Genomic DNA, 115,343 nt, shown 5'->3' on the forward strand with positions numbered 1-115,343 from the left:
TATTTCAATTCATCGAAGGTTGGTATAATCGCAAACGAATTCATGGAAGCATTGGTTATTTGACACCGGATGAATACGAAAAAATGTGCCGAATAGCAGCGTAAAACATGGGGTACAGAACCATAGCCATCAAGTTTACGAAAAGTGAGTGGATGAACTTCACTCACTTTTTCCGTTATTTTAAGAAAATCATGAGTTATTAAGAATTTATTCCACGACAAATAAGCCTCCACCTGGAGACTTTTCTGAAATTTTAAGTTATTAGAACTTAATTAGCTTTGGCTATATAATTCTTATAAGCAGTTTCTAAGATATCAAATACTGTACTATTCTGTTGCCTTCGGCATTTCTTTCCATTTAGTTTTATACTATGATAGATTAATTTACACACTTTTATAATAATGCCCCTATTAAATATAATCTCTTTAAATAAAGGTAAAAATTCTTTCACGATACTAATCGATTTATATTCACTCGTTTCCATCTGATGTTTCATATAAAGCATTCTGCGACACTGAAAGGCAAGTGTAGAACACAAAAGTAGTTGAATTAGCGTCCCATATAAGTGGCATTCAAATCGTTCCTTTTTAATATTTTTTACCTCATGGATTCCAAATAACGATTTCCATGTTTTAAACAATATTTCAATTTGCCAACGTAGAGAATATATTGAAAAAACATCTTCCTTTTTTACCATGTTTTGTGGTATATTAGTAAGGAAAATGTTAATTGAAATGTTTTTTTGTGCAGAAAGGGGCTTTTTTCCCTTTCTTCTTTTTTTATCTATATGTATTTGTCGTTGTACAGAGCGTTTTTTATTTCCAAGTAGTTTGATGAAATTTAGTGGAATTATATTGATTCACTTGTGTTAAAATGAAATTGCAAATATTGGAAATTTTAAATTTTTCAATTCATAAAGCTAAAAGGATTAGTTAAATATGTTGCTTTATAAGGGTGATGATTATGTCAGACTTAATGGGTATGAGTAAAATTATTGTGGGCGGAATAAATTTTATCCCCTTCATTTAGTGAACGAACGTAGTGAGTTCACTAAATGAAGGGGCAAGCAAGCGGAAGCGCGGTAGGAAAAAAGCAGATATAATGAAAAAGAGGGTACTCCTTGGTAGAATGATAGTCGACCAAAACAACCATTACCGAGAAAGGAGTATCCCTCATGGAAAAGAATATCACAAAATATCCAAATTTAAAAGAAATTGAGCAAATGGTTTGGAGGCAATTACAAGATACCTTCTCCAGCGTTATGAAAAATATTTTGGAGGATATGGATCAACAGATTGCAGAAGAACGAGATAAAAAACGCTATCGACTCATTGATAAAAGAAAATATCATATAACTAGTCTCTTCGGAGAGATTGAATTAAATCGTAATTATTACCGTGACCGGGAGACAGGGGAATATGTTTTTCTCCTTGATCGTTATTTAGAGTTTGAGGATGCAGGTTCTTTTAGCCCATTGATTGAGGAGGTAGCTATTGAATTAGCTGTTCAGGGACCTTCCTATCGAAAAGCAGCCAGTACGTTAGAAACCCTTTTAGGCTATCGGGTTATTAGTCATGAGGCAATCCGTCAACACTTATTACAAGTTTCGAGTATTCCAAAAAAGCGTGAGCATGTACATCAACCTGTATTATTTGTAGAGGTCGATGGTTTGTTTGTAAAACGTCAAGGTAAACGAAAAAAGGGAAAAGAAGAGAAAATAGCCGCAGTTCATCAAGGCTGGGAAGTCAATGGGAAACGAGTAAGACTGAAGAATAAACGCCATTTCGTACATGAAGGGAACCAGCCATTTTGGGAGGCGTTTGAGGACTTTCTCATCGAAAACTTTGAATATGATCCAACCATTCATAAGTTGGTAATAAATGGAGATGGTGCAAATTGGATTACAACTTGTCGTGACTATTTCAAAGATCGTGCATTCTTTTCGCTTGATCGTTTCCATGTGGCACGGGAGATTCGAAGTTTGTTCCGTCATCACCCACGTTATCGTCCAATTCGTAAGGCGCTTGCATCATATGATTATGAGAAATTGCTTACAGAGCTTAACAGTGCAATCGGAACGCTAGAGGATGATGAGCAAGAGGAACGTCTAGAAGCATTTATTCGCCAATTAGAGAAATATCCAGAAGCCTTGGGAGATTATCGTAACTGGCTTAAAGAACAGGGTATAGATACAACAGGAATGCGTCCGATGGGTAGTGCAGAAGGAACCATGAGTGTATTTGCCAAAAGACTTAAAAATGGCCGTAGTTGGGTGGATAAAGGTGTAAGTGCCATGTTCACTGGTTTGGTAGCTTACTTGGATAAATTGACCTTAAAAACACTATTTGGCAGGATCGAAAAATGGACTGAAACAAAGGTGGAAAAGAACCCACCAAGATACTATAAAGAAAAAGTTACGAGCACAATTGGTGAAGCCACTAGAGACAATGTTCTATATCTAAAAAGAAAAGCTAACATACCAGTTTACAAAGCATTAAAAGAGTTGTCTGGCTTTTAAAAAAGGCAAAATTCTTACCAAGAGAGTATCCTAAGGGTTTGAATCCGCTTTCAAATTTAAGGTGTTAAAAAAACTGCCTATAAATACTTGACTCAAACCTTCTCAGAAACGTCAAAGTAAGCTGGGGAAACATATTTAAAAAATAAAATCCCATCATATTGTTGTGCAGGTACAAAGGAAGTAGGCATTCCTCCGCCCTCATAGGCCCGCCACTTTTTCTGTGCCCAGTTTCCATTGCACTGAATAAAACTATTTTGATAAGGGGAATGGTCAAGAAGGCTTTCCAAATGTTTTTTATTCATTTTTTTTATTGGATATTCCTTACCTGTATAATCCAACATTTTGCCTTCCTTTGCATACAACCCCAATACAAAACTTTTCTCCTTAATCGTTTGGGAGAGGTTTTCCACAAACGATTTATAGGCAGACAGGCGCTTGGCGGAAGTATTTTTGCTAATATGCATGTTATGTGCCCAAATGATAAATTTTTCATTTGGGTATATTTCCTGTGCTAAAAATTCTAGGTTTTTTGCCATTAATGCATCCCGATACTCAAAAAGTTTCGAGAAACTTTTTTCTAAAGTTGCTTTCAAGTAATTTACTCTATTTTCCATCGTACGGAGGACAATTTTATAAATCTTGCTGTCCGGAAAACAATGCTGTTTGAGTTCCTCAATCAATTCCATGCCCTTACTTTCCATCTCTTCCCTTATATTTTGGCGCATTGAACGCTTGATTTTCCGTTTATCGGCTGCAATCAAAACCTCGATCGCCCGCTTTTCAAAATCGACAAACTTCTGTTTGGTCGTACCCGTTAAATAAGACTCGAGGAATTCCGAAAACAAATTCTCCTTTTTTCCTTGATAAACATCCACACCAGTAAAATACAGCGGCCGCTCCTGCTTCATTTTTTTCATATAGTCAAATAATCCAAGGACAAATTCATTTTGCCACACACGCCCAATGGTACCCGCCATAAAACGTTTAGAATCAAGTTGATCAGACAGATAATCGCCGATCATACATGGCCCCAATTCGCTTTCAAAGGCAAGTACATGAAACCCCAATTCTTCATGAAGATATTTAATCAGGCTTACTTTTGCTAGACTGTATTCTTTGACGCAATGGCTGCTCTCCCCAAGGAAGACAAAGCGTTTATGTTCCAAAATCGGCTGAAGAAACTCAAAATGATAGCGGTCCATATCCCCTATATCGATACTTTGATTTTTGACTTCGTTTACAAATAAAGTAGTCATTTAAATTTCACCTTCCAAAACGGCGTCTAATTCCTCATTATTACTCTTTGAATAATAAAGATTGTAATAGAAGCCTTTCTTTTTCATTAACTCGTAGTGAGTCCCCGATTCAACTATTTTTCCATCATTCAGAACAATAATGCAATCCGCATCTTTAATTGTGCTTAAACGGTGCGCTATTATAATACGAGTACAATTCATTTCATTTAAATGTTTATCAATATTTTTCTCATTAATATTATCCAATGAACTTGTTGCCTCATCTAATATCAAAATAGCAGGTTTTTGTAGAATGGCTCTTGCTAACATAATTCTTTGTTTTTGGCCACCTGATATATTCATCGACATTTCAGAGACAGGTGTGTAGTAACCCATTGGCATAGCCATTATTTCGTCATGTATTTGGGCAATTTTCGCAGCTTCAATTACATCATCCATAGAAGGATTTTCCTCGTAAACTGAAATATTGTGAAGAATGGATTTGTTAAAAAGAGTGGCATCTGGAGGGACAACTCCAATTTTTCTCCGTAACCACTGCTTATCTATATCTTTTAAATTAACATTATCATAAAATATTTCACCTACATTTGGTTCATATAAACCTAATAACATCCGGGCCAGTGTACTTTTACCTGATCCTGATGGTCCAACAATCGCAACTTTTTGCCCTGCTTTTATTTCAAGACTGATATTTTTAAGTACGGGGCGACTATATTTTGTATAAGAAAAGCTAACATTTTCTAGTCTAATATTGCCTGAAAGTTTTTCTAGTTTTATAGCTTTCTCCGGTATTTTTTCTGTTGGAGCTTCCATTACATCATTTATCCTATGTAAATAAGTGTCCATCATTATCATGCTTTGTACTGTATCAACTAAAGAAGATACCAGTCCGAAAAAAGTCCCTGTTAATGAATAGAATGCCACCATTGTCCCAACAGTAATGTTTCCAAGTTGAACTTGGTGTAATGATAAAGCTAAAATTATTAAAGGAGCAGCCAGCTCCAAACTCACTATGCAAGCATTTATTTTATTAGAATAATATTCTTTTTTCTTAAATGCACTTAATAGATTTTTTAACAAGCGCTCCCACTGATTAAAAACTTGTCGTTCTACACCGGCCATTTTGATTCCAAAAATACCATATAATGTTTCAACTTGTGCATCTTGAAATTTAGCTTGTTCAGATAATTCCTCTTCGGAGCGCTGCTTAATCGCATTTTGTGTTAAGGTTAATAATAATACATTCAATAACCCAAATAAAATTACCCATCCTGTTAACCAAGGTGAATTTATTGCCATATATCCAAGTATGATAAGAATTAAAGTAGAATCTAAAAAACTCATGATGGTCTGTTGAGAAAAAAGTTCACGTATCATTATATGGGCATTTGCCCTGTATAGTATATCTCCAAATGATCTCATTTGAAAGTACTGAAAAGGTAAATTAATTAAATGTTTAAAGAACCTGCTCATTAATTTCCAATCAAGATGAACCCTTAAATTGGCTAAAAAACGGCCGCGTAAAAAATGGATTACTCCATTAATTAAAACCAGAAAAATAATACTGAGAAGAAAATTGTAAAAAAACTCGTAATGATTTAAGCCAACAATCTCATCTATTGCAAATTTTGTAAGTAAAGGCATTATTATAGTCAGTAATTGAATAAACATTGACCCAATTAATACTGAAAATAATAATTTAGGTTTCTCAAAGGCTATTTTTAGATATGGTAGCCAAACATTGTTCGGTTTCTTCCTTTTAAAATTATTGTTGGGTTTTAATTCCAAATAATAACCTGTGAAATGTTTATGAAACTCCTCTTTAGAATAAATGCATCGACCAATAGCAGGATCCAACACATGGTATCCCCTTTTATTTATTTTCTCTAATACCACATAATGAAAGTGATCCCAATAAACAATCACTGGCGAATCAACTTCAAATAAATCTTTTCTTTTGTAAACTTGTGTGTTAAACCCAATATTGGAAGCTATTTCGGAAAGGGCATGCAACGAAACTCCATCACGACCGCCACCCATTCTCTCTTGTAATTCATGAAAGCTGACATAGCTCTTATAATAAGCAACAATCATCGACAAGCAACAAAAGGCACAATCAGTTTGTGCAATTTGTCTTTTAAGCGGTACTCTTCTTTTTGTTTTCATTAATATATTCCTCCATATAATTCCTCCTATTAATGATTTAACTGAAGAGTTAAAACTGATGGAACAATTTCCGGGTAAGCAAGCCTTAAAAAACCATAACCTATTCCTGCTTGTCCAAGCATTAAGCCCAGATTTTTTGTACCGGAGGGAGTTCCATACTTTAAGTTTCCATATGTTATATCTGAAGCAATATATTCTCCGATTTTTAATGCCGTCTCTTTCATTTCTTCATTTTTGAACTTGCTAGATGCTAATAGGAACAAATCTAAATTACCTAAATCCCCATGACATAGACAATGGGTACCCCCGAAACCACTTTTTAATGTTTGCCTAATTGCAATTTCAATATCATTTTTTAAATCATGGCTATTATAATATTCACTCATCATAATTCTGCTCATTCCAATGCCAGCAGCTCCATGGCACCACATCGAATTACCATAATAATCTCCATCATCACTCAAAACTAACCAATTTTCTTCCTTTTTATTAAATAGAGATTTTTCATACTCAAAAGATTGTAAAAATGTTTCCTTGTAATTATAATTTTTAGTAAACTTATAGAGTGCCATTAGCGCCCAAGTAAATCCTGAAGATCCATGTGCAAGTCCAGCTAAAGGTTTATTAACTTGATTAGGCCGCCATCCAATCCCCATTGCTTGTTTTTCTTTTTTTCTTAACAATAACTCTCCACACTTATTTGCAATGTCTAATAAATATTGTTCGCCTGTTTTTTTATAAAGATGAATGCACACTATAATTAACCCTGCTGCCCCTCCTAGAAAGTCCAATAATTGATCATCTTCAATCGTATTTGCTGCCTTATTTAAAACTTTTTTTACATAAGTAAGATACTCGGAATTATTAAAAATAATTGAAAAATTCCCTAATACATATGCATAGGCACCATAACCATAAAAAGCAGATAACGGTAATTTTGCTGGGTAATATTCCAGATAATTCAAAGCTGTTTGTACAGTTTTTTCAGCTAAAATTTTGTATTCTTTTCTCTTATTTAAATTATATAAGTTGGCATAGAACAAACCTATTCCAAGCACGCCATCATACAAATCAAAGTCAAGGGGTTTAAATGTCCATTTATCCTCAATGGTCAAATTTAACCCCAGCCATGTAACATCATTCTCTTTTCCAAATATCGCATTTTCTTTAATGTTGTCAGCGATTTTTTCGGAAACTTCCAAAAAACTTTCCCGTCGGAAATTGCCAGATATTTTATCAAGATTATAAACTCTATTTGAAACATTTGCATGACTATGAGTTTTATTTGAGTATTGCGCTAATAGCGAATTCGTTAAAATCTCTATTTGAAAATTCAAATCTTCTTCATTTATCATTTTTACTTTTTCAAGCAAACTGTTAAAACTGGATTCATAAAAAAAATTATGCTTGACTATTCCAATTGGATGATATAAGTCGCTCGAATCAGTATAGCAATAGAAATATGGTATGTCACCATTCAATATATCTCTACATTCATACATTATTGCATCTTGGTATTCAGGATGATTTTCTTTACCAATCCATAAGAAATTTATAAGACGCTCTCTTTCATAACCATCTTTTAGATAATCCGGATGAAAACTCGAATCTAAAAATGTTGAGTATACCTGTGTACTTCTTAAAATTATCCTTACTTTGTCGCCTTTAAATAAATATATTGGACCATTTTGCGATAATAGTTCTTTTTTATTATGGAGCAATAACGTGTACATTTCTCTGAATCCTTTGATGATTTCGGAGGAATAGTCTGTAACTGCTATTTCTTTTTCTTCTTTTAGATAAGGTTTATTTTTACTACTTTGTGAAAATGCTGGAACTTTAATTACCCTCATTTCATCAGTTAGAGGGTTTTCAATTGTAAACGTTTCAAGACCAGTCGGCTGTCCTTCATCTCCTCCTAAACCACTTAAATCGAAATCATAAATATTTGCTTGCATGAATGTTGCCGGAAGCATACCTGTTGATAAGACTGAATCAGTTAATTTACTAAATGCAATATCATAGGCGGAAGATGCTTTTCGAGGTAATTTAACAGTGTTCTGCACTAATCCTTCAAGATCAATTAACACCGGATGCTCTCCGTTTGCAATTAAATTCTCAAAATGGAAATCTGTAGCGTTCAATATGTAAAGGATAGCAATATAATTACCTTGCCGTTCATAAAAACGAGATAATTCATTATTAGAAGAGCAAGGCTTGTATTCAACAAATTCCTGCCATCCATATTGATCCTTATTTAAAATTGTTATTGTTTTTAATTGCAAAGAAGGTTTCTTACCATTTATCCATTCTAAAAATTGCTGAAAGTGCAAATCGATAGATAGAGACCTAGGCTTATAAACTATTTTTTTTTTCGAAGAAAACTGAAAAATAATCACACTCCTTCCATTATTATGAGAATCTCCTGATTGTAAAGTTAAAGAGGTTAATATATCATCATCTGATAAATGGAATATATGTACAAGTTCACTTCTATCCTTTAAAAAACGATAAATTGATTCTACAATACTATCAATTTTATTTAAAATAAATTCAATTAAAATTCTTACTAAAACAGGGTATTTTTTAATGAGTTCAAACTTTTTGTCTGGAGATGATAATATTTGATCCACATAAAAATTATATCTCTCCTTCGGCGTATCCCCAATTAGATTACCTTTCTCTCTTTCTTCATTTAAATCTTGAATAAGGGTTCTAATACTTACATAAACCAAATTTTCATGAATAAATTTCATAATATCATTTTTAATACTAGTTAAGTTACATATCCTAGATAAATCATCATAATTATTAACTTGACTTTTTAGACTAGAATCCAAATATCTTGATGCTATTTCTAAAAATTCTTTAAAAAAAGAAGAAAAAGGATTTGATAAATTTTCTTCGTTTGAATACAATTGATCTACTTCTATATTATTTTTACAAACATTTAAATATTGGTAAAATAAATCTATCCATTTATTAGTTTTTTTTTGAAAAAGTAATTCATTTATTGGAACATTATTTTCTATCTCCTTTTTCTTTTCAGAGGGATATAATAATTTATTTTTAATTATTTCCATGAGGTTATTTTCTACTATTTCGTTCATTTATTACCAACCCTCCTTAAAAAAATCAACTAACCAACCCAAAGAGTTACTTCAACTCTTTGGATTGGCCAAAAATAGCAATTGCTACATCGGACATTTTACTTTGAAACTAGGACAAAATCTTAAGCTCCAATTGCATATTCTTAAGCTAACGCAAACAATCGTACTTTGAGGGCTAACCTCTGTGTAACCGCCTGCTAATTTCTTTAATTCTTCTTCAGAAATTTTGCTTACAAAGGTTTGTTCTTGTTTTTCCATTTGTATCCCTCCCTTCATTTCAAACGTATTGTCAAAAATTTTATATTAAATAGGTTATAAAATACCTTGATAGAGGGCTTTACAAGCAAAAAAATTGCCACCCCCTGGATTTTAAGGTTAATTTGAGGTTACTACAACTCAAAACCTAAAACAGGAAGTGACAATCTTGTACCCTCAAATTATAACCTATTTATTAACTTATATAAACTATTTAGAACAGATCATTCGAACATTACTTACTCTACTTATCGGAAAAAACATGTTTGAAAAGCCTAAACTTAATGAACAACCAGTTAATATGCCTTATCGAAAACTTCAGGTAGACAATCTTCCGATTGTTGAAGTCCCTGAAAAACTTGATTATAAAATTCTGCTCGCTGAGCATTTTGAAAAGAACGGGAAACCATTGAAACCTGTTCAGAGACGAAAGAACACGAAAGTCTCAGTACCTAAATCCATGATCTGTCCAAAGTGTGGTGCTCCATCAGAATATCTTTATGCCAAAGGGCAGTATCAATGTAAGGTGTGCTCTTGTCTTTTCAGTGATAAAAATCGTTTTTCAAAAGAGGCGATTCTCAAGTGTCCTCATTGTTCCAAGACACTTGAAAAGATCAAAGAAAGAAAAGACTTTCACGTGTTTAAGTGTAAAAACAACGGCTGTCCCTATTATCAAAAGAAACTGAATGGGATGTCATCAAAAGAGAAAAAACAGTTTAAAAAGAATCCACAAGCCTTTAAATTAAGGTACATCTTCAGACAATTTCACATTGATTTTAAGCCGTTATCTAAGGAATCACCGGAGTTACCAGTAGTCGATTTGTCTAAGATTTATGCGTCGCCACATACATTAGGTTTGATATTAACCTACCATGTTAATTATGGGCTTTCAGCCCGTAGAACAGCTGCCATCATGCAGGATGTCCATGGTGTATCTATTTCCCGTCAGACGATACTGAATTACGGAAACAGCGTGGCTATTTTGCTTAAACCTTACGTAGATCACTACCCTTACGAACTTTCTGACCAATTCTGCGGAGACGAAACTTACATCAGAGTAAATGGGCGCTGGCATTACTTGTTCTTCTTCTTTGATGCCGTGAAAAAGATTATTCTTTCTTATCCGGTGTCGCCTAATCGAGATACCTTGTCAGCCATTCGTGCCATAGACGAAGTCTTACTAAAGATGAAAGAGGTTCCTGAGAACCTTACCTTTGTAGTAGACGGAAATCCAATCTATCTTCTAGCTCAACATTTCTTCGCTCAGCACGGTATCTCATTTGATGTGAAACAAGTGATTGGTCTTACGAACGAAGACCCAGTATCAACGGAATTTAGGCACTTAAAACAAATTATTGAGAGACTGAATCGAACCTTTAAAGGTAATTATCGCTCGACACATGGCTTCGGTTCTGAAAAAGGCTCCGTATCGTATGTCACGCTCTTTGTAGCTTACCTTAACTTTTTACGTCCTCATGCAAGCTTAGAAGGAAATGTCCCGGTAGTGAATCCAGAATTACTCGGACTTCCCACGATGCCAGCACGCTGGACAAAATTGATTGATTTAGCCCAACAATGGATTCAAGAAAAACGAACCGCCTAAATTTTGCTTTAGCTGAGCCCTTATAGATGTGAAGCTCAAAATAAGCCGTTTGGCGAAGCGAACCCTTGACAAACCAAACAGCCAATGGTTTAAAATTTTCGGAAAACAAGGGCGTATTTGTTATGCCTAAATTTTGTTCCCTTCGCCCTTGTTACACCTGACATAAACCATTGGCGTGTTTGTCAAGGGCAAATGGCGGAGCCTTTCCACAACTTTACGGAAGAAAATTCTTATCTCGACCGTTTTTTCATAGAACTTTTGACACTACCGAACTAAGTTTTATTTTAGTAAGCGTTTTCGCTTACTAGTAAAAATTTTAGTAATTTTTTTTATTTTAGTCAATAAAAATTTTATGAAAAAAGAGAAAAAACCGACTCTGTTCGAGTCGGCTCCTGTTAATCAAACGTAATTTCTTTCACTTTTTCTTCATCGAGACGCTTAATGACTTCGACTAGTAGTTTTACTGTTTGTTCGTAGTCATCGCGGTGAAGAAGGGCAGCGTGAGAGTGAATGTAGCGCGTTGGGATGGAAATGATGAGCGCTGGAACGCCGCGCATCGTCATATGGATCGCACCAGCGTCTGTTCCACCGCCTGGCATCGCGTCAAAGCGGTACGGGATGTTCATTTCCTCCGCAACGTTAACGACAAATTCTCGCAATCCTTTGTGAGAAACGAGCGTTGCATCGTATAAAACGATATGCGGTCCACCTCCGAGTTTTCCCATCGCATCTTTTTCTGATACACCTGGTGTATCACCAGCAATGCCAACATCAACCGCAAATGCAATATCTGGTTCGATCGCAAAAGCAGATGTTCGCGCACCGCGCAAGCCCACTTCTTCTTGCACTGTACCAACGCCATACACGACGTTTGGATGCTCCACATCTTTTAATTGTTTCAACACATCGATAGCAACAGCGCAACCGATGCGGTTATCCCATGCTTTCGCAAGCAACATTTTTTCATTGTTCATCACCGTAAATTCAAAATACGGCACGATTGCATCGCCCGGGCGCACGCCCCATTCGATCGCTTCATCTCGGCTAGAAGCCCCGATGTCAATAAACATATCTTTTATTTCAACAGGCTTTCTTCTTGCTTCAGCAGGTAAAATGTGCGGCGGTTTCGACCCGATAACACCTGTAATGTCGCCTTCTTTCGTCACAATCGTCACACGTTGAGCGAGCATGACTTGGCCCCACCAGCCGCCAAGCGGTTGGAAACGAATAAAGCCTTTTTCATCAATTTGCGTCACCATAAAACCAACTTCATCTAAATGACCTGCAATCATCACTTTCGGACCGTTCTCTTTTCCTACTTTCTTTGCAATTAAGCTGCCGAGACGATCCGTCGTCACTTCATCCGCATACGGAGCGATATACGATCTCATCACTTCGCGCACTTCTCGTTCATTTCCTGGAACGCCTTTTGCATCCGTTAACGCTTTCAACATCGTTAACGTTTCATCGAGCTTTTTCACATCTGTCACTCCTCTCTATGTACAACATTCATTATACTAAACATTTCGACAGTTGTTAATAATTGTGGCTTTGTCGTTCATGATTTACTTCGTTTTTCGCGACATACGCTCGTTCGATTTGTTCAGCAGTAAACTGAAGCGCATGAGCAAGCTGAGCGTACGCATACACTAGTTGATTGTATGCTTCTTCATTTAGCTGTCCACGAAACGCGTGAACCGCCTCAAATACGCGTAAAAATTGATCAACAAGCGATTGGCTTTCTTGTACGTTTGGCCATTGTACACCCTCATGTAAAGAAAGGTCGAGCCCGAGCGATAAAATAAAGTGAAGACCGTCAACATATTCTTCTAAAATCGTTTCGACTGCTGCTGGTGGCTTCGAACTCCAAAACTTGAAGCAACGCGTATCATTCGCAAGTTCCCCGATTTCAACAAGAAGAGCTAACAATTTCCGTTCAACTAAACGTTCACCGCGCAATCCGCGCTCCGTCTCAATTCGTTCGTCCAATTGCCGCTGCATAGCGAATAATTTTCCATTGGCGGGAACATGCCATCTTTATAGTGATCCCAATGTCCAGACGTTTTATATAACTCTACGCTACCAAGCACCGGTGTATATACGTGCTGATAACCGAGGGATAGCTCTTTATCGACGATATAACGTTCAATTGTTCGGCGAATCGTCGCACCTTTTGGAAGCCAAAGTGGCAATCCTTGTCCAACTTTTTGTGATGTCATAAATAAACAAGTTCTTTTCCAAGCTTACGGTGATCGCGCTCTTTTGCTTCTTGTAAAAGGCGTAAATATTCATCTAAATCTTCCTTTTTGAAAAACGCTGTCCCAACTACCTCTGTCAGTGAGGATATGGTTCACCGGACTTTCGGTATTAAGATGAGTGAACGTAAGATTGTAAGGCTCTCTCGGATTACAACAATTATTGCTGGGCTATTAGGTATTATGATTTCTTTACTATCTGAATCTTTCGTTGGTGGGGTTGTCAGCTTTGCATGGGCAGGAATGGGGAATACGTTCTCTGTCGTTGTTCTTTTAACCTTCTTCTGGAAAAAAACATCAGGCGTTGGTGTGATTGCCACAATTATTACAGGATTTTTCAGTGCAATCATTTGGACATTGTCACCGTTAGAAGCAATCGTTTCAGCGAAAGCCGGAACATTCTTCCTATGTTTAATCGTTGGTATAATTGTAAGTTTAATGTATCCAGATAAACGTGAGGATGGAGATAATAAAGTATTTGCATAAAGTTAAAAAAATGGCTGTCCAACAGGTTTTATTCTCATTTAACCTTCGGACAGCCTTTTCTTCATACGTTATGACTTACTCACATAACCTTTCAGATGAATTTAATTGATTATATTTTTAAAACAACGTCATCTGTTCCGTTTCGGCTAAGCGTTCTAATGTTTCTGGTTCATGATCTTGGAAATACGCACGATGTAACCATTTTTCCTTCGTCATGATTTGTTTTTCGGAATCCTTTGAATCACGTAGACGACAGCTATATATGATTGGGAAATAGTCTTGTAAAAACTTCCCTTCTGCATGAGCAGTCAAAGCAATAATTTGGAAACCTAATTGTTCGGCAACAAAGAATACCGGATTTAACACATGGTCACTGGATGCTTTTCCGAATGGGTTGTCTAAAATTACAGCGCGGTTATGTTTCATCCGTTTTTGTTGATGTGTTTTCTTTTCCGCAACATAATTTAATAGACCTAAAAATAACGTCATATTTTTACTCCATTTTTCTCCACCAGACCAAACATTACTTTGTTCCCAAGAGTAGGACCGAGTTGTCACTTTATTTTCATTTGTTACTTTACGACAACTTACTTTCATCGCTTCATTATTCATAACGATTTGTAAAAGTTGCTTAGTTTGAAGCCACATTTCTAGATCTTTTCGAATTTTTGCTTCATCTTGAACATCATCTTCTTTTAAGTAACGGTCTGATTCTAATTGTTTTAAAATCCAATCAATATGGTTACGAATTCGTTGTTTACCTTCTTCTTCCTGCCATTCGGGGATCTTAAATTCATAAATCATTTTCCATTGACCGTCTACTTTAATTTTCGTGTTTTTCGGAATATGTTTTAATTCTTCGACTACCGTTTTTAAGTGGGCATGAATTCGATTAATATAAGCTTGTAATTCTTCATCTTCTCTTCGGATACTTTCATTGGCATAATTCGTTGTCCGTTCAATGTTTAACATCATATTTTTCTTAAAATCAAGTAAATCTTCATACGTTGTTTTATATTCCACACCATTTTCAGCCATCTTTTGTAATCGATAATCTGTAATTGTCGTGCAAAATTGTTTAAAAGCTTGTTTCTGCTTACCAACATGTTCTTCTTCATGGTCTACTTGCTGACTGCGATTTTCAAGTTCATTTATGGTAACACGTGCAAATTTTTTCCGATTATACGTAAACTCTGTTTTTTCATCAACACTTAAGCTTATCGCTTCAACTTGTGGTGCGTTGAAATGATGTTTTTCAATATATCGTTCTAACAAGCGCTCCGCATCATGAATACTATTTCGTTCTCGTTCAACTTGATGCATTTGTTCATCTATATATTTTTTCTCGTCTCGAAGTGCTTTTTTCTCCTGTTGTAAATCCACCTTCACTTTATCTAATGGATCTGTAAATGTTACAATTTCAACACCATGATAAACATCTTCAAAACTTTGAACCTTGCTTTGCCATGCCCCCTTTTGAACGTCTCTCGCAGAAGCTTTCTCTTGCACCTGCCTTTGTAATCGAGAAAGCTCTTCCTTCACTTCTTTAATTTTCACATTTAGCTTTTGGATTAATTCTTCCCCATCTGTTGGAAAAACTAAATTCTCATCTAAATCACTGCTTTCTTCACGCAGCTCTTTCATTTCCCTCGTTAAACGTTCGACATTATCCTGTGCACTTTTCAAACGTACCTGTAATTCTCCATAACTTGTGTTTATTTCATGTAATTTATATTGTAGCGTGCGAATTTTATCTTGAATTATTTTTTTACTTTCGTTTGTATAGACTGGCGTTAACGAGCGTACTTCATCATACTCATCACTTTTTTCTATTGATCTAATTTCTGCTTCAAGGTCCCGCTTTCTTTCTTCTAAAAATTCTTTTTGCTCCGCATAGTCCTTCAACTGTGTTTCCAGACGCTTCACCCTATTTTGAATTTCAGCAATCTCTTCCAATAAAAGTTTTTCTGAAGCCTTGGCATCCGCTACTTCTTGCCGATACTTCACATATTCATACGCCTTCTCAATTTTCCTTTCCAAACCTTGCATCTCATCCCGATGTTGCTTAACCGTTTGTTCAATTTGCTCAATTTGCTGAAGTAATCCATCTTTAGTTTGGATGGAATGATTGATTTGGCGGTCCAACTCTTCAATATCCCTCATTAATTCTGATTGCTTAGTGTGGAGGTCAGTTACTTTTTCATATGGATACTTTTGAACAAACTGTCGAAATGTGTGTAAGCCCTTTTCCCACTGTTTCAACTCATTTTCCTTGGCTACACGTTCCGTTTTCGACTTTTTCGCTTCCACCAATATTTCTTGTTTCCATTGTTCAAAGGTCTCATCGTTCAGCCCCATCTCCCAATGGGATGGTGTTATCCAAGCAAACTCTTCTTGCTTCGTTTCTTTTTGAATAAGTGCTGCTTCTTCTGTTGTTAAAATTTGTATCGGAAAACGGAGTTGATCCGCAATTTCTTCAATTTTCTTTTGTAATGTAGGCTTTGACTTTTTCGTTGTTACAAGGGTAACCGCCCATAGCGGATAATCTACTTTATTTTGATAGTCTTTTTCATCTAAACCTTGTAAATATTCAATTCCCGTTACACAATAATCTAATTGGTTTTTCCAAGTTTTTATCCGCTTTTCAATGACTGGATCACTAAAAAAGGTCACCTGTTCTTGATAATCGTCAACTAACCGATAGGCAACACGTTCTTTGTACAGGTACTCTTCTTTTTCCCGATTTAATTTTTCCACGGTCTCCATTAATCGGTTTTCTATCGACTGTTCATGTTCATAAACCGAATCAAGCGTTGACCATTGTGGACGAAGCGAACTTAACTGTTTAATCACTTCACTTTGTTCTGCTTCAATTTGATTTGTTGCCGTCACAATTAACCGCAATTCATTCGTCAAATCATTCTTTTCATCTTTTTGACGTTCAATCCTTTGATCTAATTCAATAATTTCTTTATTCTTCGATTTCTTTTCTGACTCCAGTCGAATAATCTCTTCATCTAGAAAATGATAACGATTCCGCCATTTTTCCAACTCAATATACACTTGTTCTTGCTCGGGATTGGCAAGCAGGGACTGTTCCAACTTTTTCATATCCCCTGTTCGCGTTTCAATTGTCGTTCGAACACCTGCCAAGTCTTGTTGTTTCATTTGTTCTAATTTTCGGTTCGAATCGATTTCCTGTTGTATTTTTTCAATGTAATCTAAAATCGGATTTAATTCATATTGCAGACCTTTGATCTCATCTTGAATTTCTTCCATTGTTTTTAAAAAATAACCGAGTAATGCTTGATTCGCTTGTTCAAGTTGAATTTCCAAGTCATGCAGTTCTTCTTTTTCTGTAAGCTTATCCATTTCACTTTCCACATAGGTGATTTCTTCTTCATGCTGACGTAATTCTTGTTTACATTGGGCTAATTTTAGTGAGAAAAACTCCTTATTATACGTATCTAGTTCTTCCTTTTTACTATGATAATCCGCATTCACCTGTTCAAATTCCTCACGTAAACGATCAAACTTCTCTTGTTCAACGGCAATTTGATACGAAGCCTGTTTTATCTCATACCGCTTATTCTTTTGTTCCCACCCTTGTAAAAGCTCCTCAAGATTTTGTTGAGCGGCCGTTACTTCTGATTTTTGAATATGAATTTCTTCCCAAATTCCCTTTGCCTTCTGTTTCGACTTTTCATAGTTTTGACGGGCTAAATGCAATTTTTCAAAGGTTTGAACGTATTTTTCTAGTTGTTCCTGAATCCGTTTATTTTCTTCGATTGTTTCTTTCAATTTTTTATATCTTTTTAAACTATCAAGCTGTTTTTCAAACATATCTGCAAATAGATTCGGATTATGGCCTGCAATTGAATCTTCCACCGTCGGAATTAGCAAACGATCAAATAATTGGGTCGTCGTTTTACAATTTTCAAAGAAGGTTTCTACGCCACCTTCTGTACTATTAATCTTCACAATACTATCCCATTCATTGACGATTATATGATATTGTTCCTCAATAAACTTGCGATAATCTTTAATCGTAGAAAAGGTATGTGCAACGAGTGGAAAACGATCTTTCATATGGCTATAGTAATCTTGCATTTCCCCGCGATCAGCCGGACGATTCCCATCTTTCCCACGGCGCACAAAAGGAATTTCTTCAATGCCATGTTCATCACCAGGTCCATATTCATACACGTAGCGGAGAGAATCGAGACCATCCTTTGTCATAAATAATGTAACCGCCGTAACAAGATATCGCCTTGGTTTATCATTTAATAACCATTCAATGGCAATATGTGCCGGGGCATTTTCTAACACTAATGTATTCTTTATTTTCCGGTCGGCTAAATCAGTATGGGGAATGACCGCTTGTAATACAGTTTGAATGAAAACCGTTTTTCCGCCACCATTTTCTAGTAAAATAGCTCCGTTATAACCGTCGAATAAAAACACCTCATCGTTGTAACGTTTTTTCCCTTCTTCATATACGACATTTGTTAAGCGAATTTTATTAATGGCCGGCATCCGTATCCTCCTTTTCAAAGGCATAAATAAACTCAAAAATCCCTTTATTGAACTCGACTTCCATAAAGAAACGTTGAATAATTGTCATTGCTTTTTCCGTTAACGTAATTTCATTATTGCCGATATCTTGGACGAGTTCTTGGTCTATTAAAAATCGTTTTACCGTATCAAGAAAACTCATCCGACTAATCGTATTTCCGGTTTGACGTTTCGCCGTTTCTTTTATATCATCCATGTCTTCCCATTTTTCAATAATTGTAGACCAGTTGTAGGAAAATTCTTTTTCATATTCTTTAAGTTCTTCTTCATCATGGGATTTTAAATGGTCGATTCTTTCTTGAATTAAGCGAATCCAATCATCAAGGCCAATAAATTGACGAGTTGGTCCAGGACTTTGATACGAGTCATAAAAACTACCAAAAAGAATAAGGGTACAAAAATAGAGTAAATAAATATCCGCATTCGTTGCCCCTGATCGTAAATACTTCCGCTTTATCCAATCATTACTAACATGAAAGGGAGATAGTTTCGTTTTCGGGACAAAAAATAACTGTTCACTCGTTTTAATGATGACACTATCCACTTCCTTACTAAATAAATCTAAAAGTGCCCGTACACGGTCATCTGCATTATATAGCTGTACTTCTTCTTGGCCAACGACACCGTTTTTCGCTAGTTTCGTATATATTTGAAAGGCTCGAATGACCGTTTGCTCAGAATAATCCATCCTCATCTTCCTCCAATGTAATTATCATTTCACTTATCGAATAGCGGTCTACTTTTTGAATGATGGACGATGTTTCGATTACTTTTAAAGTTCTCGAACCAAGTAATCCGAAGGCTTCACCAAAAATCGTATTATTATCCTCTTCATCACCAGTCTCATTCGTTATCGGTGAGCGTTGATGGAGCACAATCCAAAAGTCATAAAAGTATCGATGTTCATAAATTGAAGCTAAATCATTGTTCTCTAAATACGTCATAAAATCAGATAAACAGTTTGCCTCGCCTTCCTCATAAGCTTGTAAAAAGTAAGACATCAGTTCTTTATACTTTTCTGTAAGCCATAATTTATAAGGATCCCCACTCGCATCATCATCTACTTCATAGAAATGATATTCTACCCGTTCATCCCGACCTTCTACAATATTTTGCTCAGCCAGCACGGTAAGTGGTGACCAAAATTCATTTTCTTCCACTTTTAAAAATGGATGTAAAATTCCTTTCATCGCTTCCATCGGTAACGGTGTTGAAACAATGCGCGAAACGATATCTTGGTCAAAATTAAAGGATTGCATCCCGGTATAATAAAGCGATTCTTGCGCTGTAATTAACGTCGTATTTTTCAAATGGAGCGTTTGATCTAATAGTTGTGTATGTTCATAATGAACTTCTTCTAGTTCCCGATTAATTTTTAACACATAACCGTACGTCTTCTGTTCCTTTTGGTGGATGTTTTCCGCGTACAAGCGAGCCCTCGTTTCTTTTACAAAATCCCGTAATTCCTTAAATTCTTCGTCTTCTCTCTCTAATCTTGTATAAATATCATCGAGTAGCTCTTTATACCGCTCAAAAGTTTCTTCAGAAATAATACTCCGCTGTATCTCATGTTTTAATTTTGTAATGCGTTCCTGAAGCGTTTCGACATCAATGCGCATTTCGTTAATTTGACGTAATGCTCCTTTAAACTCTCCCTTTTCCAGTTGCTTCCGCAAAATCAATTGGTTAATGGATAGTTGAAATTCACTGTAAAACTCTTTCGTGGCAAAAATTAATTCAAGACCATCTTCATCAAGGGTGTAATATTGAACATTGGCAGTTGCATCGAAATTGTTCGCCTTTAAAATGGAATATTCAATATTCTGTTCCGATTTTGTTTCCCAATCAAAAAATGTATAACTCCGTTTTTTCCCTGTTGTCGGACGAAAGGTTTGAATAAGGGTCCGTGCCAGTTGTTCATACGTCTCATCTTTTAAAACATACACTTGTTTCGTTGCATCTTTTAAAAAATAAGCCAATTCCTTTACACCGATTTTGTTATTACGAATTAATTTTTGCTCAAAGAAAAAGAGAAGGGTCAGAAGACCAAGACCTTTCATATCAATCCTCGTCCCATTTAAATCCGTCTCCCGCTTCCGGTCTAAATCATATAACGGATCAAACAGGGCAATTCTCCGCACCCGGTCACGAAACCCGTCCATTAATTGTTGTACGTCAATTTCTTCCAATCAGCTTCCCTCCAAATCTGTTGCAATTCTTTAGACTTTAATATTTCTTGCGGATAATACTTTCCTTGTGAAAAAACGTCTTCAATTTTCGCTTGTTGTGTTGGTGAAAATTGCTTGATAAACGTCGTTTGTGCCTCTTTATATTGTTTTTGGTAATCCTTTCCGTACACAGGTTGCTTCTCCAAACATGCTTCATAAAAGGGCATTGCAAGTTGAGCGGGAATTTTTTTCGTTAATGAATACCAAATTGAAATTCCTTCCCTGTCTAGATCGCCAAAGTAAAAAAAGACATGTTCTGCTTCTACTGGATATTGTTCCGAAAATTGTTCAATACTTTGGATAACTTTTTTACCACTCCCGTAAACTAAAGTAGAAAATTCGGTTTTCTTTAATGCGGGAAGCAGCCCTTGATACGTTGTTTTATTTTCAACGATTAAATGATATTGGGTCGTGGAGTGAATCGTTTTGGGATTTACCGCAAACATTAACGGGTCAGAAACGGGGGTAATTTTTAACCGCTCAAATAAACCAACCCGCTCAAGTATTTCTTTCCCACCTTTTTCCGTAATCCACTTCTCATCTTGAACAAGTTCAAAACTTCGCTCCGGTGCCGGTACAACTTCTTTCGGAAAACCGTTCGTATGCAAATAGTCATTTATTTTTAAAAGATATGGGAGATCATGTTGCCATATGGTAGGGTCCTTTTGATAATATTCATCGAGATTAATCGCTGGATGGAGTTCGTTCTGATATTGTTGAATTTCTTGATGGAAACGAGCAGATAGCTTACTTTTATCAATACGGTATTGATAAGCAAGTGATGGGGTTCTTGTTGTCCTCCCTTTTGACTTCACCATTTGTAAAACACCGTTATTTTCAAGGGATATAATTGTATTCGCAAAGTCATCATAGTCTTTGAAAAAACTTCCTAATAGGTCTTGTAAGTCTGATAGTAAAATCGTCCGTTTCGGATATGTATTTAAACTTTTATAGATTTTTTCCATACAAAGCACCCCGTCATAATTCTTTTAGTATAATTTTACTAGAAAAAGAGAGAAATAACAGTATGTATATTCTTTCCAAAAAATGTATAATTTAAATCTCCGCAAACAAAAAATACAAGCAACGAGTAACATTTTCATACCCATTGCTTGTAAAGGGAGTCGTGTGATTCTCTATGAAACATTGATTTTTAAAATAACTAATATAAACAGACAAATTCGATTTCACTACGCCATCTTGAACAACCTTTAATTTATCATAATCTAAAATAGACGTGTTTCCATTGATTAAACTGTCAATGATCTTGGTTAAATAATCGTGAAATTATTGGCTACAGTTCAGGTCCTCAAAAGAACGCTGAGCTAGTTCACCGTGCCTTTTCATCAGTTAAAAACAATCTAAATCGCCTCGAATTATTTCACATTGATCGAGGAAGTGAGTTTAAAAACCGTTTGATAGACCAAGCTTTAGAAACGTTCGGTATCAAGAGATCTCTATGCGAGAAAGGAACGCCTTATGATAATGCCGTTGCCGGAGCAACGTTCAAAACTATTAAAACAGAATTCGTTTATGGTAAAGTGTTTGATAGTCAACAAGAGCTTGATCTAGAGCTATTTGATTACGTTAATTGGTTTAATAACATACGAATACATGGTTCATTAGATTACTTAACACCAAAAGAATTTAAAGAAAGACATCTAATTGGAAAGAATACTGTTCAGTAAAGTGTTCAAGAATAAATCGCAGAGCCGCAGCGTTAGCTGCATGCCATTTACTGTAGCGCCCAATTCTTAGTAGACGATGGAAGGGGTCGGGGCCCCGCCAGCGAATACTTAGAATCGAATTGTCTGTGTTACAATTTATCAGCAGGTAAGCCCTCAAGGCTGTTTTTCTACCTGACCTAAGGTCATTCCACTACACAGACAAAAGCAAAGTCAATGGTGGCGAACAATATGAATAAGCCTTATTAAAATTCAAATTATAGTCGTTGCATGAAATAATCAAATTTGAACATGTACCTTAAAAAATTGTTCAATTTTGTGTTGACATACCATCATTCAAAAATTAAAGGTAATATAAATCATCAAAACTATAAGAAATAATGTTTCAAGATTCATTAGAAATGGATTAAGCTTCATTAAAAAAACCATAAAGTTTCCAAACGGAAATTTTATGGTTCCTGTCACACAGATACAAAAAAACCACCAAATATGTATTTGGTGGAGACGGTGGGAGTCGAACCCACGTCCAGAGATATCGCCACTTAAGCGTCTACGAGCGTAGTCGATATATTCACTTTTCACTATTCACTCGGCCTATCGACAGGCTTTGTGAATGCTAGTCTGATTGGTCTCTTCCTTCGCCCTCAGACGGTGGGCAGCCGGCGTATCCCGCTCAGATGAACCCCTGACCCTACCACGCGGGCGATGGAGGGAGGAGCCGCTTAGGCCAAATTAGGCAGCTAAAGCGTAAGATTGATTAGATTTGCCAGTTATTATTGGCGTGGCGTTTTTACGAGTTCGCCGACTCGACTCGCAGCTTAAGCTCGATCTACCCCTGTCGAATCCGTAACGTCCCCATTATGTTAATAGGTAGTTCGGAAAAAATAGAATTTAGCTTAACTGCTATTTCGTTTTTATGTCACTTATCCTAGTGACAACTATATTATAACAACTCTCCAGATCAAATGACAAGTAGTATATTTTGGATTGTTTTACAATCTTTGCCTTTCTTTAAAGGCCCGTTCAATTTCCCGTTTTGCTTCTTTGTTCTTCATCGCTTCACGTTTATCGTATTTCTTTTTACCTTTCGCTAATGCAATTTCCACTTTTGCATAGCCATCTTTAATATAAATTTTTGTCGGGATTAAAGAATAGCCCGCTTCCTTCGTTTCACCCATAAGCTTGTCGATTTCACGACGATGTAATAATAGCTTCCGCGGGCGTAACGGATCATGATTATATCGGTTTCCCTGCTCATAAGGGCTAATATGAACGTTATACATAAACACTTCACCCTTTTCAATACGAGCAAAGGCATCCCGTAAATTTACACGACCGGCACGAATCGATTTTATTTCTGTACCTTGTAATACGATTCCTGCCTCATACGTATCCTCGATAAAATAATCATGATACGCTTTTTTATTTTGTGCGATCATTTTCCCTTTTCCTTTTGGCAATGGAATTCCCCCCCAGTGACTCTATATTTTACCAAAAAATCTTCTACTTTACAACGTCACCAATGCATCAATAATCCACAACGATCAAGGGATTCATTATTTTCGTTGTAACAGAAGAACAGCCTCTATTAAGAGGCTGCCGAAATCATTTTCTTTTTGATTTCCGGACTGATTTGGGGATATTTTCGTAAAACTTTTTCTTCTTCTTTGACTTTTTACTTTCACCTGCTGAACGATCTTTTGTTTTACCTTTTTTATTTGGCTGTGCATGGACAACACGCGGTTGTGATTCCCGATCCTGCTTCCGTCTTTCTTTCATTCCGACAATTTCAAAATCAATGGAACGTTCCTCTTTATCAACACTAATCACCCGAACGGTAATTTCATCACCAATTCGGAACACATTACCTGTTCGTTCCCCAATCATCGCATATTGACGTTCATCATAATGATAGTAGTCGTCCGTTAAATAACTGACATGGACTAGCCCTTCAATTGTATTTGGTAATTCGACAAAAATACCAAAATTCGTCACGGAACTAATAATGCCATCGAACTCTTCACCGATTTTATCTTCCATATACTCCGTTTTCTTCAGTTCATCTGTTTCCCTTTCCGCATCAACGGCCCTACGCTCCATTTTTGACGTATGTTGAGCAATTTCAGGTAACAATGCACTCCATTTTGCCTGCGTTTGCGGATCCATTTCCCCTTTAATGATATATGTTCGTATTAAACGATGGACAATTAAGTCTGGATAGCGCCTGATTGGCGAAGTAAAATGGGTATAATAATCTGTAGCCAAACCGAAATGGCCTAAGTTTTCTGGATAATATTTTGCTTGTTGCATCGAACGAAGCATGACAGTATTCACTACCATCTCTTCTGGCTTCCCTTGAACCTCTTCAATGATTTCTTGCAATGCCCTCGGATGTACTGTATTAGCCTTGCCTCGAACAATTAAGCCAAAGTTTGTAATAAACTCAAAGAATCGTTGAAGTTTATCTTCTTTAGGATCCTCGTGAATTCGATAAATAAACGGTAGTTCCAACCAATGAAAATGCTCAGCAACGGTCTCGTTTGCCGCTAACATAAATTCTTCGATTAAACGTTCTGCCACCGAACGTTCGCGAATCACTACATCTGTTGGATGACCATCATCATCCACTAAAACTTTCGCTTCCTTAAAATCGAAGTCAATGGCGCCACGTTTCATCCTTTTTTTTCTTAAAATAGCCGCTAACTCTTCCATATCCTCAAACATCGGGACAAGATCATGGTATTTCTCTCGTAATTCTTCATCTTGATCAACTAAAATTTTATTGACATCAAAATACGTCATTCGTTCCGTCGTTTTAATGACACTTTCAAATATTTCATGGCTGACGACGACGCCACGCTCGTTAATTTCCATTTCACATGTGAGAGTTAGACGATCAACTTTAGGATTTAAGGAACAAATTCCATTGGAAAGCCGATGGGGAATCATTGGAATGACACGGTCCACTAAGTAAACACTCGTTCCTCGTTCATAGGCTTCTTTATCAATCGGACTATTTTCTGTCACATAATAACTTACATCGGCGATGGAAACACCTAATTTAAAGTTCCCGTTATCCAAACGTGTAACGGATACCGCATCATCTAGGTCCTTTGCATCTGCACCGTCAATCGTTACATATACTTCGTTACGTAAATCGCGACGTCCTTTTATATCTTCTTCTGAGATTTTATCTGGGACTTTTTGTGCTTGTTCCATCACATCTTCAGGAAACTCAATGGGAAGACCATGTTTATAAATGATGGATAATATATCAACACCAGGATCATTACGGTGGCCAAGGATTTGTACAACTTCTCCTTCAGCGCTCATCCGTCCTTCAGGATAAACTGTGATATTTACAACTACTTTATGTCCTTCCACTGCTCCCTTGGAAGCATGTTTCGGTATAAAAATGTCCCCGTTAAATTTTTTATCATCTGGTATAACAAAGCCAAAGTTTGCACTTTCTGTATATGTACCGACTACTTGTTTTACCCCTCGTTCTAAAATCCGAACAATCGTTCCTTCTCGGCGTGCACCAGAACTTTCTTTTGTCACTTTCGCTAACACAATATCTCCATTTAGAGCATTATTTGTTTCACCAGGAGGGATAAAAATATCATCATAACCAGGTTCTTCCGGTACAACAAAGGCATACCCTTTCGCATGAGCCGATACCCTTCCGCGAACTAAACTCATTTTTTCCGGTAGTCCGTAACGATTACTTCTTGTCCGAACAACTAACCCTTTTTCTTCCATATATACAAGGGTTTTTACAAAATCTTTAAATTGGCTGGAATCCTCAATCTCCATTGCTTCTTCCAACTCACTTACGGTAAGAGGCTTATAAGCTTCTTCTTTCATGTAATCTAACAGCTTTTCGATTAATTCATGCTGTTCCATAAAACCCCTCCTTTCTATTACCATTCCTAAATTTATTATTTCCCTTATTCTTTCCAATTTAAGCTATTTAAAAACTGTAGAACATCTTTATGTAATTCGTCTCTTTCTTTATCCATTGTAATCACATGGTGAGATTCTTCGTACCATTTTAAATACTTTTCCGTTGATTCTACATTATTATAAATGATATTGGCACTCTCTATATTGACCATTTCGTCTTTTCTTGCTTGAACGACAAAAATAGGAGCATAAATCATATCAATATTGCCTCGTACTTCATCTAGTAACTTCTGATTGGCAAATAAAAGATCTTTTAATTCCGGTGAGTCAAAGGCATCCATTTCCTTTTCAATTTGTTCAGGTAATTTCCCCTCTTTTCTCTTGTAATCGCGGGCAAAAGCTAATACACCTTTATATAAGGCATCATCGGACTTAAGATACATCGGAGCACACATTGGTACGATCCCTTTAACGGGTAGAGAGTACCCTAATTTAAGCGAGAATATACCACCTAAAGAAAGACCTGCAACGGCAATCTCATCATGTCCCATATCTTTTAATTCTTGATACGCCTTTTGAACATCTTGCCACCAATCATCGGGACGGTAGTTCAGTAATTGTTCAGGTTCTAACCCATGGCCACGATAGATTGGTGCATGACATGTATAGCCTTCCTTTTCTAGAAATCGTCCGAGCATCCTTACATCAGCACTGTTCCCGGTAAAACCATGGAGTAATAAAACCGCACGTTTCCCTTTTTTAAAGGTAAATGGTTTTGGTGGAGTAATTTTCATTACGATCTTCCTCTCTTTACGTACAACTAGTTGTATTTTTTGCATATTATTAAAAATTACCCTTATTTCAGCTTACAAAAACAACCATTCATTGTAAAACTTTAACATTTCATAGCAATACTATTGTTGACAAGCCTTTAACATTTGCAAAAGAAAAGTGTTTTATAAATAAGAAAAGCCTGACCAAGGGGGCCAGGTTCCGTTTAAACAAAATATGCCAATAAAATTGTTAAAACAAAGAATAGAATACTTAAAACAACCGTAGTTCGTTGAAGAATGGCATCAAGTCCACGTGCTTTTTGTTTACCGAAAAGTTGTTCCGCTCCTCCAGCAATGGAACCGGATAGTCCAGCACTTTTCCCTGATTGAAGTAAAACAACTGCTACCAGTGCAAGGCAATCTATGATTAGAAGTACGATTAACAGTGTTTGCAAAACCTTAACCTCCCATACGGTCTACATATAGTTAAATTTAACATAAAACCCTGGGATTTACAATCTGTTTTTACCTGCGCAACAAAGTGATACATCATCAAAACACTTCACTAAAAAAAATCGTTATTTTTCAAGACATATAACAAGAGCAACTCGAGATAATAACGTTGCGATTAGCCTTCCCTTTTCAACATAGAGTGAGGTAACTTAAATCCATATATTTTCATCATAACCTAGTCTTTTTCCCCTCTCTAGCAATTCAATAATTTTTGGAACGATCTTATTCAATTTTACTTATTTACTCGATAATTGTTTTTCAGCTTCAAGCAAGTCAACATCTCTTTCTAAATGCTCTGGAGTCCATGGGAGATAAACATCCGGATGAACAGCCACATCCAGTAAAGTTTTTCCTTTATCCATGGAATTTAAGCGAGAAGTGGGGTAATAGAGTTCAAACCGATTATTCCATACTGCACATGTTATATTTCCATACCCATTGATTCCGTATGTCGGCCGACCGATAAGTGTCACTTTATCGGAATGCTTGCAAATATCCGCAAATACTTCTCCAGAACTGCTACAATAACGATCAATTAACACTGCCACCTGTTTCGGCATTTTTTTCCCTTCAATTATCTTCGACACATTTGAATTGAATGCAACAAATCCTTTCCCTTTATTTTCCTCCCATTGATAGAGATAATTTGCAAGTGATTGTTTTGCTTTTTCATCTTTAATAGTTTGTAACTCTTTTTCAAAAGATTGTTTAATCCGTTCATAATTTTTTTCAGTACAATTAAATTTCATTGCATATTTTTCACTTAAATCAATTTGGTTTTCACCTTCTGGAAATAAATACGGAATTATTGAATGGAAAGCAACATCACTACCGCCGTAATTTGTTCGGATATCAATAATCCAATTTTCGTATTGGATAAGATCTTCCATATAATGATTTAATAATTTTTTTATTCCATCCGGATCCTTAAAATCTGTGAATGTTAATAAAAGCGTTGAATCATTATATTTTTCAATTTTATATGGAGGGGTATGGAGTTTTTTTTCATATTGATTGAATTCCATGGAAAATGTAGAACCATCCGCTGTTCTTACTTCACATTGATAATATTTCTTTAGTATCGGTCGCCAGTCTTCTCTCTCTGCACCGTCGTCTCGCAATTCACGACGATGTTTATGAACAAGGACATCTATAGGGATATAATCGACTGAAATAATTTCGTGTCCACTCTGTAACCGTTTTTCCTTTGTTACATTAGTAACAAATAACCGATTGGCATATCTTCTTACATTAAAGCCAATTTGATATTCTTGATTGGTTTTGTCGGTACTTACTTTTAAATAAACATGAGGATCTTTAAAATCTAGTAAATAATCATTAACAATCTCAGAGAATAAAGTGGTATTGAGCGCATTGTTCCGTTCTAAATTCCGAATTCGTTTCTTATAATCGTTTGGTCTGTCCCACCCGATTTTGTCAATATAGCCGGCATAATCATGATGCATAACTTCAACAATTTCTTTGAAAATTTTTGAATACATCACTGATCACTCCATTTATGTTTGTTAACAATTTCATATTAACACAAAGGGATTACTTTATTTCATCTCAAGCTTAACTAAAAAAGAAGTGCAATATGCCAGCAGAATTATGGCTAGTGCACTTCTTTTATCCTAATTTTCAATTTCGATATGCGATTTACAAAAAATTTTTCCTTCACTTGAAAGACGAGTGTTGGACAAAATGCTTCTTATTCAACAATACCAATTTCATTAATATCTACATTTACATCAATCTTTACTTTTAAGTCCTCATAATATTCATCCCGCCATTTATCATAATCAAAATCTCGATTTTTTGACTTAATTACTCTACCAAAACCAATCGGATCGATATCGAGTTCCTTAAATTTGTTAACTAGTTCTAAGCCTCTTTTATTTATTTCTTCTTCAAATTTCTTCTCAAGCTTTTTAAACGTTTTATCTTTAACCACATCACCTGTATATTCATTAATAACACCATGTAGGTCAATTTTTACTGTTACTTCATAAGGAGGGGAAGCTTCAGTCAGATGAAACTCACGCTTCGAAAGAATATTTTGAATGGCTGCCTTCTGTCCATCAATTTCAATATCATGCCAGCCACTACTATATTTATCGGCTAACAATTTGAAAAAAAAAGCTTCCTCCATTGAAATTTGATGCACTAACTTTCCATATCTAAAAAAACCAACACCAATTATTTCAAGTTCTTTCTCACTTTCTTTCCTTATGATCGGAACATAAGGGGATTTACCTTGGCTGTAAAAGTCTGTCAAAAATCGATGAAAATTCGTCATTGGTAAATTCCCATGTTCTACAGCGGTATCGATTGAGTTTGAAATAAAAAAGGCATTTCCACGTACACCATAATTACCATTTAAAAGATCCTTTACTTCCCCGTCTACAACTGCCAATTTCATGGCGGTTCCAATCGTTGGATCTCTTGTAAACGGATCAATTAAATCTAAAATCCCCATTTTCTTCGTTAATTCTTTACCAAATAACAATACTTCTAAACTTCCCATGGCAATTTGATTGGCGGAACTTTCTTGCATAATTTGAAGTATCGATTTCTGCAATTCTGCTTGGCCAGATATGGCTTTATTTCTTGGCGGTTCATCTTTCTGAAAAATCGGTACATTGATTGTCCCAATAATTTTATCTCCGTTCTCATTTATATCAAATCCCATAGCAGTAACCATCGTTAACTCATCTAAAATCCTTGATTCTACACAACCGGTGAGTACCAAACAACTACAAAAAAGAAAGATTAAATTAATTACTTTTTTTCTCACGATTTTTCACCTTCCAAGCAATGAAGACGCAGATAAATATGAACGGAATATAGATGGCATTTAAATACATCCCAATTTGGCCGGTAAAATTGATGAAATGATGAACTTGTGTACGGTTTTCTAATAAAGGAAGGACGATCAAACAAAGACCGGCAATAATTGGTACGGAAGTTCTTAGCCGAATAGCAAAACTTCTTTTAACCATTTGACCTGCTACCCAAAGATATAAACAAACGTTGGGGAGTAATACGATAAACCATGTCGCGATACCGATATAATCAAACCGTTCTACAAAAGGCATTTCAATAATTTTCCACATATTTAAACTTGCCCATATTAATGAATCGAGCACTTCTTCTGGATAAAACATAAAAGTTAATAAAGCTAAATATAAATAGAAACATGTCGTAAATAGTAAGCCTAAATATGCCCATTTTCTCGATTTTGCGGGTTCTTGAAGAAAAGGATAAACAAATAACAAAATTTCATATCCCGTATACGAATATGACATTCCCTTCACACCGTTAAATATTTCACCTACTGAATGGCCAAATACTGGACTTAAAAAAGAAGGATTTGCATAAGGGACTGTATACAAATATAAAGGTATGATTAAAAAAAGTATGATCATAGAAAAAACATTTATACCGACAACCGTTCGGAATCCACCATTGATAACGTAAACTACTAGAAGCAAAAAGGCTAATCCAAACCAAAATGAACTAAACCCCGGGAACATCCATACTTGTACAATTTCAATATAACCTCTTATAACTGTTATCGTCTTGAAGCATGCGTATATAACTAGCAATAAAGAAAACACTTTACTTAATTTTTCTCCAAATATATATGCGTGAATGTCATACCAATCGCCATTAACTTTGTTTAAAATTTGGTAAATCATAAACATCAATATTTGTATTATAATTCCACCTACAATAACCGATATCCAACCATCGGCTCCGGCATCTTTTGCAATGATTCTTTGAAAGCCCAACACCCCCATACCAATTTGTGCTGATGTGACAATATAAAATATGTAGAAGGGGGCTATTTTTCGATTTTCCGGCACATTCAGCTTCACAGGAATCCCCCCTATTCATCGACATCTTTCTTTTCGTTTGCTTTATCTTTGCTGAAACGTTTTTTATTTTGGCTTCTTAAGCTATAGGGACGTTTGGATTGTCTATTAAAAGGCAAACGTATGAAGGAATCTTTAAAATCCTCTACACGCAATGGATAAAACGGAGTCAAGATTGGACGTCCGAGCGATGTTGTACGCAATAATTCGGCTACTAATAAGCAAACACCAAAAGTAATTCCTAACAATCCCCATAGCTGGGCTAACAGTAAAAATGGGTAACGGTAAATACGAATCGTATTATTCATCCGATAAATTGGTGTCGTGAAAGAAGCAAGAGCGGTTAATCCTATTAAAATTAATAAAACATTACTTGTTAATCCAGCTTCAACACTAGCTGTACCAATCACGATACCGCCAACGATACCGATCGTTTGTCCGACTTTCGTTGGTAGTCTCGCTCCTGCTTCCCGCAAAAGCTCAATCGTAAGTTCAAGGAACAATGCCTCTAACAAAGGAGGAAATGGAATGGCCGTCCGTGATGTATATAAAATTCCCATTAAATCTTCAGGAATTAATTCATAATGATAGGTCAGTATCGCTACATATATTGGTGTCATTAATATAGAGAATACGACTGCAAAAACACGGAGCAGTCGAAAAAACGAAGAAGTCATCCAATTCAAGAAATAGTCCTCAAAGGAACTAAAAAACTCAATAACCGTAGTCGGCGCTAATAAAGCATGTGGAGAACCATCAACGATCACAACCACTTTCCCTTCTACTAAACCAGCAATTGTCCGATCTGGTCGTTCCGTATCTAAATTTTGCGGAATAAGTGAATAAGTGCTGTCGCTAATGATTTGACCAATATATGAGCTATCTAAAATCGCATCAATTTCAATATCGGAAATGCGTTGTTTAATCGTATTTACATCCTCTTCATTAGTAATACCTTCAAGATATAAAACAGCCACTTTCGTTTTAGAAAGCTGTCCAACTTCAAATTCCTCTATGATCAGTTCTTTAATAGGTAATTTTTTCCTGACAAGATTTAAATTTTCACTAAGCTCTTCTACAAAAGATTCCTTCGGACCAACGACACTAAATTCTATTTCCGGTATGGTTATATCTCTCGTCACATGCTTTTGAGCCGCAAAGAAACAAACTTTGTCCATTTTATTTTCTACCGTCAATAATACATAGCCATTTAAAAGCTTTGGTTCAAGTTGAGAAAGGTCCGTTGTTATCTCCATATCACTGATCGGTAAAAGGTGAGGAAGATCTTCAATTTGACTGAAGTTTTCTTCTAATAAATATGAAATTGCACTTTCTTGCATGATTTTTTCATCTATTAGTGACATCACAAAAGTTAATTGAAAGGTAATCCCCGTTTTTTTGTTTTTATATTCTACAACTTTAAAATCATTGGATTCCCTTAGAAAATCTACTGTTGTTTTTGGGCTTTTTATTTCTTTTTGTGGTTCCTTTGTAATACCTTTATTATCCTTTTGTTTAGTCGGCTTATTCTTTTTCTTAAAAAAATTAATCATCGTTGTAATCCCCTTGTTGACTATGATCATGTTTAGTATTACCTACCATGGGGATTTTATCCAAAACAATTGAAGAATCATTTATGGAGGGAGTCGACTTCGAAGAGTTTGGGGCACAGAACAGGTTTATCATAATACTAGGGATTTAACACTATATATAAGATAAAAAAATCTACGATTCAAAAAACAGACCCCACACTTGTGGGATCTGCCTTATTTAAATCATACTATTTATTTTGAAAGATTATAGAACGTATTTTTTCCTAAGTATTGTGCAGTATCAGCTAATTGATCTTCAATACGTAGTAATTGGTTATATTTCGCTACACGGTCTGTACGAGATGGTGCACCTGTTTTAATTTGACCAGCGTTTGTCGCAACAGCGATATCTGCAATCGTTGTATCTTCAGTTTCACCAGAACGGTGAGAAATAACGGCAGTATATCCTGCACGTTTTGCCATTTCAATCGCATCGAATGTTTCTGTCAATGTACCGATTTGGTTAACTTTAATTAAGATGGAGTTACCTACACCTTGTGCAATACCTTGTGCTAATTTTTCAGTATTAGTAACGAATAAATCGTCACCTACTAATTGAACTTTTTTACCTAAACGGTCAGTAAGCAGTTTGTGACCTTCCCAGTCGTTTTCATCTAATCCATCTTCAATGGAAACGATTGGATATTTGTTACAAAGCTCTTCATAGAAAGCCACCATTTCTTCAGAAGTACGAACCACACCTTCACCTGGGAAGTGATATTTTCCGTCTTCTTTATTAAAGAGTTCAGAAGAAGCTACATCCATTGCAAGTAAAACTTCTTCACCAGGTTTGTAACCCGCTTTTTCAATAGCTTCAACAATCGTTGCTAGTGCTTCTTCATTTGATTTTAGGCTTGGTGCGAATCCACCTTCGTCACCAACAGCAGTGTTGTAACCTTTTTCTTTTAAAACAGATTTTAAGCTATGAAAAATTTCAGCACCCATGCGTAAAGCTTCACGGAAGTTTTCAGCACCGACAGGCATTACCATAAACTCTTGAATATCAACAGTACTATCAGCATGTGCTCCACCGTTTAAAATGTTCATCATTGGAACTGGTAATTGTTTTGCATTGAAACCGCCAAGATATTGATAAAGTTCAACACCAAGTAAATCTGCAGCTGCACGCGCAACAGCGATAGAAACACCTAAAATAGCGTTCGCACCTAATTTACCTTTGTTTGGTGTTCCATCAAGTTCGATCATTGCTTTATCGATTCCTACTTGGTCTAACACGTTGAAACCGATGATTTCTGGTGCAATCACTTCATTAACGTTTTCAACTGCTTTTAATACACCTTTACCTAAGAAACGGCTTTTATCACCATCACGAAGTTCTACTGCTTCGTATTCACCTGTTGATGCACCACTTGGTACTAAAGCGCGACCAAAGGCACCTGATTCTGTTGTTACTTCTACTTCTACTGTTGGGTTACCACGGGAATCTAGTACTTCACGTGCATAAACATCGATAATTGTTGGCATAAAATATCTCTCCTTTATGTTTTTATATCGTTAATTACATGACATAAGATTTATTTTACAATTAAAGATTTTCCTGTCATTTCTTTAGGTTGTTCAATTCCAAACAAATCAAGCATAGTTGGTGACACATCACCTAATATACCATCTTTTCGTAATGTAATACCTTTTCGCGTTACAATCACTGGAACTGGATTGGTTGTATGAGCGGTTTGCGGTTTTCCATCTTCTGTAATGACTTCATCCGCATTACCATGATCGGCAATAATAATTACTTCACCGTCTTTTTCTAGAATCCGATCGACAATTCGACCTAAACATTCATCCACCGCTTCAACAGCTTTAATGGTTGGTTCTAACATACCTGAATGCCCAACCATATCTGGATTAGCAAAATTCAAGATGATCGCATCATATTTATCCTCATTGATGGCATTGATTAAGGCATCTGTCACTTCATAGGCACTCATTTCTGGCTTTTCATCATATGTTGCTACATCTTTTGGTGAATCAATTAAAATTCGATCTTCTCCTGGGAATGGATCTTCCTTTCCACCATTAAAGAAGAACGTAACATGTGGATATTTTTCTGTTTCCGCAATTCGCAATTGTTTTAAACCGTTACGAGATAGAACTTCACCTAGAACATTGTCTAAATTCGTCGGTTCAAAAGCAACATACCCGTCAACTGTTTCACTAAAATGCGTTAGACATACGAAATATAAGTTTTCAGGATGTTTCGGTCCGCGATCAAAGGAAGGGAATTCTTTATTCGTAAACGTATTGGAAATTTGAATGGCCCGGTCTGGACGGAAGTTGTAAAAAATAACAGCATCGTTATTTTTCACCGTTGCCACCGGTTCACCATTTTCTTTTACAAGGACCGATGGAATAACGAACTCATCATAGATCCCATTTTTATAACTGTCCTCTACTAATTCAAGTGGATCTGTATATGTTGGTCCTTCACCATATACCATAGCACGATAACACTTTTCAACACGATCCCAACGTTTATCACGGTCCATTGCATAGTAACGACCAGAGATCGTCGCAAATTGACCAACACCATATTCATCCATTTTTTCCAATGTTTCTTGAATATAGCGTTTAGCCGTTTGTGGTCCTACATCACGTCCATCTAAAAACCCGTGTACATAGACATTTTTTAGACCTTGTTTTTTCGCTAAATGTAACAAAGCATATAAGTGATGAATATGAGAATGAACACCACCATCGGATAGTAAACCGAAAATGTGTAAATTCGATCCTTTATCTTTCACATGTTGAATCGCATTTAAGAAAGTTTCATTTTTATCGAATTCACCTTCGCGAATGGACAGATTTACTCTAGTTAAGCTTTGATAAACGATGCGACCGGCACCAATATTTAAGTGGCCTACTTCCGAATTTCCCATTTGTCCTTCAGGAAGTCCTACCGCTTCACCATCAGCCCGCAATGTTGCATGAGGAAACTCATTCCAATAACGATCAAAATTCGGTTTTTTCGCTTGTGCAACTGCATTTCCTTCTACTTTATCTCTCAAACCAAAACCATCAAGGATGATTAAGGCCTTTGGTGATTTACTCATTTTTTTCCTGCCTCCAATAATTGAAGAAATGATTGTGGATCTAAGCTGGCACCACCAACTAAAGCACCATCAATATGAGGTTTACTTAATAATTCAGCAATGTTGGCTGGTTTCACACTACCACCATATTGAATTCGCAATTGTTCTGCTGCTTCTTGAGAAAACTGTTCCGCAACAACAGAACGAATATATTCACAAACTTCATTTGCATCATCACTGCTTGCCGTTTTGCCAGTACCGATAGCCCATACTGGTTCGTAAGCAATAACCATTTTTGCTACTTGTTCACTTGACAATCCGGAAAGTCCAGCTGTTACTTGTTCATGAATGATTTCACGCCATTTGTCTGATTCGCGTTGCTCTAGAGTTTCACCAACACACATAATCGGCGTTAAATCATGTTTAAATGCTGCATGAACCTTTTTATTCACTGTCTCATCGGTTTCATTAAACATTTCACGTCGTTCAGAGTGACCGATAATGACATATTTTACCCCAAGATCTGTTAACGCAACAGGACTAATCTCACCTGTAAAAGCACCAGACTCTTCGAAATGCATCGTTTGTGCACCAATTTTCAAATCCGTTCCTTTAGTCTCTTGAATTAAACGGTCTAAAAATAACGCTGGTGCACAGACAACAGATTCTACAACTTCACCATTCGGTACAGTTGACTTCACTTCATTTACAAAACGAACTGCTTCTTGCAAAGTTTTGTTCATTTTCCAGTTTCCTGCAATAATTGGCTTACGCATAAGACAGTTCCCCTTACTAAACATTTTTTGTTAAGCTTGTTTGAATATCGTCTGACGATCTAAGAAATTATTTATCATTTAAAGCAGCGACACCAGGTAGAACTTTTCCTTCAATAAACTCTAGGGAAGCTCCACCACCTGTTGAAATGTGATCCATTTTATCTGCTAAATTAAATTTTTCTGCAGCAGCTGCTGAGTCACCACCACCGATAATTGTATATGTATTTTCAGCATCGGCAAGGGCTTGAGCGACAGCTTTTGTTCCTTCAGCAAATTTGTCAAATTCAAATACACCCATTGGTCCGTTCCAAATCACTAATGCAGAATTTTTTACAATATCTGTATATAATTCTCTTGTTTTCGGGCCAATATCTAAAGCTTCCCAATCAGATGGTATTTCTTTAATGTCAACAACTTTGGTCTCTGCATCTTCAGAAAATTCTTTTGCAACGACAACGTCAACAGGCATATAGAAATTAACACCTTTTTCTTTCGCTTTAGCCATGAATTCTTTCGCTAATTCAATTTTATCTTCTTCGAGTAAAGACTTACCGATTTCATATCCTTGTGCTTTAACAAAGGTATAAGCAAGTCCTCCACCAATAATAAGGTTGTCGGCTTTCTCTAATAAGTTTTCAATGACGCCAATTTTATCTTTAACCTTCGCTCCACCAATGATAGCTGTAAATGGGCGCTTCGGATTTTCCATCGCTTCCCCTAATACATTAAGCTCTTTTTCCATAAGGAATCCAGAAACAGCTGGTATGTATTGAGCAATTCCTTCTGTAGATGCATGAGCACGGTGAGCTGCACCGAAGGCATCATTTACATATAGATCTGCTAGTTCAGCAAAACTGCGGGCAAGCTCTGGATCATTTTTAGTCTCACCAGGATAGAAACGAACATTTTCTAAAAGTAAAATGTCGCCGTCTTCCATTTTGGCAATTTCAGCTTTAACAGTTTCTCCAAAAGCCTCATTAGTTTTACGGACTGGCTTTCCAATTAATTCAGATAAACGTTCACCAGCTGCTGTTAAACGAAGCTCTTCAACAACTTGTCCTTTTGGACGGCCAAGGTGGCTTGCTAAAATAACTTTAGCACCTTGTTCACTTAAATATTGAATTGTAGGCAATGCTGCACGGATTCTAGTGTCATCGGTTATTTTTCCATCTTGCATCGGCACATTAAAATCGACACGAACAAACACTCTTTTTCCTTTTACATCAACGTCTCTTACCGTTTTCTTAGGCATGTATGAATCCTCCTTGGCATGAATGGTTGTAAGCTAAAAGAAAAAGGGAGAGGGAATCGTGTTTCCCCACTCCCTCCTTTTAAAAAGGTACATCTATATTATATATTAGATTGCATTGGATGCAATCTCACATTCTAAAAATAATATAACACTTTTATGAAATTAATATGTCACTTTAGATTAAAGACCTTTTTTTGCAATATATTCACAAAGATCTACAACACGGTTAGAGTAACCATATTCGTTGTCATACCAAGAAAGAACTTTTACCATATTTCCTTCCATAACCATAGTTGATAAAGCATCAATTGTTGAAGATGCTGTTGTATGGTTGAAGTCACGAGATACTAGTGGTTCTTCTGTATATGATAAGATTCCTTTTAGTTCACCTTCAGCTGCTTCTTTTAATACTGCATTTACTTCTTCTGCTGTAACTTCTTTATCTAATTCAGCAACTAGATCAACAACAGATACGTTTGGAGTTGGAACGCGGATAGCCATACCGTTTAATTTACCTTTTAACTCAGGTAATACTAATGCTACAGCTTTTGCCGCACCAGTTGTTGTTGGAATCATGTTTTCTGCAGCTGCACGAGCACGACGGTAGTCTTTATGTGGTAAGTCTAAAATTTGTTGGTCATTTGTATATGAGTGAATAGTTGTCATCATACCACGGCGGATACCGAATTTATCATGTAAAACTTTTGCAAATGGTGCTAAGCAGTTTGTTGTACAAGAAGCGTTTGAAATAACATGATGGTTTGCTGGATCATATTTATCTTCGTTAACACCCATAACAACTGTAATATCTTCGTTTTTAGCAGGAGCTGAAATAATGACTTTTTTCGCACCAGCTTCTAAATGTTTTGCTGCATCTTCACGTGCAGTGAAACGGCCAGTTGATTCAACAACGATATCAACACCTAGTTCACCCCATGGTAATTGGGCTGGATCACGTTCAGCTAACACTTTAATTTTCATGTCTCCAACAACGATAGAATCACCGTCAACACGTACTTCTTCAGTTAAGTTACCGTGAACAGAATCATATTTTAATAAATGAGCTAACATTTCTGCATTTGTTAAATCATTGATTGCTACAATTTCAATTTCTTTTGTATTTTTCTCTAAAGCTGCACGCATTACGTTACGCCCAATACGTCCAAAACCATTAATTCCAACTTTTACTGTCATTCCAAATTCCTCCTTAGAGATAAAAATTTATTTTAAAAGGTTTAACCTTTTAATATCAATTTGGCTGCACTTTCATCGGTAACGAGGATGGTATTTTTCGGAGCAATTTTCATATAAGCCTTAATGGCTTTTGCCTTTGAAGCACCACCAGCTACTGCAAGAATATGTGGAATATGTTTTAAGTCTTCAAGTTGTAAACCAATGGTACTTACTTTGTTTACTTCATTTCCATTTTCATCAAAGTAATAGCCAAAAGCTTCTGCTACAACTTGCTCCTGCTTTAAAATTTCCATCTCCGATTCTGATGTTTTTCTTCTTTTTGCCATTACCATGGCATCGCCAATACCATGAATAACAATGTCTGCTGATTTTATTTTCATCAGAACTTCTCGTATTGACGTATCATTAATAAAGGAATAATATAATTCTTGCGTTACTTGATCAGGAACGTAGAGCACCATATAGTCTCCAGCCGTTTTCTTGGCCATCATTTCACATAAGCTATTGGCTTGATATTTCAAATCTGTACCAATACCGCCCCGTGCTGGAACAAAAGTTAGTTCCATATCTTTTAGTTTCTCAGGTAGTGCATCCACTACACTGGCAATTGTAGTCCCACCAGTAACACTAATGGTTTGCTTAGGTTTTACAACCTCCGTTAGTTTCTCTGCACACATTTTACCAAGTTCAGATTTAACCCATTCAGATTCATCTGCATTTCCAGGTACAATAATACAGTTCTGAATACCTAAGTATTGGGCAAGCTCAATTTCTAAACTTGATATTCCTGAGAACTCCTTCATAATGTGCTCTAAATCTTCAAGAATTATTTTTCCCTCTTCAGTTAAACTCATTCCTGTATTTGTAACGGAAACTAAATTTCTTGACTTAAGAAATTCAATCTCACTTCTTAGAACTCTTTCGGTCATATCGAGACTTTGGGACAAACTTCGTCGACCAACCGGTTGTAAATATTGAATAGATTGCAAAATACGATATCGCTTTTGCATAATTTCTACAATATCGGGTACTATTCTTTTTTGAATATCGAGTAAAGACTTTTTCATTTCAAATATCCCCCACAATTTAGTTGGCCGTTTTTTATCCCGGGAGTACTAATAATGTCCCACGCGTAGTAAAAAAATATCCATGTAGTTTAAATTAATTTTTGGTGGTCATTTTTCGTCCCGCTTATTCAAATTACGTCCCGCTAGCCCCAAAAAAAAGAGTTCTTCACTACACTTATAGAATAGCAAAGAACTTCAAATCGTGCAACCATTATCCTCCATAATTTTTTGTAAACTTAAAATTAATTTTCCAGTATCGATTTTCCCCTCTTGTATGACCTGACCTTTATATTCAATGACGGGAATGGATAGCCCATATTTTAAATTTAATTGATCATCTGTTTCAATATCAATTTGTTTAACATTAAAGGGGAAGGAAGTCTGAAGTACTTTTAATTGTAATTCAGCCTCTTCACATAGATGGCAACCTTCCCTTGCATATAAAATTAACTCTACCATTTACAACAACCTTCCTTAATGGGTTTGTTTTCAAATTTTAAAATAACCAGGCAGGTGAAATAGAACAACATCATTAAACATAATACCGTTTCCTTTTAACGGATGAGGGTATATTCATTGACTCTCGATACTTTGTAATTGTCCTTCTAGAAATATGAATCCCTTTATCTTTCAATATGGATAAGATTGCATTATCTGAAAATGGTTTTGTTTTATCTTCTTTATCAATAATGGCTTGGATTTCCTTTTTAACTGCTTCTTTGGACAAATTATTCATTCCATAATTTGATGAAAGCTGATTCGTAAATAAATTCCGTAATGCATGCATGCCTGTCGGTGTTTTAACATACTTATTCTTTACCACTCTCGAAACCGTCGACTCATGAACACCGATTTTTTCGGCTATTTCAGCCATCGTCATTGGTTTTAATGTAGCATTAACATCTAAGAAATAAGTTTCTTGTTTTTGTAAAATCCCCTTCATAATTTTTAAAATCGTATTTTTCCTTTGCTCAATGCTGTTTTTTAACCATTGAATTTGACGATATTTATCCTTTGCATAGGAAATCGTTTTGGAATCTTGTTCATGAATAAGTTGTGTGTAATACTCATCATTAAATCGGACATTGAGAAATAGATCTTCAACGATTTGAATATGCCATCCATCTACTTCTTTTTCTAAAATAATATCCGGTATGACATACTCTGTTTTTTCAGGGGAATAAAGAAGACCTGGACGTGGATTGAGCTTCTGGATAAGATCATATAAGTATTGGATTTCCTTTAAAGATATATCTACATGTCTTTGAATATTTTTCCATTTTTTTTCGGCAAAATCATGAAAATACTTCGTTAAAATATAACGATACTTTAATGTTAACTGCCCTTTCCTTTCTAATTGGATTAATAAACATTCTTGTAAATTTCTTGCACCGATGCCTGCCGGATCTAATTCATGAATGAGCCTTAACATTTGTTTTCCTATTTCAATCGGTAAATTTAATATTTTCGAAGCATCCTCTAAATCAACTTCTAAGTAACCGCTTTCATTAATATTGTGAATCAGAAAATCTAAATACTTTTTTTCTTGATCTGACAGTTCAAATGTAATCGTCTGCATTAATAAAAAGTCATATAAATTCTGTTTCCTATCCGGTAAAAGTGCTTCATATGGTTGTTTTTCATCTAACTTTCTCGATCGTTTTTTCTTCGTTCGCCCAAAATCAAGGGGTGAATAAAACTTTGTTTCAACTTCTAGTAACGGGTTTTCAATTGCAATTTCCTCAATAAACGATGTCAACTCCACCATATTTAATTGAAGTATGGATATCGCCTGAGCTAAGTTTTGAGTCATATTTAATTTTAATGTCTGCTCCTGAAATAAACCGTAATTCATATCCATCGTCTTCCCCCTTATTAGTAATATTGTAAAGGTTTTTCGAAAAATTTTAAACTCTTTTACTCGTTTTCTTTGACGAACTCTTTTATTAAAAAACGATATTTTTTATAGTCCGAATATTTTTAATACCAAATCATAATCACGACAATATAATTGTTATTGCAAAATCCCGTCGAATGATTTATAATTAAATTTGTCATTCTAAATTAAATGCCCTCGTAGTGTAATGGATATCACGCAAGATTCCGGTTCTTGAAATGTGGGTTCGATTCCTGCCGAGGGCGCTATTTACTAAGAAGCTAACGAATGAAAGTTAGCTTTTTTATTTGTACTCCTATTTTTAATGTATTTTTCAAACAGGTCGTATTAGACCATTAAATCACTGAATTTTCAAACTTTTTAATTGCAATTACACAAAACCTATGTCACAATATTTTCAAAAGGGTAAACGAATGAATTAGTACCAATAAAATTTCATTCGAAAAAGTTACCATTAAATCGTCAAAAGGTCTATAATAGTGTTACATAAAGGTTTATTTATAACGGTATGAGGCAATAATGAGTTGATGTATTCCGTTGAATAGATTAAGAAGGAATCCCCATCTCTTTTTGTTTGACCTTTATTGACCATTGATGTAGAATAAACATACAATAAGTTAAGTAACAGTGTATTTGCGGCTCTATTTTTTACTATTATCGAAAAAGAAATACCGTTTTGAACGATTGTGATTTCATTTTGAACAACTTATAGAACATCCGTTAGAGCCGTTATTACATATTTTTTCATTAAAGGAGGAAAATCGAATGACTTTAATTCCTACAGTAATTGAACAGACAAACCGTGGTGAGCGCGCCTACGATATTTACTCTCGGTTATTAAAAGACCGGATTATTATGCTTGGCGGACCAATTGATGACAATGTAGCCAATTCTGTAGTTGCTCAATTATTATTTCTAGATGCAGAAAACCCAGAAAAAGACATTTCCCTTTATATTAATAGTCCTGGGGGAAGTGTAACTGCTGGTATGGCAATCTACGATACAATGAACTTTGTAAAAGCAGACGTTCAAACGATTTGCATCGGTATGGCTGCATCAATGGGAGCATTCTTACTATCTTCTGGTGCAAAAGGTAAACGGTTTGCACTTCCAAACGCTGAAGTCATGATTCACCAACCTCTAGGTGGTGCACAAGGTCAAGCAACAGAAATTGAAATTCATGCTAGACATATTTTACAAACTCGTGATAAATTAAATAAAATTTTAGCTGCAAACACTGGTCAACCGTTAGAAATTATCGAAAAAGATACGGATCGTGACAATTTCATGTCTGCCCAAGAGGCAAAAGATTACGGTTTAATCGATAACATTATCGATCGCAATAATTTAAAAGAAAGATAAAAATAATTTGTTAGTAAGCAAAGGAGCCGAATCAAGATTCATCTTGAATAACGGCTCCTTTTTATCATACAATTTCCCTCAGTTTTAAGGACGTACTCGATATATGATTTATTCTTCCTTTTGAAGAAACTGGCTTAAATCCTCTATCGCGCGTTCCTCATCACTACCTTCTGCATAAAGTGTAACCGATTTCCCATTTCCAATCGCTAAACTCATAATCCCCATAATACTTTTAGCATTGATTTTATGTCCTTCATATTCTAAAAATACTTCTGAAGAATATGAGTTAGCTGTTTGCACAAATATAGCCGCCGGACGAGCTTGTAAACCGGTTTTCAATTGAACTGTAACCTTTTTCTCAACCATTTGCATTCTCCCCCCTTTAACAAACAAATTAGAGAATCTTTTATTATTCTATAAAACTATTCTATTCTTTTTAGTATAAACGATTTAGAAAGGAAAATAAAAATTTTTACCTATGGTACGGCTCCCTATTTTATAGACTCTCCAGCACGTAGTTTGTTTGCAATTTCATCAATTTTGCGCAGACGATGATTGATCCCGGATTTACTAATACCACCAGAAACCATCTCACCTAATTCTTTTAAGGTGACATCTTGATATTCCAAACGAAGCTTCGCAATTTCCTGTAATTTTTCTGGCAACGCATCAATTCCAATTGTTTTATCAATAAACTTAATATTTTCTACTTGACGAATAGCTGCTCCGATCGTTTTATTTAAATTAGCGGTTTCACAATTAACTAAACGGTTGACGGAATTTCTCATATCTCGAACAATACGGACATCCTCAAAGCGCAATAAAGCGTTGTGAGCTCCAATTATATTTAGAAAATCGGAAATCTTTTCGGCTTCTTTCATATATACAATAAATCCTTTTTTTCGTTCTAAAAGTTTCCCATTTAATTCAAACTGCTCCAATAAGTTAATTAATGCCTCACCATGTTCTTGATAAAGTGTAGAGATTTCTAAATGATAGGAAGAAGTTTCTGGATTATTAACAGATCCACCCGCTAAAAATGCCCCTCTTAAATAGGCTCGTTGACAACAACTCCCTAAAATGAGTTCTGGTGCGATTTCATTGTTAAAGCGATATTCCTCTCCAACAATTTTTAAATCCGCTAAAATATCTTTCACACGCTCTATAAGCCGAACAATATAGATATTGTTTTTCTTCAAACGCATTTTCTTTCGTACAAAAATTTCCACTTCGGCGTCATACAATTTTTTAATTAAAGAATAAATGCGACGGGCAATGGCCGCATTTTCTGTAAGAACATCAGCTACTATTCGTTTATTGGTAAAGGAAATCGAACCGTTCATCCGGATGATTGCAGATAATTCAGCCTTCGCACAACATTCACTGTCAATAGAGAGATTGGTTAATTCCTTTTTTATATCCGAAGCAAACGACAATCCCTTCACCTCCTATTCGGTCACATCGCCTGTTTTATCTCATTTAAAAGTAAGTCATAAATTAATTTTGCTAATTTATTCGTATCGTGTCTTAACACGCCATCTTCCATTTTTACAATAGATTCTGCGATAACTTCTACTCCTAAACTGTTTAATTCCTTCTTATCAACAACAACCGGTGTCGCTAATTCACCTTTATATCGGATTTCAGCATCTGTCGGTATTGGACCATTATTGACAATAACTTTTTGAATAGACCGAGGTTCAATATGATCATAAATTGCTCGCACATGATCACTGGCTGTAAATCCGTAAGTTTCACCTTTTTGAGTCATTAAATTGCAAATATAGACCTTTTTCGCATTCGCTCGTGTTACCGCTTCCGCTATTTGAGGGACAATTAAATTTGGTAATATACTCGTATATAAAGAACCTGGCCCAATGACAATTAAATCCGCATCATTAATTGCTTGAAGCGTTTCAGGTAGTGGAAGTACATCTTCTGGTGTGATAAAAACGCGCTTAATCCTTTTTCCATATTTTGGAATCATTGATTCCCCGTGAACGATGTGACCATCTTCCATTTCTGCATGGAGGACAACACTTTGGTTGGCAGAAGGGAGTACGCGACCTTTTACATTTAAAACTCTACTCATCTCATGAATAGCGTGGGCAAAATTTCCCGTAATATTTGTCATTGCGGCCAGCATCAAATTTCCTAACGAATGTCCAGACAGATCTCCCTTAGCATCAAAACGATGTTGAAATAATTCCTCTATTAATGGTTCAACTTCAGATAAGGCAGCTAATACATTTCTTACATCGCCTGGTGGTGGAATGCTTAAATCTTCTCTTAACCTTCCCGAACTACCACCATCATCAGCTACCGTAACGATTGCCGTAATATCAACTGGATATTTCTTGATGCCGCGTAATAATACAGGAAGACCTGTACCTCCTCCAATAATAACGATTCTTGGTTGTCGATTCATTTTACCTGTACCCTTTCCATTGTAATTTCACGATGGGAAACACGTACGTAATAATCGTCCGCCAGTTTTTTCCCTAAGTATTCTGCAATTGCAACAGAACGATGCTGTCCGCCTGTACAACCAATACCAATGACCAGTTGACTTTTCCCTTCTCGTTTATATAACGGCAACATATATTGAAGCAAGTCCGTCAATTTATCTAAAAATTTCGCTGTTTCTGTCCATTTCATCACATAGTCATAAACTTCTTCATCCAAACCTGTTTGTTTGCGCATTGATTCGATATAAAAAGGATTGGGTAAAAAACGAACATCGAATACAAGGTCAGTGTCGATCGGAATCCCATGCTTAAAACCAAAGGAGACAATATTAACGGTAAATAATTTAGTCTTACTGTTAGAAAACGCCGTCTGAATTTTTTCCCGTAATTCTTTTGGCTTCAAATTGGACGTATTAATAATCGTTTGGGCCCTTCCCTTTAAATTTTCTAATAGTTTACGTTCTTGTTGAATTCCATCAAGTAGCAAACCATTTTTAGATAACGGATGGGAACGGCGAGTTTCTTTATATCTTCTTACTAATGTTTCGTTATCCGCATCTAAAAAAACAATATGTGGAGTTAACCAAGATGTATTTTCTAAATCATCAAGCACTTGGAATAAATGGTCAAAAAATTCCCGACCTCTTAGGTCCATCACTAGTGCGACACGGTTCATTTTATTATTGGATTCCCGCATTAACTCTAAAAATTTTGGTAATAACATCGGTGGTAAATTATCGACACAAAAGAAACCAAGGTCTTCAAAACTTTGAATGGCTACTGTTTTTCCAGCACCACTCATCCCTGTAATAATCGCAATTTGTAATTCATTCGAATTTTCCATTACCTTACCACCATCCTAAACATTCAAAATAAAATATCTGTTATTTATTGATTTGATAGGAAAGTAACTGAAAGTCTTCCGTATATTCAAACGCCCCGAAAGCAACATCGTTTCCTTCAATTGCATGTTGTATAATAAGTCGATCGCCTTCAGCCATCGGTAAATGTTGAATCTCTTTAATGGAATGCCATTTTAAAATTCCTTCGTCTGTCACTTCTTTTTGGATTCCTACTCCAGTATTTGTGTAAAAGTTAAACATCATCCATTCACGAATTTTTCCTTCATCATTTTTCATTAAAAAAGTATAAATCCCTTTTAATTGAGGATCTTTAATACGAATCCCAGTTTCCTCCCAATATTCTCGTAAAACTGCCTGTTTTACCGTTTCTGTCGGTTCCATTTTTCCACCTGGGATCGCCCACCAATTACGACGAGGCTTTTGCAATAGCAATACATTGCCATCTTTAACATAAATACAATTTGCAACTCTTTGCATGTAATCACCTCAAAATCAAGCCGAAAAAAATCAACTTGCTTTAGTAAATGAAAAGTACTTTATGAAAGTTCATGTCACAAAAAAGATTATATATTAATTATATACTATACCTTGTCTTTTTGTAACAGGAAAGGAATTGTTCAAACTCTAAGATGTAACTTCTGGTAAAAGGAATTGATGTGATTCGATCAATTTTAAACCCGTTTACTTTATTATCTGTATAAATATATAAAAAAACACAGGGTGGATTCCATTCCCTGTGTCAAAATATACATTATTTTAAAGGGGGTATTTTCTAGATATTATATTACTCAATTTTTGTTGCACAAGTGTTACAACAGCGTTAAGCATGAGTTACGTTTCACAAATTTTTTGTAAACCAATATATTGAAAAAGCTTATTTTCTAAGCCTTTTTAAAATTTCTTTATTTTACTTCAGCGGTCTTTAATTCTTCTTTCAATTTTTCAACATATTGTTGTGCACTTTCAGCTGCAATACTGCCATCACCGGTTGCTGTAACAATTTGGCGAAGTTGTTTTTCACGAACGTCACCTGCGGCAAAAATACCAGGAACTTTCGTTTCCATTAATTCATTGGTTACAATATAGCCCGCTTCATTTGTAATTCCTAAGTTTTCAAATGGTTTTGTTAATGGTACCATTCCAATATACACAAAGACGCCATCACAAGGAAATTCTTGTTCTGTTCCGTCTACAGTGTTAACTAAAGTAACACTACCGACTTTACCATCTTTCTCATTGATCTCTTTAACAGTATGATTCCAAATAAAATCTACTTTTTCATTGGCGAAAGCCCGGTCTTGCAGAATTTTTTGTGCGCGAAGTTTATCACGACGGTGAACAATGGTTACTTTCTCAGCAAAACGTGTCAAATAAACCCCTTCTTCAACAGCTGAATCACCGCCACCGACAACAACTAATTGGCGATTTTTAAAGAAGGCACCGTCACATACTGCACAATAAGATACACCACGTCCGCCAAGTTCAGCTTCACCTGGCACTCCTAATTTTTTATATTCAGCACCTGTTGCAATAATAATGGCTCTTGCTTTAAATTCTTTCGAACCTGCTTTAATAACTTTAAATTCTTTTCCGTCCACGACTTCTTTTATATCACCATAGGCGTATTCTGCACCAAATTTTTTCGCGTGTTCAAACATTTTATTCGATAATTCAGGACCTTGAATCATGTCAAATCCTGGATAATTTTCAATATCTCCGGTGTTTACCATTTGACCGCCAGGAACACCACGTTCAATCATTAAAGTAGACAAATTTGCTCGGGAGGTATAAACCGCTGCTGTCATACCTGCAGGACCTGCACCGATGATAGCCACATCGTAAATTTTTTCTTCCGTCATTGTCTTTCACTCCTCAAATGTCATTGATACATATATTATAACCCTCTAAAGGGAAACTATATAAATAAAACGACTCACGATCACCAGTTCCACAGTTAATTTTGTTTCCAAGGTTCCATTCCTTCTTTTTCTGGTTGAACTAACATTAACTTTTTCCATGCTTTTTCAGCCAACTGCTTATGACCTACGTAGTATGCTGCATATGCAAACCAATAATAAAAACTTGGATCAATATGATCATAGTGCATTATTTTTTTAAACCATGAATACGCTAGTTCATATTGTTCCAAAATCACAAATGTTACGGCTAATTTAAAGCGATGATCACCTGATATTGGAAAAATTTTTTTCAATGAATTTAATAATGATTCATAATTCTTTCCTTCATAATAATAAAATACGGTTAAGTTGCATAATGCGTGTAAATTACCAGGATTTTCTTCTAAAACCTTAGAAACGATTTTAAGTGCTTCTTGACGATCACCTTTATAAAAATAAGCTAAGGCTAAGTTATTATATGCAGGCCAATAATCCGGGAAATCGACAATCATTTCACTAAATTTCTCGATCGCTTCCTCAAACTTCCCTTGCTCTAAAAGTTTTTTTGACTGTTCTTGCCTCGTAATAATCTCTTCTTCATAAGGTTCATCAATAGATAAAATCGTCGATCGAATGTCATCTGCTTCAAAAGAGATCACTTCCAACAGTTCTTTCACATCGTTGACATACTCACCGTTAGGCATGAGTTTCAAATACATATTGGCATGCTCAATGGCTTCTGTATACATCCCGATATAAGCATAATTATTTGCTAGAAAATAATGGCAATCATACATGTATGGCTCTATTTCATGTAAGACTTTATATAGTATTTCATTTGAACGATCATATTCTCCTAATTCCGCATGAACAATAGCAAGTTGACAAGCAATCACCGGTTCATTCGGTTCAAATTGCCAAGCACGTGTTAAATATTTTTTTGCAAGTGAGAAGTTACTTTTTTGGAACGCTTCGATCCCTTTCATAAAGTAAAATTCGCCGGAAGGATTGAAAGTCAGTATTTTATTATGTAAGTGATTTTTCCCCATATTTTTTTTCACAAATGATCCTCCACTGCTTTCTATTTTCTATCTATAATTATTTTTCTATTAAAATTCTAGTTTGTCATGCTTTTAACTTAAACTATTAACATTGTATATATTTTTTACACTATATGTAACGATCGTAGTACAATATTATATATTAACATACATTAGAAGAGAAAATAAATACCATGGAATGATTTGTATTTTCATGCCGATTTTTTATTAAAAAATAAAAGGGATATCCATAAAATAAGTCCTTAGTAGATTTCTATGTGTGTTTCTTAAGACATCTTCTGTAGGAGTCCAATTCTACTATTCAGACTTGATTGGATAACCCTAATCATATGGTATCGAATTTTTGGGAAATATTGCTATTATGGGGTCCTCTTAATTACATGTTGAAACCGTTGATGGCGTTTTTTTCTTCCGTTTGTCCATCTCTTCTTTCGTATATATGATTCTCATTGGATTTCCCCCAACCATTGCACCAGCTGGAACATCTTTATGAACAAGCGTCCCCGCTGAAACAACTGCACCATCACCAATATCAACGCCAGGAAGTATCGTCGAGTTCGCTCCGATCATCACATTGTCACCAATTTTTACTTCACCTAGGCGATACTCATGGATTAAATATTCATGAGCAAGGATGGTTGTATTATAGCCAATGATGGAATTACGGCCAACTGAAATTTTTTCTGGAAACATAATGTCTGGTACGACTTTATAAGCGAAAGCAGTCTTGTCGCCTACTTTCATATTTAATAGTTTTCGGTACATCCAATTTTTCCACTTATAAAAGGGTGTAAAACGGGCGATTTCGATAACGATGACATTTTTTACAATCTTCCAAAATGAAACGGTTTTATAGATTTGCCATAAGGAGTTTGGTCCTTTTACTGGATAACGATCAGTTTTCCGCATATTCCTTCACTCCGAGAATAGGCAATAAATCTTTCATATTATCTAAAATATAGTCTGGCTCTAATTTTTCAATAAACTCTCTTCCTTTAATAGACCAGGCAACACCTGCAGAAAATGTACCTGCATGTTTAGCACCTTCAATATCGTGATTGGAATCCCCAATCATTATCGTTTGTTCCGGCTTCGATTGAAAAAATTCCATCGCTTTATGAAGTGGTTCAGGATGTGGTTTAGCATGCTCTACCTCGTCTAACGTGATAATTACTGGAAAGTATTGCAGCAAATCGATTTTATCTAAGCCTTTCAAAACGGTATATCTCACTTTAGTTGAAACAACACCAAGTTTGAAACCTTCTTTATGTAAAGTTTTAACCGTTTCGTATACACCATCAAATTCTGTAACAAGTTCATCATGTTTTTCTACATTGAATTTTCGATAATAGGCTATCATTTCGTCAACTTTGTGCTTAGGTGCAACTGATGAAAAGGATTCTTCTAATGTCGGCCCAATAAAGGGGATACAATCTTCTTTAGTAATATGATCATAACCAAAATAGGTAAATGTTGCTAAAAACGATTGTTGAATAAGTTCATATGTATTAAGTAAAGTGCCATCTAAATCGAATAGTACCGTGTCTATTTTTCTTTGCATTTTTTTGGTCCTTTCTTGTTATAGGTTAATGAATGCCTGTTTCGACATTTCTTGTTCTTTTTCAACTTCTTTTATCTGCGAAAGTCATTCCCGGAGACATTTCCTGGTCTTTTTCATCTCGTTTTGTCCGCGAACTAGTATATGAGACCTTTCGGTACATTTGTCAACGAGGACGTATTTTCAAGCTTTTCCAGCTACGCCTCATTATATAGCGGCAAGTCCTTCACTTTTTTCCTGCGATAAATCATTAAAACAATCGCTACAATAATTGTAAGAATCGAAACTAATTGAGCAATGCGAATATCAGTACTCCATAGATATAAGCTGTCTGTGCGCAATCCTTCAATCCAGAAACGTCCTAGCGAATACCAAATTGCATACGATAAGAAAACTTCACCTTGTCTTACTACTGTTTTTCTAAGTAAAATTAAAAAGATGAAACCAGCAACATTCCAAAGTGACTCATACAAGAAAGTCGGATGATAATACTGACCATGAATGTACATTTGATTAATAATAAAATCTGGTAAATGTAGGCCTTCTAAAAATTCACGTGTAACCGCACCACCATGGGCTTCTTGGTTCATAAAGTTTCCCCAACGACCAATTGCCTGTGCAATTATAATACTTGGCGCAGCAATATCCGCAACTTTCCAAAAGGAAATTTTTTTCACTCGACAAAATATAATTGCTGTTAACACCGCTCCAATTAAAGCACCATGAATGGCAATTCCACCTTCATTAATTGCAATAATTTTAATCGGATTTTGCGAATAATAATCCCATTCAAACATAACGTAATAAATTCTTGCACATATAATTGAAATTGGAATAGCAAAAATTAATAAATCTGCAAATGTATCATCAGGTAGCCCTCTTCTTCTACCTTCTCTTGTTCCTAATATGTAGGCTACCACAATCCCAAACGCAATAATAATCCCGTACCAATAAATAGGGTAACCGCCTATTTCAAAGGCAACTCGATCTAAAGGCGTAATATTATATAACATCCTTTTCTTTGCCTCCTTATATAAAAAATGAACAAATTCATTGTAGCAAATAAAACTGTTTTTTAAAAAAGAATATTCCGAACAAATTCAATTCAGAATATTAACATGTATAACATCATTAACCAAATTTCAAAGATATGTTCCATGAATTATAAAAATAGCAGAAACTTGTCCTACCATTCACACTAGTCTCTGCTATTTGTACCTTAATCATCTTCTCGTTCCCGAATGGTTTCCTCCAGTCTTGCTGTAAACTCTTTTGCCGTGTTCACACCCATTCGTTTCAACCGATAATTCATGGCTGCCACTTCTATGATAACCGCTAAGTTTCGACCTGGACGGACAGGTATCGTATACTTTGGAATTTCTACATCAAAGATCTTCATTTTATCTTCGTCTAAACCAAGACGATCATATTGTTTCTTTTGATCCCAGATTTCTAAATTAACACACATTGTAATTCGTTTATAGGAACGAACAGCTCCTGCACCAAATAAAGTCATCACATTAATAATCCCTAATCCACGAATTTCTAATAAATGTTCAATTAAGGCAGGGGAATTTCCGACAAGGGTATCCTGATCTTCTTGCCGTATTTCGACACAATCATCTGCAACTAGTCGATGACCACGTTTTACTAATTCCAACGCTGTTTCACTCTTCCCAACACCACTTTGTCCAGTGATTAACACCCCGACACCATATACATCGACAAGGACTCCATGAACTGCAACGGTAGGTGCTAAACGTAATTCAAGAAAATTTGTCAGATGACTAACCATTCTCGTCGTTTTCATTTTCGTCCGCATAACAGGTACAGATTCACGTTCAGAAGCCTCAATTAATTCTTCCGGAACATCCAAATTTCTTGTAATAATAATACCTGGTGTGATATCTGTACAAAGTCGTTGTAGTCGGTATTTTCGATCTTCTTCATTTAATTTTGATAAAAAAGTAAGCTCTGTCATTCCTAACAATTGTATTCTTTCTTCTGGATAATAATCAAAAAAACCAGCCATCTCCAAGCCAGGTCTCGAAATGTCACTTGTCGTAACTGGCCGATCTATCCCATCTTCACCACTTATTAACTCTAAATTGAACTTTTTAAGTATGTCTTTAATTGTTACTTTTGACATAGTGTACTTCCCTCACTTACATCGGGTGATCATTTTTTAGGTCTTTTTTAATTCTACCATTTTTCTTCATGAAACCAAAGAATTCAATTTAACCCAGCTCAACAAATTTATATGATACATAATCAAAATTTCGATTTTTACCGATCATATCATCCGACGAACATTAAAAATTCAAAAGCGACAAAATAAAAAAGCCGCTATATTATAACGGCTTCACATAGACAGATCCTGTTTTAGCATCGGCAAAAATATAAGTTTTATTGGTTAACTCCGATGTCGTATCAAAACGAATAATCTTTTGAATCACTTCCTTTTCTTCCTTCATTTTATATATATTTTCTAAATTCACATGCACATTTCCTAAATTTGATTTTACTTCCCCACTTACAGCTAGATGTTTTTGTACATTCACATAAATAGCACCGGTGGCACTTGATAAGCGTACAGATTCTGGCTGTGGTTCACGTACATAAGCTGTAATGGAGCCTCCAATCGTTTCTGCTTCTGCTTTTTTAAATTTACCGTCAACGTTTACTTTACCGTTAACCGTTTCAACATCAACTTTGTCAAAGGCAATCTCTGACAGGGTAATCGCGCCATTTGTTGTTTCAAGTTTCGCCTTTTCCCCGGAAGCATTTGATAAGCGAATTTGACCGTTTGTAGATTGAAGGCTAATCTTCCTCGCACTTAAGTTTCGAGTCGTAATAGATCCGTTAAATAATTTAACATAAACTTTATCAAAATCTTTTTGCGGTACATAAACTTTAACTTCGACTTTATTAATTTTATCAAAGGAGACAAAAGTTAGAGTTTCATCAACAATCGTAAAGTCAACATCTTTCATAAATCGTTCTTTTCCCTCATCAACTTGATCAGTACGGAAAATCTTCGCATCACATTCTACACGTACATCCGTATGATCCCAAGCTTCTAAATGTACCGAACCATTCGGGATATCAATTTGAACCTTTTGAAAATCGTTATTATTTTGTTGGAAAACATGGGAGATATTTACAGACTTTGTAAAATCAAGATCTAGTTCTTTTACTTTTTCCATTGCGGTCTCAAAAAAGTCAAAAACACGGTCCTTCAATGTTTTTTCTTGCTTTACTTTATAATCGTAATGTTTTTTTTCGTATTGATCTTCCTTTTCTGATTCAGCTTCAATAATTGTTGAAAGTTTCTCTGCTTCTTTACTAGCCTCTTCTTTCATTTGTTTTTTCTCTTCAACTTGGTTGAGCTCTTCTAATAATTTCTCTGCTTCATCAATGGAAAGTAATCCCGATTTGACCATTTCTAAAATCTTTTTCCGTTCTTCTTTCACCAGCCACCAGTCCTTTCTCATCTTAAATATATAAATATCGTATTCGTATTTTTTTATACGAAGGGCCATATATAAAAGTTTCACTATGTTCGTGTAAAATTTTTCCTAGTTGGATGGATTGATAAAAGAAAACCGTTCATAAGAGAACGATATACTATGCGTTTATCTCTCTTATAAACGGTTAAAAAATTTTATTTCGTAGATACTGGCAGTTCTGTTTTTTCATGAATCAACTTCGCCATCCGCTTTTGATCTCTTTCAAGAATCCGCTTCAAATAATAACCGGTATATGATTTTTCGTTTTTAGCTACTTGTTCAGGGGTACCTTTCGCAACGATTGTGCCACCGCCATCCCCGCCTTCCGGGCCAAGGTCAATGATATAATCGGCTTGTTTAATGACATCTAAATTATGTTCAATCACAACGACTGTATCACCTTGTTCAACTAATCGTTGTAAAACATCGAGCAATCTAGCAATATCATGGGCATGTAGACCGGTAGTCGGTTCATCTAAAATATACATATTACGACCAGTCGAACGACGATACAATTCGGATGCAAGTTTAACCCGTTGTGCCTCACCGCCTGATAAAGTTGTTGCTGATTGCCCCAGTTTCATGTAGCCTAAGCCAACATCATAGATCGTTTTAATTTTGCGGTATATTTTCGGTATATTTTCAAAAAACTCCATTGCTTCTTCTACCGTCATATCGAGAATATCGGAAATATTTTTGCCTTTATATTTCACATCCAACGTTTCTCGATTATAACGTTTCCCGTGACAAACATCACATGGGACATAAACGTCCGGTAAGAAATGCATTTCAATTTTAATAATCCCGTCACCTTTACAAGCTTCACAACGTCCACCTTTTACGTTAAAGCTGAAACGACCTTTGTTATATCCACGTATTTTCGCTTCATTCGTGGATGCAAACAGATCTCGAATATCGTCAAAAACACCGGTATATGTTGCAGGATTGGACCGTGGGGTTCGACCTATTGGTGATTGATCAATATCAATGACCCGTTCAATATTTTCAATTCCAATCATTTCCTTATGCTTACCAGGACGATCATGGGCGCGATTCAGTTTTTGAGCTAATGTTTTATATAGAATCTCATTAATTAGTGTACTCTTTCCTGAACCGGATACACCTGTTACAACAGTAAATGTACCTAATGGAAACTTGACGTTAATGTTTTTTAAATTATTTTCCTTAGCGCCTTTTATTTCGATAAAACTTCCATTTCCCTTTCTCCGTTCTTTTGGCAAAGGAATGAACTTTTTACCAGATAAATACTGACCGGTTAGAGAGTTTTCATTTTTCATGACTTCTTCAGGTGTTCCGGCAGCAACAATTTGTCCACCATGTATACCTGCACCTGGACCAACATCAACAAGATAATCAGCCTCTAACATTGTATCTTCATCATGTTCAACAACAATTAATGTATTCCCAATATCACGCATATGTTTCATCGTTGCGATCAATTTATCATTATCTCGTTGATGAAGACCAATCGAAGGCTCGTCTAAAATATATAACACACCCGTCAATTGGGAACCAATTTGTGTAGCTAAGCGAATTCGCTGCGCTTCACCACCTGATAACGTTCCGGCTTGACGGCTAAGTGTTAAGTAATCAAGGCCGACATTGACTAAAAAGCCTAAACGAGCTTTAATTTCTTTTAAAATCAGCCGAGCAATGTCTTGTTCCATTTCTGTCAATTCAAGTTTATCAATTTCCTCCAACGCCTCTTTAATCGTTAAGTCAGAAATTTCCCCGATATGGCGACCGTTTATTTTTACCGACAATGCTTCTTTTGATAAGCGATACCCTTTACATGTTTGGCAATAATTATGGGACATGAACTTTTCCATTGTTTCTTTAATTAGATCAGAACCAGACTCGCGATGACGGCGTTCAATATTATGCACAACACCTTCGAATTTAATAAATGTATCCCGAATCATACCTCGGTCGTTTTCATAATGGAAATGAATTAATTCTCCATTAGAACCGTACAAAATTTTATCCATTTGATTTTTTGGAATATCTTTTACAGGGATATCCATATCGATGCCATAATGATTGCACACCGATTCTAAAAGTTTTGGATAATAATTCGAAGACGTTCCTTTCCAAGGTACAATAGCCCCTTCACGTAATGTCATATTCCAATCGGGAATCACTAAGTCAATATCGACTTCCATTTTCCAACCGATTCCGTCACAATCTGGACATGCACCGAACGGACTATTGAAGGAAAACATGCGCGGTTCTAATTCCCCAATCGAAAATCCACATAACGGACAAGAATGTAGTTCACTGAATAACAATTCTTCTTTACCAATGATATCAACTAATACTCGACCGTGTCCTAGTTTTAACGCTGTTTCTAGAGAATCGGTTAGGCGCGTCTCAACTCCATCCTTCACGATAATACGGTCGACAACAACGTCAATGGAATGTTTTTTATTTTTATCCAACTCGATTTCGTCTGTAACTTCCATCATTTCTCCGTCTACTCGGAGTCTGACAAATCCTTCTTTTTTAATTTGCTCCAATACTTTTACATGGGCGCCTTTTTTACCGGAAACAATTGGTGCCAATACTTGAATTCTCGTCCGGTCTGGATATTCCATAATACGATCGACCATCTGTTGCACCGTCTGTGACGAGATTTCAATGCCGTGATTCGGACAAATTGGACGACCAATCCGTGCATAAAGTAATCGTAAATAATCATGGATTTCAGTAACTGTCCCAACCGTAGAACGAGGGTTGCGGCTCGTTGTTTTTTGATCAATAGAAATTGCTGGAGACAACCCTTCAATGGAATCGACATCCGGTTTATCCATTTGCCCAAGGAACTGCCTTGCATAGGATGATAAGGACTCAACATAACGACGTTGACCTTCTGCATAAATCGTATCAAAGGCAAGTGAAGATTTACCAGATCCAGATAACCCTGTTAGTACGACTAATTGATCACGCGGTATGTTAATATCAATATTTTTTAAATTGTTTGTCCGTGCCCCTTTAATACTGATCTCACTTTTCATTTTATTCACCTTCTTCTGCCTTAAGCTCAAACACAATATCCCGTAATTCTGCAGCCTTTTCAAAGTCTAGAGCTTTCGCTGCCTCTTTCATTTCTTGTTCCAGTTTGGCAATTACTTTTTCACGCTCTTTCTTCGACATCTTGCCATATTTATCAGCAATCGTATATTCTTCTTGTTCTTCAGCAGCAATGGTTGCCTTAATAACATCATGAACAGCTTTTTTAATCGTCTTCGGTGTGATGCCGTGTTCTTCATTATACTTCACTTGAATTTCCCTACGACGTCTTGTCTCACTGATCGCTTTTTCCATCGAATCAGTAATATTATCAGCATACATAATAACACGACCATTCGCATTTCTCGCAGCACGCCCAATGGTTTGAATAAGCGAACGTTCGGATCGTAAAAATCCTTCTTTATCGGCATCTAAAATGGCAACAAGTGAAACTTCTGGAATATCCAGGCCTTCACGAAGTAAATTAATTCCAACGAGGACGTCGAACTTACCAAGTCGAAGATCCCGAATGATTTCCATCCGTTCTAACGTCTTGATTTCCGAATGCAAATATTGAACTTTAATTCCGGCGTCTTTTAAATAATCTGTTAAATCTTCCGCCATCCGTTTTGTTAACGTCGTTACCAATACCCGCTCATCTTTTTCAATCCGATCTTGGATTTCGTTCATTAAATCATCAATTTGACCTTTTATAGGACGCACGTCAATGATTGGGTCAAGAAGTCCTGTAGGACGAATAATTTGTTCAACCATTGTCGGGCAGTGTTCCAACTCATAAGGACCCGGTGTAGCTGAAACATATACAATTTGGTTAATCCGCTCTTCAAACTCTTCAAATTTAAGTGGACGGTTATCCAATGCAGATGGTAGGCGGAAACCATGATCTACTAACACTTTTTTCCGGGCTTGATCCCCGTTATACATCCCTCGAATTTGCGGTATTGTCACATGAGATTCATCTACGACTATGAGAAAATCATCTGGAAAATAATCGAGTAATGTATACGGTGTTGCCCCTGGCGGTCTTAACGCTAAATGACGTGAATAGTTTTCAATACCTGAGCAAAAGCCCATCTCCCTCATCATTTCTAAATCATACTTTGTTCGTTGTTCCAAACGTTGAGCCTCTAACAGTTTCCCCTCGTCACGTAGTTCTTGTAAACGTTCTTCCAATTCCTGTTCAATATTCGCAATCGCCTTTTTCATAATTTCTTCCCTTGTTACATAGTGAGAAGCAGGATAAATGGCAACATGCTCGCGGTCTCCTAAAATTTCCCCAGTCAACGCATCCACTTCACGAATTCGGTCGATTTCATCGCCGAAAAATTCTACTCGTAGACAATGCTCATCCCGGGAAGCAGGGAAAATTTCCACAACATCGCCTCGAACACGGAACGTTCCTCGGTGAAAGTCAATATCGTTTCGTTCATATTGAATATCAACTAATTTTCGAAGCAATGCATTGCGATCAATTTCCATCCCTACACGGAGAGAAAGTACTAATTCTCGATATTCTTCAGGTGAACCTAAGCCGTAAATACAAGACACACTAGCGATAATAATAACATCGTTTCGTTCAAATAAGGCAGATGTCGCTGAATGCCTTAATTTATCGATTTCGTCATTAATACTCGCATCTTTTTCAATATATGTATCTGTTTGTGGGACATAGGCTTCAGGTTGATAATAGTCGTAATAAGAAACGAAATACTCGACAGCATTATTTGGAAAAAATTCCTTAAATTCACTATACAGTTGACCTGCTAATGTTTTGTTGTGAGCAATAACTAAAGTCGGTTTGTTTACTTCTTTAATAACATTTGAAATCGTAAATGTTTTTCCTGTACCTGTTGCACCGAGTAATGTTTGATGTTTTTTTCCGCTTTTAATCCCTTCAACTAATTGCCTGATTGCTTCAGGCTGATCACCTTGAGGCGTATAGTCTGACACTAACTCGAATTTTTTATCCAACTTTTGCATCCGAATCATCCTCATTTTCAAATTTTACCGACACAGCTATTCGATGGTTATATTGTAACAAACTATATTTAAAAATACTACTATTATGCGAACGAACATTCGATTTTATAAGACAAAATAACTAGAAAATAGATTTCACCAAAACAAAAAACGCCCTTTGGTAATCGTTAGGCGTTTACAATCTAAGCACTTTTGTTCTCAAAATGATATTTTTCAATCATCTGTTTTGAATACCATAAACCGATCGTTAACGATGCCGCATCGGCAATTACAACAAACAAACCTTCTGTATAACCTTTATAAGCCGAAGCAATAATTAATGCTAACGTTAAAAGAAGTCCTACTATATAGTTATATGTAACCCTTGAAAACAATATCACTAATAATCCTGGTAAGATGAGCGCAGCAACCACTTTCGTTATCAATTGAATCACCTCAATTGAATTAATATTATAAATATTTTATCACATTTTATCCACATTTGTATTTATTCATGCTTACTAATACGAAAAATTTAAATAAAAAATAATCAGTAAATGGATAATATTGGGGATATTTTAAAGAAAACGCTTTACTTTTCCACAAATTTTGTGGATGAATATCATATGCTTGTGGATATTCTCAAAGTTGTAAGAGGAAATTAAGACGATTATTTATACATTGCATTGTGGATTTGTGGATTAAGTTATTCACAATATGTGGGTAAGTTGAATAATATTGTGAATTACAAAAAAATGTCTGACCGTATTCATTTTTTCACTAGAGCAAATCTAGGATGAAAATACGGTACAGACATTCAGCAATCATCTATTCTTTATTCTGTTCGATAAATGGCCACCAATTGGCTTTTCCAAAGATTTTTACCATTACAGGGATAAACAATGGTAACATAACGACGGAATAGAGAACAAGACCAGTAATCACAATGGTTGCAATTTGTAATAACGATAGTACGCCACTCGGCATCATCGCTGCAAAGGTTCCACCAAGGATAATAACAGCTGAGATGATAACTGTACCCATTTTACTCATGGCTACAATCATTGCTTTATCAACCGATTCACCACGATACTCATTAAATCTTCCCATTAAGAATATACTGTAATCCACACCAAGTGCCATTAAAATGACGAAGGAGAAGAATGGTACAGCCCAGTTTAATCCTTCATATCCTAACAAGTTTACGAAAACAAATTCAGTAAAGCCCATTGTTGTAAAATACGTAATCGCTAACGATGCAATTAAATAAAGCGGCATTATGAGTGATTTGAACAGTATAATCAACACAAGACCAATACCGATTAACATTAATATCACTGTTCGAGAAAAGTCTTGATCCGAAATAGTTGATAAATCATTGTGCATGCTGGTTACACCAGCCACTTCAACATGAGCATTTTCCAATTTTGTATCGTGAACGGCCCGTTCAACCGCTTCTCCTAATTCATCAATATTCGCTATCGCGTCCATGGAATATGGATTTTCATCCAATAACACATCTAGTGTTGTAATTTTCTTATCTGGTGATAAGTACGTATCTAGGACTTGTTCAAATTCTTCCATTTCGAAGATTTCTTCTGGAATATAGATACCTGCTGAATCCTCATTTTTCGCAAGTCCTTCCAAATAACTCTCAGCTTCGGTAAATCCGTCATATACTTGTGTTAAACCATCGACACCTTGATCTAGGCCATCCGTTAATTGACCGAGTTGGTCATCAATAGAACTAAATCTTTCAAGTAATTGTTCCTGCCCCTTGTTTACTGAGCTAAGCCCATTAGAAACATTAGGCAATTGGCTTATAATTTCATTTTGACCATCGGCTGCTTGTTCAAGACCAGTTTGTAATTGATCTAAACCATCGATCAATTGTTGGAAAGCACCTACTAATTGTTCATAACCAGCATTAGCTGTTGCGAACTGTTCATTAGCATAACTTAGGCCACCAAGAACATTATTTAACCCACTTGTCAATTGGCTATATGAATCTTGTAGAGTAGGTAAACCTTCTTTTAATTGATTATAAAACTGCTCAATATAACCAAAACTGGTCACCGCCATTTGTTGTTGTTCACTTATCGGCTGACCATTTAAATAGGCACCTACATAGTTAAATGCATCTTGTAATGCACCAATCTGTTCATTTAATTTATTTAGCTCATTCCCAATTTCTTCATAACCGGAGTGGATTTTTGCTAAGTTGGTTTCTAATTCAACATAACCATCTGCTAATTGCTTATAACCAGAAAGGAGTGTCTCTGCATTTTTCTTAATTTCTTCAACACCTGATTTTGCTTCACCAGCACCAATTGCTCCAGATCGTACACCATCCGCAATTTGCTGTAAGCCCGTCTGCAATTCCGTCAACCCAGATTGAAGTTCGGACGTTCCATCAATTAAGGCCTGAATACCATCAGTAGCTTCCGTTAATTTAGGGGCTGAATCTGATATTTGTTTGCTTGCCTCATCTAAACCATCTCGAATTTGCTTGATTCCTTCATTTCCCTCATTAATTCCATCTTTCAATGTTTCTACTTGTTTAGCAACTTGTAAATCTTCTAATTTTTCTCCAGTAGGTCTCGTCAGTGAACGAACTTTATCGACACCATCTACTTTTTCCAATTCTTGACTAACTACTTCGATCAGGGTTAAATATTCACTTTCGTCCATTGCTTCATCATTTTTCATGACAATTGTTGTTGGCATCGCTTCTCCAGGGGTGAAACTTTCTTCAATAATGTTATATCCCTTCACGGTATTATAGCGATCACCAATTTCATTCATTGAGTCATAGGACAAGTTCCCATTGTACGTGATCATGAATGGTACTGTAATAATGGCTACGATAATAAGTGAGAGTATGGGTCTGGCAAAGGAGAAGTTTCCTGCCATATTCCATAGTCTACTAGGTTTATGACCAAGTGTATTATTCGATGGCCAGAATAAATAATTTCCGAGTATAGACATAAAAAACGGAACAATAGTAAATAAGGCTAACATTAACACGGCGATACCAACGGCAACGGCAACGGCCGATTGATATAAAGAGAATTGAGAAAGTCCAATCACAGCAAAACCGATAAATACAGCGATCCCGCTATAAAACACGGTTTTTCCTGCATGACGAAAAGTTTCAATAATCGCTTCTGAAATGGTTTCTTGCTGGGTTAACTCCTCTTTATATCGATTCATGAGTAAAATGGAATAATCCGTACCGATTCCAAACAATACCGCTACTAAAAAGATTTGTGTGAAATTCGATAATGGAAAATTAATGGTATCAACTAGAAACGCCACGATAGATTGGGATACTAAATAACTAATCCCAACGGTAAGCAAAGGTATAAAAGGTGTCACTACAGAACGGAAAACAGCAATTAATACGACTAAAATAAACACGATCGTAATCGCTTCTGTTTTCTTAACACCTTCTTCAGCCGCAACAATGACATCTTCCGAGATTAGTTCAGCACCGGTATAATAATGTTCTAAATGAATATTATCAATGGCTTCATAAAAGGCGTCGCTTAGTTCCTTCGCAGTTCGGTTTTTCCAATCAGCTGTAACCGATACTAATATTGTTTTACCATCTTCTGATACAAGTTGTTCCTCTAACTCGGCTTGATGAAAATGTGTTAATAACTCCGTAATTCCTAATTCTTCTTTCTTATCATCTAATTGATTAACTGCCTTTTCTGCCTCTTTAAAATCCTCATCGGTTAACCCTTCCTCATTATGGAATACCAGAGCCAATGAAATCGTATTCCCCGTATCTTTTTGTTGGTTAATTTCATCAAGGATTTGTTGGGCTTCCGAAGAAGTATAGCCTTCCGGAACAGTAATTTGTCCTTTTTCACGTACTAACTTCCCCATATCCGGTGCGGTAATAAAAAGAAGGACCGCCGCTACAATCCATGCAATGAAGATAAACCATTTTCCTTTTAATATTGCTTTCATTTTATTTCCTCCATCTTCTTGGATTATTCATTCGTTAAATAGTTTCACAATTGAACTATTAATTAAAGTTTTACCTCTCCATGATTCACTACATCTACCGCATACCTCGAATGATCCTAGCGAGTTTTTCATAAGTGTTTATGAAATTTTCAATTTCATCACGATCGAATTTCGTTATAAAGGATTTAACTAGATTAAAAATTTTTTCTTCCGTTTCTTCAAATAGTTTTTTCCCTTCATCTGTTAAAGTCAAGAATATAAACCGGCGATCTGTCTCATCATGGATACGTTGAATGTAATTTTTTTCAACGAGTCGGTTGACAATGGCTGTAATTGCGCTTTTTTGAACAGAAAAAGCCTCGGCCAAACCTGTTGTTGTCGCATTTCTATTTTTATAAATATAACGTAAAATATAGTGTTGATCATTGGTTAGATCTTCACTTATTTCTTCACGAATCAGAATCTCACTATTTTTCCATACTTCATGGGTTATCTCAATATACTTATCAATTAATTCATAAATCTTCCGCTGTTCCAAATTAATCCGACCTTTACTATAAAAAATTAGTTCAACAGTTGAACTGTTTAATTTTTGAATCATTTTATCACGATTCATTCAAATAGGCAATTTATTTACAGTGTTGTGATTGTTTACCATTATCCTATTAAAATATAAATAGACATAGGGGCCTCTTCAAAAGTAGCCCCATGTTTTGCAGTACCTCTTTAATATTGAAAATATCTTATTATTCAAGGACCCTCTTAATTTCTTTTTTTATCAGTCGATCTGCATTTTCTTTACCATATTTTTTCATTGATAGATTATATAAAATTATCCCTAAAAGCAACCAGAATCCTGAGATGATCCATTCTACTAAAGTAAGGGCAGAAGGCATCCCAGGTAAATAAAGTGTCGTTATACCAAGTGCCATGATAATCGCGAACCAACCAATAACTGTTCCCCCAGGTAGCTTATATGGTCGATTCATTTCTGGTGCTTTTTTTCTTAAAATAATAAAGGATAGGGCAACCATTGTCCAAGCAATGACAAGCCCAAGTCCACCTGCATTAACAAACCATACAAGTGCAGGACGGCCTAATAATGGTGCTGCAGTAGATAATACTGCGATTAGCATAATAGCCTTATAAGGTGTTTTATATTTTGGATGGAGCTCACCTAATGATTTAGGTAACATGCCCGCTCTAGCCAATGCATATATGGCTCGACTACCGCCGACATAAAAACCTAACCAACTTGTTACAATCCCGCCAATTCCGCCAAGTACGAGTATATTCGCCATTACCTGACTTCCGCCAAAGGATTTAGCCATGGCATCAGCAGTCACTAAATTTGAATTTGCAATATCTCCCGGGGTCATGACCATAGAAACACCAATGATAATTGAAATATACCAAACAACTGCCATAATCACCGATATAATTAGAAGCTGCCCAATCCTCTTTTTTGGTAAATTAATCTCTTCCGCTGCCTGGGGAATCACATCAAAGCCAACGAAGAAAAATGGCGTCATGATGATTACAGTCAACAGTCCACCTATACCTTGTTCAAACAAAGGCTCCATATTAGCAAAATTGCCTGATATCGTGCTACCGGTTAATAGTAATAAACCTGAGATTAGAAGCAAAACAATAAATAAAAACGTAACTACAGTCGTTAACTTAATACCGCGATAATTTATCCAAGCGACGATTATCGATCCAATAATACCTACACTTGCCCACGTAATAGTCACATCCCAACCAGCAATAGTATATAGGTATCCTTGACTGAAACTCGGTATGATATATTCAAAAACTGTTGGCAAAGCAACCGCTTCAAAGGCGATAACCGAAACATAACCAAAGATGACAGCCCATGTCGTAATAAAGGACGGTAATCGCCCCATTGCCTGATACGAGAAAACGAATTCCCCACCTGCAAGAGGTAATGCAGAACTTAATTCCGCATATGTCAAACCGATTAACAACACGAGCACGCCACCAATTGCAAAAGCTAAAACCGCACCGATTGACCCCGCTTCAGTTATCCATGTTCCTGAAGAAACGACCCAACCCCAACCAATCATTGCCCCAAATGCAAGGGCTAGAACGTCTTTTTTTCCTAAAACCTTTAAAAATTGTTGGTTATTGCTCATATTTCCCCACCTTTTTTGGTAAGTTTGTGCGAAATCCAAGAAAAAACGTGCGAAAGACAAGTTAAAGTGTGCGAAAAACTAAAATTCTGTGCGAATCCACTAAAATTTGGTGCGAATTTTCCATTTTTCGTGCGAATCCAACCATTTTTGTGCGAAAACTAGATGAAAATCAAAAAGAAAACTCCTTTTCTATTAAAATGAACTAAATATTAAAACCTAACCTAATTGCTTTCGGACGTCTAGTATTGCATCTTGCAAGCGTTCTAAAATTGTATCAACTTGGTATTGATTAATTATTAACGGAGGAGCAAAACATATAATGTCGACACCTTCATAAGTGACGGGCCGACAAATAATACCTCTTTGATGAAGAGCTTCAATCACCTTCACAGCCACTTGAAGTTCCGGTGCAAATCTTTGATGATTCGATCGATCTTGAACGAATTCAATAGCTCCTAGTAAACCAAGACCACGAACGTCACCAACAATATCGATCTCTTCTTGTAATTTTTGGAACCCTTTTAAAAGCCGGTTCCCCATTACTCTTGCGTTCTCTACTAGACCTTCCCTTTCAATGATCTCTAAATTTTTTAGACCAACCGCTGTCGCTACTGGATGACCACTATACGTATAACCATGAAATAGAGTTCCTTTTGATTTCTCCTTTAACACTTCATGGATATGATCAGAGATAATGACACCACCAAGCTGGATATAGCCACTTGTGATCCCTTTAGCAAAAGTAATCATATCTGGCTGAAGATTAAAATGTTCAATACCAAACATTTTACCTGTACGACCAAAGCCTGTAATGACTTCATCAACAATCATTAATATGTCATATTCGTTGCAAACTTTCCTAGCTTCTATTAAATAATCTTCTGATGGAACGATAACACCACCAGCTCCTTGTACAGGTTCTACAATAAAGGCCGCAATGTTTTCAGGACCTTCTTGTTCAATGATCTCTCGAAGGGATTGAATTGCGATTTGTGTCCCTTTCATATAATGTGTTTCTGCATGAACGACATGTTCCATTAAACGTCCAGCCATACTCCAAAACTCCGGTATACCTGTTGCACTTGTTGAAGCTGCAGCAACCCCATGATACCCTCTTTTTAATGCGACTATTTTCTTTTTCTGTGTATCGCCTTGAATTCGCCAATAGTGACGGGCAATTTTAATAGCCGTATCGTTCGATTCCGAACCACCCGATGTAAAAAAGATTGCATTTAATCCTTCCGGTGCAATCGAAGCGATTTTTTCAGCTAGAAGAATGGCAGGCTCATGACTAAATGTAGAGAATGCCGAGCTAAAGGCCAATTTTTCCATTTGCTGTTTTGCCACTTCTGCTAATTCTTTGCGCCCATGACCGACATTCACATTCCATAAAGATGACATCGCATCAATAAAAACATTCCCTTCCTTATCAGTTAAAAATATGCCATCTCCCTTTTCTACTATGATTTTCGGACCGTATTCCTGTTGCTGTTGGATCGATGAAGTGGGATGAATAAAATGGTTCTTATCTAATTCAACTAAATTTTTCATCATTTCCCCTCCAAATTCATTTTCAAAATGGCTATTCGTAATCATTCTACTTGTCTATTTCTCTATTTATTCTTTTAAAAAACTAGAAATTATAAAAAATGCCTATCCCAAAATGATGAGATAGGCTTACATCAATCAAATATTTAATTCATTACTTCATTTGTTAAACGAATAAATTCTTCCGCATCTTGAGCAGCTAATTTAATCCCTGCTTCCCAGAAGTCCGGTTGCGTTAAATCCACTCCTAAATGCTTCATTGCTAAATCTTCTACTTTCATTGAACCAGTATCACGAAGAAGTGCAATATACTTATCTTCAAAGCCTTCAGGATTTTTCAAGTACTCGGCATAAATACCTAAACTGAACAAATAGCCAAAGGTATATGGGAAATTATAAAAAGACACATCATCAATAAAGAAATGTAATTTACTACACCAGAAATGTGGATGATAAGAAGCTAAACGATCACAGTAAGCTTCTTTTTGCGCATTCACCATTAATTCATTTAAACGTTCTTCTGTCACGAATCCTTTGGTTCGCTCTTCATAAAACGCAGTTTCAAACAAGAAGCGGGCATGAATGTTCATGAACATGGCTATTGCATTTTCCATTTTCGCATTCAAAAGACTAATTTTTTCTTCTTTTGATTTCGCATTCGCTACTGTCGCATTGCTAATAATCGTTTCCGCAAACGTACTTGCTGTTTCAGCCACATTCATCGCATAATGTTGATTTAAACGTGGTAAGTCATTCATTACATGACTATGGAAAGCATGACCGAGTTCGTGAGCTAATGTACTCGCATCACTGTTAGAACCGGTAAAAGTCATAAAAATTCGTGATTCTTGGAACTCAGGAAGTTCTGTACAATAGCCACCTGGTCGTTTATTTGGACGGTCTTCCGCTTCCACCCAACGGTTTTCAAGTGCATGTTTAGCAAATGCTGCTAATTTTGGTCCAAAGGTGGAGAAATTCTCAATAATAAAATCACATGCTTCATCATATGAAAACTTCGTTGGCTTAACATCACCGACAGCAACTGGTGCATCAACATCTTGCCAACTTAATTTTTCCATTCCTAAAACCTTCGCTTTTTGATTTAAAAAGTCAACGAACGGCTGTTTATTGTTCGAAACGGCTGTCCACATGGCATCTAACGTTTCTTTAGTCATCCGGTTATATTCAAGCGGCTCTTCAAGAAAATGCTTACGGTTATGTAACTTTTGCAACGTAAGACGATAACCAATTAAGTGATTCAGATTATCGGCAAAAATGGGAGCAAATTTTGTCCAAGCCGACTCCCAATTTTCAAATAACTGTTTACGCACTTCTGGGTCAGAGTCAGCATACATACGGTTCATAGCTTGACCGACAGATAGCTCTGTTGTTTTTCCGTCTTTATCGGTATACGGAATCGTCATGATTGAAACAATCGTATCATAAAGTCGACTCCAAGCGGTCAACCCGTCTTTATCCAGTTCAGCGATAATTTTTTCTTCCGCTTCTGAAAGAAGCCGCTTCCCTTCATCACGAAATTCGTTTAATACAAAAGACAGTTCTTTTAATTGCGAATCTTCTAAAAGTTTATTCCAGTCTTCATCGGAAATCGCAACTAATTTCTTGTTAAATGTAGTGGAAAGTTTCTGTAATTCCGTTTCAAGTTCCGCAACTTGTCCACGTACAACATTAGCATACTGATCATCCATATATGCATCTTGATACATATTGATAAACGTTGCTGCTTGATACAATCTTTTTTCAATCGTTTCTTGTTGCGCTAAAATAACTTTTAACGGTTGAGCGGATTTGTTTTCTGTAAAGTTCCAACTGGTGATTTGTTGTTTCAGTTCTTCAATATTTCCTTCCACTTGTTTTAATTTGTCTTGTAATTGTGGTGATTTGGTACCACCTGGAAAAATAGCATCTAAATCCCATGTGTCTACATATTTCATTACCTACACTCCTTTCCTATATTACTATTTTACTTGTTTTATAAATAGGACGCCATTATTGAATCGTTTCTTCTGACATTTTTATATAGAATTTTTGTGTTTGAATATCTCTCATTTTTTGCTAAAAAAAGCTACTCCATTCGAGTAGCCAATGTCTATTTCTAATAAATTTGATCATACCATGTTTTTGCAGCTTCTAATTCACGATAAGTCAGCATATGACCGTGGTTTTCCCAGAACATTTCAACCTTCGCTCCTGCACCTTCAAAGAAGTCTTTTAATTCCACTGACTCTTCTTGAGAGCAAATCGGGTCATTTTTCCCTGCCGCTATAAAAATCTTCTTTCCTGTTAAATCAGGCAATGCAATCCCCCTTCTCGGTACCATTGGATGATGGAGTATAGCCCCCTTTAAAGCATCTTGATAATGAAATAGTAAGCTTCCTGCAATATTCGCTCCGTTTGAATAACCAATTGCTAAAATATGGTCTCGATCAAATCCATATTGATCTGCAGCCTCGTTTAGAAATTCATTCAATTCCTCTGTCCGTTTGATTAAATCTTCTATATCAAAAACGCCTTCTGCTAAACGTCGGAAAAATCTCGGCATTCCATTTTCTACTACATTACCGCGAACACTTAATACATTGGCATTCGGATCAATCCGTTCAGCAAGGGGAAACAAATCTCGCTCGTTTCCACCTGTCCCATGTAATAGTAATAACGTCGGTTTACTTTCATCATTCCCTTTCTTAAAAATATGAATCATAGATTAATCCCCTTTCAAGATCATATAGCTTAACATTTTTTTGAAATGGAACTGTTCGAATTTAACTATTTCTAATTCGAAATAATTATATCTATTATAAAATTAGAAGTCAAATTGTGAACCTTTAAACGTATGATTAGAGAAATGTAGTTTTTCGTTATAAAATATTGTTCATACTAATAAATATATTAATAATATAAATTCTATTTAGGAGACATATCATATGAAAAAACAAGTGGTGATCATACCTGCTCTAAATCCACCAGAGCAACTAATTGAATATGTGGAACGTTTATTGGATAAAGGATTCCCCCATGTCATTGTGGTAAATGATGGTAGTAATCCAAGTACCCATTATATTTTTAATGAATTACAGAATATGGAAGACTGCACAGTGATCGTCCATAATGGAAATAAAGGAAAAGGAAGAGCTTTGAAAACCGCCTTTTCATATTGTTTAAACAAATTCCCTACAATTGAAGGGGTTGTAACCGCAGATGCCGACGGACAACATGCATTAGAAGACGTCTGTCGTGTATCCGATTTCTTTGCAAAAAATCCTAACCACTTAGTTTTAGGGATCCGCAATTTTCATGAAGCAAATGTGCCAAAACGGAGTTATATTGGCAATACAATTACAAGTTTTGGATTTTATCTTCTATTCCGCAGTAAGTTGCAAGATACACAAACAGGCTTAAGAGCCATACCTTTCTCCCATTTAGAAAGAATGACGCTACTGAAAGGCGAACGTTATGAATATGAAATTAATATGTTAATTTATGCGAAAAAACGAAAACTGGGAATTCGTGAAGTCGTGATTCAAACCATCTATCATAACAATAACAAAGGATCCTATTACCGAACAATAAAAGATTCATTAAAAATCTTCCATCGTATTATGGCTGGATTTTTCAACTTCAATCGCCAATTTAAAAAACAATTGAAACAAGCCGGTGATTTTGATGAGTAATTTTTATGGTCCATTATTTAAATTTAGTCGATGGATTCTTAGTCTTTTTTATAAGAAATATTCCGTTGACAAAGTTGCAAATTTTAAAGGTCCTGTTGTATACGTTTCCCATCATCAAAATATGCATGGTCCAATTGTCACCTTACTTTCATTTCCAAAGCCTTTACATGTATGGGCACTTCATGTTTTTTTTAATAAACACATTTGTTTTAAACAATATTCGGAGTTTACCTTTACTAAGCGCTTCGGCTGGCCAAAAACATTAGCTAAAATTATGGCCTTTCCAATATCCCGATTTATACCGAAGTTAATCCAGTCCGGACAAGCAATCCCAGTTTACCGCGGTTCTCGTTCAATCATGGATACATTTAAGAAAACAATCGAAGTATTAAACGCGGGTGAACACGTTATCATTTTTCCGAATATCGATTATAGTAGTTCCTCAGCAACAGTTGGCGACTTATATGATGGATTTTTATTTATTGAAAAATATTTTTTTAAAGAAACAGGACGACACATATGTTTTGTCCCGCTCTATGCCAGTAAGAAAAAGAAAGCGCTCGTGACAGGAACACCAATCTATTTTCGAGACGGCCACAAGTTTCAAGAAGAACGGAAATTTGTATTAGAAAAAATCAAAACAGAATTAAATGCCTTAGCTATTCAATCAGGGGATGATCAAGGAAAAGAAGAAAAAGTAGGTTAACAACCTTAAATCTTCTTCTATTTTAATTTTCTATCGCCATCGTTTTTTCATATAATGTTGGAAAATTGACACACAATAAAAATAAGGAGGATGGCGATGGATTGGTTTGGGGTGAATACATTAAATTATCCATTTACAATATTCTCGGCACAACATATGATAACGCTTTTTGTTTTCTTTTGTGGTTGTTGCATACTCTATCTCCTTCGTAATAAGTTACCAACACGAAACATGCGTACAGTGGAATTGGCGGTTGCAGTTTCATTGTTTTTGTTTGAAATTTTATTCCACCTTTGGCAAATTAAGAATGACATTTGGTTTACTTATCAATCCTTACCACTTGACCTATGTAGCATCGGACTAATTTTATGTGTCTTACTTCTTTTTTCGGGAAACAAATGGATCTACGAACTTTTGTTATTTATTGCCTTACTCGGTGCAACACAAGCCATTTTAACACCTGTATTAGACTTCGGTTTTCCTCATTTTCGATTTTTGCACTTTTTCTACACTCATATCGTTATGGTTTGGACAGTTCTCTATTTTACATGGAGCAAGCATTATCGACCAACCCTACGATCGGTTGTTAAAATCATTATATTTTTAAATCTTTTATTCCCGATTATTTTATTTACAAATCATTTGACCGGTGGCAACTATATGTTTTTAAGGCAGAAACCTGAAAGCGCCAGTTTATTAGATTATTTAGGTCCTCATCCGTGGTACATCCTATCGTTAGAAGTACTATTGGTTGGACTGAGCCTTCTTGTTTGGTTTATATTTAAAGAAAAATCAAAAAGGCATATTCATCAAAAAACCTAATCCAAACACATATGCACAGCCATCAATAAAAATGCAAAAAGGGACTGCGTTGTCAGTCCCTTTCATCATTCCATCATTTATTTGTTCAGTAAGGCTAATGATTCACGGTTGAAAGCTGGAAGATCTGCTGGTGTACGGCTTGTTACTAATTGATCGCCACAAACAACAACCTCTTCGTCAACAAAATTTGCGCCAGCATATTCTAGGTCAACTTTTATCGATTTATAACCCGTTACCTTACGTCCTTCTAGTGATTTAGCTGTGATTAGTAATTGTGGTCCATGACAAATGGCGAATACTGGTTTCTTTGCATCCATGAATGCTTTAGTAAAATCTACAAAGCGGTCATCATCCCGTAATAAATCAGGTGAAAAGCCGCCAGGAATTAACAAGGCATCAAAGTCTTCTGGTTTTACATCATCAATGGCAGCATCTACAAGAACTTTTTCTCCATGTTTTCCTTCTAATGTTTTTCCTTTTTCTTTTTCAATGACAATGACTTCATGTCCAGCTTCTTTAAATGCATCTGCTGGAGAAGTAAATTCTGAATCCTCGAAAAGGCTTGTCATTACAACAGCTACTTTTTTTCCCATGAATACTCACCTCGTATCATATTTCAGTATAATATGTGGTTCACTCCACATATATAGTGTAAATGTTGAATTATTCATTTTCAAATTATATGAATTATGATAACTAACGGAAGGATCAATATACTAATAAAATATTTGTTAAAATAGCAAACTTTACAAATGTTAACAATCAAGAATAATGTTTATAATGTTTATCCTCGGGCTTTTCTAACACCAATGACATTTTTTGGGCATATGTGGTAAGCAGAGGTAATAATAGAAAGATAACAATTAGACGTGCAGTTTGTAGTGCTGCGACTATCGAAGGCTCTAAATTTAAAGCAAAGGCTGTGGATGACATCTCTGCTGCACCGGCAGGAACAACCCCTAATAAGCTTACCGCATAATCTAAATTTGAAATGAGTGAAAATAAATAGGCAATGATAAAACTTGTTCCAAATAGAACAAATAATATTGTTAATGTAAGTAAACCTAGTTTCTTTATTTGTTGATAAGCTTCACGGTCAAATTTTTGTCCTACCACCACTCCAATGATGACTTGACCTATTATAGGCAATATGTAAAAGTTACTCCCAAAGTCAAAAAATTGATTCACTAAGAAACTAAGTACCATTGATATAAACAACGGACCAATGGGGATACGTATTAATTTTTCTATTAATATCGTAGAAATAATGAATAATACAATAAATAGAATCTCTACTATCCCTATTTTTACTTGAAAATCGTCTGACAAACGATTGGATAAAGCATTAGAGGCAACACCGGTTAACAAAGGAATTGAGAAAACAAACAAAGTTATTCTTGCAGTATGGAAGGCAGCAACAATTCGTTCATCAGCACCAGCATCATGACTCGTTCCAATTACTTCGGAAGCCCCGCCAGGAATACAGCAAAATAACGCCGTTACATAATTTAAATTTGAATTTTTATATAATAGTCTTGATAAAATCAGAGCAATTATTAATATTAAAGAGATGCTGATGATCAAGGGAAACAAAAGATTCTTTAAGGAAATAAAAAAATCAATATTTATATTTGCACCGAAACTGATGCCTAATAAGCATAAGCCACTTTTAAATACATATTTATTACTATTCATTCTACCAAAAGTCATGGCTGATATCATTCCAGCAATCATAGCACCAATAAGCCAACCTGCCGGGACATTAATAAAATTTAACAATCCCCCCATTAAAAAACCCCATAAAATGATAACTAGCTTTTTTACAATCAAGGATAACCCCTGCCTTCTTTCCGCATTTTGTTTATGGAAATCATCATATGAAATTGCCTTTAAGGCTGTTTTCCATTTAAACATTATTTAAGTAAATAATGTGCGCATCGTTCATTATTCTTGTTACCATATTTATTCCAGTACAAAATGTTATATGCAAAAAATTAATCCTTAAATATTTTAGTGAGTTCACTTATAAGTTATAATATAAATATAATTCTAAATTATTAGTTTAATCAAGTGATTTGCGGTGAACAGAAAATGTTGAAAAGGTTAAATGTGAAATTACAAACGAAGATTATAATTCTAATTAGCTTACTTATTTTTTTCGTCATCACCATATTTACCGTTTTATTTATATATTATGAAATTGTAGACGAGAGGAAGGAGATTGAATCTCTCGCCTTACAAACTTCTAAATCAATCTCTTTGTTACCAGTCGTAAAAAATCCCGAAACCAATAATGATGAATCCATTGGTGAAATACAAGCCATGATTCATCAAATAAAAGGGAAAGTGAAACCGGATTACATATTAATAGAGTATAAAAATGGCACAACATATCTATCCCCTGATCATGATTTACATCATGATCTCTATGATGAAGATAATTATAAAGCTATTGTTTTTGGTAGTGAATATACGATTGAAGCTGAAACCCCTAACGGTAAAATTATTTGGGCAAAATCCCCTATTAAAACAGATGAATATCAACAAATTATTGGGGTTGTCAGTGTCGGATTTTTCAAAAAAACAATTCACAATTTTATTATTCCAACATTAAAAGAAGTATTTCTTATAGGAGTTAGTGTACTAACGATTGGATCTTATGCTGGTTACTTGTTATCAAAAAGTATTAGAAAACAAATCTTAGGATTAGAACCAGACGAGATCGCATCCCTTTACACTATACGTGAAACAATTCTTAAATCCCTTAACGAGGGAATTATATCCATTGACCAAAAAGGGATGATTACATTAATAAACAAATCTGCAAAGGAAATGCTCGGGATTTCCAAAGAGTGTATTAATAAACCGATTCAAGAAATTTTACCAGATTTCAAAATGGTAAAAATACTAAATTCTAATATAAACACAAAAGACGAAGAAATTAATTTAAATAATAAAATTTTTATCGTAAGCTATACGCCTATAATGGAAAACGGTAAAAAAGTGGGTGTTGTAGCAAGCTTTAGAGATAAAACAGATATTCAAAAAATGGCAGAGACAATTACTGAAATTAAAAATTACTCTGAAGAACTCCGTGCCCAAACTCATGAGTTTACAAATAAGTTATATGTGATATCAGGTTTACTCCAGCTCAAACAATATGATCAAGTAATTGAACTTATACAAGAGGAAACGAACCAATTAAACTTCCATAATGAAATTATTTTTAACCAAATCAACGATCCTAGGGTTCAAGCCATTTTATTAGGTAAACTAGGAAAGGCCTCAGAAAAGAAAGTAAAATTTACTATTGATGAAAACTCCTCATTATCAAAACTTCCAAACTTCATCCAAACAGCTGATATCGTTACAATTATTGGGAATTTAATTGATAATGCGATTGAAGCAGTAGAACAAGAAAAAGGAGTTGTAACATTTTTTGCGACCGATATTGGGAACGATATCATTATTGAAGTAAGTGATAATGGAAAAGGGTTTTCGGATGAGGAGGAAATACCTAAAGTTTTCTATAAAGGTGTATCATCAAAGAACGGAAAATATCGGGGTTACGGATTATTTAACGTAAAATCTGTCGTTGATTATTTGAACGGGGATATTGAAATTCAACAGAACAAAGGGAATGGAACAATATTTTCAGTATATATACCAAAGGAGCAATCAATAAATAACGGGGTGGTTAAATAATGAATATATTAATAGCGGAGGACGATTTTCGAATTGCAGCGATTCACGAACAATTTTTGCAAAAAATGGATAAAGTAAAGGTTATTGATAAAGCTTACAATGCTAAAGAAACATTGGAAAAACTGAAAAGGCATGAAAACATTGATCTTATTTTATTAGATATCTATTTACCTGATCAATTAGGTACTGAACTACTTCCTATTATTAGAAAAGAGGCTCCTCAAGTGGATATTATCATTATTACAGCAGCAACAGAAAAGCAACATTTAGAAGAGTCGATTCGAAATGGCGTATTTCATTATTTAATAAAACCAGTTACATATGAAAAAATTGAAAAGACAATTAAAAACTATATCGAGAGAAAACGATTATTGAATAGTGTGGATAAAGTAAATCAAAATTTAGTAGATCAATATTTTGGAGACAAAAACGGTTCAAAACCAAATTATCCTAAAGGAATTGACTCTCTGTCATTAGAAAAAGTAAAAAACATATTAAATCAAATTGAAGGAGGAATTACAGCTGAAGAAATGGGAGAACGAATGGGAGCATCTAGAACAACCGCACGTCGTTATTTAGAGTACTTAGTATCCATCCATGAAGTTACAGCAGAACTAGAATACGGCATTGTAGGCAGACCTGAAAGAAAATATTTCAAAAGATAAAGCTTACAAAAGCATCTTGAGGTGATTCAAGGTGCTTTTTTGTGCACAAAATGAACAAAAAGTCTTTTTTGTAATTTATATAAATTATTTTGGAAACGATTACAAAATTGAAAGTTGAATTGTAAAATAATTCTAAAATAACTGATTATAAATAACAAAATCCATTATAGAAAGGATGAGGTTAGATTGGGCAGGTTGATCGTACCAAGTGTTTGTATTTTGATAAGCATTTTTTATTTTATCTATACCATTAATCTCCCTAAAGCAAAATTAGGTGACCCAAATGCGCCTATGTATTTCCCATTGATTATTAGTATTTTTCTATTTATTATGAGTGTTATTTATTTCATAAAGGAATTATTAAAACATTATCCAAAAAAGGAAGAAGTCAAATTGTTATTTAAAGGACGCGCTCCTGTTCTTATCATCTCAACGCTAATAATATCTCTTATTTACGCATTTATTTTTGAAAGAATCGGATATTTGGCTTCTACCATTTTATATATGTTAGCCATCCTTTTTATCGTAAACGGGAGAAACAAGTGGCTTGTTAATCTTTCAGTTGCTGTACTTTTTAGTGTCGGTTCATGGTATGTTTTCTACCATCTATTAGATGTTAGTCTACCATAATTAAAAAGGAGGGAAATAATAAATGGATTGGCAAGGTATTTTTCATGGATTTGTCACTGTACTCCAACCGGAAAATATATTATTTGTTATGTTCGGAGGATTTCTAGGTACGATTGTTGGGATGTTACCAGGGTTAGGACCAGCGACAGCCATTGCTGTTTTAATTCCTGTTACCTTTGGTATGGATCCTACAAGTGCACTTATCTTCATGGCTACGATCTATTATGGTGCCATGTATGGCGGATCATTGAGCTCTATTTTAATTAACACACCAGGAGATGGATCTGCCGTTGCGGCTACCTTTGATGGTTACCAAATGGCAAAACAAGGTCGTGCAGGCCCTGCTATTGCAATCACAGCCATTGGTTCTCTAATCGGTGGTGCAGTCGCTGTCATCGGTTTTATGGTTTTAGCTAAACCTCTTGCAAGCTTTGCTTTGCAATTTGGTCCCGCAGAGTACTTTCTTTTAATGTTATTTACTTTATCAGCCGTTGTAGCTTTATCAACTGGTAATCTAGTAAAGGGATTTATCTCAATGGGATTTGGCTTAATGTTAAGCACCATAGGAATTGATTTACAAACAGGAGTGTACCGATTTACATTTGACAACGTTTTTTTAAGTGACGGAATTGACTTTTTAGTTATTATCATCGGGGTATACGCTATCGGAGAAGTTTTATATAACTATTTAACTATCGATAAACCTGCCGGTAAGAAAACAAAGTACGGACGTGTTTGGATTACAAAAGATGACTGGAAACGTTCAAAGTGGCCGATATTTAGAAGTTCTCCTTTAGGATTTCTAGTAGGAATTTTACCTGGAGCAGGAGGCTCCATCGCATCGATGATGGCTTATAGTACTGAAAAACAATTATCAAAAAAACCAGAAAGATTCGGGAAAGGAGCCATTGAAGGTTTAGCTGCTCCTGAGACTGCAAATAACTCTGCAGCTGTGGGTGCTTTCGTTCCATTATTAACAATGGGAATACCTGGTTCGGGTACGACTGCTATCATGCTTGGGGCATTGATTATGCTTGGAATAAATCCAGGTCCATTATTATTTGAAAGTGATCCAAACATGGTCTGGAGTTTAGTCGATGCTTTATTTTTAGGTAATATTTTTCTTTTCTTAATTAATATTTACATGGTTCGTGTTTTTGTTAAAGTTCTAGATATCCCGTCAAAAATACTTTATCCAATTATTCTTGTTCTAGCCTTTATTGGTGCTTACACTATGAACTATGCGATTATTGACTTCTATATATTAATCATCTTTGGTGTCATTGGCTTATTTATGAAACTGTATGACTTTCCGATTGCTCCGCTGGTGTTAGCTTTAATCGTTGGTTCTCAAATGGAACAAAACTTTAGAAAAAGTATCGTTGCCTCAGACGGAAGTTTAGACATTTTTGTTGGTTCGCCAATAGCGATCGTTTTATTAATCTTAACTATTTTATCTCTTATTTATCCATTAATTATGAATGTACTTAGAAAAAAATGGGAAGCAAAAACAGATGAACAAAGCTCTTTGTAAAATCGGAAGGATCTGACGAAATTATATAGCATCCCAATCCTAAGGAGATGTTCGTAGGCAGTTAATTAACCCAAGAACATGATAATTCTTGGGTTAAATTTTTGAACTGGTTCAAGCACCCTTGATTAGTAAAAAGAGTTTTAAATTGGGATGCTCCTATCCAAAAGTCCGAAATCATAGAATTTGAAATATTTGGTGATACGTAAATGTACCATATTTTTCTACGTGTGCAAAGTCAAGCAAACATATTCAATCTCTTGCATGAACAGTAATCGCATTTGTACCGAAATCGTAAACGTCAGGCATCAGAGTCTATAAACCTGCTAAATGCGTTGTCTGCCAATAAAAGAAAAATCTACTAGACCCTTACTCCCGAACAGCTCCCTCTTCTTTATTTTATTTCTGGTAAAATCGTCTTTGCTATTTTTTTATCTAAATCCTCATAATCATATAAATTAATGGTTTTGTACAATTCTTTACGAGTTTGCATTCGACTGAGTACGTCTTTTTGGGTACCCTTTTCCATAATTTCAGTAAACACCATTTCGATCGCTTTAGCTGCAACTCGGACTGATGTAACAGGATAAATCACCATTGAAAAACCAAATGATTGGAACTCCTCAGCAGTATAATAGGGTGTTTTGCCAAATTCAGTCATATTGGCTAATAATGGAACATCAAAACTTTCGCTAAAAACGTTAAAGTCTTCCTCTGTTGTTAATGCTTCGGGAAAAACAATATCGGCTCCTGCCTCAACATATGTTTTTAACCGAGCAATTGCCGCATCCCTACCTTCTACTGCTAGTGCATCTGTTCGTGCAACAATCATTAATGTTGGTGCAACTTCTTTAATTGTCTTTACCTTTTGGGCCATTTCTTCTGCAGGTATGAGTTTTTTTCCATTTAAATGACCACATTTTTTCGGAAGCATTTGATCTTCAATTTGAACTGCTGCAACCTTTGCTTCTACCATTTCTTTGGCTGTTCGAGCAACATTGAGTATTCCTCCAAATCCTGTATCAATATCTACTAACAGTGGTAAATTTGTCGCTCGGATTATTTCTCTTGCTCTTTCTGCAACCTCTCGTGAATGTAAAATACCTAAATCTGGTAATCCTTGACTTGCTGAAAATGCACCTCCCGATAAGTAAAGTGCTTGAAATCCTACTTTTTTTGCAATTACCGCTGACATTCCATCATGTGTACCAACGATTTTTAATATTGAATCACCATTAATTAACCGTTTAAATCGTTCTGCTAGTTCTCCTTGACTTTTTTCCTTTTCAACTAACCAAGTCACTAGATTTTCTCCTTTCTACAAAAGAATTTTTCACTGTTTAACAAAAAAGGGCTGCCTAAAGGGACCCTTGAACAATATCTAGCATTCTTTAGTATGGAAATGGCTAGATAAGTTCAAAGGGTTTAACCCTACAGACACCCCCAACGATTACGTTATGATTATTCTACCAATCCCGCTTCCGTTATTAATTCGTTATACATTTCTGTTTGTTCTTCGAAAAAAGCTTTTGCTTCACTACTATTTTTATAGAAATGGGACCACTCGTTATTCTTTACCAGTTCATCCCAAGCCTCTGTTTCTACCATCTTACTGAATACATCATCCCAATAAGCAATCTCTTCTTCTGTCATGTCCTTAGGACCCATAACTCCTCTCCAATGAGGGAAAACAATATCTATACCCTGTTCTTTCCATGTTGGAACATCTTCTAATCCTTTAATTCTTTCTTCAGAAGAGACACTTAATATTCTAAGATTACCAGCAAGATGTTGTTCTTTTGACTCTGAAAGTGCCATTGTTGCTAGATCAACATGTCCACCTAACAATGCCGTTAAAACATCTCCGCCACTTTCATAAACCATAAAGTCCAACTTGGTGACATCAACCCCAAATTCCTTTGCAGCTTGAACAAAAGATAAATGGTCGTTATTTCCTAAGCCTGGTGCAACCGCAATTTTTAATGAGTGTGGATCTTCTTTTAATTGCTCCATAATTTCAATGGCATTTTGAAACTTTGAATCTGTTGAAACTGCAATCGTCATCCATTCTGTTGTTAAAATTGCAATGGGCGTAAAATCTTCATAAGTTAAATTACTTTGACCTAATAAATGATTTGAAATTAACAAACTTGAATTTATAGCTAAATGGTGTGCATCCTTGGTCGACAAGTATTGCCAGCCTACTTCTCCACCACCACCTGGTTTATTTACGACATTAATATTCTGATCAACCAGTTTTTCATCTCGTAAAATTTTTTGGATTGCACGGGCAGTTGTATCCCAGCCTCCACCCGGCGTTGCAGGAGCAACTAACTCAATATTCCCCGTTGGAAAAGTCTTCCCATCCCCAGAAGAACCTATTGAACATGCGGATAATAATAGTGTAAAAATAACGAACACGGATAATAATCGTTTCATACTCCTCCCCCTTTTTACTGAAATTTTGATTACTTCTATAGTAACTAGTAAGTCATTTGATGTAACCGTTTTCAATATAAAATTAATTAATTACTTAAACGAAATTTTGTTCTTTTTGTTCATAAGATAAATGAAAACGATTCAGTAATAATACAAAAACAAAGGTTTGCTCAAAGTAGCTGATCCTACTTTAAACAAACCTATTAATCTATTAATTCATGGTCTATTCAATTAGCTAATATCCTTTTTCTCCCACTTGCTGTCCATTTCAAAAGTAATCACGCCGAGTTCATGATGTTCACCTTCATAAAGAGCACGGTTGACAAGGCGATTTTCCCCTTGATCGTCAATAACTTCTAATTTGCAATAGGCACGGTTCAATTGTAAAGCTTCATAATACTGTTGCGTTGTTTGAACTTGAACACCATTAACGGTACGAATAACATCACCAATCTGCAGTCCCATTTTGTCAGCAGGCGATCCAGGGATAATATCAAGGACAACAATTCCTTGATTGCCTCTCGAAAAGTAAAAAATTTGTGCATCATCTTTTACATAGTAAACTACAGAAATAAGAATACGTCCGATTATTGCAATTCCGACAGCAACGATAGATGCAATTGGATACCAAAAACCTACAGCACTAATAAATGTAACAATAGTTCCCAATATCGTAACTTGCTTACCAATCACTCGTACGCCTCGTTCTGGATGTTGGCTACGGATTTGAGCACCAAATCCTAACCAGAATGGAACAAATAAAAAGGTAAATCCTCCGCTTGCTGTCGGAACAATTGGCCAAAAATCAATTGGAATGGATAGTGCGTTAGATGGAATTAAGACAAGCATAGGAATAAGCCATAATCGTTTTGATTCATGAATACCAACTCTCAGTCCTCGTTTACTGCGGACTAATTTTGGTGAAGTATGTTGGGAAGCCGATTTATTTATTAAGTTACCTTCGATAAGTAAAAGGAAGCCCGTAAGTAATGCTGCACCTGGAATAACCTCTTTTGTCACTTGGTCTAAAATTCCTTGCAAGATTGGTAATTCAATACCACTATATTCAATCGCCAAAATTATAAAAAAGGAAATCCCAAACGTGTAGGCAGCTGACAAAGCACCCGGTTTCAAAAATATGGATAAAATAACGGTAACAACAGTTAGGGTAAAGACATACGCCAAAGGAATCATAAAACCAATGAGGAAGGCTACAATTGAAAAAATTAGCCCTAGTAACCATCCCTTTTTTATATATGTGCGAAATTCAAACCAACCATCTTTGACTCGGATCGTAAAGTTTTTCCTCTCCCGCTTCACCCGAATATAACCTAAATACACAGCGAACAATAAACCGAGATAGAGCAAAGGGTTAAAGAAAAATGCACCCAATCCTTTCCCTAATTGAATGAACCACTCCATTCAAGCACCTCCTTTTTCTTCATTTTATATAAATTCGTGATAAAATAGATTTTGAGTTTTTCTTCTATTTTAACAAAAATAACATAATATTCCTATTTATATTCTTTTTAAGTTTATTAACCGAAATTTGGAACAATTGAGCAAATACTATCAAGAGATGGATAGCATTCTATGAATAATTTTTTAGCTGATATCTGGCCGTTCACCCCAAAAAAAGAAGCACCTCAATGGTACTTCTCTAACGATTAAAGTCAATCCTTATATTCAAAATATTTTAATGCCATTTGTAACTGACGATCATTTTTCGCATCCGCTTGTTTTTCACGAATTTTCTCTTCCATCGCTTCTGCCGTTTTTCCATCAATTCGCCCGGTTACAGGCAACTTATTTTCCTCTTGGAAAAGCTTCACAGCCGCCTCTGTTGTTTCACTAAAATACCCATCTACACGTCCTGGCTCAAGACCTAAATTTTTTAAAATCATTTGGGCATATTTTACTTGCTCATGATTCATATCAACATGTAAGGACTCATCAATTTGTAAGGGGTGTAATTGATATAACTCTGACTGGCTAACATGAATATCCGGTTCAATCCCTTTTTGATGGATCCAGTTACCATCTGGTGTCAACCATTTATACATCGTCAATTTAATATTACTTTTATCTCCTAAATCAACTTGCTGCTGAACAGTCCCTTTTCCGAAGGTCCGCTCACCAATAACTGGATATCCTTCCGCTTCTTTTAATGCTGCAGCTAAAATTTCAGAAGCTGAAGCACTTCCTTTATCTGTCAAAACGACAACAGGATACGGTTTCTCTTTCTTTGTTTTAGAAAAGATCTTCTCCCGACCTTGGTCGCGATTTTCAATCTGTAAGATTGGCTTTTTACTTGATATAAATTCTCCGGCAATTTCTTCTACACTTGTTAACAATCCACCAGGATTGCCACGGACATCGATAATAAGCCCTTCTATTCCTTGCTCCTCTAACTCAGCCAATTGTTGCGTAAAGTCTTTGCTCGTTTCTCGAGAAAAGGATGTAATTTCAATATAACCGATCTTTTTATCGTCACTTTCAAACACGTTGGAAAAGACCGTTTCAATTGGGATCGTATCCCTGACCACTTCAATCGTTAACGGTTTACTTACACCTTCTCTTACAATTTCAAGTTCAACTTTTGTCCCTTTTTCGCCACGGATTTTTAATGTTACTTCATATACATCTAAGCCTGTTACTTCTTCACCGTCTACACGAATAATTTCATCATATGGTTTCAAACCGGCTTTCTCTGCAGGTGAATTTTTAAACGGGGCAACGATAATAATTTTTCCATCCATTTCCGTTACTTCAGCACCAATGCCTTGAAAAGATGAATCTAGTGAACTATTAAATTGTGCTGCTTTTTCTTCATTCATGTACACAGAATATGGGTCATTTAGTGATGCAAGCATGCCTTCGACTGCACCTTCTATGAGTGTCTTTGACTCAACTTCTTCCACATAAGACTCTTTGATTAATTGATACGTCTTTTGAATTTTAGCCATATCCAAATCTTCACTGGTTGTTGAAGGTTGGAAAATCGTCCCCTCTTGATTTGTATCATCTAATTTCTCATCATTCGCTGTGAATTGAATTCCTAAATACGTACCGAATGATGTTAAAACCATCGTACAAATTAGCAAGATCACAACATGGGATTTCCGCAAACTTGTCCCTCCTCTATTATATGGCTCGTCTAAATAGATCATTTCGAGAATCAATACGCCGCATTTTTTAAGAACGATGATATAATTCTAAAAAAACTATATGATTCGAAAGGACAAGTTATGCTAAAAACGAAATTTCTCTAGAACAGTTTTTATAAATTTTTTCTCACGTTCAACATTTTGTTGTATAATAGTTAAGTGATTTAAATTTTCAATTTCGGTGCTTCCGAATGAAAAATAGACTTGGGTTGTCCAATGTTGGAGGATCAGCCCCATCCAAATTAAAATCTTTTCGAAAGGCGTGTTTCTATGGGTCGTAAATGGAATAACATCAAGTATAAAAAAGCAGAAAAAGATAAAAATACAAGCCGCATTTATGCAAAGTTCGGCGTTGAAATTTATGTAGCTGCAAAAAAAGGTGACCCTGATCCAGAGACAAACCAAGCGTTAAAATTTGTAATTGAACGGGCAAAAACATATAATGTGCCTAAACATGTTATCGAACGGGCAATTGATAAAGCAAAAGGCGGTGCCGATGAACAATATGACGAACTTCGTTACGAAGGTTTTGGTCCAAATGGTTCTATGGTGATCGTTGATGCATTAACAAACAATGTTAACCGTACTGCTTCTGATGTTCGTGCTGCTTTTGGTAAAAACGGTGGAAATCTTGGTGTCAGTGGTTCAGTTTCATACATGTTTGATTCAACTGCCGTGTTTGCCTTCGATGGTAAAACACCAGATGAAGTTCTTGAAATTTTAATGGAAGCAGACATTGATGTGCGCGATATCTTTGAAGAAGACGGTTCCGTCGTTGTTTATGCCGAACCAGATCAATTCCATGCGGTACAAGAAGCTTTAAAAGCAGCTGGTATTGAAGAGTTTAATGTGGCGGAATTAACGATGCTTCCACAATCAGAGGTAAAATTAGACGCAGAGGCACAAGAACAATTTGAAAAGCTAATCGATGTATTAGAAGACCTTGATGATGTACAACGTGTTTATCATAATGTTGATTTAGACAGCGAAGCATAATCTTATTCTATTAAAAAGGGAAAGGGCTGAACACAAATGATGGTGTCAGCCCTGTATTTTTCATTACTTTTTTGTTTATTTTTGCGAAAGATATAACTTTCCATCTTTACCAAAATAAAAATCCTGCCAGCTTTCAAAACGGGGTAAGAGAATTGACCGATTATACGGTTGGTCTTTAATAAAAACACGTACAGATTCGTTCAACAACGTTTTTAATACATAGGGACTATCATCAAAATAATAGTCTAACTGCAACTCTTGAATAAAATTAATTTTTTCTTCATCCTTCATTCCCCAAAAGAAATGATCCTCTTTTAATGGAAACCCTTTTTCTTTTAACCATTGTTTTGTCCGGTCTCCATGACGTTTGGACCGAGCTGTAATATAAAAAATGTCGTGACCTTTATTTACGAGAGTTTGTAAAAATTCCAATGCCCCTGGGAAAGGTTGAATATCGGAAAAGTAGATCTCATCTTCCATATTCTGCCACATTTTACTACCTTCAATATCATCCATTCCAAAAGGTTCATGAATTTCCAACCGTTGAATTTGATAAAATTCTTCAATTGGTACTTTTGTATTCAACTTTTGATTGTAAATATGAAATGCCTGTTCCCGTACATTAATTAACGTATCATCAATATCAAAGCCAAACCTCATTGAATTCCCTCATTTATCTTATGTTTAAGTTCATTATAGTATGTTTATATGTGTAATTGAAATTTTTATTACTTATCGCGATTGCAAAACATATTTGCCTACTGAATATTTTTAGAACGAACACTAATTGTGCTACTTAAATATTGGATAACCGGTAAACTTCCAATCGACACCGATTTGTTCAAAGGTACAATCAACGAGTTCAATCGCCTCACTCATTACTGCAAGCCCATTGCCTTCTAAAAACGTTGGGGCGTCCTTTCCGCCAATTAATTTTGGTGCGATATATAAAACGATTTTGTCAATGAGTTTTTTTTCAAAAAAGGACCCATTTACAGTGCCACCTGCTTCAATAAATACTGATGTTATACCTTGTTCTCCTAAAATGGTCAGTACTTCTTCAGGGTCGACAAAATCAGAATTGCTCGTATGGAACACTTTCACACCAGCTTCAACTAACTTTTCGACTTTTTTTCCATCAACCTCACGTCCTGTAAAAATCCATGTCGGCGCTTTTCTATCTTTAACAACCTTAGCATCTAAAGGAATTCGTAAACGTGTATCCATGATCACCCGAATGGGATGACGTCCACCTGGAATTCGTGCTGTTAATTCGGAATTATCCTTTATAATCGTATTTACACCGACTAAAATCGCTTCATTTTCACTGCGTAAGTGATGAACATCGGTCCTTGCGTCATTGGATGTTATCCACTGGCTATGACCCGTATGTGCAGCAATTTTACCATCTAATGTCGTCGCAGCCTTTAATGTCACAAAGGGCTTTTTTGTCACAATATACTTATTAAACACTTCATTCATTTTACGAGACTCTTTTTCGCGAACTCCGATAATTACCTCGATACCTGCTTCCTCTAAAATTTTCACACCACGGCCAGCGACAAGAGGATTTGGATCAAGAGTCGCAATAACTACCTTCGCTACGCCTGCTTCGACTAATGCCACAGCACATGGACCGGTTCTACCGTGATGGGAACAAGGTTCTAACGTGACATAAGCCGTTGCACCCTTGGCTTTTTCACCGGCCATTCGTAACGCATGAATCTCTGCATGAGGCTCACCAGCCTTCATATGTGCACCAATGCCAACTATTTCGCCATCACGAACAAGGACAGAGCCTACTAACGGGTTTGGTGAAGTTTGTCCTTTCATAGCGGAAGCATTTTTTAACGCTAAATCCATATAAAACTCATGATTAGTCATTATTACATTTCCCCTCATGATCACGTAAATGTCCAGCCCTGGCAACCTTTGTTTCTAAATACTTTTCATTATACTCCGAAATATCCCCCCAAAGTGGTACTCTCCCTTTAAGTGGCATACCAGCTTTCCGTAACGCTTCTAATTTACGCGGATTATTTGTAATTAATGTAACAGGATTTGTCCGTAATGCTTTTAACACGCGAATTGCATCATCGTAATTACGGGCATCATCCTCAAAACCAAGTTGTAAGTTTGCCTCTACAGTGTCATAACCATTTTCTTGCAAAATATACGCCATTGCCTTACTAAATAAACCAATTCCTCGCCCTTCATGGTTCGCTAGATAAAAGATTGCCCCACTACCATGTTCAACGACCATTTTCATTGATTGTTTTAATTGGAAGCCGCAATCACATCGTTTACTACCAAAAATATCGCCTGTATGACAAATCGAATGCAAACGTATAAGCGCATCATCACTATATTCGAAGTCACCGTAAACAAGGACACTCGATTGTTGTAGCTCGGCCAAATTAATAGACGACAATTTTTCAATAATTTTTTCTGTACCATCGACTTCCGTACATTTTAACCAACAATACCATTTAAACGTAACCGTCTTTCCGTACAAATTTACCGGTAACTTAATGGGACCTACTAAATAGATCACCTTATCATCTGTTTGAATCATTTGTATTTTATCTTCTATCAATGAAATTACTTTTTCATCCAATTTTGTAACTGTCATCGTAATCCCTCATTTATACCAATTAAGTATTTTATACAAAAGGCACTAGAACCTTCATCTAAAAATTAAACTATTCAAAAATTCATTATAAATATTTATTTTGAAATTGTCTTGTGAAAAGTCTCCCATATTCATATGTTCTTACTTTTCGAATACCTCATTTATATTTTGCACAATGACCAATTCCTTACTTGCTACATAAACTTCCAAATTTTCCTTCATATTAGCGTGCACATAGACAAGAATATCTAGGAGTCAGCAAGGTTCTAAAAGTAGATCTTTTCGCTAAATCTGAGAAAAAGTACGTTCAACATGACGATGAAAACAGTTTTTACCACGATCCTTTGATAAAAGTGCGTTCACTATGCCTTTGAAAGCAGTTTTTGCCACAATCTTTTAAAAAAAGGCGTTCACTATGACGATGAAAGCAGTTTTTACCCCAATCCTTTGATAAAAGTGCGTTCACTAAGCCTTTGAAAACAGTTTTTGCGCCAATCCTTTGAAAAAAGTGTGTTCACTATGACGATGAAAACAGTTTTTACCACAATCCTTTGATAAAAGTGCGTTCAATATGCCGATGAAAACAGTTTTTACTACAATCCTTTAAAAAAAGTGCGTTCACTATGCCTTTGAAAACAGTTTTTACCGCAATCCTTTGATAAAAGTGCGTTCACTATGCCGATGAAAACAGTTTTTACCACAATCCTTTGAAAAAAGTGCGTTCACTATGCCTTTGAAAACAGTTTTTGCGCCAATCCTTTGAAAAAAGTGCGTTCACTACACCTTTGAAAACAGTGTATATTCATCAGCCCCAAGTTTATCTAGGTACAGGCTGCCAAAAACAGCTTTACTTACCAATATTGTATTGTTTCTCACGAAAAAGGGAATCATAAATTTCAATTAAAAAAGAGGACTACGCATTAGCATAAAAGCTAATCAATAGTCCCCTTCATGATTAAAACGAGATATATTTTCGCGGATCAACAGCATTTGATTTCGAACCATTCCATAATCCCTCATGCATTTCAAAATGGAGATGGACACCTGTTGAAGCACCTGTTGTCCCTTTTCCACCAATATATTGACCTTTTGATACAACTTGTCCTTCGCTAACTGCTCTTGAACTTAAGTGCGCATATACTGTTTCATATTGTTTACCATCAATATAGTGAATTATATATACTACATTACCATATGAACTTGAGAAGTACGAGCGATGCACCACACCATCAGCAACAGAATAAACAGCATCACCTGTTGCCCCACCAATATCGATTCCGGCATGTAATTTTTTCGTGCCGTGGATTGGATGAACACGATATCCAAATTCGGACGTTACAGGCCCAGACGTTGGTCGAACAAAGTTACCATTTGAAGCAGGGGCTTTATAAGTTGGTTTTGATGTATTTGAAGTATTCGATGTGCTTGATGATTCTTGTGAAGCTTTGGCTGCTTCCCTTGCTTTACGAGCCTCTTCTGCTTTTCGTTTTGCTTCTTCTGCTTTCCTTTTCTCTTCTGCTTTCCTTCTCTCTTCTTCTTTCCTTTTTGCTTCTTCAATCGCTTTTTGCAATGTTGCTTCTTGAGATGCATACAATTGTTGTTCTTCTTCTAGGCTCATCACTAATTCTTCGTGTTCATGAACTTCTTCTTCTAATTGGGCATAAAGTTTGTCTTTTTCATCTTTTTTCTTTTCTAATTCAGCTTTAGCATCTTCTAATTGTTTTTTTAATTGTAAAACATTTTCCCGCTCAGTTTCTACCCTTTTTTTGTTTTCAGCTAAAAGACGATGGTCAGCTTTATGTTCTTCAATTATATTTTTATCAGCATCCATTATCGTTGATACAGCAGTAACTCGACCGATCAAATCAGTAAAGCTTTGTGAACCTAACAAAACATCAAGATATGAGACATTACCACCACTATGTTGGATAGCACGAATTCGATCTTTTAGTAGCTCATCACGTTTTGCAATTCGTTCTTCGGTTTCTTTAATATCATTTTGTAGTTGAACAATCTCGGCATTTTTTTCTTGAATTTGCTGATCTGTTTCTCTAATTTTTTGTGCCGTTTCATTGATCTCTACATCCATTTGTTTAATTTCAGCTTTTAACGCTTCCTGTTGATTTTCTAATTTATTAATTTTTTGTTTTACTTGTTCTTTTTCATTATTAATTTGTGACTTTTTTTGTTGGGCTTCTTGCTTTTGTTTTTCTAATTCACTAATTGATTCCGCGTAAACTGAACTACTTAGTAACGTGCTAAGTAACAAAACAAAAGTCCCGATAAGGGAAAAATATTTGCGTTTCAATGATTTGCCTCCTCTTCCCTTATTAGTAATAGATTCGTAGATTGATTATGTATATTTAAAGATGAAGTCAAGGGACACCAGAAAGATGTCCCCAATAAATGAATCTTAGTTGGATTGATTAAGCACTTTCGATTATCACCTTTTAAACTTTTAAGAACTTTCGAATGGACATTAAACTTCCTGCCACACCGATAACACAACCCATTAATAGTAATAGGCCACTTAATTGATAAACAAAAGGTGAAAAGTCTAATAATTGGATAAACGTGCTTCCAAGATGTGGCTCGAGATAGCTTTGAACGTTCTTGTAAATAATAGCAATGATACTAATAGGAATAATCGAACCAAATGCTCCTAGCCAAAGACCTTCAAGGAAGAATGGCCAACGGATAAATCCGTTCGTTGCTCCTACTAATCTCATAATTTCAATTTCTTGTCTTCGAGCGTTAATTGTAAGTTTAATTGTATTGGAGATTAAGAAGATCGCTGTAAACAATAACCCAATAATCAATACAAGCCCTACATTTCTTGCAATACTAATAATTTGAAACAATTTTTCTGTTTGCGCTTGTCCATAATTCACATCATATACAAATTCAAGTTTTTGAATTGCTTTTGCAACATCGCCAGTAGATTCTGGATTTCTTGCTTTAACGATAAACGCATCATTTAATGGGTTATCCTGTTCATAAAGTTTTAAAACTTCTCCATCTTCACCAAAACTTTCAATCAATTCATTTAGCTCATTTTCTTTCGAAGAGTAGATAACCGATTCTACACCTTTTAGCTCATTGATTTGTTGTTCCAATGCTTTTTTCTGATTTTCATCAGCAGTCGTTTCAACCAATACCTTAATTGAAACATCTTTTTCAATTGAAGTAGCGACAGAGTTTAAATTCATAATAATGGCGAAAAACACACCAACCAATAACAATGTCACCGTTACCGCACCAATAGATGCAGCTGTCATCCAGCCGTTCCGAAAAATACTTTTAAAACTTTCTCTCGCATGTCGTCCGATAGTTTTAATTTTCATAGCCGTATTCACCTCGTTGTTCATCTCGGACAATCGTACCTGCATCTATGGCGATAACCCGGTGTTTAATTTCATTAACAATTTGTTTATTATGTGTAGCCATGATAATCGTTGTCCCTCGGGCATTTATTTCTTCAAACACACGCATAATTTCCCAAGAATTTTCCGGATCAAGGTTACCTGTCGGTTCGTCAGCTATTACAAGACTTGGTGAATTCACAATGGCCCGTGCAATTGACACACGTTGTTGCTCACCACCAGATAATTCTGTAGGAAACATACGAGCTTTATGTTTTAAATTTACAAGTTCTAACACACTCATTACACGTTTCTTAATCACTCTAGGTGATTCTTCAATAACTTCTAGTGCAAAAGCTACATTCTCATAAACAGTAAGTTTCGGTAACAATTTAAAATCCTGAAAGACAACACCTATACTTCTACGAAAAATCGGGACTTTACTATTTTTCAATTTCGTTATATCAATTCCGTTGACGAAGATTTTTCCCTTCGTTGGTTTTTCTTCACGATACATCATTTTAATAAATGTCGATTTACCAGCACCACTTTGCCCAACGACATATACAAATTCACCTTGTTCTATTTCAACATCTATCCCATTAACGGCGACTACTCCGTTCGGATACTTTTTATATACATTTTCCATTACAATCATTTGTAATCACCTTTACCATTTTCAAGTATTCTTTTTTACACAAATCCAAAATTATTACTATGCCGTTCTACCCAATTCTACATATTACACATTATAACATCATTTTTTGACATAAAAAGCTAAAATTAAATTACAAATATATTTCAAGTCCTAGAATAAATTGGCGCATTATCTACTATCTTGTAAAATTACTAGAGCTTATGTTGAATTATGTTTTCCTCTATCCATTATACATACATTATAGAAAATAGTAACCGTTAATTTTCCCCAAATAAAACAGCTATAATCCACCTATAGTTTTGTATCGGCATGTTAAAATGGATGTTTAGGAATCGAATTGGATTTTTCCAACTTTTTACTTAATATAACAGAAAAAACAAGGACTTTTTATTCAGATAAGTAGTGCCACGTTCGATATGTGAATCTCGTCACAACCACCATTATCCATATAGAAATCAAAATTCTATCTTTTCACAAAAATAAATGAAATTTTAAAAAAACCAAACCACTTATGTGATTTGGCCCAAAAATAAATTTATTTATGAGTCGCTAACCAATCCGCGACTTTTTTAGCATCTTTCCCCTTCAAAAATCCCTTTGGCATGGATCCCTTTCCATTTAAGATGATTTCTTCAATTTCTTCACTACTATACTTGCTCCCAATTTTGTCTAAATCAGGTGCGTATCCTTCCCGTAAATCCATACCATGACAACTCGCACAAGATTGACCATAAAGTTGTTCAGCAGACAATTCTGAATCATGGACATCACTATTGTTATTTCCTCCACCACATGCACCCAAAGTCAATACAAGCAATGCGCCAATAAAGACAAGCAGAAACGTTTTCTTCATTTTTCTCCCCCTCGTTCTTTTGTAAATGTTGATTACTTATATGCATAGCAACTTGGTCAAAGACGTTTATTTATGAAATCTTGTTAAAACCTTGTCCTAATACTTCAGCAGCATCAAGAACAATGACAAAGGCAGCTGGGTCAATCGAGCGGACAACTTGTTTTAAATTCGTAAATTCCGATTGATCGATGACAACCATTAATGGATGACGCTCTTCGTCCGTAAAACCACCAAAAGCTTTAAATTTTGTTAAACCACGGTTAATTTCATGGAAAACTGCCTCGCGTACTTTTTCTTCCTCATTTGTAATGATAAAAACCATTTTTGAACGATTTAAACCAATTTGTACAATATCAATCGTTTTGCTTGTAATAAATAAAGCAATTAATGCAAAAAGACCTTTTTCGATATCAAATACTATAGCAGCCGATATAACGATTAACCCGTCGATGATGGCTACACATTTTCCAAGAGAGATGTTCGTGTATTTGGCTAATATTTGTGCCGCCAAATCCGTTCCGCCTGTAGATGCATTTCCTCGAAAGACAATGCCAATCCCTAATCCGACACCTATGCCACCAAAAATGGCTGCTAACATCGGCTCCATTGTCCACGGTTCCATATCCTTTGTTAAAAAAACAACAAACGGTAAAAAAACAGTACCTAACAACGTTTTTAAACCATAAATATAACCAAGAATCAAAACGCCGGCAATAAATAACGGAATATTTAATGCCCATTGTACATAGGCGGGCTCCCAACCAAATAATCCATATGTAAGTGTACTAATTCCGCTTACACCACCTGAAGCAACCTCATTCGGTAATAAAAACGCATTAAATGAGATCGCTACAATAGAAGAACCAATCAGTACATAAATAATATTTTTAACTTTTTCATAAAATGGAATTTGTATGGTTTTTGCTCTTCGCTTCATAAAAGAACTCCTTATGTATAAAAACTCGATTCCAAAATCTATTCTATGTTTTTCCATATACAAAATCAATGAAAAGCGGTGGTTATCATCCCACCGCAATTTTATTATATACTCAAACGTCCATTTCAAACCGTTTGATTTTATTATTGTATTGTTGTACGTAAATAAGCATCAATAAATTGATCAATTTCACCATCCATTACCGCACTTACATTGCCTGTCTCCACATTTGTTCGATGATCTTTGACCATCGAATACGGATGGAAAACATAAGAACGAATTTGACTACCCCAACCGATTTCCTTTTGCTCACCACGGATTTCCGCTAGTTTCTTTTCTTGCTCTTCAACTTCTTTTTGATACAATTTCGCCCGTAACATTTTCATTGCTGTTTCACGGTTTTGTAATTGAGAACGTTGAGCCTGACTAGACACAACAATTCCAGTTGGGATGTGAGTAATCCGAACAGCTGAAGACGTTTTGTTTACGTGCTGTCCACCCGCACCACTTGCTCGGAACGTGTCAACTCGAATATCTTCCGGACGTATTTCTATTTCAATGTCATCCGATACTTCTGGCATTACTTCACAAGAAACGAAGGAAGTATGTCGTCTGCCGTTGGAATCAAATGGAGAAATCCGTACTAAGCGATGAATGCCTTTTTCTGCTTTGAGATAACCATAGGCATTGCGACCTTGAATGGATAATGTCACACTTTTTACTCCAGCTTCCTCACCAGGTAGATAGTCCAATACTTCAACTTTAAAGCCCTTGTGCTCTGCCCAACGTGTATACATTCTTAGTAGCATGGAACACCAATCTTGAGATTCTGTACCGCCAGCCCCTGGATGTAGCTCTAAGATTGCATTGTTTTTATCATATGGGCCGTTTAATAATAATTGTAATTCAAATCGATTTAAACGACTTGTTAGTTCTTCTAATTGCTCTTCAAGTTCTTGTTTCATCTCAGCATCAGGTTCTTCTTTAATCATTTCATAGGCAACTTCTAAATCTTCATACGTTTCATTTAACGCATGAAATTCATTAACTTGATCTTTTAAACCATTAGCCTCTTCAATGATTGCCTGTGCCTTTTTTTGATCATTCCAAAAATCCGGCATCGACATAATTTCATCTAGCTCAGCAATTCTAGCCTCTTTATTTTCTAAGTCAAAGAGACCCCCTAAAATCTGCTAAACGTTTAGCTGTTTTTTCAAGTTCATTTCGAATTTCTGCTAATTCCAATGTAAATCACCTCTATCATTATTTATTCCTAACTTTTTACTATGTTAACAAAATACCCCATATTTTTATCTTGTCGAATATAATTATTTTAATTTTCAACGCCCATATTTTCCAGGAAATTTTTTGACAAAATTTAGGATAAATTACTGTCGTTTTCGCAAAAAATCAATGCACTTGTTGAAATCAGTTTGATTTTGTCGAAGGGACATATTTTCACACAAAAACAAATCCAGTTTGATCGCTAGACTGTTACACACAATGATCTTCAGTAAAGTTTGCCTATAGTCCAAAAAGAGGAGGAGATAGCCCCCACTTATTAAAAATTACACTGGAAATAAGCTATATAATCTTTATTGTGCTACTTTTCCATGACAGTTTTTATATTTTTTTCCACTGCCACATGGACAAGGATCGTTTCGACCAATTTTATTTTCCACTCGAATTGGTTTTCTTTTCGGCTTTTGGTCGCCGTCCGATGAAGGAATGACTGCTTTCCCTTTAGCAACTTCTTCACGTTTCAAGTTATCTACAATTTGTGCCTTCATAATATATTTCGCCACATCATCTTTAATTGCTTCAATCATATGATTGAACATTTCAAAGCCTTCTGTTTGATAAGCTTGTAATGGATTACTTTGACCATAAGCTCGAAGATGAATTCCTTGACGGAGTTGATCCATGGCATCAATATGATCAATCCATTTCGAATCAACAGAGCGTAACACGATGACTTTTTCAAATTCGCGCATCTTGTCTGAACCGAGCTCTTCTTCCCTTTGATCATAAATTTCTTTTACTTTTTCAAGAATAAAGGAAATAAGCTCCTCTTGTTCTTTCCCTTTCAAGTCATCCAAGGTGACGACACCTTCAGGTAATAAATTACCGTGTAAGTAGTTTAACAATCCTTGTAAGTTCCAATCTTTTTGATCCGGTTCAGATGTAAAGGCATGGACATTTCGCTCAACAACATCTTTAATCATATTTTCAACAATTTCTCTAAGATTTTCCGAATCAATCACTTCAAAACGTTGCTTATAGATTACTTCACGTTGTTGACGAATAACATCGTCATATTCTAATAGTCGTTTACGTGCATCATAGTTATTCCCTTCCACCCGTTTTTGTGCCGATTCGACAGCACGGGTAACCATTTTACTTTGAATTGGTTGGGAGTCATCCATTCCTAATTTTGTCATCATGCTCTTCATATTATCAGAGCCGAAACGACGCATTAGTTCATCTTCCATTGATAAATAAAATTGGGTTACCCCTGGATCTCCTTGACGTCCGGAACGACCACGAAGCTGGTTATCTATCCGCCGGCTTTCATGACGTTCTGTCCCGATGACCGCTAAGCCACCTAATTCCTTGACACCTTCCCCAAGTTTAATATCAGTACCACGACCGGCCATGTTCGTAGCAATTGTAACAGCACCTTTTTGACCGGCATTTGCAATAATTTCTGCTTCACGGGCATGGTTTTTCGCGTTTAAAACATTATGAGGAATTCCTTTTCTCTTCAACATTTGAGAAATTAATTCAGAAGTTTCAATCGCAACCGTACCAACAAGTACAGGTTGTCCTTTTTTATGCCGTTCGGCGATATCTTCTACAACCGCTCTGAACTTTCCTTCCATTGTTGTATAGATTAAATCTGGACGGTCTTCACGAGCTATCGGTTTGTTTGTTGGAATAACCACAACATTCATACCATAAATATTGCGGAACTCTTCTTCTTCCGTTTTTGCTGTACCTGTCATACCGGCAAGTTTTTGATACATACGGAAATAGTTTTGGAATGTGATCGTTGCCATCGTTTTACTTTCATTTTGAATTTGTACGCCTTCTTTTGCTTCGATGGCTTGATGCAATCCATCACTGTAACGACGACCTTTCATTAAACGTCCAGTGAATTGGTCAACGATGACAATCTCACCGTCTTGAACAACATAATCCACATCCCGTTGCATGATGGCTTTAGCACGTAAAGCTTGGTTAATATGATGGTTAATATTTACATGCTGAACACTAAATAAGTTATCAATCCCAAAGTATTTCTCTGCTTTGTTAATCCCTTCTTCAGTTAATTGAACGGTTTTTGATTTTATATCTACGTTATAATCTTCATCTTCTTTTAACCCATTTACAAAGGCATTCGCTTGAATATACAATTGGGTTGATTTTTTAAGAGAACCAGAAATAATAAGCGGTGTCCGTGCTTCATCAATTAAGATCGAGTCAACTTCGTCAATCACAGCAAAGTTCAATGGTCGCTGAACCATTTGTTCTTTATAAAGAACCATATTATCCCGCAAATAGTCAAAGCCAAATTCATTATTTGTACCGTAAGTTATATCGGCATTATAGGCAGCTTGTTTTTCTTCACGTGTTAATTCATTTAAGTTTAGACCGACCGTAAGTCCAAGAAACTCGAAAATTTGCCCCATTTCGGTCGCGTCACGTCTTGCCAAATAGTCGTTGACTGTGATCACGTGAACCCCCTTACCAGAAAGGGCATTTAAATAAACAGGCATTGTCGATGTTAACGTTTTACCTTCACCTGTTTTCATCTCGGCAATATTTCCTTCATGTAAAACGATCCCACCCATTAATTGGACACGGTAAGGATAAAGGCCGAGTACACGTCTTGCCGCTTCTCTTACAACAGCGAACGCTTCAACTAATAGATCATCTAAAGTTTCACCTTTTTGTAACCGTTCTTTAAACTCATCTGTTTTTGCCCGCAGTGCATCATCACTTAACCTTTCCATCTCAGGTCCAAGCGCTTCAATTTTATCTGCTTGTTTGCCTAATCGTTTTAATTCTCTTTTGTTAAAATCAAAGATTTTTTCTAAAATACTTGCCATTCAACAACGCTCCTTTTAAAAATTGAAAAGCTAATGGTTTAAAAGTAATGGATTTATCTATGTCCAGCCCCCTGGGGCTCAATTATCCAACTAAAACGGCAAGTTTTCATAATGCCCGTTTTTCATACCTTTTAATATAGTGACCTTATCACAAGACAAGTACACGTTGCAAAAAGACGTTCCATATTATTTAATATTATCACTAATCCACAAACAGTGACAACAATACCACAACGATTTAACAAGTTTTTACAATTTATTATTCACATAATAAACATTAAATGTAGGAAGGTAATATATTATTTATAATGGATGTTAATCCATAAAAACCGCTATTGTGTAATGATGAACATTTGAATATAATTAGAAAGGCAAGTGGACTTCTTTTTCCACTCGCCTCCATATAATCGCTTATTTTTTAAACTGTTTCGATTAGACCATAGCGTCCGTCTTTTCTGCGATATACAATGTTTGTGTTGTTTGTTTCGGCATCTGTATATACGAAGAAGTCGTGACCGAGTAGGTTCATTTGTAAAACGGCTTCTTCACTATCCATTGGTTTTAAATCAAAACGTTTTGCGCGGACAATTTCAATATCTTCTGTATTTTTATCTTCTTTCGTTACAGCTCCATTAACAAATATATCTTTTTCTTTTAATTCTCTTGCTTTACGATTTACTCTCGTTTTATATTTACGAATTTGTCGTTCAAGTTTATCGGCTATAAGATCAATGCCAGCATACATGTCCTCATTTACTTCTTCAGCTCGTAATGTTAATTGAGATAATGGAATCGTTACTTCCACCTTTGTCCTTTTGTCATTGTACACTTTTAAGTTCACGTATACTGTAGCATTTAACTCGTCATGGAAATACTTTTCTAATTTGCTGATTTTCTTTTCAGCATAGTCTCTAAGTGCTGGAGTTACTTCAATATTCTCACCACGGATGTTAAAGTTCATATGCTAACTCCTCCTTTTCGTTTCTATATATTAACTATTCGTTAATTCAGGGTAAAATTCCTGCAAATCCTACCGAAAAATTTGTCGAATTCTTGAACTTTATGCGATCTATAAGAAAAAGTGAGCATGTATGAAATATTGCAAGTCAGTTGTAGTGGTTAGCATAGTATCTTTGCATATGCGATAGGTTGAACAAGTCGCTTGCAAGTTACACATAGAAAGTTCTACATATTTTGGATGATGTAAGCGACTTTCAATGAAATTTTTTCAATAAGTGACATCGACTTTAAATATAGCGATCACGACCTGCGAGAAAACCAAAGAAGGCCGTTAAAACACTTATACCCATTAAAGAAAAAATGGGGACAACCCATGCTGCTGTCAAATCAAATAAAAAACCAATGAGTAATGGCCCGAATGCCGCAAAAACATAACCAAGGGATTGAGCCATTCCTGATAGTTCCGATGCCTTTTCTGCATCTTTTGTACGCATTCCTAAAAAGGATAAGGCTAATGAAAATGTTCCTCCTAAACCGACTCCTATTAATATGATACTGATTACCATTAGCCACCCCATTGTCGTCATGGAAAGTAAGACATATCCAATAAGACTACACGCACAAATACCGATAGCCACCATTTGTTGTGACCGAAAGCGAGCCGCGATAATAGGCACAAAAAAATTAGCAGGTAATCCGATTAATTGGCAAAAAGATAGAAACCACCCAGCTGTTTCCCTTGTTACACCTTTGTTATGTAGAATATCGGGAAGCCACGTAATCGTGGAGTAAAATAGAAAGGATTGTAATCCTAAAAATAATGCAATTTGCCAAGCAAGGGAAGATGTCCAAAGGTTGGTTTTCTTGTTATTTAAAGGCGAATCTTTCCTTGTGACTGCAATTGGTTTATCAAATTTTAGTAAATAACCCCAAACAAGTATGGCAATAAAAACTGGAATAGCCCAAATTGCTAGTGTGATTTTCCAACCGAGGTTCATACCAATTGCTAATGGCACACTTAGTCCTGATGCTAAAGCTGCAAATAAACTCATGGAAGTTGTATAAACACTTGTCATAAATCCAAATCTTTCCGGAAATTGATCCTTAATAATTCCTGGTAAAACAACATTTAATATAGCAATCCCTGCACCAATAATAAAAGTTCCAACGATCAGTGGAATGAAATGTGCAACGAGCCGCATCATTAAACCAATAAAAAGTAAAATTAATCCAATGATTAGAGTCTTTGAATTTGAAGTTTTTTTGACTAACCTTGGCACAATTGGAGATATGATTGCAAAGGCGATGACCGGTAAACTTGTTAACAACCCTGCTATACCATGGGATAAATGCAAATCATCTTGAATGAAATTTATTAAAGGACCGACTGAAGTAATGGCAGGACGTAAATTAATAGATACTATGACAATTCCGATAAGAAATAAAACGGTATAGGCTAACACTGATCTCACGAAGAAACTCCTTTCCAATACTTCTTTTGAAAAGTGTAGCGAGTTTGCTTTTCGCACAAAAATTAGATTTTTCGCACGTTTTTTTCGAAATTCGCACACAAAATACGATTTTCGCACATTTTATCAAGGTTTTCGCACAACTTTCCGGCGAATCGCACACTTTTTTATAAAAATCGCACAATACACAGGCTCTCTAAGTGTAAAAACGGCGATTTCTCTACTTTTATATCAATTTGAACTATTTCTTCACAACATTCAACCGAATTTATATGTATTTTTCATGTTTTTCAAAAATAAAATGTAAAAAAATATTTTCCATTACAATTATAAATAAAATCCACTTAAAACGGCTGCCACAATATCGAAAAAAATTGACATAAAAAAAGAGACCGGTCCATGACCGATCCCAATAATGACAAATCCAAACTTGTACATGAATTATTTGACTAATGCTTCCACACGACTTACCACATTTTCAACAGTGAATCCATATTCCTTCACGAGGACATCACCGTTTCCAGAAGCACCAAATTTATCAATTGCAAGCACATCACCTTGATCGCCAACATATTTTTCCCAACCTAAAGAAGATGCCATCTCAATCGCTAGGCGTGCTTTAACACCAGAAGGTAAGACACTTTCTTTATAAGCTTCATCTTGTGCCTCAAAACGATCCCATGAAGGCATGCTGATGACATTTACATCGATACCTTTTTCTTTTAATACCGCTTGAGCCTCAATAGCTAACGAAACCTCAGATCCAGTTGCAATTAACAACGCATCTGGTTTTTCTTTTTCACCTTTACTTACAACATAAGCACCACGTTTTACACCTTCATAAGCATTTTCTGCTGTTCCAGGCAAGGTTGGTACTTTTTGACGAGTTAATACAAGAGCTGTCGGTGTTTCTTTACTTTCTACAGCTAAACGCCATGCTGCTTGCACTTCGTTTGCATCAGCTGGACGGATGACAGAAAGATTTGGAAGCGCACGTAATCCAGCTAATTGTTCAATTGGTTCGTGGGTCGGACCATCTTCACCTACGGCAATAGAATCATGTGTAAACACGTAAGTTACTGGTGCTTTCATCAATGCAGATAAACGAATAGCTGGTTTTAAGTAATCACTAAATACAAAGAATGTTCCACCTTGAACTTTCACACCACCGTGTAGAGCCATTCCGTTTAACGCTGCACCCATCGCAAATTCACGAACACCGAACCAAATATTACGGCCAGCATAGTTATCCGGACCAAAATCGCCTGCATCGTTAACATAGTTTTTATTTGAACTGAATAGATCGGCACTTCCACCAATTAAATTAGGTACTGTTTTCGCAATCGCATTTAACACCTTACCAGAAGATGCTCGCGTTGCAAGTTTATCTTCTTCTGCTTTAAATACAGGTAAGTCTTTATCCCATCCTTCAGGAAGTTCGCCTTTCATTACTGTTTCAAATTCAGCTGCTTCTTGAGGGTATTTTTCTTTATATGCTGCAAAAAGTTCGGTCCACTCTTTTTCAACTTTTTGGCCTGGTTCAACAATTTTCGCTTTGAAGTCATCATAAACTTCACTTGGCACTTCAAAGTCTGGATAATCCCAACCATAGTATTCTTTCGTTAATTTAATTTCATCTTTACCTAACGGTGCACCGTGCACATCAGATTTACCAGATTTATTTGGTGAACCGTAACCAATGACCGTTTTCACTTCAATTAATGTTGGTTGCTCCGTATTCGCTTTCGCTTCCTTAATCGCAGCACGAATCGCATCTAAATCATTTCCATCTTCAACACGAAGCACTTGCCAACCGTAAGATTCGAAACGTTTCATTGTTTGATCAGAGTAAGCACGATCTAAGTCACCGTCAAGAGAAATATCATTAGAATCATATAACACAATTAACTTACCTAATTTTAAATGACCAGCTAATGAAGCTGTTTCATGGGAAATTCCTTCCATTAAGTCCCCGTCACCAACAAGGGCGTATGTATAATGGTCAACAACAGGGAAACCGTCTTTATTATACTTAGCGGCTAGGAAACGCTCAGCCATTGCCATCCCTAAAGCCATGGAAATTCCTTGACCAAGTGGTCCCGTTGTTGCTTCCACACCGTCAGTATCCGTTACTTCAGGGTGTCCTGGCGTTCTTGAGCCATATTGACGGAAGTTTTTCAAATCGTCAATCGTTACATCATAACCTGATAAATGTAGCAAACTATATAAAAGCGCTGAACCATGACCAGCAGACAAAACAAAACGGTCACGATCAAACCATTTTGAATGTTTCGGATTATGTTTCATAAAATCGGTCCAAAGTACATATGCCATTGGTGCCGCACCCATCGGTAACCCAGGGTGACCGGAGTTCGCTTTTTCAATCATATCAATGGATAATGTACGAATGGCATTTACAGATAATTGTTCAACTGATTTTACCATTTACTCCACTCCTGTCTTTTTCAACTATTGTTCCAACTTGCTATTAAGTTATGGAAGTACCTATCGATTATACGAAAAAAGAAAAGCTTCCGCATTCTATTTTATAAAAAAATATTTCATAGAGCGAACATCTCTTAATATAGTATGTAAAAAAATTAGGATCTTAATCGATTAAGGAACAAGTACATGGAAACACGTTATGTACTTGTTCCTTGATTATAAAAACGAATTAATCTTTTTTCGGAACAGATTTCCAGTCTTCTAAAAATTGAGCAATACCTTTGTCTGTTAATGGATGACTCCATAGTTTAGGGAATAGTGAACCTGGAATTGTCGCAATATCTGCTCCAGCAATTGCCGCCTCTTCAACGTGAGCAAGACTACGTACACTTGCTGTAATAATTTCCGTTTCATATCCGTAGTTATCTAAAACCGTTTTCAAACCATGGATTAAATCCATTCCATTCGTACCAATATCATCTAAACGGCCAACGAATGGGCTAATATATGTAGCACCCGCTTTCGCAGCCATTAAACCTTGTGCCACAGTAAAAATCAATGTTACATTTGTTTTAATGCCTTCTTTAGAAAGAATGTTTACAGCTTCTAGGCCAGCTTCTGTCATCGGAATTTTAACAACAACATTGTCTGCCCATTTTGCAAGTTCACGAGCTTCTTTAACCATTTCCTCCGTAGTCGTGCCAATCACTTCAGCACTTACCGGGCCTTCTACGATACTACAAATCTCTTTAATGACTTCTTCAAAGTCTCTGCCTTCTCGCGCAATAATCGTTGGGTTTGTCGTTACACCATCAACTAAGCCAAGACGGTTAACCCTTTTAATTTCTTCAATATTCGCTGTATCTAGAAAAAACTTCATCTTCTAAGACCTCCTACAGTGAGCAATAAATTTGTGAAGAAATGCTCAGTTTCAGTATACCGTAAATTTTTGTCTTTTCCATTAATAATGATCAATTGTAAAAAATTTATTATAAACTTTTATGAAGGTCATGTACTAATTACAATTTATTGAACCATCAATAATGGACTTCCCATCTGTAGTTAAAAATTGTTGTTCTTTTTCTACAATCTTATCAACTTTACGTTGGGATCCTCCTTGCCAACTTACACTTAAATATGTTTTTACAACTTTTTTCGCCACTTCTGAACCGATAATCTGAGCTCCCATTGTAATAATTTGTGCATTATTACTTAATTGTGCACGTTCTGCAGAATATACATCATGGGCCATTGCAGCACGAATACCAGGATATTTGTTAGCAGCAATACATACACCAATTCCTGTTCCACAAACAAGAACTCCACGTTCCACTTCACCCTTACTTACACCTTCTGCTACTTGAAAAGCAACATCTGGATAATCAATCGCGTCCTTCGAATAACAACCATAGTCGACAACTTCATGGCCCAATTCTTCCATATATTTTTTTACCGTTTCTTTTAATTCAAACCCATTATGATCACTTCCAACTCCAATCTTCAACTTCATGTATCCCCTTTCATTTTTTGAATTTTTTTACTTCTATTTGAAATGATATAACAACCACCTTTCTTTTTCAAGTGATTACAATCGTTTGTTTTCAATTCGATAAAAAACAAAAAATATTTATATTGATTTTCCGTAAATCCCGCAGCGTTAACTTTCATTGTGCAATAATGTTTAAAACTCATATATGGAGTTAAAAATATAACTAGTCTTATTGACTGCTTGTTTTTTCAACTTGCTTATTTTCGTATTATTTATTAAACTAATATAGGTATAATTATTATTTTTTGTTTTTCCTTTTTTTTATTTTCATTGAGAATTTTTTGTAAAGGGGGGAGATGTTGTATGAAAAAACTATTTGCTACTGAAAGAAGACAATTAATATTAGACATTTTACGTGATAAAAAAAGAGTTACAGTTAAAGACTTAGCAAATGATGTTAACGTTTCCGAAGCAACATTACGAACGGATTTAAATATATTAGAAGATGAAGGTCTACTAACTAGAACACATGGTGGAGCCATTTTAAACGAAGAACAATTGCCACCTAAAAAGAGTTTTTCGGAACGTGAAAAGAAAAATCGAAAGTCAAAAATTACAATCGCAAAAAAAGCAATCAACCTAGTTGATCATAAAGATTGTATTCTACTTGATGCAAGTACAACTACACTCGAACTGGCTCGTTTACTTGCAGAATCAAATAAACAAATTACAGTCGTTACAAATGGGTTGTCACAAGCCATTGAATTAAAAGAAAATCCAGCAATCAATGTTATTTTGATTGGTGGCATTATTCGAATGGGTTCAATGGGAATTGAAGGACTATTAGGTAGTAGTATCCTCAATCAAATCAATATTGATAAAATGTTTACATCTGCAAGTGGATTTACCATTGAAGAAGGTCTAACTGACTTTAATGTATATGAAGTTGAGTTAAAAAGAAAAATGGTAGAAAAGTCAAATAAAATCGTTGCGTTATTAGATAATACAAAAATTGGTACAAGTTCAATTGCATCCTTTGCAACGACTGAAGAAATCGATACGCTTGTTGTCGATCATGAATTAACTCCAGAGATTCGTACAGAATTAGATACTAGAGGTATAAAAGTTTTATAATCCACCTTTTAAACACGTAAGTATATGAAATTTTTGCCATTATGAAACCCCTTTATTATAGATAGAAAGACATTGTTTTATTGCAAAAAAATAATTCTATACTATATAATAACAATTTGAGTTTAATTAAAAACCTCCCCCTAATTCATTTATAATTAAAATAGCGGTCGATAATGACCGCTAAAATAACATCAACACTTAAAACCACCAATTTCATGCTTTAATTTCCGATCGAGTTCATTTAATAAAACTGAAAAAGTTTCCATATTCCAAGCTGTACGTCCGACAAATAAACCATTAACATTCGTTTGCTGAATATAATTAAGAAAGTTATCTAGCCTTACACTTCCGCCATATAATAATGGGATTTCTTGCCCCACTTTTTCTCCATACAAATCAACCAAGTTTTTGCGTAAAAAAGAATGGATTTCTCCAACATAATCAGCTTCAGCAGGGATTCCTCGTTCACCAATTGCCCATACGGGTTCATATGCAATTAACACGTGCTGAGCTTGTTCAGTTGTTACATTTTTTAAACATACTTTAAGTTGGGCAGCTAAAACTTCTTTCGAAATACCGTTATTTTTCTGATCAATACTCTCACCAATACAAACAAGTGGTCTCATACCATACTTTAAGGCGGCATGGACTTTTTTATTAATATCGACATCATTTTCATTATAATATTGTCGACGTTCAGAATGACCTAATTCAATAAGGTCTATACCAATTTCATCAAGCATCCTGGGTGAAATTTCACCAGTATAGGCCCCTCTATCTTCCCAATGCATATTTTGCGCACCTAATTTTATACGTGAACCTGACAACTCTTCTCGAATAGGTAATAAAGACGTAAAGGATGGGATAATAAACAGCTCTATATTCGGAGTAATTGATTCTGCAAGTTTCTTCAATTCTCTTGTATATGCCAGTCCCTCAGATATCGTTTTTGTCATTTTCCAATTTGTTCCTATCCATACTTTAGTCATCTTGTAAACCTTCTTCAACCCATTCACGCATCGATTTAAAAATGATCCATACTGTTGTTGCTCCTGCATCTTGATGTCCAAGGGAACGTTCACCTAATGATTTAGCCCGACCAAATTTTGCCACATAATTTTTGGTATTTTCAACGCCTTGGTGAGCTCCTTCCTCAGCTTTTCTCAAACCTTCTACTAAACTAAAATTCTTTTCAACACTTTCTTTTAAAGCGTAAACAGCAGGCTGTAAAGCATCAACCATCGTTTTATCTCTAACTTCAGCTTTTCCACGTTGCTTTATAGCTTCTAAAGCCCCCTCAAAGATCTCTGCAAGCAGTTGTAAGTCTAAAGTTTCCTTCACCTCTAACTTTTTTACACCGCCAACAAACATCGTGCCGAAAATTACACCCGATGCACCACCCATAGATGAAATCATTGACATACCAACTGTTTTGAATACATCATTTACATTTGAAAACTCTTTTCCTTTTAAGTTCTCCTCTGCTTTTGTAAATCCAACCGACATGCCAATGCCATGATCTCCATCACCGATCGCGCTATCAATTTTCGTTAAAAAAGGCTTATTTTCAACTACTTTTTGACCAACATATAAAAACATATCTCGAACTTGATTCGGTGTTAAAGAATTCATCGCTCTAATCGCCATTAAACTTTCGCCTCCTTTGTATCGATTGAATGGTTTTTTACATAATATGGAGCTTTGGCAGGTGCATCATATAATTCTTTTAATTCATCATCTAATTTAAATAAAGAAATTGAAAAGCCGCCCATTTCTTGTGTTGTGCAATAACTGTTTATATCCATATCATAAACATGAATCCCTTTTTCCGTTAAAACTTGGTGAACACGGCGATTAATAATAAACAATTCTAATAGAGTTGTAGAACCTAAACCGTTTACATAAACGGCCACTTCATCACCAGCTTGTAATTTACTTTCCATGACTAACGTATTTAAAAGTTCATCCGTTAACTGATCAGCGGGCATCATTTTTGTTCGTTTCATACCTGGTTCACCATGAATACCCATGCCTAATTCGATTTCGTCATCACCAAGTTCATATGGAAGTTCTGTCGCACCAGGGATTGATCCTGGAGAACTGGCAACACCGATCGAATACGTACGGTCTGCTGCCTTTTGAGTAACATTCGCTACTTTTTCTAAGTCCCAACCTTTTTCTGATGCCGCTCCAGCGATTTTTAAGACAAACACATCACCTGCAATCCCTCTACGATCTTCTTTCCTTTCTTCCGGTGCAGAAGCAACATCATCAGCCACTTTCACTGTTTTCGTTTGTATATCTTCGAATTCTAGTAATTCCGCAGCCATATCAAAGTTTAATACGTCACCTGCATAGTTACCATAAACAAAAAGAACGCCTTTTCCTTGATCGACCGCTTTTGCAACTTCATGAATCGTATTTGGTGTTGGAGCAGCAAATACATTACCTATTGCAACACCATCAGCTAGACCTTCTCCTACAAAGCCAAGGAATAATGGCTCATGACCACTTCCACCTCCGGTAACAATTGCCACTTTATCTTTCAAATTTTTTCGAATGATTCCGTTTACATTTTCAATTTTAATTAGTTTATCTTTATTGGCGACCATAAATCCTTCTATTGCTTCAGATACAACATTTTCTGGCTTATTAATAAATTTTTTAATCATAAGAGCACTCCAATCTTCAACCATTTTATTTTTGTTTAATTTTGTTTATTTTCATTTATTATAACTTTTAATAAATAGTGTGTCAATTTTCACTATTATATCAATATTGAACTTTAATGAATCTTTGAATATAAAATTAAATGTTGTTCGATGGAGGTGTCCAATAAGTCCTTAAAAAAGAGCGAATTGAGAAAACTTAAAGTTTCCCAGTTCGCTCTTTTGACATGTGTATGTTGCAATGTTATCACGCCAACTTCTTTCTTCAAAAAGGGACGGTTTTATCCGTAAAAATAGCAAAAGGGCCAAACCGAAGGTCAAATTCAATCGGTCAGCCCATAAATTTTAATAATCAATCAATTCTTTTATTTAATATTTACTAACTCAACTCCAACCATGTTAGCAAAATCCTCGATTTGTTCTGGTGTCACTTTAAGAGAGAAAACTGTGTGGTGACCTCCACCATATTCAATCCAGCGACGAACACCTTCATAAAAGCCAACTTTCGGTGTCCAAATTTGACGAGCTACTGGAAGATTTGGCGCTTCTTCAACCGGTGTCTTACCTTCGACTTCATACATGATCATTTTAAATTGATCACCAAAGTCAGATACCGTTACGTTAATGCCTTCACCTTCAGAACCATCAAATACAAGGCGTGCCGGTGCCTCTCGATCACCAATGCCCAAAGGATGAACTTCTACTTTAATCTTTGTGCTGGCTAATGTTGGATCGACTTCAAGCATATGTGCACCTAGAATTTCTTCATTTCCTTTCACTAAGTTGTACGTATAATCTTCCATAAATCCCGTTTTCTCATTATGAGCCATAATTTTTAATAAACGATCAAGAGCTGCTGTTTTCCAATCTCCTTCACCAGCGAAACCATACCCTTCCGCGTTTAATCTTTGTACGGCCATACCTGGTAGCTGTTTCATTCCCCATAAATCTTCAAAGTTCGTAGTAAAGGCTGTATATCCGCCTCTTTCAAGAAATTTCCGTAAAGCAATCTCGATACGGATTTGTTCTTTAACATGTTCTTCAAAATATTTAGGATCATTGTCTCCAATCACAAATTCATATTTTTCTTGGCATTCATCATAAATTTCATTAATCTCTTGTTCTGTCACATCTTTCATTTCAGCTACAAGATCGCCGATACCATAATAATCAACTGTCCACCCAAACTTAATCTGAGCTTCAATTTTATCACCTTCTGTAACGGCTACATTTCTCATGTTATCTCCGAATCTTGCAACTTTAATATTGAAACTCTCATTATACGCTACGGCAACATTCATCCAATCTGCAATTTGTTTTTGTACATTTTTATCTTTCCAATACCCTACGACAACCTTATTTCTTTTGTCTAATCTTGCATTAATATAGCCATATTCACGATCTCCATGGGCACTTTGATGTAGATTCATGTAGTCCATATCAATTGTTTTCCAAGGGATATGGTCAAGAAACTGTGTAGCTAAATGAAGCAATGGTTTTTGCAGTAGTTTTGTACCTCTAATCCAGTTTTTAGCAGGAGAAAAAGTATGCATCCACGTAATGACACCTGCTACATGGTCGTTATAGTTAACATCTTTCATGACTTGAGTAATACTATCAGCTGTTGTTGCAACTGTTTTAAAAACAACTTTATATGGTAGCTTACCACTTTCATTTAATTCATCAATAATTTTAATAGTGTTTTTTTCAACTTCTTCTAATGCCTCGGGTCCATACAAATGTTGACTCCCAACAACAAACCAAAATTCATAATTTCTTGTTTTTAACATACGCATAACCTCCAATGGAAAATAATCTATTTTGTTTGACCGTAATAGGCGTTTTTCCCATGTTTTCTTAAAAAGTGTTTGTCTAAAAGGTATTGATCCATGTCAATACGGTGTGGATTTAGTTGTATCGTATGATATGTCATCTTTGCGACTTCTTCTAAAACGACTGCATGATGTACGGCATCAAGAGGCGATTTGCCCCATGTAAATGGACCGTGGTCATTAACTAATACTGCTGGAATTTGATCTGGATCTAGACTTCTTTCTGTAAAAGTTTCAACGATGACATCACCGGTTTGTTTTTCATAATCCGTGACAACTTCCTCTTCCTTCATCGCTCTTGTTACTGGAACAGGACCATAAAATGTATCAGCATGTGTTGTACCTGCTGCAGGAATTTCAAGTCCAGCTTGAGCAAACACTACAGCCCAAGGAGAATGTGTATGAACAATCCCGTTAATGTTAGAAAAATGTTTATATAGCACACAATGGGTTGCTGTATCACTTGATGGTTTTAAATCACCCTCTACGACGTTTCCATCTAAATCAACGACGACCATTTTTTCTGGTGACAACTCTTCATACTCGACACCACTTGGCTTAATCACAACTAGGTTTTTTTCACGATCTATCCCGCTTACATTCCCCCAAGTAAAGGTGACCAAATTATATTTAGGTAACAACATGTTTGCTTCATAGACTTCTTTTTTTAACTCTTCTAACATCATGAATCACCCCTTTTGAAATTTTATAATCTACTTGTCTACGTGAATTTAATTTTTCTAGTGTACTAAAGTAATATAAAAAAATTCATCTCCTTTCTATTAGAATGGACTTTAATTCTTGAAACATAACTCGATGTTGCTTATAACGACAGACAAGTACATTCGTTTTATTCAAAAACTATTTTTAAAACGCTTACAATAAAATCGTATATTAATTATACGTATAAGTCAAGATTTGTAATTTTAATACGTACAAAATTAACAAAAAACAACCAAAAAAGTAAAATTTGTATACAAAAAATAGGCTGAATCACAAAAACCTCTCGACCCCACAAAACAAAAATAACAAAATAAATAAAGGATTATAGGTCCGGTTGAAAATTTGTACTGATAATATTTTTATTTATTGATTTATACTGATGACTATGCTAGCATATGATTAAGAAATTGAAAGCGCTTTTCTAAAATCTATTGATGTCGACATCATAATCAAACAAACGAAAGTTCAATACACACATGATCAGAAAGACAATTAAGGAGGGATTTTAATGGTAAATGAAAAGAAAATATCTAGTAGATTTATATATTTCTTTGGGGCCTTTGGTGGTATTCTTTTTGGCTATGATATTGGCGTTATGACTGGTGCATTACCATTTCTAAAAGAAGATTGGAATCTTCAAGATGCTAGTACTATCGGTTGGATCACTTCCTCCGTTATGTTTGGTGCCATTTTTGGTGGTGCAATGGCCGGACAACTGTCAGACCGATTAGGTCGGCGGAAGATGATTTTAATTTCAGCTATCATTTTTGTCGTTGGATCTATTTTATCCGGTATTGTACCTTTTAATGGAAGCGTTTCCCTCATCCTAGCTAGAATTTTATTAGGATTTGCTGTTGGGGCAGCCTCTGCACTAGTTCCAGCTTACATGTCAGAAATGGCTCCAGCACATCTGCGTGGACGTTTATCAGGAATTAATCAAACGATGATTGTTTCTGGTATGCTGCTTTCATATGTAGTTGATTTTTTACTAAGTGGTTTACCAACAACATGGGCTTGGCGTTCCATGCTTACGATCGCAGCTCTACCAGCCGTCATTTTATTTATTGGTGTGTTGAAATTACCTGAATCACCTCGTTTCTTAGTGAAAAACAATAAATTAGATGAAGCACGTAAAGTCTTAAGCTATATTCGTCCTAAACATGAAATTGATGCGGAAATGAAACAAATACAAGATACGATAAGAGAAGAACAAAATAAAAAGGCATCATGGGGAACACTACTTAATAGTAAATACCGTTATTTAGTTATTGCAGGTGTTGGTGTAGCCGCTTTCCAACAATTCCAAGGCGCTAACGCCATATTTTATTACATTCCATTAATTGTAGAAACAGCAACAGGAAAAGCAGCAAGTTCAGCTCTTTTATGGCCGATTATTCAAGGGATTATTCTTGTTTTAGGATCATTAGTATTCTTAGTAGTAGCTGATAAATTCAATCGTCGTACTTTATTAACTTTAGGTGGAACGATTATGGGACTTTCCTTTATCTTCCCGGCAATATTAAATGTAATCATTCCAAACGCACATCCCATGATCATCGTCGTATTTTTAAGTATTTATGTCGCATTTTATTCCTTCACATGGGCACCTTTAACATGGGTGATTGTAGGAGAAATATTCCCATTAATGATTCGTGGTCGTGCATCAGGATTAGCTTCATCCCTTAACTGGATCGGCTCTTTCTTAGTTGGGCTCCTTTTCCCAATCATGACTGCTACTATGGCTCAAGAAGCTGTATTTGCCATTTTCGGTGCGATTTGTTTACTTGGAGTGTTATTTGTACGGACATGCGTCCCTGAAACTCGTGGACGTACATTGGAGGAAATCGAAAAAATCGGAGAGATGAAAAACGTAGAAAACCATACACTAAAAATATAAATATAATCGATAAGGTTAGGTGTGTAGAGTATGAATCTAGTAGAAACTTCTAAGGCAATCCAACAGGGAAATATCTCTCTAGGAATCGAATTAGGATCAACACGAATAAAGGCGGTTTTAATCACTGACGACTTTAAAACAATAGCTTCTGGTAGCTATGTTTGGGAGAATAAATTTGAAAACGGAATTTGGACCTATTCACTCGATGAAGTTTGGAAGGGCATACAACACTGTTATACTCAAATTGCCGCCGATGTAAAAGCGAAATTTCACTGTACGATTTTAAAAATTAGTTCGATCGGTGTAAGTGCGATGATGCACGGATATTTAGCTTTTTCAGAGAATGGAAGTTTACTAACGCCTTTCCGAACTTGGCGAAATAATATAACAGAACAAGCTGCAAATAAGTTAACAAAACTTTTTAATTTTAATATTCCTGAACGTTGGAGTATTGCCCACTTGTATCAGGCTATTTTAAATAATGAGCCACATGTAAACGATATCCGTTATATCACTACATTAGCGGGCTATGTTCATTGGAAGTTATCTGGAGAAAAGGTATTAGGAATCGGAGATGCTTCTGGTGTATTTCCAATTGATGAAACTACAGGTGATTATCGAAATGATTTTTTAGAAAAATTTGAAACTCTTGAAAATGTAACCCAATACCAATGGAAAATAAAAGATATCTTACCAAAAGTTTTAAAAGCAGGTGAACATGCAGGTACTTTGACAGAGGATGGAGCTAGATTACTAGATAAAAATGGGCATCTACAAAGTGGTAGTTTAATGGCTCCTCCTGAAGGCGATGCAGGCACTGGTATGGTTTGTACCAATAGTATTCGGGAACGAAAAGGGAATGTTTCGGTCGGTACATCTGCATTTTCAATGATCGTACTTGATAAACCACTGAATAAAGTTTATCGTGACATCGATATCGTCACAACACCTACGGGAAGTCCGGTCGCAATGGTACACATTAACAATTGTTCATCCGATATTAATGCTTGGGCTCAAATTTTTAAAGAATTTGCTGAACGTCTCGGTATTGATTTAAAAGCTGATCGCTTGTTTGAAACATTATTATTCGCTTCTACGAAAGCTGATCCTGATGCAGGAGGACTAGTTAATTACAGCTACTTATCAGGCGAAAATATTACCAAGATGCCTGCTGGTCGTCCACTTTTTGTTAGGGAGCCAAATAGCAGGTTTACATTAGCAAATTTTGTGCTAACCCAGTTATACGCTGCTTTTGCACCACTGAAAATCGGAATGGATATTTTAAAACATGAAGAAAAAATCAATATGGATGTCTTAATCGCACAAGGTGGATTATTTAAAACACCTGTTATCGGTCAACAAGTACTTGCTAATGCATTAAATATACCGATCACCGTCATGAGTACCGCAGGTGAAGGTGGAGCCTGGGGAATGGCTGTATTAGCGGTATATGCGAAATACGCCAAAAAATATCCATGTCTGGAAGACTTTTTGGATACAGAAGTATTCACTAATCTTGAAAGTATCACACTAAGTCCAGAACCTGAAGGTGTTGCTGGATACGAACAGTTTATAGAAAAGTATCAAGATGGTCTACCAATCGAAGAAACCGCTATTAAGTGCCTTTGATAAAAAATAAATCTGTTAAACATAATCATTGTTAAGAATCCGTTGCTGTCACTACACTCTTCTTATAGTGACAGCATTTTTTCCTTCTTCGTACCATTCCAAATCGATGTACTCTCTTATTTTTTTGTTTAATAGATTCCCGTATGATATAATCTATCCGTATAAATAGCACTTTTAATCGATCAAAATACAATACAAATATTTTTGCAAAAATTATAATACAGAAGGAATGAACTATGACAAAAAAATACGAACGAATAACACGCGATATTCGTGAAAAAATCTTATCAGAAGAGTATAAAATAAAAGAAAAACTACCGACAGAATCTGAACTGATGGAGATTTATCAAGTAAGTAGGTTCACCGTTAGACGAGCAATCGACGAACTTGAAAAAGATAATCTTGTTTACCGTATTCAAGGTGGGGGTATATTTGTAAATGACTGGAAAGGGCAACCAAAATCCTCTGACAAAAATAAAACAATTGGTCTAATTACAACTCATATATCTGATTACATTTTTCCTAATATTATCTCAGGTATTGATGAATATATATCAAAAAGTGGTCATTCTATACTTATCGCCAATACGAAAAACAACCCTGAAAAAGAACGGAAAAGCTTAACAAATCTATTATCTAACAACTTATCCGGTTTAATTATTGAGCCCACAAAAAGCGCATTGAACAATACAAACAAAAGTATATATGAGAATATTAAATCAATGGGCATACCCATGTTA

At 35.8% G+C, this 115,343-nt stretch carries 91 protein-coding genes, 1 tRNA gene, 1 other RNA gene and 2 pseudogenes (1 of these 95 running past the window's edge); 19 read left to right on the top strand and 76 right to left on the bottom strand.

Annotation, left to right across the window (positions count from 1 at the left end):
* Positions 1–104 (top strand): IS3 family transposase (locus OEV82_RS16120; RefSeq protein ID WP_407672719.1); only part of this gene is annotated, 104 nt, incomplete at its 5' end.
* 164 nt (positions 105–268) lie between these two features.
* On the opposite strand, the gene OEV82_RS16125 is transcribed toward OEV82_RS16120, so the two are convergent.
* Entirely contained in the window at positions 269–859 is a 591-nt protein-coding gene (locus OEV82_RS16125) for a transposase (RefSeq protein ID WP_407672720.1), read from the bottom strand.
* Between the two features lie 315 nt (positions 860–1,174).
* Between OEV82_RS16125 and OEV82_RS01740 the strand changes: the two genes are divergently transcribed.
* On the top strand, positions 1,175–2,518 hold the full coding sequence (locus tag OEV82_RS01740; RefSeq protein WP_407672717.1) for an ISLre2 family transposase: 1,344 nt from the start codon (positions 1,175–1,177) through the stop codon (positions 2,516–2,518).
* 92 nt (positions 2,519–2,610) lie between these two features.
* Here OEV82_RS01740 and OEV82_RS01745 read toward each other — a convergent pair whose 3' ends face one another.
* The 4 genes from OEV82_RS01745 to OEV82_RS01760 all read right to left on the bottom strand — a co-directional run bounded on the left by OEV82_RS01745 (position 2,611) and on the right by OEV82_RS01760 (position 9,308).
* Positions 2,611–3,774 carry an erythromycin esterase family protein gene (locus OEV82_RS01745; RefSeq protein WP_263060797.1) on the bottom strand — a complete coding sequence of 388 codons (1,164 nt, stop codon included), beginning with the start codon at positions 3,772–3,774 and terminating at the stop codon, positions 2,611–2,613.
* The gene (locus tag OEV82_RS01750) at positions 3,775–5,940 is read right to left on the bottom strand and encodes a peptidase domain-containing ABC transporter (protein ID WP_008881880.1); all 2,166 of its coding nucleotides are present in this window, start codon (positions 5,938–5,940) and stop codon (positions 3,775–3,777) included.
* A gap of 29 nt (positions 5,941–5,969) precedes the next feature.
* A complete protein-coding gene (locus tag OEV82_RS01755) occupies positions 5,970–9,050 on the bottom strand; it encodes a type 2 lanthipeptide synthetase LanM family protein (protein ID WP_263060798.1) in 3,081 nt (1,026 codons plus the stop codon).
* Between the two features lie 84 nt (positions 9,051–9,134).
* A complete protein-coding gene (locus OEV82_RS01760) occupies positions 9,135–9,308 on the bottom strand; it encodes a class II lanthipeptide, LchA2/BrtA2 family (protein ID WP_008881882.1) in 174 nt (57 codons plus the stop codon).
* Between the two features lie 166 nt (positions 9,309–9,474).
* Between OEV82_RS01760 and OEV82_RS01765 the strand changes: the two genes are divergently transcribed.
* The gene (locus tag OEV82_RS01765) at positions 9,475–10,908 is read left to right on the top strand and encodes a DDE-type integrase/transposase/recombinase (RefSeq protein WP_263060800.1); all 1,434 of its coding nucleotides are present in this window, start codon (positions 9,475–9,477) and stop codon (positions 10,906–10,908) included.
* A 395-nt stretch (positions 10,909–11,303) separates the two neighbouring features.
* On the opposite strand, the gene OEV82_RS01770 is transcribed toward OEV82_RS01765, so the two are convergent.
* The 3 genes and pseudogenes from OEV82_RS01770 to OEV82_RS01780 all read right to left on the bottom strand — a co-directional run.
* A complete protein-coding gene (locus OEV82_RS01770; protein ID WP_263060801.1) occupies positions 11,304–12,389 on the bottom strand; it encodes a M42 family metallopeptidase in 1,086 nt (361 codons plus the stop codon).
* A 55-nt stretch (positions 12,390–12,444) separates the two neighbouring features.
* Entirely contained in the window at positions 12,445–12,909 is a 465-nt protein-coding gene (locus OEV82_RS01775; RefSeq protein ID WP_263060802.1) for a dUTP diphosphatase, read from the bottom strand.
* Between the two features lie 11 nt (positions 12,910–12,920).
* A pseudogene (locus tag OEV82_RS01780) lies at positions 12,921–13,246 on the bottom strand (threonine--tRNA ligase); the annotation flags it as partial.
* A 34-nt stretch (positions 13,247–13,280) separates the two neighbouring features.
* Between OEV82_RS01780 and OEV82_RS01785 the strand changes: the two are divergent.
* Positions 13,281–13,649, top strand: coding sequence for a sodium:solute symporter family transporter (locus tag OEV82_RS01785; protein WP_407672718.1), 369 nt, complete (start codon positions 13,281–13,283; stop codon positions 13,647–13,649).
* 117 nt (positions 13,650–13,766) lie between these two features.
* On the opposite strand, the gene OEV82_RS01790 is transcribed toward OEV82_RS01785, so the two are convergent.
* From OEV82_RS01790 to OEV82_RS01805, 4 genes are read right to left on the bottom strand one after another with little or no spacing between them, the layout of a single operon-like run.
* On the bottom strand, positions 13,767–18,185 hold the full coding sequence (locus OEV82_RS01790) for a coiled-coil domain-containing protein (protein WP_263060804.1): 4,419 nt from the start codon (positions 18,183–18,185) through the stop codon (positions 13,767–13,769).
* Complete coding sequence (locus OEV82_RS01795) at positions 18,172–18,912, bottom strand: DUF6063 family protein (protein WP_173662147.1); 741 nt, start codon at positions 18,910–18,912, stop codon at positions 18,172–18,174. Before OEV82_RS01795 ends, OEV82_RS01790 begins: the two co-directional genes overlap by 14 nt.
* On the bottom strand, positions 18,899–20,413 hold the full coding sequence (locus tag OEV82_RS01800; RefSeq protein WP_173662145.1) for a replicative DNA helicase: 1,515 nt from the start codon (positions 20,411–20,413) through the stop codon (positions 18,899–18,901). The genes OEV82_RS01795 and OEV82_RS01800 overlap by 14 nt, the downstream gene beginning before the upstream one ends.
* The gene (locus tag OEV82_RS01805; RefSeq protein ID WP_263060805.1) at positions 20,386–21,417 is read right to left on the bottom strand and encodes a DUF2220 domain-containing protein; all 1,032 of its coding nucleotides are present in this window, start codon (positions 21,415–21,417) and stop codon (positions 20,386–20,388) included. Before OEV82_RS01805 ends, OEV82_RS01800 begins: the two co-directional genes overlap by 28 nt.
* A 306-nt stretch (positions 21,418–21,723) precedes the next feature.
* On the opposite strand from OEV82_RS01805, the pseudogene OEV82_RS01810 reads away from it, so the two are divergent.
* Positions 21,724–22,140 (top strand): annotated as a pseudogene (locus tag OEV82_RS01810) (transposase); the annotation flags it as partial.
* Positions 22,141–22,633: 493 nt separating this feature from the next.
* Here OEV82_RS01810 and ssrA read toward each other — a convergent pair.
* The 17 genes from ssrA to rpoN all read right to left on the bottom strand — a co-directional run bounded on the left by ssrA (position 22,634) and on the right by rpoN (position 42,002).
* Positions 22,634–22,994: a transfer-messenger RNA gene (gene ssrA, locus OEV82_RS01815) on the bottom strand.
* Between the two features lie 135 nt (positions 22,995–23,129).
* Positions 23,130–23,597: an SsrA-binding protein SmpB gene (gene smpB / locus OEV82_RS01820; RefSeq protein WP_263060806.1), complete on the bottom strand. Its 468-nt coding sequence runs from the start codon at positions 23,595–23,597 to the stop codon at positions 23,130–23,132.
* 145 nt (positions 23,598–23,742) lie between these two features.
* Entirely contained in the window at positions 23,743–26,043 is a 2,301-nt protein-coding gene (rnr, locus tag OEV82_RS01825; protein WP_263060807.1) for a ribonuclease R, read from the bottom strand.
* Positions 26,044–26,087: 44 nt separating this feature from the next.
* Entirely contained in the window at positions 26,088–26,837 is a 750-nt protein-coding gene (locus tag OEV82_RS01830) for an alpha/beta hydrolase (protein ID WP_263060808.1), read from the bottom strand.
* A 203-nt stretch (positions 26,838–27,040) separates the two neighbouring features.
* Positions 27,041–27,271, bottom strand: a complete 231-nt coding sequence (gene secG / locus OEV82_RS01835) for a preprotein translocase subunit SecG (RefSeq protein WP_173662295.1) — start codon at positions 27,269–27,271, stop codon at positions 27,041–27,043.
* A 294-nt stretch (positions 27,272–27,565) separates the two neighbouring features.
* Entirely contained in the window at positions 27,566–28,831 is a 1,266-nt protein-coding gene (locus tag OEV82_RS01840; RefSeq protein WP_263060809.1) for a S41 family peptidase, read from the bottom strand.
* 209 nt (positions 28,832–29,040) lie between these two features.
* Complete coding sequence (locus tag OEV82_RS01845; RefSeq protein WP_263060810.1) at positions 29,041–30,126, bottom strand: Ger(x)C family spore germination protein; 1,086 nt, start codon at positions 30,124–30,126, stop codon at positions 29,041–29,043.
* Complete coding sequence (locus OEV82_RS01850; protein WP_263060811.1) at positions 30,107–31,210, bottom strand: GerAB/ArcD/ProY family transporter; 1,104 nt, start codon at positions 31,208–31,210, stop codon at positions 30,107–30,109. Before OEV82_RS01850 ends, OEV82_RS01845 begins: the two co-directional genes overlap by 20 nt.
* Positions 31,211–31,221: 11 nt before the next feature.
* The gene (locus OEV82_RS01855) at positions 31,222–32,760 is read right to left on the bottom strand and encodes a spore germination protein (protein ID WP_263060812.1); all 1,539 of its coding nucleotides are present in this window, start codon (positions 32,758–32,760) and stop codon (positions 31,222–31,224) included.
* 231 nt (positions 32,761–32,991) lie between these two features.
* On the bottom strand, positions 32,992–34,284 hold the full coding sequence (gene eno / locus OEV82_RS01860; protein ID WP_263060813.1) for a phosphopyruvate hydratase: 1,293 nt from the start codon (positions 34,282–34,284) through the stop codon (positions 32,992–32,994).
* A 50-nt stretch (positions 34,285–34,334) separates the two neighbouring features.
* The gene (gpmI, locus tag OEV82_RS01865; RefSeq protein ID WP_161920813.1) at positions 34,335–35,873 is read right to left on the bottom strand and encodes a 2,3-bisphosphoglycerate-independent phosphoglycerate mutase; all 1,539 of its coding nucleotides are present in this window, start codon (positions 35,871–35,873) and stop codon (positions 34,335–34,337) included.
* The gene (gene tpiA, locus OEV82_RS01870) at positions 35,870–36,628 is read right to left on the bottom strand and encodes a triose-phosphate isomerase (protein ID WP_161920812.1); all 759 of its coding nucleotides are present in this window, start codon (positions 36,626–36,628) and stop codon (positions 35,870–35,872) included. Before tpiA ends, gpmI begins: the two co-directional genes overlap by 4 nt.
* 67 nt (positions 36,629–36,695) lie before the next feature.
* Entirely contained in the window at positions 36,696–37,880 is a 1,185-nt protein-coding gene (locus tag OEV82_RS01875) for a phosphoglycerate kinase (RefSeq protein ID WP_263060815.1), read from the bottom strand.
* Positions 37,881–38,060: 180 nt separating this feature from the next.
* Complete coding sequence (gap, locus tag OEV82_RS01880; protein ID WP_173662396.1) at positions 38,061–39,074, bottom strand: type I glyceraldehyde-3-phosphate dehydrogenase; 1,014 nt, start codon at positions 39,072–39,074, stop codon at positions 38,061–38,063.
* A gap of 41 nt (positions 39,075–39,115) precedes the next feature.
* Complete coding sequence (locus OEV82_RS01885; RefSeq protein ID WP_263060816.1) at positions 39,116–40,141, bottom strand: sugar-binding transcriptional regulator; 1,026 nt, start codon at positions 40,139–40,141, stop codon at positions 39,116–39,118.
* A gap of 195 nt (positions 40,142–40,336) precedes the next feature.
* A complete protein-coding gene (locus OEV82_RS01890; protein ID WP_263060817.1) occupies positions 40,337–40,600 on the bottom strand; it encodes a glutaredoxin family protein in 264 nt (87 codons plus the stop codon).
* 73 nt (positions 40,601–40,673) lie between these two features.
* Complete coding sequence (rpoN, locus tag OEV82_RS01895) at positions 40,674–42,002, bottom strand: RNA polymerase factor sigma-54 (protein ID WP_263060818.1); 1,329 nt, start codon at positions 42,000–42,002, stop codon at positions 40,674–40,676.
* A 209-nt stretch (positions 42,003–42,211) separates the two neighbouring features.
* Between rpoN and OEV82_RS01900 the strand changes: the two genes are divergently transcribed.
* Both OEV82_RS01900 and clpP read left to right on the top strand, forming a co-directional pair.
* A tRNA-Arg gene (locus OEV82_RS01900) sits at positions 42,212–42,283 on the top strand.
* 520 nt (positions 42,284–42,803) lie between these two features.
* Positions 42,804–43,400 (top strand): ATP-dependent Clp endopeptidase proteolytic subunit ClpP, encoded by a 597-nt coding sequence (gene clpP / locus OEV82_RS01905; RefSeq protein ID WP_173658408.1) that lies wholly within the window; start codon positions 42,804–42,806, stop codon positions 43,398–43,400.
* Between the two features lie 108 nt (positions 43,401–43,508).
* Here the strand turns inward: clpP and OEV82_RS01910 are convergent, their stop codons facing one another.
* The 21 genes from OEV82_RS01910 to OEV82_RS02010 all read right to left on the bottom strand — a co-directional run bounded on the left by OEV82_RS01910 (position 43,509) and on the right by OEV82_RS02010 (position 70,171).
* On the bottom strand, positions 43,509–43,766 hold the full coding sequence (locus OEV82_RS01910; protein ID WP_263060819.1) for an HPr family phosphocarrier protein: 258 nt from the start codon (positions 43,764–43,766) through the stop codon (positions 43,509–43,511).
* A gap of 125 nt (positions 43,767–43,891) precedes the next feature.
* Positions 43,892–44,836 (bottom strand): DNA-binding protein WhiA, encoded by a 945-nt coding sequence (gene whiA / locus OEV82_RS01915; protein WP_173658410.1) that lies wholly within the window; start codon positions 44,834–44,836, stop codon positions 43,892–43,894.
* A 20-nt stretch (positions 44,837–44,856) separates the two neighbouring features.
* Positions 44,857–45,828, bottom strand: a complete 972-nt coding sequence (locus OEV82_RS01920) for a gluconeogenesis factor YvcK family protein (protein ID WP_263060820.1) — start codon at positions 45,826–45,828, stop codon at positions 44,857–44,859.
* Positions 45,825–46,712, bottom strand: coding sequence for an RNase adapter RapZ (gene rapZ, locus OEV82_RS01925; RefSeq protein WP_173658412.1), 888 nt, complete (start codon positions 46,710–46,712; stop codon positions 45,825–45,827). The genes OEV82_RS01920 and rapZ overlap by 4 nt, the downstream gene beginning before the upstream one ends.
* A 40-nt stretch (positions 46,713–46,752) precedes the next feature.
* A complete protein-coding gene (locus OEV82_RS01930; protein ID WP_263060821.1) occupies positions 46,753–47,208 on the bottom strand; it encodes an NUDIX hydrolase in 456 nt (151 codons plus the stop codon).
* Between the two features lie 425 nt (positions 47,209–47,633).
* A complete protein-coding gene (trxB, locus tag OEV82_RS01935) occupies positions 47,634–48,590 on the bottom strand; it encodes a thioredoxin-disulfide reductase (RefSeq protein WP_173658414.1) in 957 nt (318 codons plus the stop codon).
* 95 nt (positions 48,591–48,685) lie between these two features.
* On the bottom strand, positions 48,686–49,690 hold the full coding sequence (locus OEV82_RS01940) for a tetratricopeptide repeat protein (protein WP_263060822.1): 1,005 nt from the start codon (positions 49,688–49,690) through the stop codon (positions 48,686–48,688).
* Positions 49,691–50,062: 372 nt separating this feature from the next.
* Positions 50,063–50,599 carry an acyltransferase gene (locus OEV82_RS01945; RefSeq protein WP_173659356.1) on the bottom strand — a complete coding sequence of 179 codons (537 nt, stop codon included), beginning with the start codon at positions 50,597–50,599 and terminating at the stop codon, positions 50,063–50,065.
* On the bottom strand, positions 50,586–51,251 hold the full coding sequence (gene ppaX / locus OEV82_RS01950) for a pyrophosphatase PpaX (RefSeq protein ID WP_263060823.1): 666 nt from the start codon (positions 51,249–51,251) through the stop codon (positions 50,586–50,588). The genes OEV82_RS01945 and ppaX overlap by 14 nt, the downstream gene beginning before the upstream one ends.
* A gap of 194 nt (positions 51,252–51,445) precedes the next feature.
* Entirely contained in the window at positions 51,446–52,261 is an 816-nt protein-coding gene (lgt, locus tag OEV82_RS01955) for a prolipoprotein diacylglyceryl transferase (protein ID WP_263060824.1), read from the bottom strand.
* Positions 52,262–52,467: 206 nt separating this feature from the next.
* Entirely contained in the window at positions 52,468–53,397 is a 930-nt protein-coding gene (hprK, locus tag OEV82_RS01960) for an HPr(Ser) kinase/phosphatase (RefSeq protein ID WP_173658555.1), read from the bottom strand.
* 202 nt (positions 53,398–53,599) lie between these two features.
* Positions 53,600–54,721 (bottom strand): DUF4097 family beta strand repeat-containing protein, encoded by a 1,122-nt coding sequence (locus OEV82_RS01965; protein ID WP_263060825.1) that lies wholly within the window; start codon positions 54,719–54,721, stop codon positions 53,600–53,602.
* 191 nt (positions 54,722–54,912) lie between these two features.
* On the bottom strand, positions 54,913–57,792 hold the full coding sequence (gene uvrA, locus OEV82_RS01970) for an excinuclease ABC subunit UvrA (RefSeq protein ID WP_173658557.1): 2,880 nt from the start codon (positions 57,790–57,792) through the stop codon (positions 54,913–54,915).
* 1 nt (position 57,793) lies between these two features.
* Positions 57,794–59,779 carry an excinuclease ABC subunit UvrB gene (gene uvrB, locus OEV82_RS01975; protein WP_173658559.1) on the bottom strand — a complete coding sequence of 662 codons (1,986 nt, stop codon included), beginning with the start codon at positions 59,777–59,779 and terminating at the stop codon, positions 57,794–57,796.
* 191 nt (positions 59,780–59,970) lie between these two features.
* A complete protein-coding gene (locus OEV82_RS01980) occupies positions 59,971–60,222 on the bottom strand; it encodes a DUF2198 family protein (RefSeq protein WP_377702041.1) in 252 nt (83 codons plus the stop codon).
* A 373-nt stretch (positions 60,223–60,595) separates the two neighbouring features.
* Positions 60,596–63,745 carry an MMPL family transporter gene (locus tag OEV82_RS01985; protein ID WP_263060826.1) on the bottom strand — a complete coding sequence of 1,050 codons (3,150 nt, stop codon included), beginning with the start codon at positions 63,743–63,745 and terminating at the stop codon, positions 60,596–60,598.
* A 94-nt stretch (positions 63,746–63,839) separates the two neighbouring features.
* Positions 63,840–64,346 (bottom strand): MarR family winged helix-turn-helix transcriptional regulator, encoded by a 507-nt coding sequence (locus OEV82_RS01990; protein ID WP_263060827.1) that lies wholly within the window; start codon positions 64,344–64,346, stop codon positions 63,840–63,842.
* 145 nt (positions 64,347–64,491) lie between these two features.
* Complete coding sequence (locus OEV82_RS01995; RefSeq protein ID WP_263060828.1) at positions 64,492–65,901, bottom strand: APC family permease; 1,410 nt, start codon at positions 65,899–65,901, stop codon at positions 64,492–64,494.
* A gap of 216 nt (positions 65,902–66,117) precedes the next feature.
* Positions 66,118–67,452: an aminotransferase family protein gene (locus OEV82_RS02000; protein WP_263060829.1), complete on the bottom strand. Its 1,335-nt coding sequence runs from the start codon at positions 67,450–67,452 to the stop codon at positions 66,118–66,120.
* Between the two features lie 143 nt (positions 67,453–67,595).
* The gene (locus OEV82_RS02005) at positions 67,596–69,404 is read right to left on the bottom strand and encodes a M3 family oligoendopeptidase (protein WP_263060830.1); all 1,809 of its coding nucleotides are present in this window, start codon (positions 69,402–69,404) and stop codon (positions 67,596–67,598) included.
* 161 nt (positions 69,405–69,565) lie between these two features.
* Positions 69,566–70,171 carry an alpha/beta hydrolase gene (locus tag OEV82_RS02010; RefSeq protein WP_263060831.1) on the bottom strand — a complete coding sequence of 202 codons (606 nt, stop codon included), beginning with the start codon at positions 70,169–70,171 and terminating at the stop codon, positions 69,566–69,568.
* A gap of 223 nt (positions 70,172–70,394) precedes the next feature.
* On the opposite strand from OEV82_RS02010, the gene OEV82_RS02015 reads away from it, so the two are divergent.
* From OEV82_RS02015 to OEV82_RS02025, 3 genes are all read left to right on the top strand, one after another.
* Positions 70,395–71,141 (top strand): glycosyltransferase family 2 protein, encoded by a 747-nt coding sequence (locus tag OEV82_RS02015; protein WP_173658357.1) that lies wholly within the window; start codon positions 70,395–70,397, stop codon positions 71,139–71,141.
* Entirely contained in the window at positions 71,134–71,847 is a 714-nt protein-coding gene (locus tag OEV82_RS02020) for a lysophospholipid acyltransferase family protein (protein WP_173658356.1), read from the top strand. The genes OEV82_RS02015 and OEV82_RS02020 overlap by 8 nt, the downstream gene beginning before the upstream one ends.
* Before the next feature lie 96 nt (positions 71,848–71,943).
* Complete coding sequence (locus OEV82_RS02025; protein ID WP_173658355.1) at positions 71,944–72,669, top strand: YwaF family protein; 726 nt, start codon at positions 71,944–71,946, stop codon at positions 72,667–72,669.
* A gap of 77 nt (positions 72,670–72,746) precedes the next feature.
* Here the strand turns inward: OEV82_RS02025 and OEV82_RS02030 are convergent, their stop codons facing one another.
* Complete coding sequence (locus OEV82_RS02030) at positions 72,747–73,262, bottom strand: type 1 glutamine amidotransferase domain-containing protein (protein WP_173658354.1); 516 nt, start codon at positions 73,260–73,262, stop codon at positions 72,747–72,749.
* Positions 73,263–73,431: 169 nt separating this feature from the next.
* Positions 73,432–74,583, bottom strand: coding sequence for an AbrB family transcriptional regulator (locus OEV82_RS02035; RefSeq protein WP_263060832.1), 1,152 nt, complete (start codon positions 74,581–74,583; stop codon positions 73,432–73,434).
* Positions 74,584–74,760: 177 nt separating this feature from the next.
* Between OEV82_RS02035 and OEV82_RS02040 the strand changes: the two genes are divergently transcribed.
* The 4 genes from OEV82_RS02040 (at position 74,761) to OEV82_RS02055 (ending at position 79,203) form a co-directional block, all read left to right on the top strand.
* Positions 74,761–76,374, top strand: coding sequence for a sensor histidine kinase (locus OEV82_RS02040; RefSeq protein ID WP_263060833.1), 1,614 nt, complete (start codon positions 74,761–74,763; stop codon positions 76,372–76,374).
* Complete coding sequence (locus tag OEV82_RS02045) at positions 76,371–77,039, top strand: response regulator (protein ID WP_263060874.1); 669 nt, start codon at positions 76,371–76,373, stop codon at positions 77,037–77,039. Before OEV82_RS02040 ends, OEV82_RS02045 begins: the two co-directional genes overlap by 4 nt.
* A gap of 186 nt (positions 77,040–77,225) precedes the next feature.
* On the top strand, positions 77,226–77,669 hold the full coding sequence (locus tag OEV82_RS02050; protein ID WP_173658351.1) for a tripartite tricarboxylate transporter TctB family protein: 444 nt from the start codon (positions 77,226–77,228) through the stop codon (positions 77,667–77,669).
* 22 nt (positions 77,670–77,691) lie between these two features.
* Entirely contained in the window at positions 77,692–79,203 is a 1,512-nt protein-coding gene (locus OEV82_RS02055) for a tripartite tricarboxylate transporter permease (protein WP_263060834.1), read from the top strand.
* Positions 79,204–79,594: 391 nt separating this feature from the next.
* Here OEV82_RS02055 and prpB read toward each other — a convergent pair whose 3' ends face one another.
* The 4 genes from prpB to OEV82_RS02075 form a co-directional block, all read right to left on the bottom strand.
* Complete coding sequence (prpB, locus tag OEV82_RS02060; RefSeq protein WP_263060835.1) at positions 79,595–80,503, bottom strand: methylisocitrate lyase; 909 nt, start codon at positions 80,501–80,503, stop codon at positions 79,595–79,597.
* A 158-nt stretch (positions 80,504–80,661) separates the two neighbouring features.
* A complete protein-coding gene (locus tag OEV82_RS02065) occupies positions 80,662–81,639 on the bottom strand; it encodes a tripartite tricarboxylate transporter substrate binding protein (protein WP_263060836.1) in 978 nt (325 codons plus the stop codon).
* Positions 81,640–81,870: 231 nt separating this feature from the next.
* A complete protein-coding gene (locus OEV82_RS02070; RefSeq protein WP_263060837.1) occupies positions 81,871–83,061 on the bottom strand; it encodes a PDZ domain-containing protein in 1,191 nt (396 codons plus the stop codon).
* 251 nt (positions 83,062–83,312) lie between these two features.
* A complete protein-coding gene (locus OEV82_RS02075; protein ID WP_263060838.1) occupies positions 83,313–84,767 on the bottom strand; it encodes a S41 family peptidase in 1,455 nt (484 codons plus the stop codon).
* A 309-nt stretch (positions 84,768–85,076) separates the two neighbouring features.
* Between OEV82_RS02075 and OEV82_RS02080 the strand changes: the two genes are divergently transcribed.
* Complete coding sequence (locus tag OEV82_RS02080) at positions 85,077–85,802, top strand: YebC/PmpR family DNA-binding transcriptional regulator (protein WP_173659844.1); 726 nt, start codon at positions 85,077–85,079, stop codon at positions 85,800–85,802.
* Positions 85,803–85,877: 75 nt separating this feature from the next.
* On the opposite strand, the gene OEV82_RS02085 is transcribed toward OEV82_RS02080, so the two are convergent.
* The 15 genes from OEV82_RS02085 to rpiB form a co-directional block, all read right to left on the bottom strand.
* On the bottom strand, positions 85,878–86,462 hold the full coding sequence (locus tag OEV82_RS02085; RefSeq protein WP_173659842.1) for a 5' nucleotidase, NT5C type: 585 nt from the start codon (positions 86,460–86,462) through the stop codon (positions 85,878–85,880).
* A gap of 132 nt (positions 86,463–86,594) precedes the next feature.
* Positions 86,595–87,686, bottom strand: a complete 1,092-nt coding sequence (ribD, locus tag OEV82_RS02090) for a bifunctional diaminohydroxyphosphoribosylaminopyrimidine deaminase/5-amino-6-(5-phosphoribosylamino)uracil reductase RibD (RefSeq protein WP_263060839.1) — start codon at positions 87,684–87,686, stop codon at positions 86,595–86,597.
* Positions 87,679–88,434, bottom strand: coding sequence for a GTP cyclohydrolase II (locus tag OEV82_RS02095; protein ID WP_173659838.1), 756 nt, complete (start codon positions 88,432–88,434; stop codon positions 87,679–87,681). Before OEV82_RS02095 ends, ribD begins: the two co-directional genes overlap by 8 nt.
* A 955-nt stretch (positions 88,435–89,389) precedes the next feature.
* On the bottom strand, positions 89,390–90,742 hold the full coding sequence (locus OEV82_RS02100) for a murein hydrolase activator EnvC family protein (protein WP_263060840.1): 1,353 nt from the start codon (positions 90,740–90,742) through the stop codon (positions 89,390–89,392).
* A 142-nt stretch (positions 90,743–90,884) separates the two neighbouring features.
* Entirely contained in the window at positions 90,885–91,778 is an 894-nt protein-coding gene (gene ftsX / locus OEV82_RS02105) for a permease-like cell division protein FtsX (RefSeq protein WP_263060841.1), read from the bottom strand.
* Positions 91,768–92,454, bottom strand: a complete 687-nt coding sequence (gene ftsE / locus OEV82_RS02110) for a cell division ATP-binding protein FtsE (RefSeq protein WP_173657714.1) — start codon at positions 92,452–92,454, stop codon at positions 91,768–91,770. The genes ftsX and ftsE overlap by 11 nt, the downstream gene beginning before the upstream one ends.
* A gap of 535 nt (positions 92,455–92,989) precedes the next feature.
* A complete protein-coding gene (gene cccB, locus OEV82_RS02115) occupies positions 92,990–93,307 on the bottom strand; it encodes a cytochrome c551 (RefSeq protein WP_263060842.1) in 318 nt (105 codons plus the stop codon).
* A gap of 70 nt (positions 93,308–93,377) precedes the next feature.
* Entirely contained in the window at positions 93,378–94,244 is an 867-nt protein-coding gene (locus OEV82_RS02120; protein ID WP_263060843.1) for a YitT family protein, read from the bottom strand.
* A 143-nt stretch (positions 94,245–94,387) separates the two neighbouring features.
* Positions 94,388–95,489 (bottom strand): peptide chain release factor 2 gene (gene prfB, locus OEV82_RS02125; protein WP_263060844.1). Its coding sequence is split into 2 segments (ribosomal slippage): positions 94,388–95,416 and positions 95,418–95,489, totalling 1,101 coding nucleotides; the frame shifts between segments, so codons are not numbered across the junction.
* 350 nt (positions 95,490–95,839) lie between these two features.
* Complete coding sequence (gene secA, locus OEV82_RS02130; protein WP_173658373.1) at positions 95,840–98,356, bottom strand: preprotein translocase subunit SecA; 2,517 nt, start codon at positions 98,354–98,356, stop codon at positions 95,840–95,842.
* Positions 98,357–98,774: 418 nt separating this feature from the next.
* Positions 98,775–99,317, bottom strand: a complete 543-nt coding sequence (hpf, locus tag OEV82_RS02135) for a ribosome hibernation-promoting factor, HPF/YfiA family (RefSeq protein ID WP_173658372.1) — start codon at positions 99,315–99,317, stop codon at positions 98,775–98,777.
* A gap of 286 nt (positions 99,318–99,603) precedes the next feature.
* On the bottom strand, positions 99,604–100,788 hold the full coding sequence (locus OEV82_RS02140) for a CynX/NimT family MFS transporter (RefSeq protein ID WP_263060845.1): 1,185 nt from the start codon (positions 100,786–100,788) through the stop codon (positions 99,604–99,606).
* 438 nt (positions 100,789–101,226) lie between these two features.
* Complete coding sequence (tkt, locus tag OEV82_RS02145) at positions 101,227–103,230, bottom strand: transketolase (RefSeq protein ID WP_263060846.1); 2,004 nt, start codon at positions 103,228–103,230, stop codon at positions 101,227–101,229.
* Positions 103,231–103,459: 229 nt separating this feature from the next.
* A complete protein-coding gene (gene fsa / locus OEV82_RS02150; RefSeq protein ID WP_263060847.1) occupies positions 103,460–104,110 on the bottom strand; it encodes a fructose-6-phosphate aldolase in 651 nt (216 codons plus the stop codon).
* A gap of 135 nt (positions 104,111–104,245) precedes the next feature.
* Positions 104,246–104,734, bottom strand: coding sequence for a ribose 5-phosphate isomerase B (gene rpiB, locus OEV82_RS02155; RefSeq protein ID WP_173658736.1), 489 nt, complete (start codon positions 104,732–104,734; stop codon positions 104,246–104,248).
* Positions 104,735–105,082: 348 nt separating this feature from the next.
* On the opposite strand from rpiB, the gene OEV82_RS02160 reads away from it, so the two are divergent.
* Entirely contained in the window at positions 105,083–105,853 is a 771-nt protein-coding gene (locus OEV82_RS02160; protein ID WP_263060848.1) for a DeoR/GlpR family DNA-binding transcription regulator, read from the top strand.
* Positions 105,854–106,044: 191 nt separating this feature from the next.
* Here the strand turns inward: OEV82_RS02160 and OEV82_RS02165 are convergent, their stop codons facing one another.
* The 5 genes from OEV82_RS02165 to OEV82_RS02185 form a co-directional block, all read right to left on the bottom strand.
* Positions 106,045–106,842 carry a triose-phosphate isomerase gene (locus tag OEV82_RS02165; RefSeq protein WP_173658343.1) on the bottom strand — a complete coding sequence of 266 codons (798 nt, stop codon included), beginning with the start codon at positions 106,840–106,842 and terminating at the stop codon, positions 106,045–106,047.
* Positions 106,835–107,500 carry a dihydroxyacetone kinase subunit DhaL gene (gene dhaL, locus OEV82_RS02170; protein ID WP_263060849.1) on the bottom strand — a complete coding sequence of 222 codons (666 nt, stop codon included), beginning with the start codon at positions 107,498–107,500 and terminating at the stop codon, positions 106,835–106,837. The genes OEV82_RS02165 and dhaL overlap by 8 nt, the downstream gene beginning before the upstream one ends.
* Positions 107,500–108,525 carry a dihydroxyacetone kinase subunit DhaK gene (locus tag OEV82_RS02175; RefSeq protein WP_317634293.1) on the bottom strand — a complete coding sequence of 342 codons (1,026 nt, stop codon included), beginning with the start codon at positions 108,523–108,525 and terminating at the stop codon, positions 107,500–107,502. The genes dhaL and OEV82_RS02175 overlap by 1 nt, the downstream gene beginning before the upstream one ends.
* A 362-nt stretch (positions 108,526–108,887) precedes the next feature.
* Complete coding sequence (araA, locus tag OEV82_RS02180) at positions 108,888–110,312, bottom strand: L-arabinose isomerase (RefSeq protein ID WP_263060850.1); 1,425 nt, start codon at positions 110,310–110,312, stop codon at positions 108,888–108,890.
* Positions 110,313–110,338: 26 nt separating this feature from the next.
* A complete protein-coding gene (locus OEV82_RS02185; protein WP_263060851.1) occupies positions 110,339–111,037 on the bottom strand; it encodes an L-ribulose-5-phosphate 4-epimerase in 699 nt (232 codons plus the stop codon).
* 548 nt (positions 111,038–111,585) lie between these two features.
* Between OEV82_RS02185 and OEV82_RS02190 the strand changes: the two genes are divergently transcribed.
* From OEV82_RS02190 to OEV82_RS02200, 3 genes are all read left to right on the top strand, one after another.
* Positions 111,586–112,974 carry a sugar porter family MFS transporter gene (locus tag OEV82_RS02190; RefSeq protein WP_263060852.1) on the top strand — a complete coding sequence of 463 codons (1,389 nt, stop codon included), beginning with the start codon at positions 111,586–111,588 and terminating at the stop codon, positions 112,972–112,974.
* 30 nt (positions 112,975–113,004) lie between these two features.
* The gene (locus OEV82_RS02195; protein ID WP_173658247.1) at positions 113,005–114,603 is read left to right on the top strand and encodes a xylulokinase; all 1,599 of its coding nucleotides are present in this window, start codon (positions 113,005–113,007) and stop codon (positions 114,601–114,603) included.
* A 236-nt stretch (positions 114,604–114,839) separates the two neighbouring features.
* On the top strand, positions 114,840–115,343 hold the beginning of the coding sequence (locus tag OEV82_RS02200; RefSeq protein WP_173658248.1) for a GntR family transcriptional regulator. It continues 576 nt past the right edge of the window; the window shows 504 of its 1,080 coding nt (coding positions 1–504); its start codon is at positions 114,840–114,842; its stop codon lies off the right edge, out of view.

This window comes from Pallidibacillus thermolactis (genome assembly GCF_025660415.1).
Taxonomy (GTDB): Bacteria; Bacillota; Bacilli; order Bacillales; family Caldibacillaceae; genus Pallidibacillus; species Pallidibacillus thermolactis.

Coding starts and splice junctions, on each gene's coding strand:
- OEV82_RS01740 (WP_407672717.1), top strand. CDS start 1,175: ATGGAAAAGAATATCACAAAATATCCAAATTTAAAAGAAATTGAGCAA.
- OEV82_RS01745 (WP_263060797.1), bottom strand. CDS start 3,774: ATGACTACTTTATTTGTAAACGAAGTCAAAAATCAAAGTATCGATATA.
- OEV82_RS01750 (WP_008881880.1), bottom strand. CDS start 5,940: ATGAAAACAAAAAGAAGAGTACCGCTTAAAAGACAAATTGCACAAACT.
- OEV82_RS01755 (WP_263060798.1), bottom strand. CDS start 9,050: ATGAACGAAATAGTAGAAAATAACCTCATGGAAATAATTAAAAATAAA.
- OEV82_RS01760 (WP_008881882.1), bottom strand. CDS start 9,308: ATGGAAAAACAAGAACAAACCTTTGTAAGCAAAATTTCTGAAGAAGAA.
- OEV82_RS01775 (WP_263060802.1), bottom strand. CDS start 12,909: ATGCAGCGGCAATTGGACGAACGAATTGAGACGGAGCGCGGATTGCGC.
- OEV82_RS01785 (WP_407672718.1), top strand. CDS start 13,281: ATGAGTGAACGTAAGATTGTAAGGCTCTCTCGGATTACAACAATTATT.
- OEV82_RS01790 (WP_263060804.1), bottom strand. CDS start 18,185: ATGCCGGCCATTAATAAAATTCGCTTAACAAATGTCGTATATGAAGAA.
- OEV82_RS01795 (WP_173662147.1), bottom strand. CDS start 18,912: ATGGATTATTCTGAGCAAACGGTCATTCGAGCCTTTCAAATATATACG.
- OEV82_RS01805 (WP_263060805.1), bottom strand. CDS start 21,417: ATGGAAAAAATCTATAAAAGTTTAAATACATATCCGAAACGGACGATT.
- rnr (WP_263060807.1), bottom strand. CDS start 26,043: ATGGAACAGCATGAATTAATCGAAAAGCTGTTAGATTACATGAAAGAA.
- OEV82_RS01830 (WP_263060808.1), bottom strand. CDS start 26,837: ATGAAAATTACTCCACCAAAACCATTTACCTTTAAAAAAGGGAAACGT.
- OEV82_RS01840 (WP_263060809.1), bottom strand. CDS start 28,831: ATGTATTCAAAAATTTTCAAAGAAATTGTTGAAGTTATGCATCATGAT.
- OEV82_RS01855 (WP_263060812.1), bottom strand. CDS start 32,760: ATGATTAATTTTTTTAAGAAAAAGAATAAGCCGACTAAACAAAAGGAT.
- eno (WP_263060813.1), bottom strand. CDS start 34,284: ATGCCAACAATTATCGATGTTTATGCACGTGAAGTACTAGATTCCCGT.
- gpmI (WP_161920813.1), bottom strand. CDS start 35,873: ATGAGTAAATCACCAAAGGCCTTAATCATCCTTGATGGTTTTGGTTTG.
- tpiA (WP_161920812.1), bottom strand. CDS start 36,628: ATGCGTAAGCCAATTATTGCAGGAAACTGGAAAATGAACAAAACTTTG.
- OEV82_RS01875 (WP_263060815.1), bottom strand. CDS start 37,880: ATGCCTAAGAAAACGGTAAGAGACGTTGATGTAAAAGGAAAAAGAGTG.
- gap (WP_173662396.1), bottom strand. CDS start 39,074: ATGACAGTAAAAGTTGGAATTAATGGTTTTGGACGTATTGGGCGTAAC.
- OEV82_RS01885 (WP_263060816.1), bottom strand. CDS start 40,141: ATGAAAAAGTCTTTACTCGATATTCAAAAAAGAATAGTACCCGATATT.
- OEV82_RS01890 (WP_263060817.1), bottom strand. CDS start 40,600: ATGGTAGAGTTAATTTTATATGCAAGGGAAGGTTGCCATCTATGTGAA.
- rpoN (WP_263060818.1), bottom strand. CDS start 42,002: ATGGATATGAATTACGGTTTATTTCAGGAGCAGACATTAAAATTAAAT.
- clpP (WP_173658408.1), top strand. CDS start 42,804: ATGACTTTAATTCCTACAGTAATTGAACAGACAAACCGTGGTGAGCGC.
- OEV82_RS01910 (WP_263060819.1), bottom strand. CDS start 43,766: ATGGTTGAGAAAAAGGTTACAGTTCAATTGAAAACCGGTTTACAAGCT.
- OEV82_RS01920 (WP_263060820.1), bottom strand. CDS start 45,828: ATGAATCGACAACCAAGAATCGTTATTATTGGAGGAGGTACAGGTCTT.
- rapZ (WP_173658412.1), bottom strand. CDS start 46,712: ATGGAAAATTCGAATGAATTACAAATTGCGATTATTACAGGGATGAGT.
- OEV82_RS01930 (WP_263060821.1), bottom strand. CDS start 47,208: ATGCAAAGAGTTGCAAATTGTATTTATGTTAAAGATGGCAATGTATTG.
- trxB (WP_173658414.1), bottom strand. CDS start 48,590: ATGACGGAAGAAAAAATTTACGATGTGGCTATCATCGGTGCAGGTCCT.
- OEV82_RS01945 (WP_173659356.1), bottom strand. CDS start 50,599: ATGCGGAAAACTGATCGTTATCCAGTAAAAGGACCAAACTCCTTATGG.
- ppaX (WP_263060823.1), bottom strand. CDS start 51,251: ATGCAAAGAAAAATAGACACGGTACTATTCGATTTAGATGGCACTTTA.
- lgt (WP_263060824.1), bottom strand. CDS start 52,261: ATGTTATATAATATTACGCCTTTAGATCGAGTTGCCTTTGAAATAGGC.
- hprK (WP_173658555.1), bottom strand. CDS start 53,397: ATGTCAAAAGTAACAATTAAAGACATACTTAAAAAGTTCAATTTAGAG.
- uvrA (WP_173658557.1), bottom strand. CDS start 57,792: ATGAAAAGTGAGATCAGTATTAAAGGGGCACGGACAAACAATTTAAAA.
- OEV82_RS01985 (WP_263060826.1), bottom strand. CDS start 63,745: ATGAAAGCAATATTAAAAGGAAAATGGTTTATCTTCATTGCATGGATT.
- OEV82_RS01990 (WP_263060827.1), bottom strand. CDS start 64,346: ATGATTCAAAAATTAAACAGTTCAACTGTTGAACTAATTTTTTATAGT.
- OEV82_RS01995 (WP_263060828.1), bottom strand. CDS start 65,901: ATGAGCAATAACCAACAATTTTTAAAGGTTTTAGGAAAAAAAGACGTT.
- OEV82_RS02000 (WP_263060829.1), bottom strand. CDS start 67,452: ATGAAAAATTTAGTTGAATTAGATAAGAACCATTTTATTCATCCCACT.
- OEV82_RS02005 (WP_263060830.1), bottom strand. CDS start 69,404: ATGAAATATGTAGACACATGGGATTTAGATGCTATTTTTCCAGGTGGT.
- OEV82_RS02010 (WP_263060831.1), bottom strand. CDS start 70,171: ATGATTCATATTTTTAAGAAAGGGAATGATGAAAGTAAACCGACGTTA.
- OEV82_RS02015 (WP_173658357.1), top strand. CDS start 70,395: ATGAAAAAACAAGTGGTGATCATACCTGCTCTAAATCCACCAGAGCAA.
- OEV82_RS02020 (WP_173658356.1), top strand. CDS start 71,134: ATGAGTAATTTTTATGGTCCATTATTTAAATTTAGTCGATGGATTCTT.
- OEV82_RS02025 (WP_173658355.1), top strand. CDS start 71,944: ATGGATTGGTTTGGGGTGAATACATTAAATTATCCATTTACAATATTC.
- OEV82_RS02030 (WP_173658354.1), bottom strand. CDS start 73,262: ATGGGAAAAAAAGTAGCTGTTGTAATGACAAGCCTTTTCGAGGATTCA.
- OEV82_RS02035 (WP_263060832.1), bottom strand. CDS start 74,583: ATGTTTAAATGGAAAACAGCCTTAAAGGCAATTTCATATGATGATTTC.
- OEV82_RS02040 (WP_263060833.1), top strand. CDS start 74,761: ATGTTGAAAAGGTTAAATGTGAAATTACAAACGAAGATTATAATTCTA.
- OEV82_RS02055 (WP_263060834.1), top strand. CDS start 77,692: ATGGATTGGCAAGGTATTTTTCATGGATTTGTCACTGTACTCCAACCG.
- OEV82_RS02065 (WP_263060836.1), bottom strand. CDS start 81,639: ATGAAACGATTATTATCCGTGTTCGTTATTTTTACACTATTATTATCC.
- OEV82_RS02070 (WP_263060837.1), bottom strand. CDS start 83,061: ATGGAGTGGTTCATTCAATTAGGGAAAGGATTGGGTGCATTTTTCTTT.
- OEV82_RS02080 (WP_173659844.1), top strand. CDS start 85,077: ATGGGTCGTAAATGGAATAACATCAAGTATAAAAAAGCAGAAAAAGAT.
- OEV82_RS02085 (WP_173659842.1), bottom strand. CDS start 86,462: ATGAGGTTTGGCTTTGATATTGATGATACGTTAATTAATGTACGGGAA.
- ribD (WP_263060839.1), bottom strand. CDS start 87,686: ATGACTAATCATGAGTTTTATATGGATTTAGCGTTAAAAAATGCTTCC.
- OEV82_RS02095 (WP_173659838.1), bottom strand. CDS start 88,434: ATGACAGTTACAAAATTGGATGAAAAAGTAATTTCATTGATAGAAGAT.
- ftsX (WP_263060841.1), bottom strand. CDS start 91,778: ATGAAAATTAAAACTATCGGACGACATGCGAGAGAAAGTTTTAAAAGT.
- ftsE (WP_173657714.1), bottom strand. CDS start 92,454: ATGATTGTAATGGAAAATGTATATAAAAAGTATCCGAACGGAGTAGTC.
- cccB (WP_263060842.1), bottom strand. CDS start 93,307: ATGAAGAAAACGTTTCTGCTTGTCTTTATTGGCGCATTGCTTGTATTG.
- OEV82_RS02120 (WP_263060843.1), bottom strand. CDS start 94,244: ATGAAGCGAAGAGCAAAAACCATACAAATTCCATTTTATGAAAAAGTT.
- secA (WP_173658373.1), bottom strand. CDS start 98,356: ATGGCAAGTATTTTAGAAAAAATCTTTGATTTTAACAAAAGAGAATTA.
- hpf (WP_173658372.1), bottom strand. CDS start 99,317: ATGAACTTTAACATCCGTGGTGAGAATATTGAAGTAACTCCAGCACTT.
- tkt (WP_263060846.1), bottom strand. CDS start 103,230: ATGGTAAAATCAGTTGAACAATTATCTGTAAATGCCATTCGTACATTA.
- fsa (WP_263060847.1), bottom strand. CDS start 104,110: ATGAAGTTTTTTCTAGATACAGCGAATATTGAAGAAATTAAAAGGGTT.
- OEV82_RS02160 (WP_263060848.1), top strand. CDS start 105,083: ATGAAAAAACTATTTGCTACTGAAAGAAGACAATTAATATTAGACATT.
- OEV82_RS02165 (WP_173658343.1), bottom strand. CDS start 106,842: ATGACTAAAGTATGGATAGGAACAAATTGGAAAATGACAAAAACGATA.
- dhaL (WP_263060849.1), bottom strand. CDS start 107,500: ATGGCGATTAGAGCGATGAATTCTTTAACACCGAATCAAGTTCGAGAT.
- OEV82_RS02175 (WP_317634293.1), bottom strand. CDS start 108,525: ATGATTAAAAAATTTATTAATAAGCCAGAAAATGTTGTATCTGAAGCA.
- araA (WP_263060850.1), bottom strand. CDS start 110,312: ATGTTAAAAACAAGAAATTATGAATTTTGGTTTGTTGTTGGGAGTCAA.
- OEV82_RS02185 (WP_263060851.1), bottom strand. CDS start 111,037: ATGTTAGAAGAGTTAAAAAAAGAAGTCTATGAAGCAAACATGTTGTTA.
- OEV82_RS02190 (WP_263060852.1), top strand. CDS start 111,586: ATGGTAAATGAAAAGAAAATATCTAGTAGATTTATATATTTCTTTGGG.
- OEV82_RS02195 (WP_173658247.1), top strand. CDS start 113,005: ATGAATCTAGTAGAAACTTCTAAGGCAATCCAACAGGGAAATATCTCT.